116 protein-coding genes, 7 tRNA genes and 2 rRNA genes (1 of these 125 running past the window's edge) are annotated in these 115,343 nt (G+C 35.4%); 86 read left to right on the plus strand and 39 right to left on the minus strand.

All coding sequences use genetic code 11. From position 1 onward, the window contains the following. The 12 genes from VG895_00635 to VG895_00690 form a co-directional block, all read left to right on the plus strand. Nucleotides 1–1,893, plus strand: a 23S ribosomal RNA gene (locus VG895_00635); the annotation flags it as partial. Nucleotides 1,894–1,938: 45 nt separating this feature from the next. Next, nucleotides 1,939–2,055: ribosomal RNA gene (rrf, locus tag VG895_00640) — 5S ribosomal RNA — on the plus strand. Nucleotides 2,056–2,111: 56 nt separating this feature from the next. After that, complete coding sequence (locus tag VG895_00645) at nucleotides 2,112–2,660, plus strand: hypothetical protein (GenBank protein ID HWA51549.1); 549 nt, start codon at nucleotides 2,112–2,114, stop codon at nucleotides 2,658–2,660. Nucleotides 2,661–2,724: 64 nt separating this feature from the next. Continuing rightward, a complete protein-coding gene (locus VG895_00650) occupies nucleotides 2,725–3,786 on the plus strand; it encodes a S1 RNA-binding domain-containing protein (protein ID HWA51550.1) in 1,062 nt (353 codons plus the stop codon). A gap of 6 nt (nucleotides 3,787–3,792) precedes the next feature. Beyond that, entirely contained in the window at nucleotides 3,793–4,365 is a 573-nt protein-coding gene (locus tag VG895_00655) for a hypothetical protein (protein ID HWA51551.1), read from the plus strand. 57 nt (nucleotides 4,366–4,422) lie between these two features. Next, on the plus strand, nucleotides 4,423–5,718 hold the full coding sequence (gene radA, locus VG895_00660; GenBank protein HWA51552.1) for a DNA repair protein RadA: 1,296 nt from the start codon (nucleotides 4,423–4,425) through the stop codon (nucleotides 5,716–5,718). A 400-nt stretch (nucleotides 5,719–6,118) separates the two neighbouring features. Then, entirely contained in the window at nucleotides 6,119–7,666 is a 1,548-nt protein-coding gene (locus tag VG895_00665; protein ID HWA51553.1) for a hypothetical protein, read from the plus strand. Nucleotides 7,667–7,671: 5 nt separating this feature from the next. After that, nucleotides 7,672–9,195, plus strand: a complete 1,524-nt coding sequence (locus VG895_00670) for a PKD domain-containing protein (protein ID HWA51554.1) — start codon at nucleotides 7,672–7,674, stop codon at nucleotides 9,193–9,195. Between the two features lie 41 nt (nucleotides 9,196–9,236). Continuing rightward, nucleotides 9,237–9,950 (plus strand): sortase, encoded by a 714-nt coding sequence (locus VG895_00675; GenBank protein HWA51555.1) that lies wholly within the window; start codon nucleotides 9,237–9,239, stop codon nucleotides 9,948–9,950. 55 nt (nucleotides 9,951–10,005) lie between these two features. Continuing rightward, nucleotides 10,006–11,196, plus strand: a complete 1,191-nt coding sequence (gene rho, locus VG895_00680; GenBank protein HWA51556.1) for a transcription termination factor Rho — start codon at nucleotides 10,006–10,008, stop codon at nucleotides 11,194–11,196. A gap of 17 nt (nucleotides 11,197–11,213) precedes the next feature. Next, nucleotides 11,214–12,293 carry a M23 family metallopeptidase gene (locus VG895_00685; protein ID HWA51557.1) on the plus strand — a complete coding sequence of 360 codons (1,080 nt, stop codon included), beginning with the start codon at nucleotides 11,214–11,216 and terminating at the stop codon, nucleotides 12,291–12,293. Between the two features lie 31 nt (nucleotides 12,294–12,324). Then, nucleotides 12,325–12,395: transfer RNA gene (locus tag VG895_00690), tRNA-Ala, on the plus strand. Nucleotides 12,396–12,419: 24 nt separating this feature from the next. Here the strand turns inward: VG895_00690 and VG895_00695 are convergent. From VG895_00695 to VG895_00710, 4 genes are read right to left on the minus strand one after another with little or no spacing between them, the layout of a single operon-like run. Then, a complete protein-coding gene (locus tag VG895_00695; GenBank protein ID HWA51558.1) occupies nucleotides 12,420–14,465 on the minus strand; it encodes a hypothetical protein in 2,046 nt (681 codons plus the stop codon). Nucleotides 14,466–14,507: 42 nt separating this feature from the next. Further along, a complete protein-coding gene (locus VG895_00700; protein HWA51559.1) occupies nucleotides 14,508–20,981 on the minus strand; it encodes a DUF2341 domain-containing protein in 6,474 nt (2,157 codons plus the stop codon). Between the two features lie 25 nt (nucleotides 20,982–21,006). Further along, a complete protein-coding gene (locus tag VG895_00705; GenBank protein ID HWA51560.1) occupies nucleotides 21,007–28,755 on the minus strand; it encodes a DUF2341 domain-containing protein in 7,749 nt (2,582 codons plus the stop codon). Continuing rightward, nucleotides 28,755–34,925 (minus strand): MerR family DNA-binding transcriptional regulator, encoded by a 6,171-nt coding sequence (locus VG895_00710; GenBank protein HWA51561.1) that lies wholly within the window; start codon nucleotides 34,923–34,925, stop codon nucleotides 28,755–28,757. Before VG895_00710 ends, VG895_00705 begins: the two co-directional genes overlap by 1 nt. Before the next feature lie 163 nt (nucleotides 34,926–35,088). Here VG895_00710 and VG895_00715 point away from each other — a divergent pair, with 163 nt between their 5' ends. The 14 genes from VG895_00715 to VG895_00780 all read left to right on the plus strand — a co-directional run bounded on the left by VG895_00715 (nucleotide 35,089) and on the right by VG895_00780 (nucleotide 50,296). Further along, a complete protein-coding gene (locus VG895_00715) occupies nucleotides 35,089–35,859 on the plus strand; it encodes a hypothetical protein (GenBank protein ID HWA51562.1) in 771 nt (256 codons plus the stop codon). 3 nt (nucleotides 35,860–35,862) lie between these two features. Then, nucleotides 35,863–37,560 (plus strand): 2,3-bisphosphoglycerate-independent phosphoglycerate mutase, encoded by a 1,698-nt coding sequence (locus VG895_00720; GenBank protein ID HWA51563.1) that lies wholly within the window; start codon nucleotides 35,863–35,865, stop codon nucleotides 37,558–37,560. Between the two features lie 37 nt (nucleotides 37,561–37,597). Next, nucleotides 37,598–38,086 (plus strand): hypothetical protein, encoded by a 489-nt coding sequence (locus VG895_00725; GenBank protein HWA51564.1) that lies wholly within the window; start codon nucleotides 37,598–37,600, stop codon nucleotides 38,084–38,086. Next, nucleotides 38,061–38,510, plus strand: a complete 450-nt coding sequence (locus tag VG895_00730; protein HWA51565.1) for a F0F1 ATP synthase subunit delta — start codon at nucleotides 38,061–38,063, stop codon at nucleotides 38,508–38,510. Before VG895_00725 ends, VG895_00730 begins: the two co-directional genes overlap by 26 nt. Before the next feature lies 1 nt (nucleotide 38,511). Continuing rightward, nucleotides 38,512–39,957, plus strand: coding sequence for a F0F1 ATP synthase subunit alpha (locus VG895_00735; protein ID HWA51566.1), 1,446 nt, complete (start codon nucleotides 38,512–38,514; stop codon nucleotides 39,955–39,957). Next, nucleotides 39,935–40,810, plus strand: coding sequence for a F0F1 ATP synthase subunit gamma (locus VG895_00740; protein HWA51567.1), 876 nt, complete (start codon nucleotides 39,935–39,937; stop codon nucleotides 40,808–40,810). Before VG895_00735 ends, VG895_00740 begins: the two co-directional genes overlap by 23 nt. Further along, nucleotides 40,811–42,193 carry a F0F1 ATP synthase subunit beta gene (gene atpD, locus VG895_00745; protein ID HWA51568.1) on the plus strand — a complete coding sequence of 461 codons (1,383 nt, stop codon included), beginning with the start codon at nucleotides 40,811–40,813 and terminating at the stop codon, nucleotides 42,191–42,193. It begins immediately after the preceding gene. Next, the gene (locus tag VG895_00750) at nucleotides 42,193–42,435 is read left to right on the plus strand and encodes a hypothetical protein (protein HWA51569.1); all 243 of its coding nucleotides are present in this window, start codon (nucleotides 42,193–42,195) and stop codon (nucleotides 42,433–42,435) included. The genes atpD and VG895_00750 overlap by 1 nt, the downstream gene beginning before the upstream one ends. A 327-nt stretch (nucleotides 42,436–42,762) precedes the next feature. Beyond that, nucleotides 42,763–45,336, plus strand: a complete 2,574-nt coding sequence (locus tag VG895_00755) for a class I tRNA ligase family protein (protein HWA51570.1) — start codon at nucleotides 42,763–42,765, stop codon at nucleotides 45,334–45,336. Between the two features lie 97 nt (nucleotides 45,337–45,433). Continuing rightward, nucleotides 45,434–45,925: a ComEA family DNA-binding protein gene (locus tag VG895_00760; protein ID HWA51571.1), complete on the plus strand. Its 492-nt coding sequence runs from the start codon at nucleotides 45,434–45,436 to the stop codon at nucleotides 45,923–45,925. Between the two features lie 7 nt (nucleotides 45,926–45,932). Continuing rightward, complete coding sequence (locus tag VG895_00765; GenBank protein HWA51572.1) at nucleotides 45,933–46,790, plus strand: ComEC/Rec2 family competence protein; 858 nt, start codon at nucleotides 45,933–45,935, stop codon at nucleotides 46,788–46,790. 18 nt (nucleotides 46,791–46,808) lie between these two features. Further along, complete coding sequence (gene argS, locus VG895_00770) at nucleotides 46,809–48,512, plus strand: arginine--tRNA ligase (protein HWA51573.1); 1,704 nt, start codon at nucleotides 46,809–46,811, stop codon at nucleotides 48,510–48,512. Between the two features lie 3 nt (nucleotides 48,513–48,515). Beyond that, complete coding sequence (locus tag VG895_00775; protein ID HWA51574.1) at nucleotides 48,516–49,790, plus strand: pitrilysin family protein; 1,275 nt, start codon at nucleotides 48,516–48,518, stop codon at nucleotides 49,788–49,790. Then, a complete protein-coding gene (locus tag VG895_00780) occupies nucleotides 49,787–50,296 on the plus strand; it encodes a nucleoside-diphosphate kinase (GenBank protein HWA51575.1) in 510 nt (169 codons plus the stop codon). The genes VG895_00775 and VG895_00780 overlap by 4 nt, the downstream gene beginning before the upstream one ends. Before the next feature lie 12 nt (nucleotides 50,297–50,308). Here the strand turns inward: VG895_00780 and VG895_00785 are convergent. Together VG895_00785 and VG895_00790 are read right to left on the minus strand one after the other, a co-directional pair. Beyond that, nucleotides 50,309–50,380: transfer RNA gene (locus tag VG895_00785), tRNA-Pro, on the minus strand. Beyond that, nucleotides 50,381–50,773, minus strand: coding sequence for a group I intron-associated PD-(D/E)XK endonuclease (locus VG895_00790; protein HWA51576.1), 393 nt, complete (start codon nucleotides 50,771–50,773; stop codon nucleotides 50,381–50,383). Nucleotides 50,774–50,962: 189 nt separating this feature from the next. On the opposite strand from VG895_00790, the gene rsmI reads away from it, so the two are divergent. Continuing rightward, nucleotides 50,963–51,643, plus strand: coding sequence for a 16S rRNA (cytidine(1402)-2'-O)-methyltransferase (gene rsmI, locus VG895_00795; GenBank protein HWA51577.1), 681 nt, complete (start codon nucleotides 50,963–50,965; stop codon nucleotides 51,641–51,643). Between the two features lie 106 nt (nucleotides 51,644–51,749). Here the strand turns inward: rsmI and VG895_00800 are convergent, their stop codons facing one another. The 3 genes from VG895_00800 to VG895_00810 all read right to left on the minus strand — a co-directional run bounded on the left by VG895_00800 (nucleotide 51,750) and on the right by VG895_00810 (nucleotide 54,093). Continuing rightward, entirely contained in the window at nucleotides 51,750–52,853 is a 1,104-nt protein-coding gene (locus VG895_00800) for a tRNA guanosine(34) transglycosylase Tgt (protein ID HWA51578.1), read from the minus strand. A 5-nt stretch (nucleotides 52,854–52,858) separates the two neighbouring features. Then, a tRNA-Arg gene (locus VG895_00805) sits at nucleotides 52,859–52,930 on the minus strand. Nucleotides 52,931–52,950: 20 nt separating this feature from the next. Further along, a complete protein-coding gene (locus VG895_00810) occupies nucleotides 52,951–54,093 on the minus strand; it encodes a PEGA domain-containing protein (protein HWA51579.1) in 1,143 nt (380 codons plus the stop codon). 22 nt (nucleotides 54,094–54,115) lie between these two features. Between VG895_00810 and VG895_00815 the strand changes: the two genes are divergently transcribed. Together VG895_00815 and VG895_00820 are read left to right on the plus strand one after the other, a co-directional pair. After that, on the plus strand, nucleotides 54,116–55,126 hold the full coding sequence (locus VG895_00815) for a rod shape-determining protein (GenBank protein HWA51580.1): 1,011 nt from the start codon (nucleotides 54,116–54,118) through the stop codon (nucleotides 55,124–55,126). 98 nt (nucleotides 55,127–55,224) lie between these two features. After that, a complete protein-coding gene (locus tag VG895_00820; protein HWA51581.1) occupies nucleotides 55,225–55,965 on the plus strand; it encodes a WecB/TagA/CpsF family glycosyltransferase in 741 nt (246 codons plus the stop codon). Here VG895_00820 and VG895_00825 read toward each other — a convergent pair. Further along, nucleotides 55,916–56,536: an HAD-IA family hydrolase gene (locus VG895_00825; GenBank protein ID HWA51582.1), complete on the minus strand. Its 621-nt coding sequence runs from the start codon at nucleotides 56,534–56,536 to the stop codon at nucleotides 55,916–55,918. The genes VG895_00820 and VG895_00825 overlap by 50 nt on opposite strands. A 2-nt stretch (nucleotides 56,537–56,538) precedes the next feature. Continuing rightward, on the minus strand, nucleotides 56,539–56,979 hold the full coding sequence (locus tag VG895_00830; protein HWA51583.1) for an NUDIX hydrolase: 441 nt from the start codon (nucleotides 56,977–56,979) through the stop codon (nucleotides 56,539–56,541). A gap of 42 nt (nucleotides 56,980–57,021) precedes the next feature. Here VG895_00830 and uppS point away from each other — a divergent pair, with 42 nt between their 5' ends. After that, nucleotides 57,022–58,260 carry a polyprenyl diphosphate synthase gene (gene uppS, locus VG895_00835; GenBank protein HWA51584.1) on the plus strand — a complete coding sequence of 413 codons (1,239 nt, stop codon included), beginning with the start codon at nucleotides 57,022–57,024 and terminating at the stop codon, nucleotides 58,258–58,260. A gap of 4 nt (nucleotides 58,261–58,264) precedes the next feature. Here the strand turns inward: uppS and VG895_00840 are convergent, their stop codons facing one another. Further along, a complete protein-coding gene (locus VG895_00840) occupies nucleotides 58,265–59,101 on the minus strand; it encodes an HTH domain-containing protein (protein HWA51585.1) in 837 nt (278 codons plus the stop codon). Nucleotides 59,102–59,378: 277 nt separating this feature from the next. Then, nucleotides 59,379–60,053, minus strand: a complete 675-nt coding sequence (locus VG895_00845) for a VTT domain-containing protein (GenBank protein HWA51586.1) — start codon at nucleotides 60,051–60,053, stop codon at nucleotides 59,379–59,381. 101 nt (nucleotides 60,054–60,154) lie between these two features. On the opposite strand from VG895_00845, the gene VG895_00850 reads away from it, so the two are divergent. The 7 genes from VG895_00850 to VG895_00880 are packed head-to-tail and all read left to right on the plus strand — an operon-like array spanning nucleotide 60,155 to nucleotide 66,020. Further along, nucleotides 60,155–60,370, plus strand: a complete 216-nt coding sequence (locus VG895_00850; protein ID HWA51587.1) for a helix-turn-helix domain-containing protein — start codon at nucleotides 60,155–60,157, stop codon at nucleotides 60,368–60,370. 12 nt (nucleotides 60,371–60,382) lie between these two features. Next, nucleotides 60,383–61,192 (plus strand): 7TM domain-containing protein, encoded by an 810-nt coding sequence (locus VG895_00855; GenBank protein ID HWA51588.1) that lies wholly within the window; start codon nucleotides 60,383–60,385, stop codon nucleotides 61,190–61,192. Next, complete coding sequence (locus VG895_00860) at nucleotides 61,192–62,484, plus strand: sugar-transfer associated ATP-grasp domain-containing protein (GenBank protein HWA51589.1); 1,293 nt, start codon at nucleotides 61,192–61,194, stop codon at nucleotides 62,482–62,484. Before VG895_00855 ends, VG895_00860 begins: the two co-directional genes overlap by 1 nt. Then, nucleotides 62,481–63,350 (plus strand): RimK family alpha-L-glutamate ligase, encoded by an 870-nt coding sequence (locus tag VG895_00865; GenBank protein ID HWA51590.1) that lies wholly within the window; start codon nucleotides 62,481–62,483, stop codon nucleotides 63,348–63,350. Before VG895_00860 ends, VG895_00865 begins: the two co-directional genes overlap by 4 nt. 3 nt (nucleotides 63,351–63,353) lie before the next feature. Continuing rightward, nucleotides 63,354–64,232 carry an ATP-grasp domain-containing protein gene (locus tag VG895_00870; protein ID HWA51591.1) on the plus strand — a complete coding sequence of 293 codons (879 nt, stop codon included), beginning with the start codon at nucleotides 63,354–63,356 and terminating at the stop codon, nucleotides 64,230–64,232. Beyond that, a complete protein-coding gene (locus VG895_00875; protein ID HWA51592.1) occupies nucleotides 64,229–65,116 on the plus strand; it encodes a hypothetical protein in 888 nt (295 codons plus the stop codon). Before VG895_00870 ends, VG895_00875 begins: the two co-directional genes overlap by 4 nt. Before the next feature lie 4 nt (nucleotides 65,117–65,120). After that, nucleotides 65,121–66,020, plus strand: a complete 900-nt coding sequence (locus tag VG895_00880) for a type 1 glutamine amidotransferase (GenBank protein HWA51593.1) — start codon at nucleotides 65,121–65,123, stop codon at nucleotides 66,018–66,020. A 75-nt stretch (nucleotides 66,021–66,095) separates the two neighbouring features. Here the strand turns inward: VG895_00880 and rplL are convergent, their stop codons facing one another. The 5 genes from rplL to rplK form a co-directional block, all read right to left on the minus strand. After that, nucleotides 66,096–66,485 carry a 50S ribosomal protein L7/L12 gene (gene rplL, locus VG895_00885; protein ID HWA51594.1) on the minus strand — a complete coding sequence of 130 codons (390 nt, stop codon included), beginning with the start codon at nucleotides 66,483–66,485 and terminating at the stop codon, nucleotides 66,096–66,098. Between the two features lie 5 nt (nucleotides 66,486–66,490). Then, nucleotides 66,491–67,006 carry a 50S ribosomal protein L10 gene (gene rplJ, locus VG895_00890; GenBank protein ID HWA51595.1) on the minus strand — a complete coding sequence of 172 codons (516 nt, stop codon included), beginning with the start codon at nucleotides 67,004–67,006 and terminating at the stop codon, nucleotides 66,491–66,493. Between the two features lie 72 nt (nucleotides 67,007–67,078). Next, on the minus strand, nucleotides 67,079–67,951 hold the full coding sequence (locus VG895_00895) for a hypothetical protein (GenBank protein HWA51596.1): 873 nt from the start codon (nucleotides 67,949–67,951) through the stop codon (nucleotides 67,079–67,081). A gap of 1 nt (nucleotide 67,952) precedes the next feature. Next, the gene (locus tag VG895_00900; protein ID HWA51597.1) at nucleotides 67,953–68,642 is read right to left on the minus strand and encodes a hypothetical protein; all 690 of its coding nucleotides are present in this window, start codon (nucleotides 68,640–68,642) and stop codon (nucleotides 67,953–67,955) included. A 26-nt stretch (nucleotides 68,643–68,668) separates the two neighbouring features. After that, nucleotides 68,669–69,097, minus strand: a complete 429-nt coding sequence (gene rplK, locus VG895_00905; GenBank protein ID HWA51598.1) for a 50S ribosomal protein L11 — start codon at nucleotides 69,095–69,097, stop codon at nucleotides 68,669–68,671. Between the two features lie 77 nt (nucleotides 69,098–69,174). On the opposite strand from rplK, the gene VG895_00910 reads away from it, so the two are divergent. Next, nucleotides 69,175–69,438 carry a hypothetical protein gene (locus VG895_00910; protein ID HWA51599.1) on the plus strand — a complete coding sequence of 88 codons (264 nt, stop codon included), beginning with the start codon at nucleotides 69,175–69,177 and terminating at the stop codon, nucleotides 69,436–69,438. 54 nt (nucleotides 69,439–69,492) lie between these two features. Beyond that, the gene (locus tag VG895_00915) at nucleotides 69,493–70,068 is read left to right on the plus strand and encodes a hypothetical protein (GenBank protein ID HWA51600.1); all 576 of its coding nucleotides are present in this window, start codon (nucleotides 69,493–69,495) and stop codon (nucleotides 70,066–70,068) included. A gap of 10 nt (nucleotides 70,069–70,078) precedes the next feature. On the opposite strand, the gene nusG is transcribed toward VG895_00915, so the two are convergent. Next, nucleotides 70,079–70,699 (minus strand): transcription termination/antitermination protein NusG, encoded by a 621-nt coding sequence (nusG, locus tag VG895_00920; protein HWA51601.1) that lies wholly within the window; start codon nucleotides 70,697–70,699, stop codon nucleotides 70,079–70,081. A gap of 41 nt (nucleotides 70,700–70,740) precedes the next feature. Continuing rightward, nucleotides 70,741–70,926: a preprotein translocase subunit SecE gene (gene secE / locus VG895_00925; GenBank protein HWA51602.1), complete on the minus strand. Its 186-nt coding sequence runs from the start codon at nucleotides 70,924–70,926 to the stop codon at nucleotides 70,741–70,743. Nucleotides 70,927–70,961: 35 nt separating this feature from the next. Here secE and VG895_00930 point away from each other — a divergent pair, with 35 nt between their 5' ends. The 3 genes from VG895_00930 to VG895_00940 are packed head-to-tail and all read left to right on the plus strand — an operon-like array spanning nucleotide 70,962 to nucleotide 72,558. Then, nucleotides 70,962–71,579: a ribonuclease HII gene (locus tag VG895_00930; GenBank protein ID HWA51603.1), complete on the plus strand. Its 618-nt coding sequence runs from the start codon at nucleotides 70,962–70,964 to the stop codon at nucleotides 71,577–71,579. Between the two features lie 8 nt (nucleotides 71,580–71,587). Next, entirely contained in the window at nucleotides 71,588–72,145 is a 558-nt protein-coding gene (locus VG895_00935) for a hypothetical protein (protein ID HWA51604.1), read from the plus strand. Nucleotides 72,146–72,177: 32 nt separating this feature from the next. Further along, nucleotides 72,178–72,558 (plus strand): hypothetical protein, encoded by a 381-nt coding sequence (locus tag VG895_00940; protein HWA51605.1) that lies wholly within the window; start codon nucleotides 72,178–72,180, stop codon nucleotides 72,556–72,558. On the opposite strand, the gene VG895_00945 is transcribed toward VG895_00940, so the two are convergent. The 4 genes from VG895_00945 to VG895_00960 all read right to left on the minus strand — a co-directional run bounded on the left by VG895_00945 (nucleotide 72,555) and on the right by VG895_00960 (nucleotide 75,049). Then, nucleotides 72,555–72,752, minus strand: a complete 198-nt coding sequence (locus VG895_00945) for a 30S ribosomal protein S21 (protein HWA51606.1) — start codon at nucleotides 72,750–72,752, stop codon at nucleotides 72,555–72,557. The two genes, VG895_00940 and VG895_00945, sit on opposite strands and share 4 nt — an antisense overlap. A gap of 178 nt (nucleotides 72,753–72,930) precedes the next feature. Beyond that, complete coding sequence (locus VG895_00950; protein ID HWA51607.1) at nucleotides 72,931–73,110, minus strand: DUF6496 domain-containing protein; 180 nt, start codon at nucleotides 73,108–73,110, stop codon at nucleotides 72,931–72,933. 65 nt (nucleotides 73,111–73,175) lie between these two features. After that, nucleotides 73,176–74,930 carry a fibronectin type III domain-containing protein gene (locus tag VG895_00955; GenBank protein HWA51608.1) on the minus strand — a complete coding sequence of 585 codons (1,755 nt, stop codon included), beginning with the start codon at nucleotides 74,928–74,930 and terminating at the stop codon, nucleotides 73,176–73,178. A gap of 48 nt (nucleotides 74,931–74,978) precedes the next feature. Next, nucleotides 74,979–75,049, minus strand: a tRNA-Trp gene (locus VG895_00960). Between the two features lie 58 nt (nucleotides 75,050–75,107). Here VG895_00960 and VG895_00965 point away from each other — a divergent pair. Then, complete coding sequence (locus VG895_00965) at nucleotides 75,108–75,446, plus strand: hypothetical protein (GenBank protein HWA51609.1); 339 nt, start codon at nucleotides 75,108–75,110, stop codon at nucleotides 75,444–75,446. Between the two features lie 2 nt (nucleotides 75,447–75,448). Here the strand turns inward: VG895_00965 and VG895_00970 are convergent, their stop codons facing one another. The 4 genes from VG895_00970 to rpmG are packed head-to-tail and all read right to left on the minus strand — an operon-like array spanning nucleotide 75,449 to nucleotide 77,870. Then, nucleotides 75,449–75,874: a hypothetical protein gene (locus VG895_00970; GenBank protein HWA51610.1), complete on the minus strand. Its 426-nt coding sequence runs from the start codon at nucleotides 75,872–75,874 to the stop codon at nucleotides 75,449–75,451. Nucleotides 75,875–75,894: 20 nt separating this feature from the next. Next, entirely contained in the window at nucleotides 75,895–76,374 is a 480-nt protein-coding gene (locus VG895_00975; protein HWA51611.1) for a hypothetical protein, read from the minus strand. Between the two features lie 7 nt (nucleotides 76,375–76,381). After that, nucleotides 76,382–77,674 (minus strand): hypothetical protein, encoded by a 1,293-nt coding sequence (locus tag VG895_00980; GenBank protein HWA51612.1) that lies wholly within the window; start codon nucleotides 77,672–77,674, stop codon nucleotides 76,382–76,384. A gap of 4 nt (nucleotides 77,675–77,678) precedes the next feature. After that, nucleotides 77,679–77,870 (minus strand): 50S ribosomal protein L33, encoded by a 192-nt coding sequence (gene rpmG, locus VG895_00985; protein HWA51613.1) that lies wholly within the window; start codon nucleotides 77,868–77,870, stop codon nucleotides 77,679–77,681. A 54-nt stretch (nucleotides 77,871–77,924) separates the two neighbouring features. Between rpmG and VG895_00990 the strand changes: the two genes are divergently transcribed. Next, nucleotides 77,925–78,755: a hypothetical protein gene (locus tag VG895_00990; protein ID HWA51614.1), complete on the plus strand. Its 831-nt coding sequence runs from the start codon at nucleotides 77,925–77,927 to the stop codon at nucleotides 78,753–78,755. On the opposite strand, the gene VG895_00995 is transcribed toward VG895_00990, so the two are convergent. After that, nucleotides 78,756–78,827: transfer RNA gene (locus VG895_00995), tRNA-Thr, on the minus strand. Nucleotides 78,828–78,909: 82 nt separating this feature from the next. Here VG895_00995 and VG895_01000 point away from each other — a divergent pair. From VG895_01000 to VG895_01020, 5 genes are all read left to right on the plus strand, one after another. Beyond that, nucleotides 78,910–79,992 (plus strand): dockerin type I domain-containing protein, encoded by a 1,083-nt coding sequence (locus tag VG895_01000; GenBank protein ID HWA51615.1) that lies wholly within the window; start codon nucleotides 78,910–78,912, stop codon nucleotides 79,990–79,992. Beyond that, the gene (locus tag VG895_01005; protein HWA51616.1) at nucleotides 79,992–80,546 is read left to right on the plus strand and encodes a hypothetical protein; all 555 of its coding nucleotides are present in this window, start codon (nucleotides 79,992–79,994) and stop codon (nucleotides 80,544–80,546) included. Before VG895_01000 ends, VG895_01005 begins: the two co-directional genes overlap by 1 nt. After that, a complete protein-coding gene (locus tag VG895_01010) occupies nucleotides 80,547–81,419 on the plus strand; it encodes a hypothetical protein (GenBank protein HWA51617.1) in 873 nt (290 codons plus the stop codon). It begins immediately after the preceding gene. A 29-nt stretch (nucleotides 81,420–81,448) separates the two neighbouring features. Next, nucleotides 81,449–81,520, plus strand: a tRNA-Thr gene (locus VG895_01015). Between the two features lie 6 nt (nucleotides 81,521–81,526). After that, nucleotides 81,527–81,611, plus strand: a tRNA-Tyr gene (locus VG895_01020). Between the two features lie 68 nt (nucleotides 81,612–81,679). Here the strand turns inward: VG895_01020 and VG895_01025 are convergent. Both VG895_01025 and VG895_01030 read right to left on the minus strand, forming a co-directional pair. Next, nucleotides 81,680–81,880 carry a hypothetical protein gene (locus VG895_01025; protein HWA51618.1) on the minus strand — a complete coding sequence of 67 codons (201 nt, stop codon included), beginning with the start codon at nucleotides 81,878–81,880 and terminating at the stop codon, nucleotides 81,680–81,682. A 243-nt stretch (nucleotides 81,881–82,123) separates the two neighbouring features. Next, a complete protein-coding gene (locus tag VG895_01030; GenBank protein HWA51619.1) occupies nucleotides 82,124–82,765 on the minus strand; it encodes a site-2 protease family protein in 642 nt (213 codons plus the stop codon). A 35-nt stretch (nucleotides 82,766–82,800) separates the two neighbouring features. Between VG895_01030 and VG895_01035 the strand changes: the two genes are divergently transcribed. Continuing rightward, on the plus strand, nucleotides 82,801–83,055 hold the full coding sequence (locus tag VG895_01035) for a L28 family ribosomal protein (protein ID HWA51620.1): 255 nt from the start codon (nucleotides 82,801–82,803) through the stop codon (nucleotides 83,053–83,055). A gap of 47 nt (nucleotides 83,056–83,102) precedes the next feature. After that, nucleotides 83,103–83,438 carry a hypothetical protein gene (locus VG895_01040; protein ID HWA51621.1) on the plus strand — a complete coding sequence of 112 codons (336 nt, stop codon included), beginning with the start codon at nucleotides 83,103–83,105 and terminating at the stop codon, nucleotides 83,436–83,438. Here VG895_01040 and fmt read toward each other — a convergent pair. The 3 genes from fmt to VG895_01055 are packed head-to-tail and all read right to left on the minus strand — an operon-like array spanning nucleotide 83,404 to nucleotide 86,694. Beyond that, nucleotides 83,404–84,270, minus strand: a complete 867-nt coding sequence (gene fmt, locus VG895_01045; GenBank protein ID HWA51622.1) for a methionyl-tRNA formyltransferase — start codon at nucleotides 84,268–84,270, stop codon at nucleotides 83,404–83,406. The genes VG895_01040 and fmt overlap by 35 nt on opposite strands. After that, on the minus strand, nucleotides 84,246–84,788 hold the full coding sequence (def, locus tag VG895_01050) for a peptide deformylase (GenBank protein ID HWA51623.1): 543 nt from the start codon (nucleotides 84,786–84,788) through the stop codon (nucleotides 84,246–84,248). Before def ends, fmt begins: the two co-directional genes overlap by 25 nt. Nucleotides 84,789–84,807: 19 nt before the next feature. Then, nucleotides 84,808–86,694, minus strand: a complete 1,887-nt coding sequence (locus VG895_01055; GenBank protein ID HWA51624.1) for an O-antigen ligase family protein — start codon at nucleotides 86,692–86,694, stop codon at nucleotides 84,808–84,810. 72 nt (nucleotides 86,695–86,766) lie between these two features. Between VG895_01055 and VG895_01060 the strand changes: the two genes are divergently transcribed. Further along, nucleotides 86,767–87,810, plus strand: coding sequence for a rod shape-determining protein (locus tag VG895_01060; GenBank protein ID HWA51625.1), 1,044 nt, complete (start codon nucleotides 86,767–86,769; stop codon nucleotides 87,808–87,810). Nucleotides 87,811–87,814: 4 nt separating this feature from the next. On the opposite strand, the gene VG895_01065 is transcribed toward VG895_01060, so the two are convergent. Beyond that, nucleotides 87,815–88,039, minus strand: a complete 225-nt coding sequence (locus tag VG895_01065; protein ID HWA51626.1) for a hypothetical protein — start codon at nucleotides 88,037–88,039, stop codon at nucleotides 87,815–87,817. Nucleotides 88,040–88,166: 127 nt separating this feature from the next. Between VG895_01065 and VG895_01070 the strand changes: the two genes are divergently transcribed. Genes VG895_01070 through topA form a run of 6 tightly spaced genes read left to right on the plus strand, consistent with a single transcriptional unit; the run spans nucleotide 88,167 to nucleotide 94,198 of the window. After that, nucleotides 88,167–88,658, plus strand: a complete 492-nt coding sequence (locus VG895_01070; protein HWA51627.1) for a hypothetical protein — start codon at nucleotides 88,167–88,169, stop codon at nucleotides 88,656–88,658. A gap of 38 nt (nucleotides 88,659–88,696) precedes the next feature. Further along, nucleotides 88,697–90,388, plus strand: a complete 1,692-nt coding sequence (locus tag VG895_01075; GenBank protein ID HWA51628.1) for a penicillin-binding transpeptidase domain-containing protein — start codon at nucleotides 88,697–88,699, stop codon at nucleotides 90,386–90,388. A gap of 11 nt (nucleotides 90,389–90,399) precedes the next feature. Then, on the plus strand, nucleotides 90,400–90,771 hold the full coding sequence (locus VG895_01080; GenBank protein HWA51629.1) for a hypothetical protein: 372 nt from the start codon (nucleotides 90,400–90,402) through the stop codon (nucleotides 90,769–90,771). Further along, entirely contained in the window at nucleotides 90,761–91,351 is a 591-nt protein-coding gene (locus tag VG895_01085) for a DNA-processing protein DprA (protein HWA51630.1), read from the plus strand. Before VG895_01080 ends, VG895_01085 begins: the two co-directional genes overlap by 11 nt. Then, nucleotides 91,338–92,183 carry a hypothetical protein gene (locus VG895_01090; protein ID HWA51631.1) on the plus strand — a complete coding sequence of 282 codons (846 nt, stop codon included), beginning with the start codon at nucleotides 91,338–91,340 and terminating at the stop codon, nucleotides 92,181–92,183. The genes VG895_01085 and VG895_01090 overlap by 14 nt, the downstream gene beginning before the upstream one ends. Before the next feature lie 59 nt (nucleotides 92,184–92,242). Beyond that, nucleotides 92,243–94,198 (plus strand): type I DNA topoisomerase, encoded by a 1,956-nt coding sequence (gene topA / locus VG895_01095; GenBank protein HWA51632.1) that lies wholly within the window; start codon nucleotides 92,243–92,245, stop codon nucleotides 94,196–94,198. On the opposite strand, the gene VG895_01100 is transcribed toward topA, so the two are convergent. Next, nucleotides 94,195–94,809 (minus strand): hypothetical protein, encoded by a 615-nt coding sequence (locus tag VG895_01100; GenBank protein HWA51633.1) that lies wholly within the window; start codon nucleotides 94,807–94,809, stop codon nucleotides 94,195–94,197. The two genes, topA and VG895_01100, sit on opposite strands and share 4 nt — an antisense overlap. 58 nt (nucleotides 94,810–94,867) lie before the next feature. Here VG895_01100 and VG895_01105 point away from each other — a divergent pair, with 58 nt between their 5' ends. Genes VG895_01105 through glyA form a run of 6 tightly spaced genes read left to right on the plus strand, consistent with a single transcriptional unit; the run spans nucleotide 94,868 to nucleotide 99,972 of the window. Further along, nucleotides 94,868–95,197 (plus strand): nucleoside triphosphate pyrophosphohydrolase family protein, encoded by a 330-nt coding sequence (locus VG895_01105; GenBank protein ID HWA51634.1) that lies wholly within the window; start codon nucleotides 94,868–94,870, stop codon nucleotides 95,195–95,197. Then, entirely contained in the window at nucleotides 95,194–95,769 is a 576-nt protein-coding gene (dcd, locus tag VG895_01110) for a dCTP deaminase (protein ID HWA51635.1), read from the plus strand. Before VG895_01105 ends, dcd begins: the two co-directional genes overlap by 4 nt. Then, nucleotides 95,766–97,403, plus strand: a complete 1,638-nt coding sequence (locus tag VG895_01115) for an FAD-dependent thymidylate synthase (GenBank protein HWA51636.1) — start codon at nucleotides 95,766–95,768, stop codon at nucleotides 97,401–97,403. Before dcd ends, VG895_01115 begins: the two co-directional genes overlap by 4 nt. Nucleotides 97,404–97,411: 8 nt before the next feature. Further along, nucleotides 97,412–97,975, plus strand: coding sequence for a hypothetical protein (locus VG895_01120; protein ID HWA51637.1), 564 nt, complete (start codon nucleotides 97,412–97,414; stop codon nucleotides 97,973–97,975). Nucleotides 97,976–98,009: 34 nt separating this feature from the next. Beyond that, nucleotides 98,010–98,618 (plus strand): thymidine kinase, encoded by a 609-nt coding sequence (locus VG895_01125; GenBank protein ID HWA51638.1) that lies wholly within the window; start codon nucleotides 98,010–98,012, stop codon nucleotides 98,616–98,618. Between the two features lie 4 nt (nucleotides 98,619–98,622). After that, nucleotides 98,623–99,972, plus strand: a complete 1,350-nt coding sequence (gene glyA / locus VG895_01130; protein HWA51639.1) for a serine hydroxymethyltransferase — start codon at nucleotides 98,623–98,625, stop codon at nucleotides 99,970–99,972. On the opposite strand, the gene VG895_01135 is transcribed toward glyA, so the two are convergent. After that, nucleotides 99,932–100,828 (minus strand): UTP--glucose-1-phosphate uridylyltransferase, encoded by an 897-nt coding sequence (locus tag VG895_01135; protein ID HWA51640.1) that lies wholly within the window; start codon nucleotides 100,826–100,828, stop codon nucleotides 99,932–99,934. The genes glyA and VG895_01135 overlap by 41 nt on opposite strands. Before the next feature lie 31 nt (nucleotides 100,829–100,859). Between VG895_01135 and VG895_01140 the strand changes: the two genes are divergently transcribed. From VG895_01140 to VG895_01185, 10 genes are all read left to right on the plus strand, one after another. Beyond that, nucleotides 100,860–101,648, plus strand: coding sequence for a bifunctional 5,10-methylenetetrahydrofolate dehydrogenase/5,10-methenyltetrahydrofolate cyclohydrolase (locus VG895_01140; GenBank protein HWA51641.1), 789 nt, complete (start codon nucleotides 100,860–100,862; stop codon nucleotides 101,646–101,648). Between the two features lie 4 nt (nucleotides 101,649–101,652). Next, nucleotides 101,653–101,934 (plus strand): hypothetical protein, encoded by a 282-nt coding sequence (locus VG895_01145; GenBank protein ID HWA51642.1) that lies wholly within the window; start codon nucleotides 101,653–101,655, stop codon nucleotides 101,932–101,934. 21 nt (nucleotides 101,935–101,955) lie between these two features. Beyond that, a complete protein-coding gene (locus tag VG895_01150; protein ID HWA51643.1) occupies nucleotides 101,956–102,210 on the plus strand; it encodes a hypothetical protein in 255 nt (84 codons plus the stop codon). Between the two features lie 7 nt (nucleotides 102,211–102,217). Then, on the plus strand, nucleotides 102,218–102,487 hold the full coding sequence (locus tag VG895_01155) for a hypothetical protein (protein ID HWA51644.1): 270 nt from the start codon (nucleotides 102,218–102,220) through the stop codon (nucleotides 102,485–102,487). Nucleotides 102,488–102,658: 171 nt separating this feature from the next. Further along, a complete protein-coding gene (rpsB, locus tag VG895_01160; protein HWA51645.1) occupies nucleotides 102,659–103,387 on the plus strand; it encodes a 30S ribosomal protein S2 in 729 nt (242 codons plus the stop codon). 1 nt (nucleotide 103,388) lies between these two features. Then, complete coding sequence (gene tsf / locus VG895_01165; protein ID HWA51646.1) at nucleotides 103,389–103,847, plus strand: translation elongation factor Ts; 459 nt, start codon at nucleotides 103,389–103,391, stop codon at nucleotides 103,845–103,847. Nucleotides 103,848–103,858: 11 nt separating this feature from the next. Then, nucleotides 103,859–104,413 (plus strand): ribosome recycling factor, encoded by a 555-nt coding sequence (gene frr, locus VG895_01170; GenBank protein ID HWA51647.1) that lies wholly within the window; start codon nucleotides 103,859–103,861, stop codon nucleotides 104,411–104,413. Between the two features lie 23 nt (nucleotides 104,414–104,436). Continuing rightward, the gene (locus tag VG895_01175) at nucleotides 104,437–105,453 is read left to right on the plus strand and encodes a hypothetical protein (protein HWA51648.1); all 1,017 of its coding nucleotides are present in this window, start codon (nucleotides 104,437–104,439) and stop codon (nucleotides 105,451–105,453) included. A gap of 28 nt (nucleotides 105,454–105,481) precedes the next feature. After that, complete coding sequence (locus VG895_01180) at nucleotides 105,482–106,606, plus strand: M50 family metallopeptidase (protein HWA51649.1); 1,125 nt, start codon at nucleotides 105,482–105,484, stop codon at nucleotides 106,604–106,606. A gap of 19 nt (nucleotides 106,607–106,625) precedes the next feature. Beyond that, nucleotides 106,626–107,855: an aminoacyl--tRNA ligase-related protein gene (locus tag VG895_01185; GenBank protein ID HWA51650.1), complete on the plus strand. Its 1,230-nt coding sequence runs from the start codon at nucleotides 106,626–106,628 to the stop codon at nucleotides 107,853–107,855. Here the strand turns inward: VG895_01185 and VG895_01190 are convergent. Next, nucleotides 107,847–108,563 carry a hypothetical protein gene (locus tag VG895_01190; GenBank protein ID HWA51651.1) on the minus strand — a complete coding sequence of 239 codons (717 nt, stop codon included), beginning with the start codon at nucleotides 108,561–108,563 and terminating at the stop codon, nucleotides 107,847–107,849. The genes VG895_01185 and VG895_01190 overlap by 9 nt on opposite strands. Nucleotides 108,564–108,626: 63 nt before the next feature. On the opposite strand from VG895_01190, the gene VG895_01195 reads away from it, so the two are divergent. Genes VG895_01195 through VG895_01230 form a run of 8 tightly spaced genes read left to right on the plus strand, consistent with a single transcriptional unit; the run spans nucleotide 108,627 to nucleotide 112,347 of the window. After that, nucleotides 108,627–108,977: an HIT domain-containing protein gene (locus VG895_01195; GenBank protein HWA51652.1), complete on the plus strand. Its 351-nt coding sequence runs from the start codon at nucleotides 108,627–108,629 to the stop codon at nucleotides 108,975–108,977. 2 nt (nucleotides 108,978–108,979) lie between these two features. Beyond that, nucleotides 108,980–109,195: a hypothetical protein gene (locus VG895_01200; protein HWA51653.1), complete on the plus strand. Its 216-nt coding sequence runs from the start codon at nucleotides 108,980–108,982 to the stop codon at nucleotides 109,193–109,195. Further along, nucleotides 109,192–109,632, plus strand: coding sequence for a GatB/YqeY domain-containing protein (locus VG895_01205; GenBank protein ID HWA51654.1), 441 nt, complete (start codon nucleotides 109,192–109,194; stop codon nucleotides 109,630–109,632). Before VG895_01200 ends, VG895_01205 begins: the two co-directional genes overlap by 4 nt. Further along, nucleotides 109,633–110,016 carry an rRNA maturation RNase YbeY gene (gene ybeY / locus VG895_01210; GenBank protein ID HWA51655.1) on the plus strand — a complete coding sequence of 128 codons (384 nt, stop codon included), beginning with the start codon at nucleotides 109,633–109,635 and terminating at the stop codon, nucleotides 110,014–110,016. Beyond that, a complete protein-coding gene (locus VG895_01215) occupies nucleotides 110,016–110,354 on the plus strand; it encodes a hypothetical protein (protein ID HWA51656.1) in 339 nt (112 codons plus the stop codon). Before ybeY ends, VG895_01215 begins: the two co-directional genes overlap by 1 nt. A 52-nt stretch (nucleotides 110,355–110,406) precedes the next feature. Continuing rightward, nucleotides 110,407–111,912 carry a DNA polymerase III subunit gamma/tau gene (gene dnaX / locus VG895_01220; GenBank protein ID HWA51657.1) on the plus strand — a complete coding sequence of 502 codons (1,506 nt, stop codon included), beginning with the start codon at nucleotides 110,407–110,409 and terminating at the stop codon, nucleotides 111,910–111,912. An 11-nt stretch (nucleotides 111,913–111,923) separates the two neighbouring features. Further along, on the plus strand, nucleotides 111,924–112,055 hold the full coding sequence (locus VG895_01225) for a hypothetical protein (protein ID HWA51658.1): 132 nt from the start codon (nucleotides 111,924–111,926) through the stop codon (nucleotides 112,053–112,055). A gap of 7 nt (nucleotides 112,056–112,062) precedes the next feature. Then, the gene (locus tag VG895_01230; GenBank protein HWA51659.1) at nucleotides 112,063–112,347 is read left to right on the plus strand and encodes a YbaB/EbfC family nucleoid-associated protein; all 285 of its coding nucleotides are present in this window, start codon (nucleotides 112,063–112,065) and stop codon (nucleotides 112,345–112,347) included. Here the strand turns inward: VG895_01230 and VG895_01235 are convergent. Next, complete coding sequence (locus VG895_01235) at nucleotides 112,344–113,324, minus strand: hypothetical protein (GenBank protein ID HWA51660.1); 981 nt, start codon at nucleotides 113,322–113,324, stop codon at nucleotides 112,344–112,346. The genes VG895_01230 and VG895_01235 overlap by 4 nt on opposite strands. Before the next feature lie 61 nt (nucleotides 113,325–113,385). Here VG895_01235 and recR point away from each other — a divergent pair, with 61 nt between their 5' ends. The 4 genes in view from recR to VG895_01255 are tightly spaced (at most 42 nt apart) and all read left to right on the plus strand, a layout consistent with a single transcriptional unit that may run on beyond the window. Continuing rightward, complete coding sequence (gene recR, locus VG895_01240; GenBank protein ID HWA51661.1) at nucleotides 113,386–114,000, plus strand: recombination mediator RecR; 615 nt, start codon at nucleotides 113,386–113,388, stop codon at nucleotides 113,998–114,000. Next, complete coding sequence (locus VG895_01245) at nucleotides 113,997–114,629, plus strand: MFS transporter (GenBank protein HWA51662.1); 633 nt, start codon at nucleotides 113,997–113,999, stop codon at nucleotides 114,627–114,629. Before recR ends, VG895_01245 begins: the two co-directional genes overlap by 4 nt. Beyond that, a complete protein-coding gene (locus tag VG895_01250; GenBank protein HWA51663.1) occupies nucleotides 114,604–115,101 on the plus strand; it encodes a hypothetical protein in 498 nt (165 codons plus the stop codon). Before VG895_01245 ends, VG895_01250 begins: the two co-directional genes overlap by 26 nt. Before the next feature lie 42 nt (nucleotides 115,102–115,143). Further along, a protein-coding gene (locus VG895_01255) for a hypothetical protein (protein HWA51664.1) crosses the window boundary here: on the plus strand, nucleotides 115,144–115,343 show its 5' portion. It continues 13 nt past the right edge of the window; only the first 200 of its 213 coding nucleotides appear in the window; the start codon lies at nucleotides 115,144–115,146; the stop codon falls past the right edge of the window.

Here is a 115,343-nt window from a genome sequence, read left to right on the forward strand (position 1 = left end):
CTAAAGGGAAAGATCCCAGATTTTCGTCTAAGGCCTCTAAATTTATCCTAAGTTTCAAAGGTAGTGTTATTCCATAGACAGCCAGGAGGTTGGCTTAGAAGCAGCCATCCTTTAAAGATAGCGTAACAGCTCACTGGTCAATGGAATGGCGCGCCCAAAATTTATCGAGGATTAAGGATAATGCCGAAGACAATGATTTTTTAAGTAATTTATTACTTGAGGAGTGGTAGGGGAGCGTTCTAATTGCGGTGAAGCCGAATTGTAAAGTTTGGTGGAGTGATTAGAAGTGAGTATGCCGGTATGAGTAGCGCACAAGGGAAGTCAAAATCTTCCCCGCCGAATACCCAAGGTTTCCGAAGCTACGTTCGTCGTCTTCGGGTTAATCGATACCTAAGGTGAGGCCTCTTGGCGTAGCCGATGGATGACTGGTTAAAATTCCAGTATTTGATTAAAAGCGTTATTAACTAGGGACTGACAGGGTGAATAAGCTATAGCTCCTTATTGAATTGGAGCACAAAAACGTCGATAGTGATGACAGGAAAATCCGTCATTGTGTTTAATTGATGTGGTGTAGAGTTAGTCGAAAGGCTGACAATTTTAGCTAATAGCCTACAAGAAAAGGTTCGTAGTGAGTTTTTAATCAAGTCGTACCGTAAACCGACACAGGTGGGTTAGTCGAGAAGACTAAGGCGATCGAGAGAAAGAAGTTTAAGGAACTCGGCAAAAAAACTACCCGTAACTTCGGGAGATGGGTTTCCTCAATTTATTGGGGAGGCACCTAAAGTTTGCTAGTCGACTGTTTATCAAAAACACAGGTCCCTGCAAAAGCGAAAGCTTAAGTATAGGGGCTGACGCTTGCCCAGTGCCGGTAAGTTAAGAGGATTGGTGCTTGTAAGCAATTACATGTTGCCATGAATTCAAGCTCCGGTAAACGGCAGCAGTAACTATAACTGTTCTACGGTAGCGAAGTTCCTTGTCGGGTAAGTTCCGACCTGCACGAAAAGCGTAACGAGCTAGCAACTGTCTTAAACTTCTACTCGGCGAAATTGCGATGGCTGTGAAGACGCGGCCTAATTGTATCAGGACAAAAAGACCCCGTGGAGCTTTACTGTAGCTTGTCATTGTTCTCTTATTTTTTAATTGTCTAGTATAGGTGGGAGAGAAATCGTCAGTGTAATACCACTCGTTGAAGAATTTGAGGCTCATTCATCGGCTCTGGAAACGAGCTGGAAGAAAGTGATAGGTGGGCAGTTTTACTGGGGCGGTACCCTGCAAAAGAATAACGCAGGGGCACAAAGGTTGGCTTAGTGCGGATGGAAATCGCACGGAATGTGTAAAGGCATAAGCCAGCTTGATTGCATGACGGACACGTCTAGCAAGTACGAAAGTATGTCTTAGTGATCCTCTGTCTCTTCATGGGAAGGGCAGAGCTTAACGGATAAAAGCTACCCCGGGGATAACAGAGTAGTCGCGCCTGAGCGTCCACAGCGACGGCGCGGGTCGCTACCTCGATGTCGGCTCAACGCATCCTGGAGGTGTAGAAGCTTCCAAGGGTTGGTCTGTTCGCCCATTAAAGCGTTACGTGAGCTGGGTTCAGAACGTCGTAAGACAGTTCGGACTCTATCCGATACAATCGTTAAAGTTTTGAGGAGATCTGACCTTAGTACGAGAGGACCAGGTTGGGAGAACCTCTGGTGTGCCGGTTGTTTTATCAAAAGCAGCGCCGGGTAGCTATGTTCTATGAGGATAACCGCTGAAAGCATCTAAGCGGGAAGCCAACTCCAAGATAAGAACTTTTGGATCCCGGGCAGACTACCCGGTTAATCGGCTTGAAGTGGAAGGATAGTAATGTCTTAAGCTTACAAGTGCGAATAGATCCGTATAATTTGCGAACCTTTCTCTTTAGATTTTAATGTGCAAGTAAAATTGCACATTTGGCCTGGTGATTAAAGCGCCGTGGAACTACCTTTTTCCATTCCGAACAAAGAAGTAAAACGCGGCAGCGGGGACGATAGCTACGGAGCAATCTGTCGTGAAAATACCTCATTGCCAGGCCATTTTTTTATTTAGTTTATTGACTTCAATATAAATTATTGTTATTTTAACTCCACATGTTACTTCAAGAAACTAAAAACCAATCAGAAAATTTATTTCAGGGTAAAGTTATTTATTATTCAGGAAGTATTAGAGGGCATGATGCCGATAAAGAGCTTGCATATAGAATAGTAGCCTTTATGCAAGAAAACGGTGCTAATGTTTTGGATCCTCATGTAACGGCAAGAAATGCAGAAGAAAGATCAAGATTGTTTTATGAAACTTCTGGAATTAATATCGCAGCAATTAAAAGTAGAACTAAAAGAGCAATGGTTGCAAGGAAACAAGATTTAGAGTGGGTAGATAAAGCCTCACACTTAGTTGCATTAGTTACAGATCCAAGTTTAGGTGTCGGCATTGAAATTGAACACACAATTACTAAGCCACGTCTGGGGTTAAATAAAACTCCGATGCTGTTTTTAGTAAGTGAAGAAATTTACAAACAAGATAAATTTAGCAATATGATATTAGGTATCAATCCAAGAGAAGCCGATTATGCTGTTGGAGTCTATAAAACTGAAGAAGATATTCAATGGATGATTACCGAATTCCTAACTTCTCACTAAGATTGTTTTAAGTTCAAATTTGGTATATAATTCCCATACACAACTAGAAAGGTGGAAATAATGAATGGCAGAAATGACAATGGCCGAGCTTTTAAAAAAGCACGGAAGTAAAGTAAAAGGCTTCACAAAGTCTCAAAAAATTGAAGTTACTGTAAAAGAAATCAGCAAAAAATTTGCAACATTTGATGTTGGCGGTAAGGGAGAAGGAATTCTAAAAGATCTTTACTTTGCCGAAGCCAGAGACTATATTAAAACCTTAAAACCAGGCGATAAAGTAAGCGCTGTTGTTATGGAGCCTGAAAATAAAGAAGGGAATGTTGTTTTATCACTTCGTCACGCTGCAAACGATTCTCTTTGGGAAAAGCTTGAAGAGCTTAAGAAAAAAGGTGAAGCTGTTACTGTAAATATCAAAAGTTCAAATCAGTCTGGAATTTCTGTAGAATACGAAAATATTTTCGGATTTATCCCAACTTCTCAAATTGGAAAAGAAACATTAAAGAAAATTGATAAATTAGGAAATGCTCTCAAGGTAAAAATCATCGAAATTGATCGTGATCGTAAAAAAGCAGTTTTCTCAGAAAAAGAAGTTTCAGAAGAAAAAGAAATCAAAGCCCAAAAAGATTTGATGAAGAAAATAAAAGCAGATGAAGTTTATGATGGAGTTGTTACAACAGTCACAAATTTTGGAGTTTTTGTTGAAATCAAAGTTGAAAAAGCAAAAATTGAAGGATTGGTCCACACTTCAGAAATTTCTTGGGAAAAAGGAGATAAGCCTGCTGATTTATTTAAAATAGGAGACAAAGTCAAAGTAAAAGTATTATCGGTTACTGAAGATAAATTAGCTTTATCAATCAAACAAGCCCAAGAAGATCCATGGGAAAAGGTTGCCAAAAATTATAAAGTCGACGACAAAATAAAAGGAAAAGTTGTCAGAAATTCTGATTTTGGAACATTTGTTCAAATCGAGCCAGGAATTGAAGGATTAATTCATATTACAAAAATTCCACCAGCAACAAAAATGGAAATTGGCACTGATGTTAATTGTTATATTGAAGAAATCGACGAAAAGAATAAAAAAATTGCTCTTGGTTTAATTCTCTCCGCCAAACCTCTTAATTACAAGTAAACTTCTATGTTGGTTGAAAACGAAAGTTATCAAGAAGCATTGTCTAGTCTTTCAGATAAGATTGACAATCAGGCCATTGCGAGATTAAACAAGTACGGAGAAACATTAAATTACCCCTCCGAATATATAGCAAGAGGTCTCGACTCTATCGTATTTAGAGAAGGAAAATATGCGATTAAACTTTATTGTCGACCTGCTTTAAAAATACCCATAGAAAAACAAGGAGATCATTTAACAGATTATATGGATATTACCAATCAGCTGGTTTCAATAACTGAAAATGAGGGTACGGTACTATCTTTGCCATATGAAAAATTCAATATACGTGTAAATCCAATTTTATCAATAGACTATAACGAACATTTTCAATGTTTTGTAGGAATATCTCCTTTTATTCCTGGCGCAAGTTCTCCTACAAGAACAGAGTCAAAAATAAATGAAATAGCATCATTGTGGATGAAAGAACTTTCCGTCACGGGTATCAGTATATTGTTAATAAACACAAAATATGTAAGTCCAACAAAAATTGTCATAACAGATCTTTGTACACATATAAAAAATTTAGCTCATACAAAATAAATTTCGTATTATCTTTGGTGTATAATGAATTCATCACGAAAGTGACAAGCTTTGCTTATGCCTAAATCTCATTCTCTTTTTGTTTGTCAGCAATGTGGATATGAATCAGCCAAATGGCTTGGAAAATGCCCAAATTGCTCTTCTTGGAATTCTTTTGTAGAAACTGTAGAAAAAACTTCCATTAAATCAAGTCATGCATCAAGTAATGCAAAACCTGTTAATTTAAGTGAGTATTCAACAAAGGATATTGCCCGTGTTTCAACCAAAATCTCCGAGCTTGATCGTGCTCTTGGCGGCGGAATTGTGATTGGGCAGGTAATTTTACTTGCTGGAGTTCCGGGAATTGGTAAATCAACTTTGCTTCTCCAATTGGCAAATAATTTGCAAAATGTTTTATATGTTTCGGGCGAAGAATCCGTTAATCAGATAGCTCTTCGCGCTAAAAGATTAAAAATTAATAACAATAATTTACAAATCTTAGAAACCACAAATATAGATGATGTAATAGATTCAGGAAACTCTCTAAAAGATTTAGATTTAATAATAGTAGATAGTATTCAAACAATGGCTACAAGCGATTTGTCTGGAATGGCAGGCTCTGTTGGCCAGGTCAGAGAATGCGCTTTTCGCTTAGTTAGGCTTGCTAAATCAAATAATATTCCAATTTTTATTGTAGGTCATGTCACAAAGCAGGGTTCGGTAGCTGGTCCTCAAGTTTTAGCTCATATTGTTGATACAGTTTTGTGGTTTGAGGGAGATAAAAGTCTAACTTTAAGGCTTATTCGTGCAACCAAAAATCGTTTTGGTCCGGCTGATGAAGTTGGTGTTTTTGAAATGAAAGAAAGTGGTTTGATTTCTTTAGACAATCCCGAAAAATTATTTTTATCTGATGAAAATTTAAAAGCTCCAGGGATTGTTACAAGCGCGATTATTCAAGGCAGTCGCCCAATTCTAGTGGAAATAGAAAGTTTGGTGACTCCAAGCAAATTACCTTTCCCAAAAAGAATTGCAAGCGGAGTAGACGCTAAGCGTTTTGAAATTCTTCTGGCAGTTTTAATTAAAAATTTAAATATTCCTTTATATGAATACGATTGTTTTGTAAATGTCGGTGGAGGAATTTCTGCTAAGACTCCGTCAATTGACTTGGCAATTTGTCTATCGATTATTAGTTCTTTTTATAACAAACAAATTCCCAAAAATATTTTAGCAGTTGGAGAAGTTGGACTCCTGGGAGATATTAGAAAAGTTTTAGGGGAAGAAAAAATTAATAAACTTTCAAAAAGTTTAGGCTTTAAAGAAACACCGAAAGTACGGACTATTAAAGAACTTATTAAGACTATAGGAATGAAGTAAAAAAATTATGGGATTTGACAAAAATAATCAGGAATGCTATTTTATGGATGCAATAAAAAAAGAGCATTCCTACCGTTGGATTTATCAAACTCGTATTTTACTAAAAGTCAGATTACTCCACGAATAGAAATGCCCTTTTAAAATGATTCACTTCGCCAAAAACATATAATTGGATTTGGTTTAAAAATAAAGTAAATCATATCAAGATATTTATTTTTTGGGTCAGTTGTCAAGTAGTATTTATTTTCACAAATAAATTTTTGCTTAATGGGATAGGTAAGGGGCGGGTGGCACGTAGGGCAGGCTTGCTACCCGCGCCTTACAAATCTCATTATTAAGCGGCTCCTATAGTTGACAATCTATTTGATACCCCATATAATTGCGGCATAATTAAAAATTAATGAAATTAGATAGAAAAGAAGTATTTAAAAGAACTATCATCCCGGCCTTGTTAATTGCTGGAGCAGCTGCTTGCACAAAAGAAGGCGATCAAAATATAAACATCACACCTTCTTTAACACCAACCAACACTTTAGAAACAACCAATCAAGGTTATTCAGAATTGGCAACAGCAATGTCAATTATATCTACCCAAAATTCAGAATTAAATGCACAAGGAACCGAAATCGGTATTATAAATCACAATAGTTCAGTAACAGGAGGGGTCGAATCATCTAATCCTTCAAATCAAGAATCAAAACCGGGAATTGTTGTTATTAATCCAACAGCAACACCAGAACCAACTATGACATCAACTTCTATTGAAACAGCTTCAGATACAGAAAATCCAACAACCAACCCACAACAAGTTTACTCTGGAGAATTTGTCTATAATAATTTTGATAAAGTTTATGGCCAAACTGATCCTTTGATGGATGCAGTTGTAGGCGAACTTAATATGGAATACACAAACTTCCAGGCAATGACCGATGATCAGAAAAAAGACGCTTTAAGAACAAATTCAACTTTTAGTTCATTGGTAAATAAATTTGCTAAAGGTACTTCAAATGATCCAATAACAGAACCAGGCCTTGGTCAGACAGAAGATGATTTTAAGGCATATAAACCTGTAAGCGAAATAATATCTCAAAAAGACACTCTTCAAGTTGGAAGTATTTTTCATCTAAATACCAATGGACTTATGACAGGTGGAGTCTGGGCTGATGCAAATGATAGAGATGCAGCCGCAGCAATAATTGCAACAGGATTAGCTGCAACCTACGGAAATATAAATCCTGCAGAAACAATTACTGAAGCTTGGTCAAATCCAAAAGATGTTGCAGTAATAAGAAGTTTTGAAACTCAAATCTTTAATCAAATTCAAAATCAAGAATATACAACATCCATCTCAGAACAAAAAAGAAGAAAAGATAATGATAAAAATGATCAAAGCGTCCAATTACCATCAGTCTTAAGAGAATCGGACGATTGGGAAAGCTGCGATGTTTATAGACCGACTGCAAATACAAGAGTCGATCAATTACAGTCTTTAAGACCTGTTGAACATATAAACCAAGATATGACCACCGCAAAAGTAGAAAATTTTGGAGTAGCAAATAGTGCAAACGAAAAAGATTTAATTGTCGGAGTTGTTGAACAATCGACAAAGATTTGGGATGCAGATGCATTTACTTTTAGATCCTACAACAACAACGTCGATGGAGAAATACAAAGTACAGTCGGAGAAGAAATGGAGCCATGTGGACAATCAGCTCCAGTTGAAAAGCCAACAACACAACCAACTCAAAACCATCCAGAAACTCCAATTCCAGGAAACACTCCTGAACATCAACCAACACCAACACAGCAGATAAATACACCAAAACCACCAACCCCAACTCAAGTATGGCCAACACCAATGCCAACAAATGCAGATTTATTTACACAAGTTCCATCACCTGTAGCAACAACAGATAAAGATACAATTCCGCCAACTAGCGTACAATAACCTATATGAAATTAATCAATTTTAAAAATAAAAATTTACTTTCAGTAATTTTAGCTATATTTACAGTTATCACTTTGAGTCTTGTAGTTTTTATTTCTAAAGCATCTGCAAATGTTACTTTTGAAACAGGAGATATCTTTAGAGGAAAAGACATTACAGCTGGCCAAACTGATTATTCAGATCCAGTTAACGCAGCTAACGGTCAAACAGTTCGTGCCAATCTTACTGTTTGGAATCAGGGAACAGATCCTGCAACCAACACACGTGTAAATTTTGATTTCAGCAATCCAGAAAAGTTAGCAGCAACAATAGCTGCAGATGGCGGAGCTACGATGTCAGATAACATAACAGTTACTCCTTCAGGAAGTAATGTTAGTTTGATATCAGGAACTGCACAAAAATTCGGACCAGGATGTTCTTCAGGTTGTGCAATTTCTGATTCAGAAATTGCAAATGGCATAAATTTAGGTACAGTACAACCAGGAAGCACAAATAGTTACCAGATAGTATTTAATTTATCAGTAACAGGTAACCCTAAAACAACCAATGCTTTTTTCAGAACTGGAAATATTGTTGATGGAGGAGACAGAACAACAAGACTTGTCGATTGGGAAGATCCAATTCAAGCAAACCCTGGAGATACAATCGAATTTCGTATTCAAGTTATAAACGATGGAACAAGTGCTGTAACAAATACAACAGTAAAAGGAGATCTTCCTACAAACTCGGGTTTAAATCTAAACATAACAGGTTCTGCTTCAGGAGATTCAGTCCAAACGGTTTCAGACATAGCAACAGTTCACGTTTCAGGAACTCAAGTTGAAAGCATCACTTACCTTCCAGGACATGCTCGTATGTTTGGTCCAGGTTGTGATACTACAAATGGTTGTCCTCTTTCAGATAGCATAGTCACAAGCGGTATTAATATTGGAACTGTTAATCCAGGTGTAACCAATAGTTATCAAGTTGCATTTAAGGCAGTTTTGTCAAACTATAATGTTCCAACTCCAACCCCAACTGTAACTCCAACCCCAACACCTACAGCTACGCCAACTCCAACTCCTACAGTGACCCCAACCCCTACACCAACCAATTCACCAAGCCCAACAAGCTCTTGTTCAACTCTTAGCGCAACGACAACTAGCGGAACAGCAGCCTTAACAATCACATTCACGGGTAGTGGATCAGATTCAAACGGAAGTATTCAACAATATCAATTTAATTTTGGTGACAATTCAAATGGACAAAACCAAATTGTAACAAGCTCAAGTAATCAACAAAGCCACACTTATTACAATTCAGGAACATATAATGCAAACTTAATAGTTGAAGACTCAAGAGGAAATTGGGTCGGAGGCGGAAGCTGCCAATTAAATATTAATGTAAGCAGTAAGCCTACAGTTTTAGGAGCAACCGCTCCGCCGAGTTTACCAAACACAGGTTCAAATGATACATTCTATTTGGCAATAGCCGCGTTTCCAACTCTTCTTGGTGGATTCTACTTATACAGAAAGTTTAGATTAATCTGACATTCTAATGTCATCTTGAGCGTTAGTCGAAAGATAATTATATGTACCCGTCTGGAATTATTTATCATATTTATAATTCAGAAAAGTCAGGTCCTCACGGATCTGCAAATTTACATGCAAGTCGCGCTACCAAAATTGCTTACACTTTTGCTCGAGGTTTTGGAGCAGGATTAATTGGTTTTATAATTATTGCTGCTATTTTTACCTTTGGCCCATTAGTCAAAAACGAATTAGGTTACGACTTATCAATTCATCCTTCTCAAGTTGATTTAATAAATGCCCAAAATACAAGCGCAATTCAACAGGAGGCCCAAAACTTTGGAGTAAGTTCTTATTTTTCAATCGTTATTCCAAAAATTAATGCTCATGCAAATATTATTGCAAATGTCGATGCAGGGAATCAAAAAGAATACGACGAAGCTTTACAGGAAGGTGTTGCTCAGGCAAAAGGAACCTATTTTCCGGGCCAGGGAAAAACAATTTTTCTTTTTGCCCATTCAACCAATTCTCCTTTAAACGTAGCAAAATACAATGCAGTTTTTTATTTGCTTGATAAAATGCAGACAGGCGATCAAATAATTGTTTACTTTGCAGACCAAAGATATGTTTATAAAGTAAGTGAAACCAAAATCATTGGGCCAAATGACACTTCTTATTTAAGTTACAATGACGGCAGTGAAACTTTGATATTACAAACTTGTTATCCGCCAGGAACATCATGGAATAGGCTCTTAGTACTTGCAAAGCCAGTTTAATTTGATAAAATATATTTATCTTACGATTTGCCCTCCTAAATGTTAATTGAATAATATGCCAGATACAGATACACCTATAGATAAACTTGTTGTAGATGATCGCGTCATTCCAGACTCCGATCTTCCAACAGAAAAAGTTTCAGGAATCCTTGATATTGCAAATGAAGGATCTGGATTATTACGTCCAAAAATTGCTCCTTCAAACAATGATATTTATATTTCCTCATCTCAAATAAGAAGATTTAATCTCCGAAATGGAGACTTGATAGAAGGACTTGCAAGACGTCCAAAAGAAAATGAAAGATACTGGGGATTATTAAAAGTTGACGCAGTCAATGGTGAGCCCGTCGAATCCATTAAAAATAGGCCTGAGTTTGAAGAATTAACAGCTATATATCCAGAAAAGCAAATTGAATTAGCAACAGACCAGGAAACTTTAACAACAAGATTGGTTGATTTGGTTGCTCCAATTGGCTTTGGGCAAAGAAGCTTAATAGTTTCTCCTCCAAAAGCAGGCAAAACCTGGTTACTAAAAGATATTATTGCAGGCATTGCCAAAAATTATCCAAAAGTCCATTTAATGGCAGTTTTAATTGGTGAGCGTCCAGAAGAAGTTACAGATATTACTCGCCAAATGGCTGACGTTACCAAAGGCAAAGGAGAAGTAGTAGGAAGCAATTTTGACGATCCAGCAAGAAACCAAACAAGAATTGCAGAGCTTGCATTAGACCGTGCAAAAAGATTAGTTGAAACAGGCGTTGATGTAGTAATAGTTCTTGATTCAATCACAAGACTTGCAAGAGCTTACAATTTGGCATTGCCAAGTTCAGGAGGAACATTGTCTGGAGGTTTTAATCCTCAAGCTATTTTCCCGGCTAAAAAGTTTTTTGGAGCAGCAAGAAAACTTGAAAAAGGCGGATCTCTCACAATCATTGGTACTTGTTTAATTGAAACTGGAAGTCGTATGGACGATCTTATTTATGAAGAGTTTAAAGGTACTGGAAATATGGAATTACATTTAGTAAGAAAACTTGCAGAAAAAAGAATTTTTCCAGCAATTGACATAACAACTTCAGGAACAAGGCAGGAAGAATTGTTGTATGGTAAAGAAAATCTTACCAAAGTCCACACTTTAAGAAGAATGCTTGATATGATTCCAGAAGACGAAAGAACAGAAACTATTTTAGAAAAAGTAAGCAAAGCAAAAACAAACCAGGACTTCTTAGATAGCCTTCAGACTGCGTGATATAATTAGCTTTCAATATGCAAGAGTTTGCAAAAGAATTTCGTATATTTCTTATAGAGCTTTTCAAATTTACCAAATCCAAATCAATTTCTGTTTATCTTTCAGCACAAAAAACAGAAGATAAGTTTGTCGGTAAACTTTATAGGCAAAGAGGTAAAAATTCCAAAAGATTAATTCATATTGGGATGACAATTCTTGCAGTTCTTGGTATTTTAATAGGCCCATACGTCGCTAAAGAGTTTCCAGGCCGATCAGTTAATCCCTGGAGCATTACAAACCCTCCTGAAGTTTTATCAGCTTCAACAGATACAAGCGTCACATCAACTAATATATCCTCAGCTCGCGAAGGTATAATTAGCTATACAGTTCAAGACGGTGACACGATAAGTTCTATTGCAGATAAATTTGGCATCTCAGGTAACACAATCATTTGGCAAAATAAATTAACTTCAGCAGATGATATTAAAATAGGTGACACATTACAAATTCTTCCAGTTACAGGTATTGCCCATACTGTTGTAAAAGGTGATACTGTTCAATCTATTGCAAAAAAATATGGACTTCCTTCAGCTGAAGCTATTGTAGAATTTCCCTTTAATACTTTTGCAGATGATGAAACCTTTTCATTAGCTATTGGTCAAATTGTTTACGTTCCAAATGGAGCAATGCCTTCATCTTCTGGAAGTGTTGTTGCAGTTCCAGTTCAGGTCACACCAAATGCTGGTACTGTTGTTGCCTCAGGGCAATTTGTCTGGCCGACTCAAGGAGTAATTACGCAAGGATTTTACTGGTATCATCCCGGAGTTGATATCGCCAATCCCGCCGAGCCAAATATCCTTGCTGCAGATAGTGGCACAATTATTCGCGAAGGCTGGGATAATACAGGTTATGGAAATATGATTATGATTGATCATGGTAATGGTTATCAGACTTTATATGCTCATATGAGTGCTTTCTATGTAACTTTAGGTCAAACAGTCCACCGTGGTGACGTTATCGGAAGAATGGGAAGTACAGGCAATTCCACGGGTCCTCATTTACATTTCGAAGTTCATCAGGCAGGAGTTCATTTGAATCCTCTTAATTTCCTTCAGTAAATATATTATTGATATAATACGAATGTTTATTGGGCCTGTAGTTAAACGGCAGAACACTGCATTCGCATTGCAGAAATAGCGGTTCAATTCCGCTCAGGTCCACTTTATCAAAGTGACAAGCTTTGCTTACGGAAGGGGAGTTGGTGAAGCTTCAGTTTGTCCGCCTTCATTTGTTGCTACAGGTGTTGCTGTCGCGCTTGGTATCTTTGGTGCAGCTGGAGGCGATGCTTCTTCAGGAAGAGTGATTTGTGGGTTAATTGCCGGTGTTTCTTTTTGTGGAGTTGTTAACGATGAATTACCATTATTTGTTGTTGCAGTCGTTTTTTGTTTATTTTGATAATCAGTCAAAGTCTCTTGTGCTGTTTTGTAATCATTTGAATTTTTTGGAACAAGGAGAATCACTTGATTCATAGCAGCAACAGCATTTGTAAAATCGCTTTTAGCAGCATAACCGCTCGCTAAATTGTAATATGCATTAGCAAGATCTGGTTTTGCGTAAACTGCAAATTGAAAAGAACCAATTGCGCTGTCATATTGGCCCAAGCTATAGTAAAGTCCTCCAAGAGCAATTCTTAAGTTTGGATCAATCGGGTCAAGAGTAATCGCCTGTGAATAAGATTGTAATGCAAATTGGTCAGCTTGTTGTGCATAAGGAATAATAAGTTGATAAATGTTTGCAAGTATTTGCCAGTTTTGTGATCTTGTGCTGTTTAATGTAACCGTATTTTGTCCTTCGCGAATTGCCTGCTGAATGAGTTGTAAAATTGTATTTTGTTGATCCTGTGTAAGGCTTTTTGGGTCGGCAACACTTGTTGCAATACTTCTTGCGATTGCCAAATTTACCTGCGCATATGAAGCATGATATCTGTCAACCATCGGATTTAAATTAATTGCACTTTGTAAATCTGTATAAGTTGTTTTTCCGTCATTTGCAGAAAGTGCATCATTTGCATTTTTAAATATAGCTTCAGCTTGAATTACTGGTTTTGCTTTTATTCCAAAATAAAAAACACATGCAATAATTGCAAGGCTTGCCAAAACTCTTCCTGTTGCCGAAGTACTTCCCTCAAAGAAACCTACTTCTTGTACTTTCGCTTGAGAAATTAAAGAAAAGAAAACAAAAATTAAAAATAACGAAACAGGAGTTGTTGGAAAAATAAAAAATATAATAAGCAGTCCAAGAAGTGTACCTGTTGAAACCATGTCAACTACAACGCTCCTGCTTTCTTTATAAATTGTTAAATTGCGATTTATTTGTTTAATTAGATAAAAAATTAACAAAAAGACAGCAAACATTCCCAAAAGTCCGGTTTCAGTAAGAACTGTCAAATAAAAATCTCTTGCTGTAGAAAACCTTAATTGCCAAAGGTCTGTCGCGTTGTATGTAACCGGTCTAAACCTGTTAAAAGCAGTAATATAATTTCCAGGCCCAATTCCCAAAACTGGATTTTCTCCAATTGTTCCAACAGCAGTTGCCCAGCTTGTTGCAAATGAAGGCAGTGTTGGTGCAATCTTTTTATCTGATGAAACAAGTGTAAATAAAGAAATTCCTGCGGCAACTAATACAAAAACAAGCCCGAATGCAAAGACTGTCTTTTTGGTAAGAATATTTTCTTTTACTACATAGTTAATTGCAAAAGGAACTACAGAAAGAAGTAATATTGCTCCTGTTAGATAATCTCCTGCAGGATTAAACGAAGCAAGTTTCATAAAGGAAGGCAAATTTGAAATCTTATCAAAAACTCCCAAAAAGCTTGCAAAAATAAGAATTGCAAAACATGTCACGCTTGCAAAAAGAGTTAGTTTGATTTTATTTTTGTCCGCAATTGTATTAAGAAGAAAATAAAATATGGCAAAGCCGATAACTATACTTGCATTCCCTGGCAAAAAAAACGCTTCCATTTTATTTGGCGTAACAAGAATTGCCGAAATAAGATAGGAAAATGCGATTAAAAATATTGGTAAATCAAACTTTCCAATTCCAATTTTAAATTTTCCTGTGAGGTAAATCTGAATCGCAACCACAATTAAAGAAAGACAAATTAACGTTCCCAAAACAATTAATTTTGGAATTGTAAATGAATCAATAAAGGTCCCTGCAAAAGTAAAAGGAAACAAAAATACAATTCCTAAAATCAAATATTCACGAATATTTTCTAACTGCCTTTGCATGTATGTTTATTATTCCTTTCTTAGGAAGCTATGTCAACCCAATTACGGATTTCCAGAAGTCGGTCCAAACCGCAAAGCCGCTCCTTGATTGTAAACTTCTTGCACCTGCGAACTCGAAAGGGCATAATTATAAACTTTTACCTCATCAATTTGCCCTGGGAAGTAATTAATTAACCCTGACGTTCTGCCTTGGGCGCCAATAGTGATTCTGTTCGTGGTAGCCGTCCCGGCCGAGCCTGAAGTGGTATTAATTAATTTGCCATCAAAATAAACATACAAGGTGTTGCCATTTCGTTCACCAATCAAATTATGCCAATTTCCATCATTTGCACCCAAATTTCGTCCGCCGGTAAAATCATCTGTGTTCCCTGAATCATCTCGTTTATATGTCCCAACCCCCCCAATAGTGTTGCGATTAACCATAATCAGTACTGCGGGCGTATTAGTTGAGGAATTGGTTTCAGAGTAAAGCACCAAATCATTGGTAGTAGAAGTGGTCCTAAACCAGGCTGAGATAGAATATGAACTTAAAGCTCCCAATAAGACACCACTGGAAGGAGAAGCTTTATCAGCATAGTCGTCATTTCCGTCAAAGTTAAGCGATGAATTAAATTTCCCCGTTGCGCCATTTCCCCAGGCAGTCCCAGAAGTGTTGCATGTCCCAATAGCAGTCTGGGTCCCACTGCCACCAACACTAAGCGTTAGGGCATTTCCGTTTCCGCTTGAATCATTTAGTGTTGTTCCCTGGCATTCGTCCATTTTCCACCAGCCAACTGGTGCCCCCCGGTTATAGTCATATGCAATCTGAGCTTGAGTTCTAGCATAGTTATATACCTTGACTTCATCAATTACCCCCTTGAAAATTTCTAGCGAACTTATTGTGGATCGCGCCCCAATAACAGTGTCGCCAGTTGTTCCCTTATTAAAAGCAACGGCATTACTCGCACTTAAAGTTCCATTGATATAGATCTTTAAACCGGCTGAATCTCCAACAAAAGTTACATAAGTCCAAGTATTTAAAGGAATAGTAGCAGTTGTTGATACATTATTAGTTGGTCCTCGGTCCAAAAAGGTGAGTGTTAAGTCATTATTTACTCGCACTCTAAAACCGCTATTGTCATTATTTGAAAGAATGTTTCCGTAATCTGACCAGCTGCTGGAAGGATCAATCCAGGCAGAAATCGTTACAGTGCTGGGGCCCAAAGAAGATCCGCTTCCTACATCAATATAATCATTGCTCCCATCAAACTTAACTGCTTTGCCTATCTTGCCGACAGTCCAAGTTGGACCGTTAGTCAAAGTCCCGTTATTCGCGTTTCCGCTTGCGTCGTGAGCAGTGGTACCGGTGCCTTCTTCAAAATTCCAGTATCCAACAGGAGGGTTCCCAGCGCCGCCCATAAGAAGAGACGCTTCGTTTGCAGCGGTTGTTCCGTTATTTACAACCGAACTGGCGTTCATGTCAGCCTGAACTTGCTGCTGGGTAAGAGCAGTATTATAGACTTTGACTTCGTCAATAAGTCCGTCAAAATTATCGCTGCTGTTATCAGCAAAAGCTCCAAGAACAACTTTAGATCCAGTAGATGTATCTCTGCTGCCCGACGTGGTATTAGAAGAACCAATTTTGTTGCCATCTACATATAAAGTAAGCGTAGTAGTAGAAGCAGAAAAAGTACAGGTTATGTGATGAAATACCCCGTCATTAAGAGTTCTGGTCCCAGTAAACGATAAATAGGTAGATCCAGAACCATTCTGAAAAAGCTGACATTTGGGAAGTCCTGCAGCTAAATACATTGCATATTGCCAGTGGCTGTTAAATCCTTTTGAAATGATACCGTTAAAACTTTTATTATCGGTTGTTTTAAACCAGGCAGAGGTTGAGAAGTCACTTGCGCTGGTTCCCAGAGTATCACTATTATCGGTAATATTAACCAAATCATTACTGCCGTCAAACGCCAGACAGCCATTAATCTTACAATTTCCGGACTGAGGCGTTTGCCAACCCGAGGTACTAGTAGCCGGCGAGGCCATATTCGTAAGTGTTCCGTTTAAAGCTGAGCCACCCAAACCTGAGTTATTGGCGGTGGTTCCATAGCCTTCGTTAAATTTCCAGTAACCAACCGGCTGAGGTAGAACGGTACTTTGAGAAATAGGACCTGCGCTTTGACCTCCACTCATATCATCCAAAATTTGAGTTTGATTTCTGGCGTAGTTATAGACTTTGATGTCATCCAGCTTCCCCGGCCAGAATTCTATATAAGTCCCTCCGGAATTCTTTTTTGAACCAGCAGTTAATTCTATCGATCCGGCAGCGCCGGTAGTTAGACTGGCATCAGTGGTGGTGGCTTCCAGATTCCCATTCACATACATTTTTAGACTGGTGGTTGAGGGATCGAAAACCCCCTCGACGTAATACCAAGTGTTGGCACTCGGTGTGGTCGTCGACTCTACAAAAAATTGTCCAGTGGAAGCGTCGCCGCCATCGGTATCAAAAAAGAAACCGAATTTGTTATCTGAATTAAGTTGCAAAATATAGTGTTGATCGCCTCCCACTTTCCATCTCCCAGCAATAGTGTGGTAGGCACTATCAACTACACTGGGATTCACCCAAGCGCCAACAGTCACGCCACTGGTCATTTCCACACTGGGGCTCGCGGGTCCGACAATGTATTGGCTACTGCCATTAAAATTTAACGCTTTACCAACTTTACCAGTGGTCCACGTTGGAGAACCAGTCAAAGTGCCGGTATTGGAGTTACCGGACACGTCAAAAGCGGTACTACCGGTGCCCTCATCAAGTTTCCAATACGCAACAGGCCCAGGAGCATAGCTGTAAAGTTGAGAAATTTCTGTGGGCGACAAAGCACGGTTATAAAGGCGGACATCATTAATCATCCCAGACCAAGGGAAAGTACCAGAAGTGTTTACGGAGCCTATGACTGCACCAACTGATGTCAAATTTCCAGTCCACGTCCCCAATCCTGTTTGAGTAGAACCGTACTGACTACCATTAAAGTAGATTTTGACTTGATCACTTGTTTTGTCCCATGTTATTACAACCTGGAACCAATTAGTTGTAGAGGTAGAAATATTAACAGATTTTGTGGTTCCATTCGCAACATACTTAGCAGTTAGAGTATTAGATCCACTTTTTTCAATGCCGACTGCATTTGAACCATTTGTCTGCATGATAGCAACATAGCGTTCAGCAGCTTCAGACCATGTACCAGTAAACTTCGCCCAAGCAACTAAAGTTCCTTGATCATTGTTAAAGATTGAATTCAAACTCCCTGAATAAATATTCACATTATCATTTGTGCCATCAAAAGAATATGCATTGGTGAGGTGGCCATTTGCAGCTGCCCCCACAGTCACACCATTGGTGTTGAGACCAGAAAGGGGGGAAATTTCCTGAACTGTAATATCATCAAATTCTGCATAATTTCCAGTTGTTCCTCCAGTAGCCGTTAAATACATACTTGCACCGGTAGAATTAATAAATGTTGTATCAATCTGCTGCCATGATGTGGAAGTTGTACCAGTAAATCTTGCAGTAGCTGTTCCATCTAATACTCTTGGTATTGCAGTACCATCTCCTTTTGCCCAGCCGGTTAAGTGGTATGTTTTTCCTGCGACCAACACAAGTTCAATAGCTTCAGGACTAGAAGATCCGCTATTTGCAACTTTCAAAGCATTCGTTCCTCCGTGAGGTGCAGAAGAATCCTTGGACAGTGTAGCTGCGTTTCCAACTGTCCAGTAACTCGTTCCACTCTGTTCCATATCTCCATCAAGAGTTGAAAGAATAGAGTCAGATCTTACTCCTGTATCAAGAGAAACAGTCACGTCATCAAATTCAACATAAGGTGTACCTGAGGACGCTTGATTAATTAATTGTATGAAATTACCCGTGGCTACAAAAACAGCATCAAACGGCTGCCAAGTTGTTGACGCAGTCCCAACAACAATATTGCTACCGCTTTGAGCAATTTGAGGTGTAGCTGTCCCATCGCTTCTCATATACCCATAGATTCTGTAGACCTGCCCTGTTGTAAGTATTGTTTGAGAGGCATAAGCAAGGTTAGTTGTGCTTCTTGCAACTCTTAACAATTGACTTCCGCTGTGAGGATTTGTTGTTTGTTTGCTTAATGTGGCAGCATTGTTTGCAGTCCACGCCCCCGTGCCACTTGCTTCCATATTTCCATCAGTCAGGAGTTGGGTAGGGGTGGCAGTAGAGGCAGGAATGTTAATCTCTTGAACTGAAACATTATCAATGTCGCCAACAAATCCTGATGTCCAAACATTTATCCCTAGATAAGGATTAGTTGGAGCAATTAAAGTATCAGTATATGTACCATTACCTGAATGAGGAGAGCTGGCGGCGCCTGAACCAACTTGTGAGTTGATAGATCCTGTGCCTCCATAATTTGAAATTGTATAAGTAATCTTATATGCTTTACCAGCTACCAAACTTGGAACTTCATACATAGGTGAGGCAGCACTTCCTGTACCATCTTGATGCGCAACTCCATTTGCAATAGTCCAGCCTGTGCCTAGTAACCAATTAGAAGTACTATCAAATCCTCCATTTAGAACGATATTTCTTCCTGTACCAGCTCCTGGCGTCACCGCTCTGGCATAACTTTGGGTGCTGGTGGTGTCATCCAGCGGCCAAGAAGCAACTAAACTGTTCAAAGGAACAGTTGGATTTAGCTTAATCGCCGAAGCCCCCAGATTATATCCAGATTGCACTTGAGCTGCAGTTCGCACATAATTATAAAATTGCACTTCGTCTACATACCCGCCTGCAAAAGTGACTCCATCAGTTCCCAGCGTAAAACTGGAAGTTGAATTAAAACTGGTGCCAGTGGTAATCGTGACATAGTTCCATTGTCCTAAAGTCAGAGTTGGAGTGGTAGTAACCGTGCCGTTAATATAGTAAGTCGGTGAACTAAAACCAGTGGCGCTGATTACTCCAGACTCATTAGTGGAAACCTTATGTGTCCCGCCATCTAGATTAAGAATCCCTTGTTTGCCGATATTACTTGGCCTGATCCAAAAAGAGATAGATTTGATTCCGGTAGCGACTTTACTACCCGTCACAATTGAGCTTTGGCCATCAAAGAATAAACAAGTGTTACTAACACACTGATCTGAAGTTTGCCAGGATGGGGGAGTTGTCCCGCCAAGTGTCCCGTTATTTGCATTTGCTGTTGAATCGTTTGCTGTCGTTCCCATATTTTCATCAAACTTATAAGTTAGAATTGCTCCAGGAGTGACTTCTTCTGAGGCAAACGAAGTAGTCGGAGTTGTAACCGGCACAGTTGAACTGGCAATGGCGCACGCTAAGCCCCCGCAGCTTGTATTTGTATAATCAGCCGATATTTGAGCTGCGCTTCTTGCTGTATTATAAAGTTTAACATCATCAATTTTTCCGTTAAATCCTCGTGTGGTTTGTAAAGACCAGCCTCCAATATTAAGCGCAGCTCCATTGCTTGAAGAAATTGTTGCGTTTGTTCCAGTACAGGTTGCACCTCCCTGAATTGCCCCATTTATATAAACAGTTCTTGTTGTTCCGCTTTTTGTAATCACAAGATGTTGCCATGTACTCGCACTTAAGCTAAAAGTGTTAGTGGTATAACAATTATTAGTTGCTCCATTTTTCCATCCAGCGACATAAGTTAAATTACTTCCAGTGGCCTCAATACCAAATCCGTTATTCGTAGATTCTTTACGAAGAATGTCGTTATTTGCATTCTGGCTAGAGCTTGCAGGATTAATCCACATCTCAATTGTAAAATCGCCAGTAATATTTATAAAATTATTATCAGGAATAAGAGCATATTGCTCATTTGTTGTGCCGCTTGTTGCAAAGCTTGCGGCATTACCATATTCTCCAGTGGTTGTAGAAGGTATTGAGCATCCTGTTCCTGTACAGAGCCCACCGCCGTTTCCTCCCGTAACACTGGAATCTTTTACCTCTCCAGCAGTTCCGTTCCAGCTGGATTCGTTCATAGTCCAATAGCCCATCAAATGAACAACATTATCAAAAAAAGTCGAACTTGATCCCGCAGTTGCTGTCGGATTTCCATAATACATATAAAGCGAATAAGTAGTGGTATTTTTAGGAACAAGATCAACCATCACCCAAACTTTTGTGGTAGAAGTATTGCACCCTGAATCAATATAATAATGTAAAGAATCGCCATGTATGTTTGTAAACCGTAAATCTTGACACGAACTTTGCAATTTGCCGGCAGAAACTAGGCTTGATGTGTTAATTGTCATCAAAGTTTCAAGATTCTTTACATCGCTTGAATTTGAAGAAACAGTTATATCAACTCTTTGTCTGTAAGCCCAGTTGTTATCAAACCAGGCACCTTTTACCAGGCCTCCCGCCCAAAGTTTAATCCCCACCAAAAGTAAAATAGTGACAAGTAAAATCGTCCCAAAAAAAAGTTTAGGTCTTTGTCTGTAATATTTTGAAAATTTGAGTCGTAAAATTTTCAGCCCTTTTTTCATTTATTAAATATATTCATTCTATCTCTTATGGAGTACCTGTGCTAGGTCCGTAAAAAGTGCTAAATCCGTCATTATAAAGTTTTTGCACCTGTGTAAGTGATAGGGCATAGTTATAAATTCTGACATCATCAATTTGGCCACTAAAAAGTTGGCTAGCAGTTCCACTATCACGGGCTCCAAGGAATAGTTTATTAATAGCAGTATAACCAGAAAAAGTAACACTAGCAGTACTTCCGTTATTTGTTGCATTTAATGTTGCAAGTTGTCCATTAATATAAATCAAAATTCCTCCAATACCATTGATTGTAGAATTGGCAACAATTGTTACATGTGTCCAGTTTCCTTGTCCACTTGCAAAAATAGCATTATTTGTCTTTGCATCAGCAGTAGTAGCTCCCCCCGGTTGAAACTGAAATTCAATTGTTCCATCACCGTTTAAGAACGATTTGACAATACATGGGTTTCCTCCACAACTTACACTTTCAGCATTCCCAAACATGCTTTGAATGCCTGCAGGATGTCCATTACTTGGCTTCATCCAGAAGGAAATACTGTAACTGTTTTGGAAAATTGAACTAAAGGTAGAATTAGTGTTGACATAATCGTCAGTTCCATCAAAATTAAGGGAAGAATCAAACTTTCCGACGACACCGTTTCCCCAGGCAGTTCCGCTTGTGTTGCAGGTTCCTGCAGAAGTTTGAGTTCCGCTTCCTCCAATTGTTATTGTTCCTGTGTTTCTGTTCCCGGATGAATCATTAGCTGTAGTTCCCTGGCATTCATCAAATTTCCACCATCCAACTGGCGCCCCACGGTTATAATCATATGCAATTTGAGCTTGAGTTCGGGCGTAATTGTAGATTTTGACGTCGTCAATTTGACCTGTGAAATAACCATCCGAAGCTTGCGTCCAAGCTGTTAACCTATAACTTCCAATACGCCACCAGCCTGAAAAACTTGATTCACCTGTGTCATTTGTGGTTCCTTGCGATACTCCGTCAATATAAAGAGCTATTGCCTTAGTAGAGCTCGTATAAGTTCCAACTGCAAAATGCCACTTGCCATCATTAAGAGTTGAGAGTGAATTTACTGTATAAATATTTGATCCACCGTCTGCAATTCCAAAATAAATTTTTCCGTCAGCACCCATGTATAAATCTCTCGAATGACTATTGTCTGTCCCTGTTTGAGTTCCACCAAGTGAAATTATATCGTGTCCAGAAGCAGTTCCTGTTTTAAACCAAGCCTCACTTGTAAAATTTGGCATAGTAGTGGTACTTGTAGAAGTGTTAGTGCTTACATAATTATCGCTTCCATTAAAATTTCCTCCTTTACCATATTTGCCTGTTGCCCACTGATTTCCTAGTGTTCCTTGCCAAGTGCCTGTGTTAGAATTTCCGCTGGAATCATTGACGGTGGATCCAGTTCCTTCATCAAAATTCCAGTAAGCAACTGGTGGGTTTCCAGCAGTATCTGTTAATTGATTTGCTTCAGGCGCGCTTCTTGTTCCAAAGTCTTCAGCTTGTCCGCCGTTTTGATCTAATAATATTTGCGATTGTGATAGGGCAGTATTATAAATTTTAAGATCATCATAATATGCAAGAAGTGCAGTTGGCGTTGAATCATCTCCCTGCCCAAGTTTCAAATTGCTTGTAGTTCCTGAAACTAAAGAAGAGGGAATAGTGCCGGTTACAGTACAGGTAATAGGATTTCCGTTTTTATATACAGTAATAGTAGGTCCAGTGCCATCATAAACAATTGCTAAATGCTGCCAAGTTCCAGTAGTTAGTCCAAGTCCAGTTGTTTTGCAGAAATTACTTGTATCAGAAGCACTTGATGAAACAAATACTCTTATTTCACTATTAGTAGAGGGATCTGTCTCGATTGCGAAAACTCGCTGCGAACTAGTGTTCGCTTTTGAAAGTATCATCTTAGAAGTACCCAAAACCTGCGGATTTACCCAAAAGTCAGTTGAAAAACCAGTTAGAGAATCAATATAACTAACATCTCCAAAAGAAACATTATTAGTACTTGCAGATATATTTACACAATTATTAGCTTTGCAATTATTATTAAGCAACCATGTTGCGCTATTTAATGTTCCAGTTTCCGTTGAGTTAACTCCAGAGTTGTTTGCTGTTGTTCCATAACCTTCATTAAATTTCCAATAGTCCAAAGGTTTGGGCAAACTATTTCCTTGCGCAGACAAATTGTTTGCGTTTTGTCCGCCATTCATATCATCTAAAATTTGTTGAGGAGTTCTTGCATAATTATAAATTTTCACATCATCAATAACTGCTGGCAAATATCCAGAACTGGTAAAACGGCTACCTATTAAGAGATTTCCTGTATTTGTTCCTCCATAGGCTGTAGAATTGCTTCCAATCAATACCCCATTTAAATAAACTTTTAGGCCAGAAGAATCACCAACCATTTCTATATGATTCCAAACTCCAGTAGTTAAGGTCGTGGATGGATTAACCTGATTGGTAGCTCCACGATCATCAAAAGCAACTGTTTTTCCCGCCGTGATTTGCATTCTGTAACCACTATTATCTCCTCTGTTTATTACATCACCATTTGAAGCAAAACCCGACGGTAATTTTACCCAAGCTGCCATAGTAATTGCAGTGGGACCCAAAGTATTTGAACTTGAGACAGAAACATAATTATCAGTCCCATTAAAGTTTCCTCCTTTTCCATATTTTCCACTAGCCCATTGACTCCCTAAAGTTCCATTCCATGTTCCAGTATTCCCATTTCCTGATGAATCATTGACATTTGTTCCAGTGCCTTCATCCATCTTCCAGTAAGCAACAGGCCCTGGAGCATAGTTATAAAGCTGTGAAATTTCAGCAGGGGATAAAGCGCGGTTATAAAGACGGACGTCGTTGATGAGGCCAGACCATGGATTGGAACCTGAAGTCGTGTCGGCTCCAATAGTGACTCTGCTAGAAGTAAGGTTTCCTGCCCATGTACCCAAATTTGTCATCGTCGCCCCTTGTTGGGTGCCGTTAAGGTAACCTTTTGCTTGATCGGTTGACTTACTCCAGGTAATAGCAATTTGAAACCAACCACTTGGGTCAGAACCGTTAGAGACATAAGAAGCTGTACCACCAGCATAATATTGCATAATAAGCGTGTTATTTGCATTTGATTTTGCCAATGAAATGAGATTGCTGCCGTCAACTGACAAACTAACAATTCTCCTAACTGAGCCATCTGTCCAAACTCCACTTCCATTCACTTTAGCCCACGCAATAAGTGTGCCCTCACTTGAATTAAAGGCGCTATTCAAACTTCCTGAATAAATATTTACAAAATCATTTGTCCCATCAAAACTATATGCATTAGTTAAATGTCCGTTTGCAGCAGCTCCTACAGTTACTCCGTTTGTATTTATTCCAGAAAGAGGTGAAATTTCAGTTAATGTAAGATCGTCAAATTCCACAAATTTACCACTGCTAGAAGTAGCAGCGACAAGACTGATTAAATTAGAAGTTGCAATCCAACTTACATCAAAAAATTGCCACGAAGTCGAAGCTGTTCCAGTCCAAATTGCACCTGAAGCAACAACGACTGATGGGCCAACTGTACCATCGCCTTTTGCCCAGCCAGTCAACCTGTAGGTTTTGCCAGTTAAAAGTGGCGTTTGCCTCGCAGCAGGATTTCCTGTGCCAGTACATAAGATTTCTAAAGCTTGAGTTCCACCATGAGAAGCAGATGAATCTTTTGAAAGCGTAGCAGCGTTTGCAGCTGTCCAGTAGCTCGTTCCACTTTGTTCCATATCTCCATCAAGAGTAGACAAAATAGAATCAGATCTTATTCCAGTATCAAGTGAAACTGTCACATCATCAAACTCAACATAGCCACTTGTGGTCTGATTTTGGAGAGCCAATAAGGATCCACTACTAGCTACTAACACAACATCAAAAGGTTGCCAGGTTGTTGAATTTGTTCCAGAGCCCCAATATGTTACAGAGTTTCCTGCAATTTTGGGAATAGCGGTTCCATCACTTCTTGCATAACCATAAATACGATAGACATTTCCTACCGTAAGAATATTCTGACCCGCATACCCTTGAAGCGAGCCATTTGAAGCTACTCTTAATACTAGAGCACCACTATGAGGGTTGTTTGTTTGTTTTGATAAAGTTGCTGAAAAACCTGCTGTCCATGCAGCAGTTCCAGAAGTTTCCATATTTCCATCAGTAAGTAGTTGAGCTGGTGTTGTTGCAGAAGAAGGAATATTAACTTCCTGAACTGTAATATCATCAAAATCGGCATATCCAGCAGAGCTAGTGTTGACACGAAAACGTAAACCTGTGGTAGTGGCAACATAAGTAATATCAAAAGATTCCCAGGAACCTCCAGTAGTTGAAACAGCTAAAGGAGTGGAGTTGTCATAGACTCCAGAAGTATGAGAACCGTCTGATTTAAACCATCCGCGAACTCGATATGATCTGCCAATTACTATTGGATTGCTAACTAACTGTGCCAAAGGATTAGATCCTGACACCCAAGTAATTCTCAAATCTCTAGATCCAGCATGAGGATTAGTTGTATCTTTGGTAAAAGCTGCTCCAGAACCTGCATTTGTCCACGCACTTGTATCTGAGGCTTCCATGTCTCCGTCAACAGCTATATTACGTCCAGTACTTTGTCCTGCATTGCTTACACTTGCATAACTTTGTGTAGAAGTTGTATCTTGTAGCCCCCAGTTTGCAATTAATCCGTTTGGTCCGTATTGTCTTGCAGCTCCAATCAAATTTCCGACAGAATTGTAATTCGCAAGTGCCTGTGCAGCACTTCTTGCATAATTATAAAATTTTATTTCATCCAAATATCCTTGTGTAAAAGTGCTCCCGTCAGTCCCGACTGTAAAAGAGCTTGAAGTAGAGAAAGGTGTTGCTGTTGTAATTTCCACATACTGCCATTGATTTAAGGATAAAACAGGATTTGTTGTTGCAATACCATTTACATAATATGTTGGAGAAGACCAGCCTGTAGCAGTTACAATTCCAGACGAACTCAAAGATATTTTGTGAGTTCCGCCGTCTAAGTTCATAATCCCGCGGCTTGTTATATCAGTTGGATAAATCCAGAAAGCTACAGTTTGCAAATTATTAGCTGCCTTTGTTCCAGTTATTTTTGAGCTCTGTCCGTCAAAAAGCAAACATTTACCAATTACACAATTATTTTCAGTTTGCCAGGATGGTGGAGTAGTGCCAGCTAAAGTTCCGTTATTTGCATTTGTGCTTGCATCGTTTGCAGTTGTTCCATTTCCTTCGTCCAAATGCCAGTTTAATATTGAAGCTTGCCCAACTTCTTCTGTTGCAGCCGCTCCAACTGTAATGTTTGTATTGTACTCTCGCACCAATTCGTGTCCTGTATCGTTTGCAGTTGTGTAGTTTTGTGTGTCATAAGATGCGTTGTATTGTGCGGCAATCTGGGCCGGTGTTAATGCGTAATTATAAATTCGTACATCATTAATGAGCCCGCTCCATGGAAAACCGGGTGTTGTACTTGCATCTCCAATAACTGAGTTAACGCTTTGAAAATTTCCGCTCCATGTACCAACTCCTGTCAAAGTCGATCCTGATTGCGTGCCGTTTAAATAAAGTTTAACCTGGTCACTGCTCTTAGACCAGCTTAGTGTAACCATAAACCATCCGCTTGTTGAAGTAGTTGTATTAGCAGTTAAATTTGACCCTCCAGCAACATAAGAAGCCGTAAGTGTATTAGATGACGCGCTTTTGGAAATAGTTAAATTATTATTTCCATCCACACGGCCAATTCTCACAATCACTCTCTGAGTTCCATCTGTCCACACTCCAGCTCCACTTACTTTTGCCCATGCCACAATTGTTCCTTCAGAAGGATTAAAGACAGAATTTAAGCTTCCTGAATAAATATTCACATTATCATTTGTGCCATCAAAAGAATATGCATTAGTGAGATGGCCGTTTGCACTAGCTCCAAGAGTTACTCCGTTTGTAGGGATTCCAACTAGAGGATCGACTTCGTTAATGATAATATCATCAAATTCAACATAATCGCCGTTAGGAGCAGTATTTTGAGGCCTTAAAATTGGAGATCCGTATGGAGAAGCAGCTACATATACATACGTTGCATCAAATGATTGCCAAGAACTTGAATTTGTTCCGGTCCACAAAGCAGCTCCGTTTGGTAAAAGAATTTGAGGAACAGCAGTTCCATCTCCTCTTGCGTACCCAGTAATTCGATAAGTTTTTCCTGCAACGCTAGATAGGTAAGTCTGGTATACATTCTGGCTTGAGGCGCCAGAGCTGACTATCTTTAAAGATTGAGTTCCGCCATGTGGACTGCTGGCATCTTTCGAGATCGTAGCGCCATTTAATGTGCTCCAGTAAGAAGTCCCAGACTGTTCCATATCTCCATCAAGTGTAGATAAAATAGAATCACTTCTTATGCCTGTATCAAGGGAAACTGTTACGTCGTCAAATTCTACATATTGGCCATTTATACTGCTTGATTGAAGCAGATAAAAAGTACTATTACCCGTAGAAGTTAAACCTACAAAGTCAAACGGTTGCCAGGTTGCCGATGTTGTTCCAGTCCACATAAGATTACTTCCCAAATAAACTTTAGGTGCAATATTCCCATCACTTCTTGCATATCCATAAACCCTGTAAACAGTATTGTTAGAAAGAATATTCTGAGAAGCATTAGGATTTGTACCACCGGTTGCAGTGATTCTTAAAATTTGTGTTCCTCCATGGGAAGTCCCTGTTTGTTTCGAAAGTGTTGCGCTTCCGCCTGCTGTCCACGCCCCCGTCCCACTTGCTTCCATATTTCCATCAGTAAGTAATTGTGTTGGTGTTGCAGTAGAAGAGGGAATGTTTACTTCAGTAACTGAAACGTTATCAATATTTAGGGTTGTTCCATTCACTGGAATTTGGAATCCCACATATAAAGCTCCGGCTGCAATAATATTTTCAGTGTATGTTCCATTTGCTGAGCGCATCGTTCCAAAGCCACCATTTCCTGCGAGAACCCTGACACTTCCTGAGGTATAACCAGAAATGGTATAAGTGATTTGATAACTTCTTCCAGCTACCAAAGGAACATTTTGATAAGTAAGGTCAGTAGTTTGTGCGTTTGTAGCCACTCCCATCCCACCAGAAATAGTCCAACCTGTCCCATTAAAGTTCCAACTTGAGCTGCTATCAAAAGTTCCGTTTAAAACTAAATTTCTTCCTGTACTAGTCGCACCATTCACTGCTCTCGCATAACTTTGGGTAGTGGTTGTATCATCCAAAGGCCAACCCGCAACAGCTTGATTCATATCTGTAATAAAAACTTGGTTAGTTGTATACCCTGCAGGGCTTGCAGATGGATTTCCATAATATAAATAAACATCAGCTCCTGTTGTTGGAATCGAATCAACATTTATCCAGATTAAAGTTGAAGCTGTATTGCATGTAGTTGGCTCTATCCAAAAAGGAAGTTGTTTTCCAGTTGCATTTGTAATTCGCAAATCGTTACAAGTCGAAAGCATTTTCCCTGCACTTATTAATGTTGAAGTGTCTAATGTTATTTGCGTCTGAAAATTTGTTTGTGTTGCACCGGAGGTATTGGAAATAGGGAAGCGTTGTCGAAAAGCCCACTTGGTATCAAACCATGCTCCTTGTACTGGTTTACCCGCCCAAAGTTTTATTCCAACTAAAGATATAACTACTATAAATAGTATAAGTCCGTAAAATAATTTTGGTTTTCTTTTGAAAAGTTTTTTCATTATTGTTTGTCAACAATCCACCAATTGAAATTAATATTATTGATGTCTGCTGTCGGAATCGAAACTGTAAAACTTGTTCCTTGAACCTTTGTTGTTACCGCTAAAACCTTGCTTGTTGCTGTGCTTGCGGTTACAAAGATTAAAGAGCTGTTGTTAACAGCATTAGTATTAATAATAACATTTGTTGCTCCAGCTGTAATTGTGCCTGTTCCAGCCGATGTTCCAGCAACATTATATTTATTAGCAGTAACAGATTGGAACTTTGCATTTCCGTTTGTATCAAAAGTTATCAGTCCGTTCATAAATTCAACATTTCCCAAAGCTAAGTCTTGAATTTTCAAAACGCCTATTGCATTTATTGATTGATTAGTATCATCAAATGTCAATCCGCCAACATTAAGCTTGCCGTTTACAACTGTATCTCCCAAAGTCGTATCTCCAAGTACATTCAATTTTGCAGTATCAAGCTCGTGTAAGTTTGCAATAATTCCGCTATCGCTTGCTGTAAAGCTATCTTGAAGCATTAATGCAATGTTGTTTAGTTGTGCGCTTCCTGTTGCAGCGATTGCATCAGCGTTAGGATCGTACCAGGTATTATTTACAAAAACCAATACTGTATCTTTGCCGCTTGAAGAGCTCCAGTTTTCAAGTGCCATACCAATAACTCTTCCGGCTTGTGTAGCTTTAGTTGCGCGTCCAGGTTGATCGCTAGTTGTAAGATAATCTCCTGGAGCAATCTCAGGAGAATCTGTTGCAATTTTTACGGGAACACGTCCATTAAGAGCAACTGGCTTTGGATTATTTGAAGGATCAACTATATTGTATCCGGTTGATGTAAAGTCATTATAGTTATTCGATACTATTCCGATCACATTTCCTTGATAAGCTAAACTAGACTTTGTTAAAACTGAAGTTTGCTGTGTTTGTCCGGTAATTATTCCTCCTTGACCGTCGCTTACTTTAGTTGTTACGGTTTGGCTGCTTGGAGCAACGATATCGCCATAATCAACGCTTCCGTCTGTTGGATAAAACTCAGCATAATCTGCAGCTGGAGTTCCAGAACAATCTGTTATTTCATCAAATCCTGCTCCGTTTGTAGTATGACAAAGTGCTGCAGTTCCTGTACTTCTTAGAGTTGTAAATGTGTTTCCAGCAGAATTTATCTTAAATCTTGTTGTTCCTGAATTGCTTGCTGTTAAAATATCTTGGCTTTCTGTTTGATTAAGAAGTACAAGAGATTGGCCGATTGTCGACAATTCATTGGTATTATCAACTGTTAAAAGTGAAGTAGGAGATACTGAAGGGCCAATTCCAACAAGTCCGTTTCCACCCGTACTTGTTCCACTATTTAATAATATATTTCCAAGATTATATGTAGTTAAAGTCAAATTAGAAGAATTAAATATTTCGCCAGCTGCAATAGTAAGCGGAGCAGAAGATTTTATGTTGCTTGAAACTGGATTCGTAAATGAAAAGTCATATGCATCAACAATATCTCCAGGAGCATTAAATGAAACTGGTAAATTATTTGAAATTTGAGTTTGGCTTACTCCAAATATAGTTGAACCATTATTTTGTACATCAAGAATATTACCTAAAATTCCATTAGAACCAACATTAAGTTTTAATAAATCTCCAGTTGCAGTAGTAGAAGATCCTGGGTTCCAATAAATGCTTGCCAAATTACCTGAAGTGAAAGCAGTGGAGGTAGATGTGATATTTAGCAGATTGCCTGTTGTTATGCTAGACGAATTAAGATAAAGTCCATCGCCAGTTGTCAAAGAGTTTGCATTGAATGCAAATGCTCCAGAGGTTGTCGTGCCAGTTACAACACTTGATGCAAATGTTTGAGCTCCTGTACCGCTTGTGAAATTCAGTGCTGTCGCGCCTGTTGAATTACCGATGTTTACTGTTTTTGCAGAAGCTCCTGTTCCAAGATTAAGTGTCTGTGTCCCGGAAGTTGCAATTCCTGATAAAATATTTACTGTTGAATTTGCCCCTGCTGCTCCAGCAGCGATATTAATCGTTTGCGCTCCTGTGTTAGCTCCATTTCCAATACCAATTGTATTGCCTCCGGTTCCACTTCCAAAGTTTATTGCAGTGTAGGCACTATTTCCATTGCCGATATTAAGTGCAGTTGTAGCATTTCCCCCAAAATTAATAGTTGTTGGGGTTGAATTCAGTAGGTTAAACGAGCTTGAACTACTTGTGAAATTTGATCCGTTAACCGCCAGATCTGACGCGCTAGTTATAGTTCCTGACCCAGTTGTAGAAATATTTCCAGAAGTTGTCACAGCATCACCGCTTGTAGTAGGTGAGAGTGTAGTTCCTGTTCTAGTCCAATATCCAAGAGCTCCAGAGCTTGGGGCTGATGTTGTTAAATTCTTGCTTCCATCAGTATATACAGCTGAGTTTGCTGTAAGTCCTGTGACATTTATTCCTGCTATCGTTTCATTTCCTGCTGCTGTTACCACCCAATTTGTTCCATTTATATAGTTAGTTAAATTGCTTCCAAAATTAATACCATTAAATGTGTTATTACTTGCCGCAGCTGCAACACTTAAATTTACTAGATTGTTAGTGTTTGTTCCAGAAGTTGCAGTTCCTGTTGCAGTTATATTTTCTCCGCTTACTGTTATGCTTCCGCTTGATGCAGCATTTGTAAATGCCAGTGCCTGAAGATTTGCGCTTGTTGTATTAAGTGCTGTATTCGTGTAACTATAGCTGTTGCCGCTGGTATTTACCGCAGTTCCCGTTATATTTCCTTGATATCCAAGTGTCCATCTTGTTGTCCCTGAATTGCTGGCGGTCATAATATCTTGATTTTCAGTCTGATTAAATAAAGCTAATGATTGTCCTATGTTTGATAATTCATTTGCATTGTTTACTGTAAGTAAGGAAGTGGGGGTAACTGACGGCCCAATTCCAACTTTCCCGTTTCCTGTCGAGCTTGTACCTGTATTTAGTAAAATATTTCCGGCATTATATGTTGTCAAAGTCAGATCTGATGAATTAAATGTTTCGCCAGCAGCAATATTAAGATTAGAACTGGACTTGATATTACTTGCAACCGGATTTGTAAAATTAACATCGTATGCAAATCCAACATCTCCAGCTGCAGTGAACTGTGTTGGAAGAGCAGCTATTATTTGAGTTTGGCTCACTCCAAATATAGTTGAACCATTATTTTGTACATCAAGAATATTACCTAAAATTCCATTAGAACCAACATTAAGTTTTAATAAATCTCCAGTTGCAGTTGTTGAAGCACTTGGTGACCAGCTGAGGTTTGCAATTGCTCCAGATGTAAAAGCCGTTGAAGTAGAAGAAAGTGATAATAAATTACCGCTTGTTATTGAGCTGCTTGATATGTCAACAGCGTTTCCACTTGTTAATGAGTTTGCTTGCAAATTAAATCCAGCGTTCACTCCAGTTCCGTTTGTTGTATTAGGAGCTAGATTGAATGTATCTGTTGCTGTTGCAGGTGATAAAACACCCCCTGATGTCCTACTCCAAAAACCCGAGCTTCCAGTCCCTCCAGAGCCTCCAACCCAGCTTGGGATTCCAGCTGAAACTGTTAATGTTTGTCCTGACGATCCAATCCCTAGTCTACTTAAGGTTCCACCGGAATTTCTGTAATAAATATCTCCAGTTGCATCAGATCCCAGATTTAAAGCCACAGTTCCGCTTCCGTTGCCGATCGTTGTATTTCCGCTTCCTGTTGTATTAATATTTGTTGCCCCAATTAAATTTGTAGTTGAGCTCAGGTTTCCTACGTTTACTGTTGTGGCGTTTGTTGTTCCGACGCCAAGAGTTCCGGAAGTTAATGTATCATATCTTGTTGAAGGAGAAACTAAAATGTTTCCAGAATTATCAAGAGTAAATTTAGTGCTTGATGTTGTTCCAGCATCAATTAAGTCACCGCTATTTTCAGCAATAGTAACTCCAGCTGTTGTTGAATTTGTTCCGATTCCGAGCTGTGTGGTTGCCGTATTCCAGAAAAAACTATTATTCCCTGTAATGCTACTTGCCCCGTTATAATATGCAATTTGTCCGCTTGCACCGCTTCCAGAAATACCGCCTGTTCCAGTAGTACATGTTACTAAATTGTTTGATCCATCTAAACACAAAGCACTTCCAGTGCCAAGTGATAAATTAGTAAGACTAATGTTGCCTGCAAGTGTAGTGGTGTCTTTTGCGCTTGCAATATTAATTGCATCAGCGGTTGTATCATTTGTTCCTATATTAATAATATTGCCAGCATTTCCTGTTCCAATGTTTATGGTTTTTGCGTTATTTCCCGTCCCAAGATTGAGAGCGTTTGCTGTTCCTGAATCAATTGTTCCAGCTCCTGCAAATGTTAAGGCAGTAGATGAAACGTTGATTGTATCTAAGCTTGGAACTCCTGTTATATTTCCTGAAGTATCAAGGTTAAAAGCGTTAGAAGATAAAGCAAGCGTTCCACTTGTATTACCAACAGTAGTATTTGCAACTCCTGTACTATTTATATTTGTTGTCCCAGTTAAAGTTAGTCCACCTGTGCCTTGAAGAAGTCCGCTTTGGGCATTTACTCCAACTGCAACCAAAGAAGAATTAAGGGTCTCTGCTCCAGCGGCAGTGACAATGAAATTTGTACTATTTATATAGTTTGATAAACCTGAACCAAAATTTATTCCATTAAAAGTATTACTTCCAGCAGTTATTGCTGAAAGATTAATAAGGTTATTCGTATTAGTTCCGCTCGCTGGAATAGACCCGGTTGCAGATACGTTTATACCGTTTGTAATGATTCCAGCTCCGGTATTTGAATTTGATAAAGCAAAGTTGGCAAGAATACCGTTGTTGGCTGAAATTGGGTTTTGTATATCAAGCTGGTAGCTTGGTGTTGTTGTTCCTGCTCCAATTTGTCCGGTAGTTGCTATTGTGTCTCCTTCAGTAGCTGGTGTTAATATTGTTCCAGTTCTTGTCCAAAAACCGATTGTTCCACTGCCACTTCCGCTAACCCAACTGAGATTTCCCGAACCGTCATTAGTTAACGTAGATCCGCCTGCTCCTTGAGTTGTAGGAAATGAATAAGTCACTCCATTAACTTTAGTAATATTGCCAAATGTTGCGTTTCCTGCCGCTGAGAGGTCTGATGCAAGTGTCGTCACTCCAGAAACATTTAAAGCTCCAGACAATACGCTTGCTCCCGAAATTGCTAAATCTCCGCTTCCTGTAATCTTACCACCGACATTAAGAGCACCAGAAAGAGCGGTGGCACCTTTAACATTTAAATCATTATTAATAGTAGTAGTACCGGTTGTTGCTGAAATACTTGTTGTAGTTGAGGTAAGTCCGATATTAAGAGATGTTACGTTTTTTGGTAATAAATTAAATGTTGCACTTGATGAAGTCAAATCGCCTGATATATCAACATTTTTTGCAAAAGTTGCATTGTCTGATGCTTCCAGCGTTCCAGTTGAAACATCGGTTGATGTTAAACCCTTTACAAAATCCGCAACTTGTTTAAAAGAAGACTCAATGTTTACATTAAAAACCGGGACATTAGCTTTTGTCTCTGCTGCCAAAACTTGGACATTTTGTCCAAATTTTGAGGCCACATCTTTATTATCCGCAAAATTATTATTCCTGGAGCTTAAAAAACTTTTAACAGCACCAGGCATACCTGGAAAGTAATTTACCGCAATATTATCCGCATTAGCTTTGAATAAGTTCGTTGCGGAGATTACTGCGGGAGAAATTTTAAATACTCCTGCAATCAAAATAAAACCAAAAAAAGAAAAACCAACTATTTTTAGAATATTTTTTTGCTGAGGTGCAAGCGTTGGGGCATTATATATATCTATTGGAGTAGGTAATGCTTCAGTGATGATATTAGGGTTTATTTTAAGAGGTTCTACTATATTATCTATCTTAATTATTTTCGGGGTATCACTAACAGTTTGATTAACAACAATTTTCTTTATATATTCTTTTCTTGGCGTCTTAAAACCATTTATCTTTAACTCTGTAAGTTTTGAAATTTCATATCTTCTGTGGCCGCCATTAGTTCTTACTGCAATAAGTTTTCCAGCAACTTCCCATCTTCTTAAGGTTTTAGTAGATACTCCAAGTTTTATTGCAGCTTCATTAATGGAGATATATTTATTTCGGGGCAGTTTACTCATAGTATTTAAATATTTTTATATTAGCTTCAAAAATTTAGACATTGTCCAAGATTTTGTATATACATTAAGACATTTATTAAAGTAGCTTGTCAATAAGCAACTTATTTTTTTCGATAGGGTATTGACCAGTGTTTTGGTAATAAGTAGTATTACTTAATACGCCATGCCCAAAAAAATTTTATTAGTAATATTTATATTAGGAATTTTAAGTACAAATAATGTTTTTGCTCAGACACAATCTTTTACAGATGTGGGTTCTTCAATTTCTGTTAGTGGTAATAATATCCAAGACGGAGACATAATTTGTTCGGGATCATCAGGCTATATTCTCTGTCAAAATGAATACGACTCTTCTATGTATGGGGTTGTAGACTCCAATCCTTCAGCAGATGTACAAATAGTAGACTTAACTAATTCTCAAACAGTAGTTTCAAGAGGTGAAGTTCCTCTTCGAGTTTCTTCTATAAATGGAGAAATTAAAAAGGGAGATTTCTTAACAAGCTCTAAAATTCCGGGAGTGGCAGAGTTATCAATTAATCCTGGTTTTGTGATTGGAACAGCTCTTCAGGATTACAATTCTACTGACAAAAATGCGATTGGAACCATTCAAGCAAGTTTAAATATCCATCCGCGAACAGATTTAAATTTAAATGCAAGAACAAATTTAGTTTCTCTTTTACAAAACGGCCTTGCAGGTTTGGGTATAAGTCCTATTTCTGCCCTTCGTTACATTCTCGCCTCAATTCTTGTTATTTCATCATTTGTCATAGGATTTGTCTACTTTGGCCGTATTGCAAAAACGGGAGTTGAAGCAATCGGAAGAAATCCTTTGGCAGGAATCCGTATTCAGGCAAGCGTTATTATAAACGTCGCAGTCATGATTGCGATTGTTCTTGTAGGCCTAGTTGCAGCTTATCTAGTTTTAATTATTTAATAAATGTTTTTTAGTCTTTTTTCAAAACCAAAAGTAAAAGTAAATGCCGGAAAAACAAATCCGGTTGTTCTAGTCATACTTGACGGATGGGGAATAGCTCCGGCATCAGATGGAAATGCAATTACTCTTGCAAATCCAGATAACTATAACAATCTACTTGCAAACTACCCGCATTCAGAACTTTTAGCATCAGGAGAATCTGTTGGTTTACCGGCAAATGAAGTGGGAAATACTGAAGTAGGTCATTTAAATATCGGAGCTGGGCGTGTAATCTTACAAGATCTTCCAAAAATAAATAAAGCAATTCAGGATGGTTCTTTTTTTGAGAACAGAGCTTTTTATCATGCCGGATTCCACGCACAAAAAAATAATTCCAAAATTCATATCATGGGGCTTGTAAGTACAGGAAAAGTTCATTCATCTATAGATCATTTATATGCACTACTAGAATTTTTCCAAAAAACAAATAACACAAGACCTATTTATATTCACTTATTCACAGATGGTCGTGATGCACCTCCACAGGAGGGAATTAATGTCGTTACAAAACTCGAAGATTATCTTAATAAGACAAAATCTGCCCAAATCGCAACAATATCTGGAAGATATTATGCAATGGACCGCGATAAAAGGTGGGATCGTACTAAAAAAACTTATGAGGCAATGGTAAAAGCAATCGGTCCAACAGCAACTTCAGCAAGCGAAGCCTTAAAGGCTAGCTACGCTGCAGGTATTACTGATGAATTTATCGTACCAACAATTATTAACAAAAACGGTTTGGTTGAAAATAACGACGCTGCGGTCTTCTTTAATTTTAGAATTGATAGACCAAGACAGCTTACGATGTCTTTTGTTATAAAAGATTTTACAAAATCAAATTTAACATGGGAATTTGACCCTTACGCTGTTGATTACGAACATAAACACGAAGGAGATAAAGAAGTTGTTTTAGATAAAGAGCCATTTGCAAGAGGAGGGGTATTATCAAACCTTTATTTTGTAACAATGACACAATATCAAAAAAATATCCCAGTAAATGACATCGGCTTTCCGCCTGAAATAGTTTCTGATTGTTTGTCTGTTATTCTTTCAAAAAATAATATTGAACAAATGCATATGGCAGAAAGCGAAAAAGAGCGTTTTGTAACTTATTACTTTGACGGCCTTCGGGAAGAGAAGCAGGAAGGAGAAGACGTCGCAATTGTTCCTTCTCCCCATGTACCAACATATGACAAAAAGCCGGAAATGTCAGTTTATTCTTTAACCGAAGAATTTAAAAAAGTTTTAAACAAAGACATGTATAAATTTATTGTTATGAACATAGCAAATGCTGATATGGTTGGGCATACTGGAAATATACAAGCAACTATTAAAGCCATTAAAGCAGTCGATGCATGCCTTAAAGAAATCGCCGAAAGTGTTATGGTTTGTAATGGTACGTTATTGATTACAGCAGATCATGGAAATGCTGAACAAAAACTTAGATATGACTCAAGCAGTTTCTTTTTTACGTCAGACAAAGGGAAAATGAGCACAGATCACACCACAAATCCAGTGCCTTTCATCGCTGTAAGTAAAAATTTATTTAGATCTAATAAACAAATTCCAAAAGGAATCCTTGCTGATATATCTCCAACAATTTTAAAATTATTAGGTTTAGAAATTCCACCTGTCATGACAGGCAAAAATCTATTAAGCTGAAAATATGAGTATTTTGTCAATTATATTTATAGTTTTTATGTTAATAACTGCAGTCCTTTTAGGTTGTGTTTTGTATCTAGTTTTCCTATATAAAAAAACGCTTGATAAGTACACAAATCTTAAATTAAATATTGAAAAAAATGAAATAAAACGAAAAATAAACCTTGATACAAGCCGTATTACAAGTGAGAAATTAGACGATGCAATTCAAAAAGCAAGTTTAGAAGCAGTAGAACTTATAGAAAAGAATGCTAAAAATATTGCAAACTCAATAAAAAGGAAAACCGTCGAAGATCTAATAGAAGAAAAAAGGGGAGAAGATAAAGCTGTTTCTGCAGAATACGATATCGCAAAAGACGAAATTGAAAAATATAAAGCAAGTGAATTTCAAAGAATTAGAAAAACTGCAAACGATCTCTTAAAAAGCAAATTTACAGATATAGTTTCAAGCTCTATTGATGACAATAAACAAGACGAACTTATTTTAAAGGCTTTAGAAAATGCAAAACGATCAAATTTATTCTGAAATTATTAATTTTGTATCAACTCGTGATGACGTTTTAAATATTGAAAACGATTTAGATCTTCTCGAGAAGTCGATTTATGAAGAAAAAGAAAATTTTGATTTTGTTCTTAAAAATAAAATCAAAAAAACATTTGCAGATACAATTTCAAAATTAACAGAAGGTCAAAACAAAGAAGAAGTGATAAAAAAAATAAAAGAATTTCTTGAAAAAATTGAATTTTTAGAAATAACAATTCCAAAAGAACCGTCAGAAATTTTAATTGAAAAAATAACTAATTGGCTACAAAAAAATACAGATCATAAGATTGCTTTAGATATAAAAGTGGATCCCAAAATTATCGCTGGAGCAACCTTTTCCTATAAAGGAAAATTTTTTGATGGCTCCATAAATAAATTAATAAACGAAACTTTAAACTCTTTCTAATATGCCAAAATACCAAGATTATCTAAATGAAACAGGTGAAATCGGAGAAGTAAAAGAAGTGTTGCATTCAATAGTCTACGTAAGCGGCCTTCCTTCTTTAAAGCCAAACGAAGTTGTTGTTTTTGATAATGGAGAGACAGGCCAGACAATTTCTATCTCAAATGAACATTCGGAAGTTCTTGTTTTGTCCCATGTTCCAATTAAAGTTGGGCAAAAAGTTGCTCGCACAAATAAATCTTTATCAATTGATATTTCAAATGCAATTTTAGGAAAAACAGTGGATCCTCTCGGGCATTGTTTAGATAATCAAAACTGCCCTGCAGGAACAATAAGAGAAATCGATACAACACCTCCAAATTTACTTTCAAGAACTCCAATAAAAGAATCTCTTGAAACTGGAGTCTCGCTTGTTGATCTTGTTATCCCAATCGGTAAAGGCCAAAGAGAGTTAGTGATCGGAGATCGCAAAACTGGAAAAACTCAATTTTTTATTAAGACAATTGTCAATCAAACTCAGAAAGAAAATATTTGTATTTACGCTTCGGTCGGAAAAAGAATTGTTGAAATAAAAGAAATTTTAAACACGCTTAAGAAAAAAGGGGTGCTACAAAATACAATCATTGTTGCCTCAGCTTCTTCAGATGCTCCAGGGTTAATTTATTTGACTCCTTATACAGCTATGACCATTGCAGAACATTTCCGAGATCAGGGCAAAGATGTAGTCGTTATTCTTGATGATCTCACAACTCACGCAAAATATTATCGTCAGATCTCGCTTCTTGCAGGCCGTTTTCCAGGCCGCAATTCTTATCCAGGAGACATTTTTTATCTTCATTCAAAGTTATTAGAACGTGCTGGAAATTTTAAAACAGGTTCAATTACATGTTTTCCTGTAGCAGAATCAATCCTGGGAGATTTATCTGGATATATTCAAACTAATCTTATGTCTATCACAGACGGTCATATTTTCTTTGACTCAGAGTTGGCAAACTTAGGACGCCGCCCGCCAATTAATCCGTTTTTATCAGTTACCCGTGTAGGAGGACAGGCCCAAACTCCATTACTTCGCGATATTACCCGTGATTTAAGTTCATTTCTTGTTAGTCTTGAAAAATTAAGAGACTTCGTACATTTTGGAGCAGAATTATCAGAAGACGTTTTGCAAAAGCTTAAGTTGGGGGATAGGATTCTTGAATTTTTTAATCAGCCAGTTGATGTGATGCCTATAAATATAAGTATTTTATGTATTGCAATGCTTTGGACAGGTTCTTGGAGAAACCAGGCTCCTCTCCAAATGAAAGAAAAAATCAAAACTATGGTAAGCGATTATGAAAAAGACGCAAATTTCAAAAATAAGATCGATTCTTTAATCAAATCAACATCCGCTTATTCAGACTTCCTGAACAAGCTTAGAGAAGGAAATTATGGACAAGAAAAATACTACTAAACAAGTTACTGATCTTGAAATATTAGGTGTATTAGCAGATGCTTATGCACAAATCTCCTCAAGCCGCATGAAAGCTACAAGAGGTTCAGTTCTTTCTTCTAGAGAATTCTTGGAAGATATGCAGCAAATATTTAAAGAATTACAAGCATCATACACTGATGAATTTCAAAAATTATTAAAGAAAAAAGGTATCAAAAACGGTCAAAAACTAAAGTTAATAAGTCATAACGGTAAAACTGTAGCAGTATTTATTTCTGCAAATACAGGCTTTTATGGCGATTTAACTCGAAAAGTTTTTAATAAATTTATTCAGGAAGTTAGAGAAAGAGATTACGAAGCTACAATTGTGGGTACTCTTGGTTTAGAAATGTTTCGTCAATCTTTCCCGGATAAATCTTATTCATATTTTGATCTTCCTGATTTCGGATTTGATAGAGAAAAGATGGGAGATCTTGTTCGTCACTTGGTCGAATACGAAGAGATCCATATTTTTTATGGAAAGTTTAAAAGCATAATCAATCAAGATCCAGAAGAAGTAGTTATATCTGCAGAAACTCCAGTAAATAAAGACGAGAAGGGAAGGAAAATAAAATATTTATTCGAACCAAGTCTGGAAGAAATTTTAATGTTTTTCGAAAAAGAAATGTTCTCTTCAATTTTTGAACAGACAATTACAGAATCTCAGCTGGCCAAATTTGCCTCACGTATGCTTGCTATGGATCAGGCAGGAGAAAAGGTTAGAAAAAATCTTGAGATAGCAAAAACACAAAATTTGAAACTTGCTCATGCAAGAACAAATAAAAAACAATTAGAATATTTATCGACAGTGGTTTCTCAAAGGAGATTTATTTAAATGAAAAATTCTGGCAAAGTTGTAAGCATTAAAGGTCAAATAGTTGAGGTTCATTTTCAGGATGAACAGCCTCGTATTTATGACATCTTGGTATTTGAAGACAAAGATAAAAAAGTTTTATCCAAGATGGAAGTTTCTTCTTCAAGTGTTGATAGTACTTATTATTGTTTAGCTCTTGGTAAAACTACAGATCTCTACAGAGGAGCAATTGTACGTAACACTAATGAAGGAGTTGTGTTTCCTGTTAGTCAAAATATCTTGGGAAGAGTGGTCAACTTATTTGGAGAGCCTCTTGATGCATTAGGTGACGTTAAAAGTGATAAATTTATGCCAATCCATAAAGAAACTTCTTTGGATGTTAGTCAGTTAAAGTCTACCGAACTTTTAGAAACTGGAATAAAAATTATTGATTTATTTACACCATTAACTAAAGGAGGCAAGATGGGTTTGTTTGGAGGAGCTGGAGTTGGTAAAACAGTTTTGCTATCAGAAATATTACACAATGTTGTTCAACTTAAAGAAAAAGAATCAGCATCTGTATTTGCTGGAGTTGGGGAAAGATCGCGTGAGGCAATAGAATTACAAGAAGTCTTAACAAAAACTGGTGCAATTAAAGACTCAACTTTGATATTTGGGACAATGGGAGAAGATCCTGCAACAAGATTCTTATCAGCTTATTCTGCTGTAACTCTTGCCGAATACTATCGCGATTTCCTAAAGCGAAACGTCTTGTTTTTTATTGATAATGTTTTTCGTCTGGCCCAAGCTGGTAACGAACTTTCAGTTTTAACAAATACCATCCCTTCTGAAGATGGTTATCAATCAACCCTTGAATCAGAAATGGCCAACTTCCATGAAAGACTAATATCAAACGATAAAGGGACAATAACTTCAATTGAAGCTATTTATGTACCCGCAGACGATCTTCTTGATCATGGTGTCCAATCAATTTTTCCATATCTTGATTCAGACGTTGTTTTATCTAGAAATCTTTACAAGCAAGGCTTCCTTCCGGCGGTAGACATTGTCAGTTCTAATTCATCAGCGTTAAACCCTGAAATTGTAGGTGAAGAAGCTTACAATACCGCAATTGAAGCAAAATCTTTATTAAAAAGAGCAGAAAATCTAGAAAGAATCGTTTCATTGGTTGGAGAAGGTGAATTGTCAGAAGAAGATCAAACTATATTCAAAAGAGCTCATAAGATACGTAATTTCATGACCCAAAGCTTCTTTGCAACAGAAAGTCAGAAAAATCAGCCTGGTAAATTTGTAACGAGAGAAGCCTGTGTCAACGATGTACGCTCAATTTTATCTGGAAAATTTGATAATGTTCCTGAGGAGAAATTTCTTTATCTTGGTACCTTATCAGAAATTAAGCTCTAATGCTAAGTTTATTAGTTAAAAACAGAGATAAAATAGTCTTTCAGGGAGAAGTTGACAATATAACTTCCTACAATAAAAGTGGTATTTTTGATATCTTAGACGATCATTCTAATTTTATATCTATTATTGAAAAACAAATTATTTTTAGGCAAAGAGGTTATGAACAGCAGATAGTTGTTGACACAAATGCTCTTATTAAGGTCAGAGAGAATAGAGTTTGGATTTATTTAGGTATTAAATAAATTTCACAAAACCTGTAGTTTAATAAACGCAGTTAAAATCAAATCTAATTACAATATAAAACATAAAAATTAAATACTTTTAGTTTTATAGATAAAGAACAATATTCGTATTTTATTTGATATATATTTAATAATAATACGGAAAATAGCGGAGAATATATAATTAACGCTTGCAACAAGTAAATATTATAGGAAATATACAGTTTAGCTACAAAAGTTGGACATTTAATTAATTAGCAAACTAAATACAAGGCTGCTACTATATATACTGTAATAATTTATCTCAACAAATTGACACTTAAAGCTAATTCAAATACAATAAATCAAATGACAAGTAAGATTAAATACGATCATAAAAATATCGAAGCAAAATGGCAAAATAGATGGGAAGAAAGTAAAATTTATTCTCCGGACATTCAAAAAGCGCAAAATCCTTTTTACAATTTGTTTATGTTTCCTTACCCTTCAGCAGAAGGGCTTCACGCAGGTCATGCAATGAGCTCAACTGGAAGCGACATTTATGGAAGATTCCAAAGAATGAATGGAAAAAATGTATTGCAGCCAATGGGTTACGATTCATTTGGAATTCATTCAGAAAATTATGCGCTTAAAATAGGTGAGTCTCCGCAAGTAATGCTAAATAGATCAATTAAGCACTTTGAGGAACAATTTAAAAGTTTTGGCCATGGTTATGATTGGACGCATACTGTAACAACCTCAGATGTTAATTATTATCACTGGACCGAGTGGGTTTTTAAAGAATTATTTAAAGCAGGTTTGGCGTATAGAAAAAAAGCATTAGTAAATTTTTGTCCAAAAGATAAAACAGTTTTATCCGACGAGCAGGTTATGACGCCAAAGCAAGCAGGTAAAGATCCAATTGATGCAAAAGGTAATCCAGTTGCAAACACAGAGGGATTAATGGTTTGCGAACGCTGCGGCACAGTTGTTGAGAAAAAAGAATTAGAAGTTTGGTTTTTTAGGATTACCGATTATGCAGAAAGATTATTAGAAAACCTACCTAAAATAAACTGGTCAGAACGTGTTATCGTAGCTCAACGGGAATGGATCGGGAAAAAAGAAGGTATTGAAATAGATTTCAAAATAATAAATCATAATGAAAAAATAACAGTTTTTACAACAACTCCTATTAATTTTGGAGCTACATTCTTAGTCGTAGCCCCGGAATATGCACGGGATAATTTATTAGAGATTATTCCCGAAAGCAACAAAGAAGATGTAAAAAAGTATATCAAAAGATCTCTAAGTAAAACAAAACAACAAAGAGAAGCTGAAGGCAAGGATAAAACTGGCGTTTTTACTGGTTTGTATGTTGAAAATCATTTAACTAAAAAACAAATTCCTGTTTGGGTAACAGATTTTGTTCTGATGGACTTCGGGACTGGAGCTGTTCAAGGCTGTCCAGGTCACGATAAAAGAGATTTTGAGTTCGCCAAAAAATTTGGACTACCAATCACTCGGGTAGTTGAAGGTAAAAATGGAGAAGCAGGGGAAATTAAAGAAGTAGAACAACTTCATGCAGGAGAAGAAGCAGGAAAAATGATCAATTCAGACTTTTTAAACGGTATTGAATTTACCAAAGCAATGGAAAAAACTAAAAATTATTTTGAAGAAAAAGGTTGGGGTAAAAGAGTTTTTACTTATCATCTTCGTGATTGGGGAATTGGCCGACAGCGATATTGGGGATGCCCGTTACCAATGATTTTCTGTGAAGAATGTGCCAAAAAAGGCGATGGTTATTTAAAAACAAACAATAATCTTTTACATCAAAATCAATCAGATTGGGACTGGCAAGGGTGGTGGCCTGAAGAAAACTTACCAGTTAAACTTCCAGTAATAGAAGATTACAAACCTGAAGGAAACGGCCGTGGACCTTTGGCAAACCATCCAGAGTTTTATGAAGTAAAATGCCCGCATTGTGGAAGCAATGCTAAAAGAGAAACAGACGTAGCTGATACATTTTTAGATAGTTCATGGTATTTTTTACGATATCCTTCAACAAACTTTGATAAAGTTCCTTTTGATAAGGAAATTACTAAGAAATGGCTTCCTGTTAACCAATACTTTGGCGGAGCGGAGCATGCAGTGCTACATCTTATGTATGCAAGATTTGTGACAATGGTTCTTCATGATCTTGATTATTTAAATTTTGAAGAACCTTTTCCAAACTTCTTTGCGCACGGGTTGATGATTAAAGATGGTGCAAAGATGAGTAAATCTCGAGGGAACGTTGTCAATCCTGATGAATACATCAAAAAATTTGGTGCAGACACATTAAGAATGTATGTGGTATTTATTGGTCCAATGGACGGCTCACCAGACTTTAGAGATACAGGCATAGAGGGAATGCAAAAGTTTATTAGAAGAGTTTGGAATTTATATTTCGAAAACAAAAAACCAAAAGATGAAAAGAAATTACAGTCAAAATTACACCAAACCATTCAAAAGGTTACAAAAGATATAGAAATATTTCATTACAATACAGCGATTGCAACAATCATGGAATTTGTTAACTATTTATATGACAACGGAACTAGCAAAGAATCGTTAATTGCCTTATGTCAGCTTCTTGCTCCTTTTGCACCGCACGTTACAGAAGAATTATGGAATGAAGTATTGCAAGAAAAATATTCGGTTCATAATTCAAATTGGCCTAAATATAATTCAAAATATATTAAAGTAGATCAGTTAACAATAATTGTTCAAGTAAATGGTAAATTCAGATCCCAGGTTCAAGTTGAAACAAGCGAAGGAAAAGATAAGAAAAAAATAACAGCTCTTGCATTAAAAGACGAAAAAGTTGAAAAATGGATCAGTGGAAAAGACTACAAAGTCATTTTTGTCGCAGGCAAAATTATTAATTTTGTCGTCTCCATATAAACTTCAGATCATTTTCTTAAGCTTAGGCATAATCCTTGTTATTCTAGGTTTAATATTGAGAGGCAATAATCATTCTACAAGCAATCAGAGTCAAGAAGTGCTAGGAAATTCTACAGTTGAAAATAGTCCAGAAAGTAGCGCTTCATTAAAAATAGAAATTGATGTCTCAGGTGAGGTTGTAAACCCTGGAGTTTATGAGTTGGATTTTGGCAGTAGAGTAGAAGATGCATTACAAAAAGCCGGAGGAATTACTGACAATGCTGATAAAAACTGGGTTGATAAAAATATTAATAAGGCGGCAAAATTAACAGACGGCCAAAAGATCTATATACCTTCTCTTCAGCAATCAAACAATGACATTGCTAGCTCAAATGAACAAAATTCAAGTGTCGCACAATCAGAAAGTGGGCAAATAAATATTAACACTGCAAGTCTTGGAGAACTGGAAAGTTTAGAAGGAATAGGCCAAGTATACGGTCAAAAAATAATTGATAACAGACCGTACTCGGCTGTTGAAGAGTTGCTTTCCAAAAGTGTTTTAAAACAAAGCGAATATAACAAAATAAAAGACCGACTGATTGTTTATTAATTTTAAAATGAAATATTCCTTGTGGTTTTTGTTGATCTGTCTTCTTCTTTTTCGTCTCCTGACAACTAATTTGCAAAAGCCTGTTCAAGACATTAACGAAAATTTTATTAGTAAATCTTTAGAAAATTTTTTTGATACATCAATACCAGGGGATAAAGGAGAAATTTTGTCAAGTATTGTTTTGGGTACAAAAAATAATTTAACTTATTTTTTGGGAAACAAAATTAAAAATTTAGGAATAACTTTCTTAACAGAAACATCTGGAATAAAAATAACAATTCTTGCAGGATTCTTAATGACTATTTTTATAAATAAAATTAAAAGGCAAAAATCTGCAATATTAATAATTCTTATTATATGGATTTATATATTTATTACTGGCTCTCAGACATCATCGATTAAATCAGGTTTAATTACTACAATTGCATTCATCGGTTTAATTTTTGGGCGTGTGACAAATACTCTTAAAATTAGTTTAATTGTGTTTCTGTTAATGCTAATTATTTGGCCCTTTTTAATACTAGACTTGGGCTTCATTTTATCTTTTACAGCCACATTCTCAATCGTTTTGTTCAACTCAAAAATAAAAAATTCATTAAAATTTATTCCAGAAATCTTAAAGGAGGATCTATCAATAGCCCTTAGTACAAATCTGGGAATTTTTCCAATAATCTTTTTTCTTTTTGGCAATTTTAATTTCTTGGGAGCAATTCTATCTCTACTCCTGGTTTGGACAATTTCTCCAATTTTAATTTTAGGCCTGGCTGGAGGGTTAATAAGCTTCATTTCGCCTGTTTTAGGGAAATTAATTTTATTACCTGTGATACCTCTTTTAAGTTACTTTATTTCAATATTAGGCTTATAGTCATGATATAATTTATTAATGAACATTAAACAAGAAATCCAAAAATCACTAGAAAAAGCTTCTGGGATCAAGAACCCTCATGTAGAATTTTCATCAAAAACTGAATTTGGAGATTACACAACTAATATCGCTATTCAAAATAAATTAAACGCAAAAGAATTGATTTCTAAATTAAACGACGATAACGATTTAAAAAAAATTGTCTCAAAAATAGAAATTGCAGGCCCAGGATTTATAAATTTTCACTTGAACACTAAAGTACTTACTAACAATTTATCTCAAATTATTGAGCAAAAAGGTAAGTATGGAAATAGTGAAAAAAACAAAGGTAAAACTTGGCTTATTGAGCATACATCTCCAAATCCGAACAAAGCTATGCATTTAGGACATCTTAGAAACAATATTCTCGGTATGGCTATCGCTAATATTTGGCAGACAACTGGAGTAAGAGTAATTAGAGACGATATTGATAATAATAGAGGAATTGCAATTGCTAAGCTTATGTGGGGTTATCTTAAATTTGCAAATAAAAATAAAAAAGAAATTACTGATATAAACTATTGGTACGAGCATCAAGACGAATGGAGTGAGCCAAGTGATTCAAATATTCGCCCCGACAGGTTTGTTGATGAACTATACGCAAGAGCTTCAATTGATTTTGAGAATGAAGAAAATGAAAAGAAAATAAGACAAATCGTTATTAATTGGGAGAAAGACGACAAAATCACATGGGAACTTTGGAAAAAAGTTTTGGAATATTCATATCGAGGTCAACAATTAACTCTCAAAAGATTAGGAAATATTCATGACAAGGTTTGGCACGAGCATGAACATTATAAAAAAGGTAAAGAAATAGTCGAAGATGGTTTAAAAAAGGGAATTTTCAAAAATGGAAAAGGTGGAGCAATAGTTACAGACCTTAAAAAATATAACTTACCAGACACAGTCGTAATTAAATCAGATGGAACTGCTTTGTATATTACTCAAGATCTTGCCCTAACCAAACTTAAAATAGAAACCTTTCATCCAAATCATTTATTTTGGGTAATTGGTCCTGAGCAATCTCTTGCCTTAAAACAATTATTTGCAGTTTGTGAACAATTGGGAATTGGTAAACTTGATATGTTTACACATATTGCGTTTGGATTCATGAGTATTAAAGGCCAAGGAAAAATGAGCTCGAGAAAAGGAAATGTTGTTTATATTGACGATCTTATTGATGAAGCTAAAGAAAAAATAATAAAAATGCATTCTATAAATAATAATTTAGCAGAAGAAATTGCTCTCGGTGCAATAAAATACAGTATTTTAAAAGTTGGCAGAATGCAAGATATTGCATTCGATTTTAACGAATCTCTCAGCTTTGAAGGCAACTCTGGCCCATATATTCAATACACATATGCAAGAGCTCAAAGTATTTTAAATAAATCAAACAAGAAACCTAAACTTAGTGATGTAATTATGAATGAAGAAGAAAACCTAATTGAAAGATTATTATCAAGATTCCCAGAAATAATTGAATTAGCAGCCACTTCTTATTCCCCAAATATTTTATGTGAGTATTTATATAATGTTGCATCTTTATTTAATACATATTATAACAAAGTACAAATAATTGGATCAGAAAACGAAGAATTTAAGCTTGCATTAACTTTCTCAGTGGGACAAATTTTAAAAAATGGATTAAATTTGCTTGGAATTGAAGCACCAGGTAAAATGTAAATCATGAATTTTAATAAAACAACTTTACCATCAGGCCTTCGTGTTCTAACTATTCCTATGTCTGGAGCAGAATCAGTTACTGTTACTGTCTGGGCAAATGTCGGTAGCAGGTATGAAGAAGAGCAAGTTGCAGGAATTTCTCATTTTACAGAACACATTGTATTTAAAGGTAGCAAAAAGTATCCGACTACAAAAGATTTATCTTCGTTTGTAGATTCTTTTGGCGGGGAATTTAACGCAGGAACTACAAAAGAATGGACTAATTTCTACATTAAATCTTCTAAAAATCATCTGGAAAAAGCATTTGACGTTTTATCTGATATGATTTTAAATCCTTTGATAGACAAAGATGAACTTGAAAAAGAAAAAGGAGTAATTTTAGAAGAGAAAGCAATGTACGAAGACACTCCCACTTCAGATATTGGTGATGTATTTGAAGAACTTATTTTTCAAGGAAACCCTCTTGGGAGAAACATAGTAGGTACTGAAAAAGCGATTAAAAATATTACAAGAAATGATTTTATTGAGTTTAGAAAGAAATATTACTTTCCTGAAAACCTACTTATTACAGTTGCAGGCGGAGTAACAGAAAAAGAAGCGATAGATTTAGTAAATAAATATTTTATTAATCTTCCAGAAAACGAACCAAAAGAAAATTTTCCAAAATTTGTTGCGAAACAAAATGAGCCCTGGGTTAAATTAAAATATAAAAAAATCGAGCAGGCTCATTTAATTTTGGGCTTCCGAGGTTTCAAATTAGGAGATCAAACCCGTTTTGCTGAAAATATTTTGGCAACTATTTTAGGTAAAGGAATGTCTTCCAGATTATTTATTGAAGTAAGAGAAAAAAGAGGACTAGCTTATTCTGTTCATACAAGCGCAGATCATTTAATTGATACTGGTTATTTCTCAACTTATGTCGGTGTGGATCCAAAAAATGCAGAGGAAGCCATTAAAATCATTTTAGAAGAGCACTATGCAATAAAAGATAAAGTTAAGTTAATTGAAGTTTCAGAGTTTCAAAAAGCGAAAGAATACCTCAAAGGCCATATTGCTTTAAGTCTTGAAGATACAAGTGCAGTTAATCAATTCTTTGGCGAAAAAGAATTATTAATCGAATCTCCTCAGACTCCAGAAGAAATCTTTGAAAGTCTAGATAAAGTAACCATAGATCAGGTTTATGATGTTGCAAAGCAAATTTTCTTAAAACAGAACTTGAATTTAAGCATAATTGGGCCATATAATGGTCAAGATAAGTTCAAAAAAATACTTGTATGATAGAGCAAACGTTAATTATTTTTAAGCCTCATGCAGTTCAACGTGGAGTTGTTGGAGAAATTTTAAGTAGATTCGAAAAAGTAGGACTGAAAATTGTAGCAGCTAAAATGGTTTTCCCTTCAGAAGAACATTATCATACTCATTATGAAGAAATAGGAAAAATGATCACAAGGCGTGGCGAACAAACTTTTAAAGTTGCTTTGGAAATGATGCAACAAGGTCCAGTGATTGCCATGGTACTTGAAGGAGTAGAAGCAGTTTCACAAGTTCGTAAAATGGTAGGAGCAACAGAACCAAAGTCGGCAAACCCAGGAACTATAAGAGGCGATTATGCTCATATGAGTTTCGCTTATGCAGATAAAAAGAATTCTGACGTATACAATTTAATTCATGCCTCGGGCGATCCAGAAGAAGCTAAAAAAGAAATTGCTCATTGGTTTTCAAAGTCAGAAATTTTTGATTATCCAACAGTCCACGAAGTCTTCACTCAAGCAAAGAAGAAATAATTTCATCATCAGTCGGGGTGCCCAGATTTGAACTGGGAACCTCTCGCACCCGAAGCGAGCGCTCTACCATTGAGCCACACCCCGTTAAATTTCAAACTCCTCTGCAAAATGCATAGATTTAGTTTTTTTACCTTTCGGCTTATCAACTCTAATCCAAAACTCTCTTGTTGTCTTAATTATATGTAATGGTATCAAATAAAACTTATTAGATAATGGATTATACAAACCCATGGCATCAACTTCACGATTGAAATATTGAAAATTAGGCTTTTTAGGTCTATATAACTCTACTCTCAAGACTCCCTTTACTGGAACTCTGTATTTTACTTGTATTCTGATAAACTTTCCATTTTTTTCAATTACTAAATCGTAACTTGAATTATGGTTAATAGGATTAAGAACAGTAAAACCCTTTTCAATTAGGTGATAAGTAAAAGCTAATTCACCAAGAATACCTTTATAATGTGTTGAGTACATATCTCTACGTTTATTACCGGGCAATCAATTATATTAATATAATTTAAGCTAAATCAAGATACTAAATCTGCTTTAAAACAAAAAACTTTCCATATTAAGACTCATAGTATTAGTTGCACACATAATTATCCACAAAATCTGTGTACACAAATCCACATCTCATAGTAATATATATAGTATAATATTCTCATGTTAGGAAATTTGTATCTGGTTGCAACGCCAATAGGAAATCTTGAAGACATTACTTTCCGTGCAATTAAAACGCTCAAAGAAGTTGACTTAATTCTTTGTGAAGATACCCGTGTTACTCAAAAGCTTTTAGATCATTTTGATATACAAAATAATACTTTGAGTTATCACCAGCAAAGTAATCCTGCAAAAATGCATGAAATTTTTAAACTTCTTCAGGAAGGTAAAAATTTAGCTCTTGTTACAGATGCAGGTACGCCGGGTATTTCAGATCCTGGAAATGAACTAATTAATTTTCTAAATCAATTCAATATTAAGACTATATCTATTCCAGGAGCTTCAAGTTTAACCTCAGCTTTATCAATTTCAGGTTTTAATATAAGCACTTTTATGTTTATTGGCTTCTGGCCCAAGAAAAAAGCTCATAAAACTATAGAAAAAATAAAATCGCTAGATTGCCCGGTTGTTTTCTTTGAATCTCCATTTCGCATTTCAAAAACATTAAATTTACTTATAACTGAATTTGGAGAAGACAAAAGAATATTTATAGGTCAGGAATTAACTAAAATGCACGAGAGGACTTTAAGAACAAGTTTACTAAACGCCAAGCTTGAGCTCGAAAAAGAACAAAAAGAATTGGGTAGGGTGAAAGGTGAATTGGTTTGCATTCTTGAAGGCTAATATGCGATTTATCGAAGAATTATTTTCAAAATTTGATAAGCTTGTTGAAGAGTCTGATCAATTGTAAAATTCTATCGTGATTTAGAAATTCCAGGGAATATTTATATTAAAAACTGGGATCACTATCTTCTCTTAAATCAACCAATTTTTCCATCAAAATAGAATAAAACCTCAAATTATGAATTGTCGCTAGTCTCCCTGCAGTCATTTCGTTATTTCGAAATAAATGAGCAAGGTAAGCTCGAGAGTAATTAGTACATAGCAAACAATCGCAGGCAGTGCTAACGGCTCTTGTGTCATGATAATATTTCTCTTTATCAGGCACAAAATATGAATAAAAGTCTGGCAGAATCACATCGATATTGCTAAGCTTTTCACTGTTATAAACATAAAGTCTTTTATGTCTGGCATCTCGAGTAGGGAGTACACAGTCAAAAATATTAAATCCCATTTTATATAAATTAACTATTTCGTGTGGTTTGCCAACTCCAAGTCCATACAAAAAATAATTGTCAGGTGCATTTTCTGCAATAGTTTTTGGAGTTTCATAATCAAATTCTCCAGTCTCTGTAATCGGCCAGCCTCCATATCCAAGCCCATCAAATCCAATTTTTACAAGTTCTTGGGTGCAATATTTACGAAGATCTTGGTAAAATCCACCCTGAACAACTCCAAGCAAATATGGCTTCTGTTTCATGTTTTTTGTTAACTTATCAAAATGAGCTCTACATCTTTTTGCCCAGTATAAAGTTCTTTCAACAGTCTCTTCTGCTTCTTTGTGCGTTGCAGTAGGTAGCGTGAAGTCATCCAGGACCACGACCATATCTGTTTTTAAAGCTAATTGAAATTCAATTGAATCCTCAGGGGTAAGTGTTACTTTAGGTTCTCCTGCAGGCTTAAAAGTCACGCCACTGTCTGTAATTTTCCCTCCCAGTGTTTTTGCAAGGCTCATCACTTGAAATCCTCCTGAGTCAGAAATCACTGCGCCGTGGAAATTCATAAAGCCTCTTATTCCTTTGTGTTCTTTAATTACCGATTTTCCAAGATCTTTATACAAATGATATGTATTCACTAATATACCTTTTGTTTTAGTTTGTTCGATATCAACGCTGTCTAAAGTTTTAAGAACTGCGCGCGTTGCATCAGGAAAAAATACAGGTAGGGGAATCCTTTCCCCAGTTAAAGTTTTAAAATATTTTGGTTTAGACATATGAGTGTCCTCGCCGAGAATCGAACTTGGATCAAAGGTTTAGGAAACCTCTATTCTATCCATTGAACTACGAGGACTTGGAAGTATTATACAATTTTCACCTCAAGTTAAGCGAATAAAGATTAGGAGTTCCGTTTGTTGCTCCCAAATTAGTTAATATAAAAACTCTGTTAGTGTTTGGAGTCGGGAATGCATTTGGATACACATAACTTCCTCCATAAACGGTTTGTTTATTTGTATTGTCATAATCTTCAATCACGAGTTTATCTTTCTCTGGGATTATTAAATTGCGGCTGGACGCAAACCAATATATAGGCCCTGTCACATCAGTTATTTCAAAATTACGATCTTCTTTCAAATCATAGACATAAATATGATTTTTAACTAAACTTCTGGTTTGTTTTTGGGTTGAGCTTCCTGGAAGCGGAGGAACTAATCCGTCAGGAATTATTGCGCTACTTGTTGCCGTATATAAAACTTTTGTCTGGTCGGGCGAGAATAAAACATTACTTGTATCATTTGTAAAAATTCCTTGAAGTCCATCTGGAAGTTTTGAAATTAAAGATTGCAATTGTTTATCCTGTGTTGTCTGCCATTCAGCTTTTGTCTTCGCTAGTGTGGCAGTTAGATCAACTAATTGGCTAACAGTAGTTGTACTTGATATGTTTAGTAAGTAATTTGATGTCTTTGTCTTCACTAAGATCTGTCTTGAATCAGGAGACCAGGACCATGTTGTATTTGCATCAGGTACTAAATCTGTGATTTCTGTTGGTGCACTATTAAATCCAAGCGGCAAATTAATTGTTTCTACAACCCAAATTCCAGTTGCGTCTCCATAAACAATCTTCGAATAGTCAGGAGAAATTACAGGATTAATTGCTCCTGCAAACGTAATTGGATTAAGAGAAACCGCCTGAGGGAATAAAGAAGCATCAACTTCAGTCACAATTCCGTTTTGGATCTGAATTTGTTTATTCCAGTCAAGATAACCTTCCTTTTTAATATCGACGCTATAACTTCCAGGAGAAAGTGTAATCGTGGCATTGGTTGCAGAATTTAGTTTTCCGTCAATTAAAATCTGAGCTCCGTTTGGATCAGAATTAGCAACCAATAAACCGTTTGCAACTAATTTATTATCTTTATTTAATCTATAACCGTTTGCGTAAAGAATAAGTGCATATCCGGCAAATCCAACAACAAAAATCGTCAAAAGAAGTATGAGTATACGAATCTTAGTCATAAGAGTATTATATAATGTTTCAATGGCTTTACGAAAGAGAATAGCAATCGATTTAGGAACTGCAAATACTTTAGTTTGGACTCCTGAAGCGGGAATAATCACAAACGAACCAACGGTTGTTGCAGTAACTACTGATTCTAATAAAGTTGTTGCAGTTGGTATTGAAGCAAAAAAAATGCTCGGTCGCACTCCTGAAAACTTAACCGCAGTCCGCCCTATGGCAGCAGGTGTTATTGCAGATTATAGTTTAACCAAATCAATGCTGGAATTTTTTATAAATAAAACTGCTGGTCGTGTTTTACTTTTTAAGCCGGATGTTATGCTTTGCGTTCCAGCAGGCTGTACCCAAGTCGAGCGCCGCGCGGCGCTTGATGCTGCAATGGGCGCAGGAGCAGGGCATGCATATTTAATTGATGAACCGTTAGCTGCAGCTATCGGTGCAGGCATTCCCGTTTCAGCTCCGTCAGGCCACATGATACTTGATATGGGAGGAGGAGCTGCAGAGGCTGCTGTTATTGCATTAGGTGGAACTGTGATTCACAAATCAGTCCGAGTTGCTGGAAATAAAATTGATGAAGCAATTCAATCTTTTCTCAAGAAAAAATATAATTTAATTGTTGGAGACCAAACAGCAGAAGATATAAAAATTAAAATAGGTTCTGCAACTCCTCTTGTGAAAGAAGAACGAATGGAAATCTCCGGCCGAGATTTAGTTTTTGGTCTTCCTCGAAGTGTTGTAGTGACTTCAGTAGATATCACAGAAGCAATTCAGCCTGCACTAAACCAAATCATTGGAGCTGTAAAAGGAGTATTGGAAGACACTCCTCCTGAGCTTGCAGCTGATATTATTGATAAAGGTATTGTTATGAGCGGGGGAACTGCGCTTCTTCGCAACTTCGATAAGCTCCTTACCCAGGAAACTGGGGTTCCAGCGCATGTTGCAGAAGATGCATTATTCTGTGTTGTTAAGGGAACTGGGATTGTTTTGGAGAATATAGAGCTTTGGAGAAGGAATATAGTAACTAAAAGATAATATCAAGATTTTGTTTATAGTTTGTGCATAAATAGTAAAAAGCGAACGTAAATTACGAGCAATATTTATACACAAAATGTTATAATTACAACATCACTATGAAAAACACTAAAACTTATAGTAAATTTACCAAAATATTAGGAATAAAGGTGAATAGCAATCAAAAAAACGAATTGCTGGAAGAAATATCATTAAAATTAAAATCTAAATCCAAATTCACCATTTTTACTCCTAACCCGGAAATAATCTTGGAAGCTTGCAACGATTTAAAGCTCAAAGAAATTTTGAACAAGTCTGATTTCAATCTTCCTGATGGAAATGGTTTAAAAATTGCAGACCCAAAGCTGGAGATTATAAAAGGTAGAGAATTTATGCTTGATCTTTTCAAATTAGGAAATGATAAAAAACTAAAAATTTACTTGTTGGGATCAACAAAAGATGTGAATACTAAAAGTTTAAATAAAATTAAAAAAGAATTTCCAAACATAAAAGCAAAAGGGGAAAGTAATATTTCTGTTACAAAAGGTAATATTAATTTACCTTTTGATATATTAAAAAACATAAATTTATTTAAACCAGATATATTGTTTGTTGCCTTAGGTGCTCCAAAACAAGAGTACTTGATCAATAAATATAGAAATGAAATTAATGCAAAATGTTTTATGGCAATAGGCGGAAGTCTCGATTATTTTAGCGGACAAGTCAGGCAAGTGCCAGATTTTTTTACTAAATTTAGCCTCGAATGGTTATGGAGATTGATCCAGGAGCCGAAGCGCGCAGGAAGAATTTTTAATGCAGTAATTGTTTTTCCGTTGAAAGTAATTCTTTCGGATAGCTAATCAAGAAGTTTGGAGCGTATTCGCGAAGCAATTTCTTACTCTCAAAACCCCAGGAAACTGAAATACAATTTAAATTTATATCATGCGCAGCTTTAATATCTCGAATTTCATCTCCTATATAAACAGTTTCACTAGCCTTTAAATCATATTTTTGCATTGCAGATTTAATTTTTTTGGATTTATCAAACAGGGAAGTGGAAGAGTAAATAAATTTAAAATATGAGGCCAAATTATTATTTTTTAAGAATCTTTCAATGTTTTTTGATGAATTTGAACTAACTATTCCAAGATTATTTTTTTCAGACAGCTTCTTCAAAACCTCAGGCAAGCCTTCATAACTTTTCATTTCATTTATGTGTTTTGATAATTCCTGTCTACCTTTTAAAACATAAAGTAATACCTGCAACTTATTAAAATGGTATTCATTAATTAATGCTTCGATACCTTTTGTTCTAAAATTTTCTTTAGTTATTTGTGGCCTATTTAACTTTTTTGCGTATGCGTTTAATATGCCAATTGTAATATCTAGCGAATCACAAATTGTCCCATCAAAATCAAAAATGAAGTTCATAACTATTTTACAGTATATATTTTAAATAAATTGTTTTTCGAAGGTTTTTGTTCGAATGAAAGTAAAATTGGTTCTTTTAAAAACTCTTTTCTAAACTCATATTTATTTTTCAATAAATCTTGTTTACTTGCCCAAATGTATTCAGATACCTCTTCTTTCTGTAGATTTATTTTGGATAAATCTTTGGCTTTAGCTAAATAAAAAACATATAAATAATCTTTTGCATGATAGTTAAAATATCCAACTTGTATAATTCCTAAAAGTTCCACATCTAGATTTGTTTCTTCTTTAGCTTCACGAATAGCTGTTTCTTCTGTTGTTTCGTTTGCTTCACCGTGTCCAGCTGGTGGACCCCATTTATCATTTTGATCGCCGCCGCCTACGTTTTTTAAGAGTAAAACCTTATTATTTTTAAATATGGCAACACCAGCTAAAAGTTGCATTTTAAAATTATAACATGGACATGCTGTGATATAATTATTTCCATGCCCAAGAAGATGGCTGATTCAAGAATCAATCTCCCAAAAGGAACTTTAGTTCCAAACCACATTGCCATTGTTCCAGACGGCAATCGTCGCTGGGCTCGCGCTCGGGGATTGTACACTCTTGAAGGTCATAAAAAAGGTTTTGATACTGTTTTAAAGCTTGCTCGAGCTTCGCGCCAGCTGGGAGTTCACACTTTTACTATTTGGGGTTTTTCAACAGAAAATTGGGATCGCACTCCAAAAGAAATTGCTTATTTAATGAAGCTTTATGAAAGATTGATAGACCAATATTTAAAAGAAGCAATGGAGGAAGACGTTAGAATAATTCATTTAGGAAGAAAAGACCGTTTACCAAAGCCTTTAGTTAAAAAAATAGTGCAGGCGGAAGAAATAACCAAAGATAACAAAACTTTTATTGGCAATATAGCTCTTGATCATGGAGGATATGATGACATTATTCGTGCAACCCAAAATATGATTAAAGATAATCTCAAACCTGAAGATATATCTAAAGAAACATTTGAAAAATACTTAGATACAAAAGGACAGCCCTATCCTTACGTTGATCTATTAATTAGAACTTCAGGAGAACAAAGAACAAGCGGTTTGCTTTTGTGGCAATCCGCATATGCAGAAACTTATTGGGAAGCAGATCATTTGCCAGACTTTACTCCAGAAAAACTTCGCGATGCAATTTTAGATTATTCAAGGCGTCGAAGAAGGTTTGGGGGGAACGATAAAGAAGATCATTTAAGATTTCGTCCTGAAGTTGCAGCCAAATTCGAAATCAATTGGTGGAGATTAAAAAATATTCCAGAAGGAAAAAAGTTTAGTGAATATGCTTATGAACATATTAAAGAACAATTTGGATTATCAACTAAGCTTGCAAAAGAAGCAGCAATTTACATGATCGGAGCAGTTGCAGAAGGAGATCAAAAAGATTGGAAAAAGGCAGGAATTAAATTAGCAAAATTCTATAAACTCATAAAAGATGAAGTCAAATTAGCTTTTGAGCCAACAATTGTTGCATCTCTTGAAATAAAATCCTGGCAGAATAAAGCAGATGAAGAAGCACAAACTGATTTATTGGCAGAAACATATCGCATTTCGGAATTTCAGGCCAAAAAAGCTGCACATCTGCGTGTATTAGCTGAAAACCAAAGACAAGTCGGCAACTGGGATCTTGCCCAAGAATATTTAGTTAAATATTATAAGGCACTCAAAGACCGCGTTGCATAAACTGCTAAGCTTTCGTATAAAAAACACCTCTTCCTTTTCCATGAGCCAAAAGAAGTCCCAATTTATATAATCTTGCCATATCGCGCGAAGCCGTAACTTGTGAGATTTTGAAGATTTTTTGTATCTCTTTATTCCTCAATCTTTTATTTGGCTCTTCGAAAAGTTCCAGTATTTTCTGCTGTCTTACACTTAGCCTCCAAAAGTCATGAAAACTATTAATGTTATCGGTCATCTTTTTAGTTTCGTCATATTTTTTCTCTAAAGATTTCATTAAAGCATATGCAAAATATTCCAAAAATGCAGTCCTGTTGTTTTGTGACATTCTCAGAAATTTTCTGTATGTGACTAGATCTGCATTGTAAAAATCCTCTATATTAACTAAACCGCGTATGTCATAACCGTATTTATAAAGCATGAAATAAGACATCATTCTTGCCACTTTCTCGCTGACATCCCCAAAAGGGTTAAGATTAATAATTTCAGCTTGTATGAGTGCTGCCTGAATAACCGGATGATCGTTTGAACTTTCAAAATACTTTAAAAATTCATTTAGCTTCTTTTCTGTGAATTCTATCATGCCCGATGTTGGACCGAATCTTTTTTCGGAAACAAGTTCGTATACTTTTTTAACGGTGACAATATCAATATTTTTTGCAGTTACATACCAATTTTGTTTTATATAATCAAATATCTCTTTGTCGCCTCGAGCTTCTGCGGTTTTCCATCTAAGAATTATTTCATCGTTTACTGGCAGGGGATAAATAAGTATTTTAACGCGCAAATCATGAATTGTTTTTAAATAACCTTTTAAATTGTCAGTTATTGCATAAGACAATATCATTAATTAATTATTATCTTTACTTTTTTCTCTGTCAAATACAAAAAAGTCATTTTTGATAAGATTAAGATAAGATTATTTATACCCTTGACAAACAAAATTAAATATAATCATACTGTTATATGAGGGGAAAAAGAAAGGCTGCTCTACCGGTATAAAGACATAACGCGAAAAAGTTCCTGTATCTGGAAAACTTGATACAAGAGGCAAATTTATCTTTGCTTAAAGAAAAATATAATATACGTCAGATGTATTTAGTTTATTCCAGATATAAGGAAAATTATTTTTTACGTCTTAACACCCAGAGAGTTGTAAGCATTCCAACTCCTCCTAGTAGTATTACAAACAAAAATACGTAAGAGATTCTAAATCTAGATGTTTGTAACGCATTTCCTATAAAAGTAAAAAGTATTACTTCTGGGATGCAACCGAGTAGAGTAGCAATTAGAAAACTCTTGAAGTTCATTTCAGTGAGCCCAGCTAAAAAACTCACCATATTAAATGGTGCACCAATTGTTGCCCGCAATGTCAGAACTGCCACGGAGCCGTTTTTGTTAATATATTTTTTATAAGACGTGAAAATCTTGTTATCCAAAATTTTTCTAAAAAACTTTCTTCCTAAAATTCTCGCTAAATAAAAGGCAATTGAAGAAGAAATAATTTGTGCCAAATAATTAATAATCATTCCGGGAATAAAACCAAAAATCAGTCCGCAAACAATTTCCACAAGCGGTACTGGTATGGGAAGGGGAGGAACAAGTGTACTAATTAGAACTAAAACAATAATTGCCACTGCAGAAAAGCTTCCATAAGATTTGATATTATTTTGCAACTCTCGCAATTCTCTTCGATTAAACACATGATGCCTGTTCAAATACCAAATAGAAATAGTTGTGAATATTAAAATAGCCACAATAATAATTGCTTTCTTGTGTTTTTGTAAAAATTGCAACATAAATTGATTGTAACAATTAAATTTGCCCATTGACAGTCCTTGCACTCCTTAGTTATAGTCTGATTAACTAAGATAATACTTAGGCAGGGAATACTATAAAAATGGATCAAACTACAAAGAAGAAAATCAAGTTAGAAGACCTTCCAGATCTTTTAACAGTAAGAGAAGTTGCAGATCTACTAAGAGTTTCAGTTTTAACCATCAAAAGATGGGGAAAACGCGGCAAATTAACACCAATCCGAATAAATTCTCGCGGTGATCGTCGCTATAAAAAAGAAGCAGTCCTCTGGATGCTAGGAATGACAAATAAAGAATAGTATAATATATGCATGAAGAATTTCCTGCTAATTCTTGTTGCAGCAACTTTTCTTGGTTTCCTTTTGGGCCTTTTTGTTTTTGATTTTCCTGCAATTCAATCCTTTCAATCGCAAAATGTTAATCTTGATTCCGTTCTAAAAAGTCAGCAGCTTGGTAATGTTTGGCTTAATCCAATTAAATATGTAATTCACGGCGCTGTTGTAAGCGGAGTTTCGGCAAAAACAGTTTCTCTTCTTCTATTATTAACTGTTGTCACCGCTTTTATTGCTGGTGTTAGACATCTTCTTGGAGTTCGTTCCTTTGGAATTTTCTTACCAGCAGCTTTATCGGTTGTGTTCGTAACTATTGGCCCTCTTTTTGGAATTGGTTTATTTTTATTAATAATTGGTATCGCAAGTATTGTTCGTTTTGCTCTTCGCAAATTAAAAATTCATCTTCAGTATCTTCCTCGTATGTCTTTTATTCTATGGGGAGTTGTTGTTTGTGTGCTTCTTGTTTTATTTTTAGCTCCAGTTTTTGGAGGCATTGATTTTGAGAATATCTCCGTTTTGCCTCTTTTTATTTTGATTTTGCTTGCAGAAGATTTTATAAGAGTTCAGCTTGGAAAGTCAGTCAAAACAGCTATCAATTTAACTACAGAAACTTTGATTTTGGCTTTTGTAAGTTTTTTAATTTTATCTTTTGCCCCTTTTGAAAGATTTGCAATTCTAAATCCGGAAATTCTTCTTGTAGGTGTTGCAATTTTTGATTTTATTTTAGGAAAATATGTCGGTCTTCGTTTTATAGAATTCTGGAGATTTAGAAAATTAATCAGAAGCTAATGAAAGTCTCATCAATTTTAGGGCTAAATGCCCGTTCTCAATTATATTTAACTCCGCTTAATTCACCAAAAGCGAGAAGAATTGCTGACTCAAAACTGCAAATGGCAAAGACTCTTAAAAAAGCAGATATTCCGACCCCGGATGTTTACAAAAAATTTCGTGATGCAAAGGAAGTTTTTGATTTCGATTGGAAAACTCTTCCAGATAGTTTTGCATTAAAGCCCAGCCGCGGCTTTGGAGGTGAGGGAATTATTGTTGTTAAAAAAAGAATAAAGCCAGACGTTTGGCTTACAACTCAGCGTGAAGAAATTACAGATGCGGATTTAAAACTTCATACGCTTGATATTTTAGAGGGCGCATATAGTTTAAAAAACGAGCCTGATGTTGCTTTTGTTCAGGAATATGTCGGAAGAAATAAAAGTTTCAGAAGATTTTCATATCGCGGAACTCCTGATATTCGCGTAATTGTCTTTAATAAAATTCCTGTAATGGCAATGCTCCGTCTTCCCACAAAAGAGTCTGGGGGTCATGCAAATCTTCACCAAGGAGCAATTGGAGTAGGAGTTGATATAGCAACAGGAATTACTACAAAAGCAATTTGGCATGGAGAATTAATAAAATTTAAACCGGAAACAAATCACAAGCTTCACGGAATAAAAATTCCCGACTGGACAAAAGTTTTGGAAATAGCTGTAAAAACTGCAATTGTTTCAGGATTAGGCTTTGCAGGAGTTGATATGGTTATTGATCCTGAAAAAGGCCCAATGGTTTTGGAATTAAACGCCCGGCCTGGTCTTCAAATTCAGTTAGCCAATATGGCAGGCCTCAAAAAAAGATTAGATAGAGTAGAAGATTTGGATGTTCGCGACGAAAAGCATGGTGTAAATATAGCCAAAGCTCTTTTTGCTGAAAGGTTTGCAGATCGCGTTGCCGCAAAAGATGGTATTTTAACGATTGGGGCGTCTGAGGAAATTAAAGTAAGAGATGCAAATGGCCACTGGATTAAAGTTTTAGCGAAAGTAGATACTGGAGCATGGAGTAGTTCAATTGACAGAGAATTTGCCAAAAAATTAGGACTTTTAGAGAAAGAAAAAATCTTATTTTATCGAAGAAAATTAAGTGCTTTAGGAGAAAACAATTGGCCTGTTATTAATGTATCATTAAGATTGGCAGGAAAAAGAATAAAAACAACAATGGGGGTTTCCGATCGCAGCAAATTGACTTTTAAAGTTTTAATTGGTAGAACAGATCTGCAGGGCTTTTTAGTAAAACCATGGATTGAAAAAAGATGAAAATAACTTTAATTACATCAGCGGCAAGTTTGGATGAAGTAAGAAGGATCAAAGAAGAATCGCTTGCTCTTGGTCACGAATTTAAATTAATCGATTTTAGTTCTTTCAAATTTTTTAAAAAAGGTCACGAATTTTCCTTTAGTCCGGAAATTCCGGATTCAGATCTTGTAATTATTCGCGGGCTATTCTCTACAATGAAATCTCTTGAATCTTTAAAAGACTATCTTGGCTATAGAAGAGCAAAAATATTTGACAATAATCTTTTTGCTCAAAAATACTCAATGAATAAGTCATATGATATTTTGAAATTAATACTTCATAAAATTCCTGTCCCAGACACATTCAGTACTCGCGAATACAAAGATTTATATAGATTGGGTGATAAATTGGGTTTTCCGCTTGTTATGAAATCCTCAAGAGCTGGCAAAGGTGGAAAGGTGTGGCTTGTAAAAGACAATAGCGAATTTGTAAATTTTATAAATAAATTTGACCGCGAAAATTATCCTGCAAAAAATATTCTTGTTCAAGGTTTTATTGACTATAAATACGATTTAAGAATTTTAGTAATTGGAGAAAAAATGTATTGTATGAGAAGAATTCCAAGAGCAGGGGATTTTAGAGCAAACTTTTCCTTGGGCGGCTCTGTTGAGCTGTTCCCTCTAACTCCTGAATTAAAGAAACTAGCAAAAGATGCAATGGATGCAATTGGCCTTGAAGTAGCGGGAGTTGATGTATTAATAGATAAAGACAATAAAAACTATATTTTGGAGGTCAATCACACTCCTGGGATGGTTGGAATGGAAAAGGCAACTGGAGAAAATATAACCAAAATATATTTAAATTATGCAATTAAAAACGCCCGCTAACTTATGAAAATTCTAATTGTAGGTTTAATTAAAGGAAGTCAAATAACTAGATTTCAGGAAGAAGCACAAAAATTAGGCCATCAAGTAACAGGATGTCATTCAAAAGATTTAATTATAGAAACTAACGGTGAAGTTTTTAATCCTACAATAAACGGCAAATCTCTTTCTGATTTTGATTTGATTTATCTTTGTGCCGGAGTCGAGTCGAAAATGCGCCTCGAGTGGTTCGTTGCATGCCAGTTTTTATTAAAAAACACCAAAACAAAAATTGTAAACAGTGTTGTTGCAAATCCAAATTTTAATTATTATCCGATCCAGAGTTGGTTTTACTTAAAACAGTTTGAAAATAAAATTCGCTCTCCAAAAACATATTCAATTTATTCGGAAGAAAATCTTGAATTAATGTTAAAAAACTTTAAATTACCTGCAATCATGAAAATTTCTGAGATGCATCAAGGAAAAGGTGTGTTTTTAATAAATAATTTTCAGGAAGGAAAAGATATTATGATCAAAAATCCAATGAAGACATATCTACTTCGTGAATTTATTCCAAATGACGGTGATGTGAGAATTTTTACAGTTGGTTTTAAAGCTGTTGCTGCAATGAAAAGAAAGTCTGCGGAAGGCGATTTCAGAAATAATATTTCCCAAGGGGCAACTGGAGAAATATTTGATTTAGAAAAAAATAAAGAAATCAAAGAAATTGCCCAAAAAGCTGCAAAAATAACAGGAATTGAAATTGCAGGAGTTGATATTATGATAGGCATTGACGGTAAGCCTTATTTATTAGAAGTAAATGTAGGCCCGCAATTTAAAGGATTGGAAAAATATACAAATAAAAATATCGCTTCAGAAATTATTAAATATTTTGTCAGTTTATGAAAAAAATATTGATTTTGGTTAATAAAATAACTTCAAGACATAATCAAATTACCGATTACTTAAATAAAAATTCAAATAACAAATTTATTTTAAAAAAATTATCAGAAATATCAATATCGATAATAGATTCAAAAATCGAATGTTTTGTTGGAGATTTAAACTTGTTGGAATTTGATCTTGTCTATTTTCGTCAAACCCGAAATTATATTCCACTGGCAGGATCAATTGCCACTTTTTGTTTAAAAAATAATATTCCTTTTATCGATAAAACATTTGAAAAAGTAGGCGCCTCCAAAGATAAACTAAACAATCTTCTTCTAATTGCATATGGGAATATTCCAGTTCCTAATACTTTTTATTTTTCCAGAGAAGAAATAATTAATTCAAAAGATGAAATTATGAAATCTTTTGCTTTTCCAATTTATGCTAAAAATTTATGGAGCCAAAAAAGAAATGGACTTTTTATAATTAACGAAATTGCAGACTTCGAAAAACTTCTTAAAAAAGATGAAAGTAACGGATTTTTATTCCAGGAAAAAGTTGAAATAGATAAGGAATATCGAATTGTTGTAATGGGAAATGAAGTTGTTGGAATTCATGAAGAATCTACTAGAAAAATTATTGAAAACAAAATTTCAGTAAACGATGAAGAATCTTCTGCTGGTTGGATAGATAAAAATAATATTTCTAAAGAATTAATAAATTATTCTATACAAGGAACAAAATCTGTCGATTTAAACATTTCTGGAGTCGATATTTGTATTGATAAAAAAGGAAAAGTTTATGTTTTTGAAATAAATAGAGGACCAGGATTAACTCTTGACCCCAGTATCTCTCCTGAATTACCAGAATTAGAAAAATATCTCAATTCTTTGATAAAATAGGAGTATGCCAGAGAAACTAGAAGATAAAGAAATTGTAAGGCCAGCAAATGTACTTATTGTCAATTTTAATGTTGATCAAACTCCGTATGTGAGCATTGCGGGAGGATTATTTGATACTCCTAGACAAAATGGTGAAACCTACACGGAATATAAAAAACGAATACTCGAAAATGCTTCTCTAAAAGTTATTGATTTAATAAAACACCCTGATGATAAAGATAAATCAGTTACCAAAGCCAATTTATTACTTCCTTTCGAAAGATTGAATAATTATCAGGCAGTTATTATTACAGGAAGTCAGTTAATCGCTCGCCCAAGCGTCATCGATCACGAAAATCCCCAAACAAGAGAGATTAAGAAAGGAGTTCTTATAAAAGACTGGAGAAAGGAATTTTATCAATTTGTATATGCTATCCGCGATGCTCGTATTCCATTGCTTGGAATTTGCTTCGGTGCAGAAGGAATTGTCGAAGCTTTAGGTGGTCAACTTAAAGATTTAAAAACACAAAAGGGTAGTAATTTCTGGGAAATAGGTTGGAGTTATGTAAAACGCTATACAGGAAGCAGAGAAGATCCTGTCTTAAGAGGCTTGCCTGAAGAGTTTCTTGTGCCTCAAGATCACGAAATGACTATCACTAAATTACCTGAAGGCGGTGAAGTTCTGCTTGAAAACGAAAGAGGAGTTCAAGGATTTAAACTTGGAAAAATCTATGGATTCCAATTTCATCCAGAAAAAAGCAGGGAACAAATGATGAATTATTTAGACAAAGACGATGTTAGACAAAGATTGGAAAAGAAAAATAAAAAAATAGATGATATTAAAGCTTTAGGGGAAACATACAACGATGAAGCAAAAATAATTCTATCAAACTTTCTTCGTTTTGCATGGCAAAATGCTCAATAACCATTAAAAATCCCTCAATTTCTTGAGGGATTTTCTAAGTTCTACCGCAGTCTTCTGCGCGCAGAATTAAAATTCTTATTTTAATTCTACAGTTGCTCCAGCTGCTTTTAATTTATCAGCTGCGCCTTTAGCATCTTCTGCTTTAGCGTCTTTAAGTACTTCTGCTGGAACTGTGTCAGTCATTGCTTTTGCTTCTTGTAATCCAAGGTTTGGATTAATTTCTCGAAGTGCTTTGATGACAGCTATTTTATTTGCTCCTGCATTTGTCATAACAACTGTTTGGCTTGCTCCTGCTGCGCTTGTCTCTGCATCTGCTGATGCGGCTCCTGCTGCTGGGGCTGCCATTGCCATAGGAGTAACTCCAAGTTTCTCCTGCAATGCTTTGTTTAGTTCTGAAAGTTCCAAAACTGTAAGTTCTGCAATTTCATCAACTATTTTTGTTACTTTGTTTTTTTCTTCTGCCATTTAAATCACCCCACCTTCGCTGTTAGTGTTCCGATTAATTCCTGAACACTCGCTTGCAAATTAGAAATAAGCATATACATTGGGCTTGCGATATTGCCAACAACTTGTCCTTTAAGAGCTTCTTTGCCTGGAAGTTTGGAAATTGCTTCCATTCCAGCTTTGTCCTGAAAAGCTCCATCTAAAATTCCAGCCTTAAATTTAAGAGCTTCATTATCTTTTGCAAAGTTTCCAATTGCTTGAATAGGGGAAACTGCATCTTCTTTTCCAAAAACTACTGCAGTTTGTCCGCTTAAAATTTCATCAGTTATTATATCTTCTGGAAGTTTTGCATCCTTTGCTGCAAGTTTAATTAAAGTATTTTTAGCAACAATCATGCGTGCTTTTGCCTCTTTAAGTTTTTTCTTGAGATCCTGCTGGGCAACAATATTCATGCCAGTGAAATCAACTAATGAAATAGAAGAAGCATCCTTGAAGTCTTTGGATAGCTCGTTTATTAATGTTGATTTATCTTGTTTTAACATATACCTCGACACGACTTAAATTGAACCATTCAACTGCGTGTTGTCTTTGGTAATTGATAGTATATCAGATTTTTAAAAAAGAACAAATCTCTTTTTCTTTTTAGGTTTATCTGTTTCAACTTCAGATATTCTTGGCTCTAGTTCTTCTTTTCTACCCAATATTTCAAGAGAGTCATTGGCTAAATTAAGTCTATTTGTAGCTTCATCCACAGATATATTAGCTTCATTTATTTGTGCTTGTTTTACTTTGGTCAATTTATCTAAGACAGTTTGTAAATCAATTGCCACATCAAACTTTTGAGCAAGACTAAAATTTATAGGCAATCTACTATTTCTTAATTCCCAACTATTTTTAAAAACCAGCCCCATCTCATCTTCGGTCAATTGATCAAGAGTTCCAGGTTTTCCTTCGCCTAAATTGCCATTTATTTTGTCAAAATAATCGTTAAGTATTCTAAGATTATCTATGTCAAGAGATTTATTATTCTCGCTAGGTGTTGGAGCCAAAGCATAAATTTTATCTATGTCAGAATAAGCAGAATTTAAAGGAATTTCTATGGAAAATATTGTATCTTGAGCACTTTTAATTACTTTATCAAAGCTGAAAGATAAATATCCAAAGCCCTGAGTTGTTGCGGCTAAATATCTAATATTTATATTTCCGTTTTCAACATTTATAAATGGAAAATTAATAACTATTGCTGCGGCTGAGAGAGAATCATTGAATAAATACATTATTTTTTCATCTAAACCTCTATCTATTTCTTGAAATCCATAAATAATATGCCACATTTTTTGTCGCAGTAAATCTTTTTTTACTTCACTTTCATGTTGTAAACTAAGTCGATTTTGTTCTGCAGAAGTATTTTGCGCTAGAAAATTATTTATTTTTAATAATTCGCCTTCATCATTAACCAATCTTCGTGAGTTTGGTTCTGGAGTCATCTTAAATCTGTACTTTCAAGCTTGGGCTCATTGTAGATTTCATGAATACACGGACAATTTGTTTGCGGTTTACCGCATCAAGTATCACATCAGCATTTTCTACTAATTCTTTTTCATTTTGTGATACTTTTCCAAAGCTTGTATGAATTAAAGGTGCTTCTTTTTCAGTCTTTATAGTTTTTGAATTTCCTGAGAAATTCTTTGCATCAGCTGTACTTTTTATTAAAGTTCCGTTTTTAGGATTTGGCATCATTCCTTTTGGCCCTAAAATTCTTGCATATTTAACAAGTTTTGGCATCATGTCAGCTGTTGCAAGAAGCACATCAAAATCGACTTTTCCTGCATCAAGTTTTTTAAGAGTTGCATCATCTGCAACTTCAACCTTTTTCTCTTTTCCAGAAGAATGGGGGAGATTTGCATTCACATTAAGGCCAATTTTTTTGACAATCATATGTAATTCAAGAGTTTGGTCAAATTTAGCTCCATCTTTGTTTTCCTTAAAGAATTTTATAGCTTCAGCTAGAGTGTAATTTTTATTGTGGTCAATTTTAGCTTTAGTTTCTTGATAATTTTTTCCGCGAACCTTTGCAACAATTTCGCGCTTTGTCTTTTTAGCTTCTGGAGCAGCTTGAGCTGCTTCCATTTCTTTTGCTTTTTCAGCTTTGCTTTTCATTATTTGTTTGTTTGCCATAAATTCTTATTTAGTTATTTTTTGTTTTAAAGTTCAGTTTTAATTCCCATGCTTCTTGCAGTGCCTGCAACAATTTTTGTTGCTGCTGCAAGATCATCAGTATTTAAGTCTACTAGTTTGTCTTTTGCAATTTCTTCAGCCTGTTGTTTGGTGAGTGTTGCAACAATTTCTTTTCCTGGGTTATGTGATGCTTTTTCAATTCCAAGTTTTTTACGAATCATATCGCTTACTGGTGCCATTTTGATAATAAAATCAAAAGTGCGGTCTTCATAAATTGTAATAACTGCAGGAACTGTATTTCCTTTCATTGAAGCAGTTTTATCGTTGTATTGCTTCACAAAGTCCATAATAGAGACTCCGTGTTGTCCAAGCGCTGTTCCAACTGGTGGTGCAGGTGTTGCTGCTCCAGCTTGAAGATTAATTTTAACTACTGTCTTTATTTTCTTTCCTGCCATTTTGATTAGACCTTTCGTCTCCCACTTTTTTAAGGTGGTAAGCAATTATATTAGAAAAAGACTATAATATCAACCATATGAATGAAAACAGTGAAGTTTGTACCAATCCTGATCTTCCAGACATTATTTTATGCCCATTTGATATGACTGGTGAATGTATAATGGCAAAATATATTGAAAATCAATGCATAAACGGATCAGCTGACGGAGAATGGACAAAAGCTGCTTGGGACAGACTTCAAACAGATCTTAATTTAAGAAATGCAGGAGTCTGTTTAGACTATGTATCTTATTTGAAAGCACTTAAGAAAAGTGTTCCAAAATTTAAACAAACAGAATAATTTTATAAAAAATCTCAGCTTGCAAATAAAATAGTTTGAATATAGTATTAGTTCATGGCTGACCAGAAAGATCTAGATATTAATCTAGAAATGGGACCAGGAGTCACACCGTTACTTGGAACATTGCGACAGGACCTGCGAGGTAAAGGCCCCGGAGTATTAGTAGATAGAAGCCGCGAAGCATTGGAAAATATTAACCCGGAAGATTTCGAAATAATGAGGTTAAATGAATATTCTGGAATCCTTAGAGTTCAAGGTAATGCGAGAAACATACCTACTCCGGACAATTCATGCTCAAGTATTTTAGCAGTAAACGTCATGGGACATATTAAAAAAAGGTTCGCTGGCGCTTCGGACCATCCTCAGATAGACGAAATAGGCAAAAGTTTTTATGAGAAAGCAAAATCAGGAGGAAATGTAATAATCGTAGAAACTTATACACCAGACGTATCACCAAAAATAAAAGTTATAGATGAATTCAAAAAATTAGGATTTGAATTAAGTGAAGAATACGAAAACGGAGAAATAAAACATATTTTTAAAGAAGAATCTCAAAAACATCCTTTTGTTAAGGCTACTCTGGCTGGAACAACAACAGGAAAATACGCACTGGTTTTTAAAAAGCCTTAGCTTTAATATTTTATACTTTCACAACCTGAAGAAAATCTAGTTCAACTGGAGTTTCTCTTCCAAAAATAGAAACCAAAACTTTGACGCGTCCTTTATCCTCATCAACTTCATTAACTGTTCCCAAAAATCCTGTAAAAGGTCCATCTGTAATTTTTACAGCATCGCTAATTGCAAGTTTTGTTTTAAATCTTGGAGCTGGACTACTGACGAATTTTTGAATGTTTGCAACTTCTGTAGCTGAAATTGGTGTTGGTTTATTATCCACTCCAACGAATCCTGTAATTCCAGGAGTTGTACGAATAGCAAGCCATACTTCATCATCTAAAATCATTTTTACAAGAAGATATCCAGGAAAAATTTTTTCTTTGACAGTTGCCTTTTTTCCGCCTCGTACAACAACTTTGTCTTGAGTTGGGACAAGAAGTTCAAAAACTTTTCCGTTTAATCCCAAAGTTGTAACTCTTTGTCTCAAAGTCTCAGAGACTCGTGCTTCATGTCCTGATTGTGTGTGAACCACATACCATTTGGCATTTTCGTTATCTGTTTGTTCAATAACAATATGTCCAGGAATTTTCTTTGCACCAACGCCGCGTTCATCAACGCCTGCATTTGTATTTTGTGTATTATCCATAAAATTTATTTGTTTATAATGTAATCATCACAAGCAAATTCTTATTTGCTTAATATTAATCCAATTAATTTTGTAAATCCTGCATCAAGTCCGCTTAAGTATAATCCCACAATAATTGATATTAAGACAACAAGTAAAGTTAATCTAACAACATCACTTATTTTGGGCCAGGTAACTAAACCTAATTCGCTTTTTACTTCAAGCAAGTACTTAATTGGGTTAATCACAAGCAATTATATCAAATGTGCTAATATTTTTCAAAATGCCAGATTTCTCATACGAAAATAAGCTTTGGAAAAAGGGAATTAATGTTATTGCAGGCCTTGATGAAGTTGGTCGCGGTAGTCTAGCTGGTCCGGTTGTAACTGCTTTTGTAAGTTTCAATAAAAATACAAAAATGAATATTTTAATTAATGATAGTAAAAAAATGTCTGCAAAAAATAGAGAATTAGCCAATAATTGGATAAAACGAAATGCCATAAATTATGGTATAGGAAAGGCAAGTGTTGCTGAAATTAATAGACACGGTATTGTAAAAGCAACTAACATGGCTTTTCGCCGTGCTTTAAAAAATTCTCATACAAAAGTTGACTACCTATTAATAGATGCATTTTATATCCCAAACATTCGTGGATTAAGGCGCACTAAACAACTTCCGATAATAAAAGGCGATAGTAAATCGTATTCAATTGCCGCAGCTTCAATTATTGCCAAAGTTTATCGTGATGAACTGATGACAAAACTATCTCAAAATAAAAAATATAGTAGTTATTGTTGGCATAAAAATAAAGGCTACGGAACTAAAGAACATAGAGATGCGATTGCAAAATATGGCTTAACTAATTATCATCGCAAACTATTTACTAGAAAAATAGTATAATCTCTAAAATGCCTTTTAAAGAAGCCGGGGTACTTCGTCATACTTACAGATCTGATTTGGGCTTTGATGACCTGTCAGGAATAGTCATGGATTTGCTTGACGATCCGCTAAATAAAAAAATAGCAGCAAATTTTCTTTTTGAACCTTCTCTATCTGCCTTACGAGAATGTTTCGTAAAAGAACTCTCTGTCTCATTACAACAATATGCAATTGAAGAAATGTTGGGAATAGATCCCTTTATGACAACTAGAAGTTATGCAAAATGTATGGCTCTCCAATATCTTGGAATCGAATCTGGATTATTCAGTACCCAAGATATTGATAATTGGATGAAAACAGGTGAACCATTAGAAACTCATCCTGAAACAAAATATGCAACCTGGGAAGAAATTCTCACTTTAACCAATAGTTGGCATGCCAAAGGGGAAGTAATTGGTTTAGTCCATGGCGCCATAGATCCTCCTCATGCTGGCCACCTAAGCGCTTGCGCAAGACTTTATCCCGAAACCCATAAAATCATTTTTGGTTTTGATCCCAATACAATTGTAAAAAAAGAAAAGGGTTAGATAGACCAAGAATACCAGGATTAGCTGGAAGAATGTGGGAAATAGCTTCTTCGCCAATAGTGGATAAAGTTTTTGTACTACCAATTCACGACAATTTAAACACTGACTTCTTTAGAAGTTTATATAAAGAATTGTGTATTTCTGTCCTAGGAACAGATGCTTCCAATCCGTTACTGCAAGAATATGTACGGGAGATGGCGAGCATTGGCGGCAAAGTAATTTCTGAAATAAGATGGCAGTATGGATCTAATAAAGAATGGTCATCCACACAGATGTATGATCTCCAGAATGATCCGCGTTTTCGCTTAATTCACCCCAATGGCTGGCAAGATATACTTGATAAAGCAGCAGAAATAAACCAACATGCCTTACAAACTGGTTATCTTCGAGATTATCCTGATGGAACTAATTAGGCAGCGTTTCTCTTCTTTTCGAGCTCTTTCATGTAGTTAACACGATATTTTTGCTCTTTACGTCTTTGAGATTTTTTCTTATAACGCTCACGCTCTCGGTAATCAATAAGAATTCCCGAGTCAATAATTTTTTTACGAAAACGGGCAATAAGCCTGTCGTCGCTTTCACCTTTTTGTTTTTTAACAACAACCATTCAAAAAACACCTCCTTATCTTTGCCAATTTCTAACTTGGACAAAATCATAAAATATTATAGCAGAATGCTACAAGCTTTGCTTATAACATTCCTTTTAGTTCGGATAAAATTCGTAAACAAATTAACCAAAAATTTTATTGTTAATAAACGAATAATTATTGTTCAAAAAATAATCTTTATTTCTTTTTCTTGGGAACTTTTGCACCTTCTTTACGGGCTTCTGAAAGACCAATTGCAATAGCCTGCTTTCTGTTTTTTACGGTTTTTCTGCCTTGGCCAGATTTTAACTTTCCCGCCTTCATTTGATCTATTGCCAGTTTCACTTTTTGTTCTGCCTCTTTAGAATACTTTGGCATATTAATATTTTTTTATAAATAAAATACAAATAAATTTAATAACTAAGTTATAAATCAGTAAGAAACTAATCTCCAGGGACAACTAGCGCCGTATAATTGCTTAAAGCCATTGCAATATCTACGATGTTTATATTTCCGTCGCCGTTTATGTCATAAATTTGATTATTGCTATTAACAGGAACTGTTAATGCTGTATATACGGACAAAACTTTTGCAATATCAGCAATTGTTATTTGATTGTCGCTATTGAAATCTCCTGCAAGAAGAGGATTTGATGTCAAATCAATATTGTTACTTCCAGAGGCAATAACTTCTGACGCAAACTTTTTTTGCAAATGTACTGGCTCTTTTATATAAATATCATAAGTCCCGTTTGAAGTTGCACCTAAATCAATACTTCCGGAATAAATTCCGTTTGCATCGCTTGTTACATTTATTCCGTTTGCTGAGAATACAGTTGTTCCGCCATTCTTAAGCATCAAAGAAACTGTTGTATTTCCACCAGTCTTGTTAAGTCCTTGTAGTTTAAATTTAAATCCTAAAATTGTGTCATTAACAGTATAAGTTGCAGTTGCAGTACCAACTTGCACAGCGGTTCTATTTACAGCAGCTGTTATATTGTAATTTCCGTTTGTTACATTTCCGTTTGGAATAGCAGTTATATTTACAGATGTATTAGCCCCAGTTGCGATAGTTGCGCTGTTTGTCGCTGCCTGTACTGTCCAGTTTGAGCTTGGCGCATTCGCTGCAATTGTATAAGTGTCATCTGCACAAGTTCCAGTATTTTTATTTGTAATATTAAGCTGGTAAGTAAGCATTTGATTATCGCGGCCAGTTTGGGTTGATGGAGTCATCGTTAAAGTCGGATTATTTAAAGTACAAGGATTAGTAGTCGAACTTGTTACGATATTTGAAAGATTTGAAATATTTCCAACCGCATCTGTAGATTTAATGCCAAAAAAATAATTTGCATTACTATTTAACCCGGAAACTGTAAAAGTTTGATTTGTGCCGGGAGATGCAGGTATTGGAAGCCCCGTAACTGCAGTTGCGCTTGCCCAGTTAAGGGCGGTAATGGTGCTTGTTGAATATCTTAAATCATAACTTGCAACTGTTGTTGTCGGCCCAACGTCCGTTGGTGCTGTCCAAGATAAAGATATAGAATTATTTGTGCTTCCAGTAGAGCTGAGATTGTTCACAGCATTTGGTGCTGTCGTATCAGCAATAATTGTAAAACTTCCGTTTGTCGGCACTTTCAAGATATCTGTTGTATTGCTTTTTGTTTGCATAAAAGATTGTGTTGCATCAAAACTTAAAACTATTGGGTTGGTTGCCGCAGCCGCACTCACTTTAAAATAAATTGTTGCAAGGTTTGTGTCAGTATTATTGCTGTAGCCTGCAATATTTGTATCAAGGGCTGAAAAATCAATTGTCACAGTGTTACTTGCCCGAGTCACTGTTTTTACAGCAAATGCCCAGTCTCCAGTTGAGACCAGAGTTGAATCAGGAAATATCTGATTACTTTGATTACCGTTTGAATCAACCACATCAAGCTGAGGAGTGGTTCCTGAATACGGATAAGTAATTCTAAATGAAATTCCTGCAATAGAGGATCCGCCAGTATTAAATTTTACATTCACTGGAAACGTTTCGCCAACATAATGTGTTACTGTTGCAGGAGACAAAGAAATGGTTCCTGTTCCGCTTGCAGTTTCTGCATGATTATTTAAAAAGGTTTGTTTTTGCGAGAGTAAAAATGCCCCAAGAAGTCCAAAAATTAAAAATACAATTATTAAAACAGGAAGCAAATACTTCTTCATCTACTATTCAAGATAACGTTTAAGGAGTGATATTACAAGAAGACCTTGCAGGGGCGGAGAGAATCGAACTCCCGTTAGCGGTTTTGGAGACCGCTGTCCTGCCTCTGAACGACGCCCCTGTCTTTTTATTATAACTTATTTTCATAAAATTGTTACCTTTTGATATAATTGTGCCAAATGACAGAATCAGAAAGAGAATTTATAACATTTGAGTCACAAGCTCGTGTAAAATTTGATATGGAAGTTATTTTATTTCCATTATTAAATTCTGAAAACCGTTTTCTTGATTTAGAACAGGCATTTTTATTACTTCAAGAAAATAAAATTTACATATCTTCAGATAGCATTAAAATAATTAGAGCAGACATCCATCCTGTTGGAGAAATAGCTTCAAAATGGATTATCGACCCATCAAGACAACCATTTAAAAGAGTGTATAAAAGCAGAAAAGATTATGAAGAAAAATCAGGAGTTGTATTTCAAAGATGGAACGAATTAATAAACTACTTTAATTAGGCTTAAATTCCAATTCTTTTCAAATTTTCATCATAAGTTTTTTGATCAATTTCCCCAACAGCCATACTTGCAATATTACACATACCTATTCTTTGCTTAGCATGAACATTTTTTGTATCTGCAAATTTTTGAAGCTGTTTTGAACAATGAAAACCACTACAAACAGGTTCAAATCTCTTCTCTAATGTCCCATTCTTAATATGTGCACATCCTGCCTTAGGAATTTGTGCATCACACATTTCACCGGCTTCTTTTAAAATCTTTCCATCTTCTTTTCCGTTTGAGGTAATATGCAAAGCATAGCAACAGCCAGTACACCTTATTTCAGGATTTCGTGTTAAACATGTCGCATCTCCGTCTTCTGTAATCATTCCATGAATGTTTGCATTCGGATGATCTGGCATGAACACAACTTTCTCCTTATTCATATCCTATATTATAGCAAATATTACAAATTATTACCTTTTATTTCGTTTATATAATTTTGAAGCCAAACTTTTGAGAAATAAAGAATTGGTATTTGGAAAGTAGCATATTCTGGATCTAAATGGTTACTAGACATATCTGTTACAAATCCATTTTCCACAATTAAGTTACCATTAATTATTGAATCTTCAAAATCAACAACACTTCCATGTCTCACTTCATCACCATGTCTATCAAACATTGGGAAAAAAACAACTTCCCATTTCTCTATACTTTCATCGGGGTCAATATCTGATTCTTCGTCGATTTGTACACAAAATTTTACTTGCACATATGAGTTTCTTTCTAGTTGTCTTATTAAAGTTTTATCGTATCCGTTTTCATCTGATAACATGCAGCGATCTATTTTTAGTGTAGTACCGTCTCTGTCTGTTTTCTGAAAACTAATTCTTTTATGGCCATCACTGTCTTCTTTTATAATTACTTCATTTTCTATTGCCATATATAAATTATACTATTTTCCCAATCTCTTCCCAAATAGTTCTCACTCCATAATCTTTTAATTCTGGTTTATTTGGAATTATTGCAAAGAGCATTGCATAAAATATCCCTGATTGTTTTAAGCGTCGTACAAAATCTGCCGCTTTTATTGGATCTTTTGGCAGTTTTATGGCTCTCCAGGCTTTTGCTTTTTCAATCCACTTTTTCAAATCTTCTTCGACAAATAATTGTTTATTTTCAATTTCAGTCGGCATTAGTCCGTTTCTTGTTAAAAAATTAATATTGTCATATTCCTGTCTCCCAATTGGTGCGGTCAGTAGCAAAATCACTCCGCCTCGCTGCCTTGGATTTAACAATGCTTTAAAAGCTTGCTCGCTAGGTTTTGTTATTTCAATTGATGGGCGATTTGGCTGATAAAAAAGCGATTCATAAAAGTTCACAGCCTCCCAAGGGTTTCGCCCAATGCTTACCTGCACTCTTGGAAGTTTGCGAATATCTTCAAAAAATTTCTGCGAAAGCATTGATTCCTGTCCAATCACAGTAAACACATAATCAAGTCTGCAAAGTTTTTCAATAAATTTTTCAAAATAATTTAATTGCACAGCTGCTCCGCTAATTGGAATTTCAATTTGTGTCACGCCGCTAGACGATGAACTCATTCCAGTTTTAGTATCAAGCTGATTAATAATAAATTGAAAATCAGCTGTTGATATGCTCTGTGTTAGTCTTGGAGCAATTGGATATGAAATTACTTTTATGCTGTCTGCCCGCTCTTTATTAAAAAACTTTTGCAAATTTATTTTTGTTTCGGCGCTTGGGACAAAAGTTAAATCGCTTCCGTGAACTGCCCATATTTTTTGTGGGCTGTCATCAGTCACAACAACACATAAATAAATTTTTATATTTAATTTCTTCTCCAGATAATTTTTTGCTGAAGAAATTGAATGGGCAAGTGCAAAATGAGTTGAAATAATGACCCATTTTTTATATGCCGGGTTGGCGTTCGCTATTTTTGTAAACTCATCAATAATGTCTTTTGTGTGCCTGTGAAGATAAATTCTGTACCAGAAAGTCATAAAACTTTCTGCAATATGATTTGTTTGATAAAACTCAGTGAATTTTACAAAAAATTTAACACGGCTGCCTAAATCGTGAATTCTATTTGCCTTAATATTTGTAATTCCGACATCGGTCGCTTTGATGCCGCTTGGCTTTCCGTCTTTTATCGCATCCATGACGCGAATATGGCCGAGTCCTGCTGGAGAGGTTGTAAAAATAAATAAAGTATCAGTAGTGTTCACTACCTCACTTTAAATGAGTGGATTCTTTATGTAAAGTAACTTTCTTGCAGTGTTTGCAATATTTATTTAAAGAAAGCTTAGTAACTCCCTTTTTGGAGTTTTGCATATTTACTTTATTGCGCTCTGTAACATAATTTTGAGATTTACAAACATCGCAAACAAGTAAAACTATTTCTCGTGCACCCTTTTTTGCCATAAACAAATTATAACACAAATTGATTCTAAATTCACTCATCCATATAATACAAAAATGCAAGAAAGAAAAAGAATTGTGAAATTTGCCGGAGGATGTTTCTTGGCAACATTATCCGTATTTAGCTATTATTCAGATGCTCATACGGGATCTTTTTGGGATATCTCAGCAAAAATGGATGTGAAAGCGACAGCAATAGCTCAAGAAAACCCGCAAACTCTGAACAATGAATTGATTGGTTTGCCTGAAGATGTGATTGAAAATTCGACACAAATATCACTTTATTACCTGGATGAGGAAAACAATTCGGTGGTACATCCTCAGCAGGGATCTGGGATGCTGGTAGAAGAAATTCCCGGGTATAAGGTGTTTTTAACTGCACGACACGTTATTGTATCTCAAGAACTAAATAGTGCATCTATCTCAGGAATTATAACTAATCGTCCTCATTTTGATTCTGGTGAAATAATTTATGCTGCAAATAACATTTGGGCTTTCATAGATAAATCAAAAGACATGGGAATAATAATTATTAATGATTCAAATTATCAAAATAAAATAAAAATCCCAGTATCGAACGAAACAAATAAAAAACTTTTTGGTATAACATATCCCGACACAGGTGTTGAATATCCTGGATTTATAGTATATAAACCAACAGTAGTTGCATATTTCTCCGATGCAGAAGTAGATCAGCTCCTCCCTTCAACATTTAATGGCGCAAGCGGGTCAGTTCTTTGTAACTCAAATGGAGAAATTGACTCAGTTGTTACAACTGTAGGTGCAACTAGTAGTCAAGATAATCCTGTGGCATATTCTGTAAAAGTAGGAGATACTCTTCAAAATTTGTTAAATCAAGCATCCCAAGAGCTTGGAGTAAACTTTTAGAGCCTGAGAGTAGAATTGAACTACCGACCCCTTTCTTACCAAGAAAGTGCTCTACCACTGAGCTACCCAGGCGCGTAATCGCGATGGTGCAAGAAAATTCATATTTTCTTACCCAGGCATTGTATAGAATTATAGCAGATGTTATTCTAAATAAATGAAGTTTTCATTGGAAACACGGAAAGTAATTTCAATAGCAGTTATTTTTTTCGCAATTCCTCTGACTGTTTATTTTGTTGCAATCGGAATTAAAACCCGCTCTCAAGCATCTGCAAACTCAGTTTCTCTCTCTTTTTCTCAAGATCCAGTCATTCTGAACCCGTCAACTCCGGCGCAGGTAAATTTAGTTTTAAATGCAGGGACAAGCCCAATCGGTTTTGCAAATATTGAATTTACGTTTGATAATACCAAGGTAAATCTTGCAAGCGAAATTACAACGACACCAACTCTTGAATCTCCCAAATTTTTAAATCAGGGAAATACTGCAATTTTAAAAACAACTATGCAAGAGGCAAATCAAACAGGAAAAGTTGATATTGTTTTGGGTCTTGATCCTTCAGATGCTGCAAATCCTCCAACTGGAGTTATCAATCTAGCAAATTTTTCATTTATTTCAGTTGGAAGTGGTACCTCAACTTTAAGTTTTAATAATGCGAGCATTCAAGTTGTAGATACTTCCTCAAATGCCTTAACTGTTAATTCAACAAATAGTAATGTCAACACTGGAACTCCTGTTTCAAGCCCAACAACATCGCCAACAAGTACACCAACTCCAACCACTGCTATTAAGTTTAAATTGCAGGGAGTAAATCAAACAGGTCGCCAAGAAACGCCAACTATAACTTTTATGCAAGGAAGTACCGTTATCTATACAACAAATGTCACAAATTTTGATTCCAATTCGTCAGGGATTTATTCAGGAACTGTAATTTTTACAACTCCTGGAACATACGATATTTATGTTAAGGTTCCAGGTTATCTTCAAAAGAAATTTGCCGGAATTACACTTGCACCGTCTATCGATTTGACAGGCGCTTCTCTTCTTGCTGGAGATTTTAATGGTGATAATAAAATCACAATTGCAGATTTAGCTCAAATGCTTAGTCAATATACTGCTTTAACAGTTCCTGCCTCAGGCAATAATGCAATTTATGATATAAATAATGATGGCAACATAACCATAGTCGATGTTGCCACAGCATTAAGTAATTACACTCAGCTTGTTGTTCAAGGAGATTAATGAACAATTTTAATTTCAAAAAAATAAACCCTAAATTAATTTATGCGGCTTTTGGCGGTCTTCTAATTGCATTAATTGCAATTGTTTTATTAAATAGTCATTTTAGTAAAACTGCAAAAACCGGAACAGATCTAACTGCAATAAATCAAGTTTCTTCGACAAGCCCTGACGTCACAATTTCAGCATCAAATTCCGGATCGCTTGTCGACTTAAATATAAGCCCTGAAAAGCCGGAAAAAATTTCTGCATTAAGTATCAGGCTTACTGTTCCAAATCAAAGTAAAACAAAGATTGCCTTTACACAAAGCCAGTCTTTAGTTCAAAATGGTTGGATCTTTCCCATTAATCAGGTTTCGCAAAGTTCTGATGGAACAGTTACAAATATAGATATATCAGCAATTTATACAACGCCAGGAGGTTTTGATTTTGATCAGGGTTTTAATTTAGGAAGCATCGTAGGAATTTCAGGCTTGACAGTAAGCTTCGACAAGGTGGAAACTAAAGTACTGGACGAAAGTGCCAAAGAATTAAATTTAAATTTCACAACTAATTAAATGAAAAAATACCTGCTCGCCATAATCATAATTATTATTTTATCTGCAGGCGTTGTTGTTGGATTAATTCTTCTTAAAAGTAATAAACAATTTAATCAAAAAGCATTTAATCAAAATGGAACTGCAACAGTAACCATAAGCCCTGCAACTGCAAGTATTGATTTAAATACACCTCAAACCGTTAGCGTTAATTTTAATACAGGTGGAGTTCTTGTAAATGGCATATCGATGCAAATAGATTATTCTAATATTGGGATTAAAGCTTCAGATATTATAATCAATTCAGATTTATTACAACAAGGCTGGACATGCCCTGTAAAATCTGTTTCTTCCGATGGGTCAACTGACAATATTAAAATCGGTTGTGCATTTACTACAGCTGGAACTGGTTACTCTAATAATTCAGATACAACCATTGCAACGTTTACCATTACACCATCACAAGTTCCTCCAGTTAATCCCGTAATATTTTCATTCGATTCTGATCCAAATCTAACAGTTATAACTTTAGCTTCTGATGCAAGTGATATTGCATTAACTCCTTCAAGTACTGGATCATTTACAATTAACGGTGCAATTTCTCAAAGCCCGACTCCAACGCCAACAGTTATTGTTTCAACACCAACTCCAACGCCGTCATTAATTGCAGCAGCAACAGACACACCAGTTCCAACTTCAACAGCAACAACTGCACCAACGTCTACTGCGACAGCAGCCCCAACTGCAACTGCTACGAGTTCATCAAGTACAGCTTTACCAACAGCAAGTCCAAACACAAATCTTCCTGTAACAGGGTTTGATACCCCAACGATAGTTGGTGGGGGAATTGGAGTAACTCTTCTAATGTTTGCTGCAGCAGCACTAATCCTCTAATTTTGATATAATTTCATTGTTCGATTAAAGCCGAAGTAACTCAGTGGTAGAGTAGCTGTTTTGTAAACAGCAAGTCGTGGGTTCGAGCCCCACCTTCGGCTCCGTAAGCTGAGGTGGCGGAGTGGTCAATCGCACCAGACTGTAAATCTGGCGGCCGGAAGGCCTACGTAGGTTCGATCCCTACCCTCAGCACAAAATTTTTTCTATCTCTAATTTCAAAATATTAACAAGTTCGGGGTCCATGTATTTGTATCCACTTTTTATATTAAGAATTTTAATTGTAGGTAATTTGGTTTTATTAAATTTTTTTCTATCCATTCTCTGTGTTTGTTTTCCATAACTAAAATTATATTTGCCCATAAAATATCTTTACTTGAAATAGTATGTCTTGCATTTTTACTTATCCCTGCAGACCGAATATTAAATCTTGAATCATTTTTGTAGATATTCTCGGCCGTCAAACTTCGCCATTGATTATAAGTACACACTACAAGAATTTGTGGTTTATTAGAATACATCAATAAAATGACCCCGCACGAAGGGTTCGTCGGTTGAAGTTTCCCTTAATTGCTCAAGGTGGGTAAGCTCAGTTAAAAAATTTCTTAGATAACGATTCGCTTGTCCCTAAAAACTTCTGCTAAGGAAAAATATCCGACTTAATTCCTTGTATGCAGGGTCAATTAATATTAGCATGCTTTTGCAAGCTAAACCATCATACTTCCAGGAATGAATATGTTAAGAAGAAAATTAATTATTGGAGAAATAACAATTGTCACCAAAGATTGACCATTAAAAATCGGCAAAATAATTAAAAAAAGCAAAATAATTCCATATCGATTTAAAAATAAATCATATTGCCTTGCATCGCGTTCTGGTAAAATCGCAGTTAATATTTTTCCTCCATCAAGAGGGTGGATTGGAATTAAATTAAACACAGCAAGCGCAACATTTAAAGCAATCATGCTTGGGATTAATTGTCCAAAAAATAATGAATTGCCAACAAAAGGTACAAATCTAAGAATTAAGGATAAAAGAGAAGCAAAAATAATATTAGAAACAGGCCCAGCAAGAGAAATAAGTGCTCCGTCTTTTCTAGGATTTTGTAAATTATAAGGATCAAATGGTACTGGTTTTCCCCAGCCAAAAGGAAATCCAACCAAAGCTGTGACTATAAAAACCAGGCTTCCAACAGGATCAAGATGGGCAATAGGATTAAGAGTCAAGCGTCCGGACAATCTTGCAGTAGGATCTCCCAAATAATTTGCCATCCAGGCATGCGCAAATTCATGTACATCAATAACTATCAAAAGGGAAATAAGGGTAATGGCAATAAAAGCTAAATCCATTGAATTAAATTCAGTATAGATATATAATACACCATATGGCATACGTTTGTGAGAATTGTGGAAAAGGTATAACAGCCGGTCGCACCCAAAGACATCATCGAGGGGTCGCTGGTCGTCGTTGGAATAAAAGAGCTCCTTTGACAGTTAGAACTTTTGCTCCAAATTTGCAAAAAGCTACTGTTATGGTTCATGGAGTTGCTCAAAAAATGAGACTTTGTACTTCTTGTATCAAAAGATTCAAAAAAGAAGGCAAAATCAAAACTTATTCTTCAAGAGTAGCTACTATTTAATTCAAGTGACATCAGAAAGAAGAGGAAAATTTGCCGGCCTCCAGTTAATGGAAAATTTAGAAAATGCACCAACCAATAAAGAAGTGCAACTAATCCTTGACCAACTTCATCGCGAATTTTGTTTTAGACAATCACACAAAAGACAACCTAAAATTATTACTTTTAAAACAATGTTAGGTTTTTCATTCAATTCGAAGAGAATAGAGGAATTTGTTGGAGTTTTAATTGAAAAAGAAATACCTTATCTAATTTTGGAGCAAGAATTAAAATCTGGACCAAACAAGGGGAAGATTAAACAATATCATTTTGTTGCCTCAAGAAATGTAAACGAAGCTTTAGCTGCTTTTACTAAGGCAGGTTTGCTTCAGGATAAGCCTGAATAAATTGTTTATAGAGAACTGCTTTTTTCCCTTCAAGTTGCACTTTATCTAAAACTAATTTTCCTTCATCCAAATGCATTTTTAAAATTTTTAATCTCAAATTTCTATCATCAATTTTTACAGATGTAAAAATTCCAGGCCAAGGGGAGAGTGCTCTAAATTTTCTGTCAATTAAATTGGTATCATCTTTTTGCAAATCCACATATCCTTCTTCTCGCGAAATCATTTTTGTAAAAGTTGCATCATCATGATTTTGTTCTTTAGGATTAATTTTTCCTGCCAAATAATTTGGCAATAATTCCATTAAAATTTCAACAGATTTTTCAAATAATCTTTTTCGAAGTGTTTCATTTGTGTCATTATCTTTAATTTCATCTGTAATTTGAGAAATAATTGGCCCATGGTCCATCTTTGCATCCATTTTAATTATTGTGACTCCAGTTTCTTTTATTCCATCAATAATTTGATATTGAATAGGGGAAGCACCGCGATATTTTGGAAGTAGCGATGGATGAATATTTAAAATTCCGTTTGGAAAATGTTTAATTATTTTTTCTGGAATTATTTTTCCAAAACTTGCTACAACTGCAAAGCTTGCTTCAGGCAATTGATCTTCAAAGGAAGTAAATACAGGGATTTTTCTTTTATGCGCCCAATTATCGACAGGGCTAAAAGTTCTAATTTGCTTTCGCCCAACAAGTTTTGCTGCTTGTGTCACAACGGCAACTAATTTGTAATTTTTATATAATGCATCCATTACTGGGACAGAATAATCTGGTGTCCCAAAAAAAATTACTTTTGTATCGCTTGTCATAAAATTTCCACTTCCTCCCATTCATCGCCATCAAATTTATAAAGCGGAGATTTTTGTTCTAAAATTCTGTCCACAAATAAAACACCATTCAAGTGGTCAATTTCATGAAGCATTATTTGTGCAGCAAATCCTTCAAATTCTTCCTCAATAACTTTTCCAGTTTCATCCATATATTTTAATTTAACACGATCAGCGCGTTTTATTGGGCCGTAATAATGGGGAAGTGACAAACAGCCTTCAAGTATTTCATTTTTTTTCACTTTCTTTTTTGGCTTTTTCTCTTCAACCTCTTTTGTAAAAGTTTCAAGTATTTCAGGATTTATAATTGTTCTTTTTAAATTCTTGTAATCAACAACAAAAAGTTGGAAAGATTTATTTACTTGAGGAGCTGCAAGCCCAACTCCTTCAGGATCTTTTTGAGCCTTCAAAGTATCTTGCATATCAGCAATCAAAGCCAAAATTTTTTTATCTATTTTGGAAACATTTTTAGCTTTTGCTCGTAAAATAGGATTTTTAACGTCCACTACTTTTAAAATCATGCCTAATTATATCAAAAATCTACTTTTTCTTCTGATTTTGTAGTTTCTCCACAGCTTCCAAGGCATTTTTTGCATCAGCGTAATCAGGTTTTAATTTTAAAGATTTATTAATTTCTTGAATTGCCAAATCTAATTTTCCTTCATTTGCATAAGTTTTTCCAAGAAGAAGTGGCAATTTTGGATCAGTTGGCGAAAGGGGAATTGTATCGTTTATTAAATTAATGGCCTGTTGTGTATAGCTTGCATCAAAGGGCGAAAGTTCAAGAAATACGCTCATTCTAGTTTCTCTTATGTTCATATTTCTTGGTGACTCACTAAATGCAATATCACTTTCGTTTAATGCATAAGGCGCAATTTGTGCAGCATCTGTTGCTTGTTTGTTATCTAAAAATCCAACAGTGACTGCTGTAAAAATTCTTGCAGCTTCGTTGTGATAAATAGCTTCATCGGGTTGATAATTTATTGCCGTTTGAATATCTTTTACGCTGTCGCTATATTGCCCGGCATTAAGTTCATTTTGTGCATAGTTGTAATGATAATCAGCGAGCCAGTACTTGGCAATTGTAAAAATTAAAAATCCTCCAACCATAAATATTCCAGCAATAAATAATTTTTGGTTATCACGAAGTGAGAAGCTTTGCTTATTTTCTATATTCTTTTTATTTAAAGTTATTGCAAGCGCGGGCATTATAAAAGTAAATACTGAAATAATTACAACTGAAAATCCAAAAAAATTTGTAATCAAAATGGAAATGAAACCAGCAAGAAGGGCAATATTTTTTCGCAAAGTATAAATACAAACCCCAATAAAAATTAAATAAGTAATAAGTCCAACTGCTCCAGTATTAGCGAGAAAATTAAGATATTCATTATGTGCTTTGTTATATAAATAATCCCATTCGCTTGTTGTGTTGTGTTCAATTGGTCGGTATTGCCAGTAAGAATATCCAAAAGTTTCAACTCCTGTTCCAAAGATAGGGTAATGCTCTGCAATTTGCAAAGCTCCTTTCCAAACTATTTCGCGGATCGCTCCAGATTCTGTTCCTCCTTCTGATGTGTCAGTAGTCTGCACAACTTGTTTGTGTTGTGCTAATTGAAAAATACTTGGTGTTATATCAGTTCCAAAAATTAAAATTGCAGATAAAAATAAAACTCCAATAATAATCAATTGTTTCCAATATTTTTTGAAATAATAAATTCCAAAAATAAAACTTGCTGCTGCAAGTCCAAGAAGTCCGCTTCTGGATTTTGTAAATAAAATACATGCAAAAAATATTACTGAAAGTGTTATATAAATTATCTTGTTTCTTTGTTGTTTTGTTTGAAACGCGCCGTACCACGCCAGTGGTACAAGCGAAGTAAGCATTGCTGCAAGCCAATTTGGCTGCCCTAAAGTTGCAAAAACGCGTGTTCTCACATCCTGCACCCAGCAATTATCATCAAATTTGCCGCTAACAAAAATACAACTTATGCTTCCTCCAAAATGTTCCATGATTCCATAAATGGCAACGACAGTTGCAGAAATTAAAGTTATCAAAATTATTTTTTTAGATTTCTCTTTATCAAAATTATTTACAAATGCGAAGTAGAGAAGTGCATAACAAATTGTAGAAAGTAATCCGCCATTAAATCTTGAATAATATCCAAAGATAGAAGTTCGCTGATCTATTGAAAGAATTGTCGAAATAATTTGTGAGCCAATAAAAATTAATAAGGGAATATCAAGAATTGTTCTTTTGAAAATAAATTTTTTGTTTTGAATGCTTTTAATTATCCAGGCCCCAGTAATCAAAACTGTAAAAATATAAACAACAACAATTTTGTTAAATTCAAAAACTTCAGAAGTTTTAGGGTAAAAAATCAAGGGCGAAATAAAGAACAAAATATAAAAAAGCCATTCAATCATTTATAGTCTAAATGTTATCACAACTTGTTGTGACAAGACGGGTTAATACCCGTGTTATACTAGCTTCACATCATGATCAATCGCATTCTTGGTCTTCTTAGTTTTGATATCGGCATAGATTTAGGAACAGCAAACACTTTAGTTTTTGTAAAAACCAAGGGCATTGTTATTCGCGAGCCTTCGGTTGTAGCAAGGCAAAAAAAAACTAAAGAAATATTATCAATCGGTTTATCTGCCAAAAAAATGCTTGGCCGCGCCCCAACTCTTATTGAAGTTGTTCGCCCCTTAAAAGATGGAGTTATTGCAGATTTTGACGCAACAGAAAGCATGCTCAAGTTTTATATCAGAAAAGTTCACGAATCAGGAAATATCATTCCCAAAATCCCAAGGCCCAAAGTTATTATTGGAATCCCGTCTGGTGTTACAGAAGTTGAGCGGCGCGCTGTAGCCGATGCTGCAATTCAGGCAGGTGCCAGAAAAGTTTATTTAGTTGAAGAGCCAATGGCCGCAGCAATTGGCGTCGGTCTTCCAATAGAAGATCCGGGAGGAAGTTTTATTGTCGATATCGGCGGCGGAACAACTGATATTGCGCTAATTTCTTTGGGCGGTGTTGTAGTTGGTAAGTCAATTCGCATTGCAGGTGATGAAATGGACGAAGCAATAATAAATTATGCGCGTCTAAAATATTCATTACTTTTAGGTCAGCCGACAGCTGAAAGCATTAAAATTTCTGTTGGATCAGTAGGGCAGACAAAAGAAAAATTCACAGTTGTAAGAGGCAGAGATTTGGAAACTGGTTTACCTAAATCTATCAAATTAAATAGTGAAGAAATCGGCGAAGCTCTTGCCCCAACAATAAATGAAATAGTTGGAGAAATTCGAGACATTTTAGAAGAAGCTCCTCCAGAATTGGTAGCTGACGTTATGCAAAAAGGAATTTACCTGACGGGCGGCGGCTCGCAAATTGCAGGTTTTGATAAAGCAATAGGCGAAGTTACCAAAATGCCAGTGATTGTATCTGACGATCCATTAAGCAGTGTTGTCAAAGGTGCAGGAAAACTTTTAGAAAATGAAAAGTTACTAACCCAGATTAAAGTTACTAGTGGAATAAAGTAGTCTATTAAGATTTTCCTGATAATTTAGTGTAATAAAGATAATGTGCTGACAATTCGCTACATGTTTCAGAGCTAATTGTTCTTAACCCTTTTTGAATTTCAAGACTTTCTACTATTTTTTCAGAAGATTCTACACCTTCTTTAATTGCTCTCCGAATGTCAGAAACTTTATCTGACTGCAACAAAAGAACGTTTTTCATATTCCGATGTGTTATTGATTCAACTGCCATAATTAATAAATCTTTATACTACAAACTTTATTATTTGCAAATGTGTAAAATCTTCACATATTTTGCCCGTTGCATATTGATAAGTTAGAAAATAAAATATAATTCTTCTTAGGAAGGAATCCAGTTTATGTCAGCAGAATTAATTAATGTTCGTCAAAATTTTCAATATGCCCAAGTTGGTGCTTTGAAACTTAGCGACAAAGAAAAAGTCGATGAATTATTGCTTGTCAAAAAAGAAACAAGAAAAAGACTAACCCGATTAGTAAATGGAATGAGAAAGCTCGTCTCGCTTGATGAAATAAAATCAGAAATGCTTGAAAAATACACACATGCAAGGGAAGTAGAAGCATCTGTTGTGTTTTTAATTACAGAAGAAAATGGCAATGAATATGAAGATAGTAGTGATTTCCACTTAGACCATGATTTTTATTTAGTCACAGACGACACAAATAATATTTTTGGCACAGCCAATAGATATGCAATTTCCACACCCAGAGGAAGATTAATAGTTGATGTTCATTCTCCAAAATCTGCAAAAGAGCAAGAGTGGGCAACGGAAAAATTAAATGTTTTAGCAACGGGAAGATATCCTGAAGGGATAATAAAAGAAATTCTCTAACAATCTATTGCTTTCTTCTTGTAGAATTATAGATACCAATGAATACTCTTGATGATTCTCCAAATCCTGGTTGGCTTTCCTGGTTTTTAAAAGGTTTACTTGTTTTAGTTGCAGTGATTTTATTTGCTCGCTTAGGCGAACTTCAAATTATAAAAGGTGATTATTATAGAACATTATCTGATGACAATCGTATTCGCCGTATTCCAATTCTCGCTCCTCGTGGGCAAATACTCGGAAGCGATGGTACTCCAATTGTTGGTAACACTCCCATCCAGGAAAAAATTATATTTACGACAAATGGTTTTGAAAAAAGTTTGGACACAACTGATACAAGTGCAATTAATAGTATTACAGAAAGTAAACGGGATTATTATTTAGGCCCTGACGCTGCGCATTTAACTGGTTATTTAAGCGAAGTTGACGCTGATGAAGTTAATAAAGTCGATCCAAATTGCCCTGATAAAGGCCCAAGAATTACAAATAGTTATGTTGGCGTAAGCGGACTTGAACAGGAATATGATTGTACTCTTCGCGGAATTGATGGCGAAGAGTTAATTGAAGTTGATGCGGCTGGAAATCCTGTTCGAGTTTTAGGAATTAAAAATCCAGTTCCGGGAAGTGATATTAAAACTACAATTAATGTCGGGTTACAGCAAAAAGTTGCTGATACCGTAAATAATTTAAAAATAAACACCTCAGAAGGAGAAAATCTTCCTGTAGGCCGCAAAGGTTCTATTGTTATTACTAATGGCCAGGGCGCGGTTCTTGCAATGTATTCTTTCCCCAGTTTTGATCCAAATGATTTCATAAACAGTAATTCAAAAAAACTAAGTAGTTATTTTACTGATCCAAATCTTCCACTTTTCAATAGAAGCCTTGATGGTCTTTATCATCCAGGTTCCACATTTAAAATTGTTACTTCAACTGCAGCTCTTGAAGAAAATAAAATTGACACGAATTTTACATATGATGATGTTGGATATGTTGAATTAAATGGCTATAAATACGACAACTGGTATTGGGATGAATATGGAAAAACAGAAGGTCCAATAAATATTGTTCGTGCAATAGCAAGGTCTACAGATACTTTCTTTTATAAAGTCGGGGAAATGGTTGGTATTGACGATTTGTCTTCATGGGCCAAAAAATTCGGGCTTGATAAACCTTCAGGAATTGATTTGCCAAATGAAGCGACAGGAATCATCCCGTCTCCTGCGTGGAAACGGCAATTCAACGGCGAAAAATGGTTTTTGGGAGATACCTATAACGTTTCAATTGGCCAGGGAGATGTAAATCTTACTCCAGTTGCATCAAATATTTTGGCATCAGTCGTTGCAAACGACGGGCAGATTTGTAAGCCTTATGTAAACGCCTCAGTTGGAAAAAGTTGTTACAGTCTAAATTTAAATCCAAATACTTTATCAACAATTAAAGAAGGAATGATTGATGCCTGCTCAACAGGCGGAACAGGTTTTCCATTTTTCCCTTGGAATAGTCCAGATGTCACAGGTTCTGCACAAGTTTCTGGCCCTCAAGTGACTGTTGCCTGTAAAACAGGAACTGCAGAAACAGGAGATCAAAATCTTACCCATGCCTGGTTTGCCGCTTTTGCTCCAGCAGATAATCCAAAAATTGTTATTGATGTAATAGTAGAAAAAGCAGGCCAGGGTTCAGAAGTAGCCGCTCCAATAGCAAAGGAGATTCTTGGATATTATTTTGGCAAAAAGTAATATAATGAATTATGTCAGATAAAGGTATAGACACTGAAACGACACTTACCCCGGAAGAAAAAACCTCACAACTCAATAGTATCTTTAAAAGAGTTCTTCGAAATAACGATCTTGCTGAGCAGGCAAAGCTCACCAAGAGAAATATTGAAATTACTCCAAGTTTGTTTCTAACTCCAAATCATGAATTACAAATGGTCCAAGAAAACAAAATTGATCTATATAAATTGGATCAAGAAACAGGAAAAATTACAAACAATAACGGACAAGAGTTTTCTGGTAAATATGAATCTCTTTTTCCTGGAACAAATTTAAAAACAATCGAAGAAACAATGAAAAAGGTTGACAATTTAACATACCCAACACAAAAACTTGATGCAGCTTAAAATCCAGGATGAACTTCTTAATGTTTTCATAAAAGGAACTTATTTACCAAAAGACAAAAACGCAGTTGCAGTTGTCGGCTCCCGTAAAATTAGCACTCGCGGACAAAAACTAGCATATGATTTTGCATTTTATCTAGCCAAAAATAAATTTACAATTGTCTCTGGTCTTGCCTTAGGGGTTGATACCTTGGCGCACTCTGCAGCTCTTGACGCAGATGGGAGAACAATCGCAGTTTTAGCTCATGGTTTAGACAGAGTTTACCCTCAAGAAAACAAAAAACTGGCAGAAAAAATAATTAAGCATGGATGTTTATTAACAAAATTTAAAGAGTGTACAACCCCTGTTGGCAAAAACTTTTTAGCTCGTAATCAAATCATTGCAGGTCTTTCTAGAGCCGTAGTTGTAATTGAAGGAGAAAAAAGATCAGGAAGTATTAGCACAGCAAATCACGCAGCAAATTTAGGAGTTGAAGTTTTTGCAATACCTGGAAGCCCTGCAACAGATTGGCTCATCGAAAACGGTGCAAATATTGCAAATAAACCTGAAGATGTATTAGATTATCTTAATGGCAGATATTAAACCAGACAACCCACCCGCAACTGGAAAAGTCAGCAGAAGAACATTTTTGAGACTATTTGGGCTTGGAATTATAAGTTCTACCTTAGTCACTACCGGAGCTGCCGCACTTTTGTCGAGAAAAGATAGTCTAGCTGATACTTCAAATGTTTTTGCAGAATTTACTGCCTTACAAAAAGAAGAAGGAAACATGCAAGCCTTTCAAATGCTGGCTAATGTAATTGTCAACAAAATCCACTTAAATCCTAGTCCTGATATTTCTGAAGTTGTTTATATCTCTTTAGAAAATGGCACATATAGAAATAACCAAAACTGTAGTTTTTATTACACAAAGTATCTAAATATCGAAAATAACATTTTTGAAGACTGTTATTGTACAAATTCAAATGGTGTAAATACGAATATTCCTGTTGGTGATTTTCCTAAATTTATAACCACAGAAGATACGACTATACGAGTAATTATTAGTAAAAACGAACAAAAAACAGGAAAACTGGTGCTTAGCGAAGATTTAGAAGTCGCCATATATACAAACAAGCAATCAGTAGCACGAACAAACACCACACATTTAAGTATAAATGCTACGGATTCGTCTGGCACAAACATACATCTAGATCTTGAAGAAAATATAATAGAACAGCAAATAAATGGAAGATTTAAACAACAAATAATAGAATATACTTTTGATAACAATGTAGATGTTTCAAAAGATGGATATATTAAATATGACTCAAAAGGAAATGTAATTTCTTCGTCAAATAACGGAAATGAGCACTTATATAAAGATGATTTTTTTATGCTTCAATCAGCTTACGAAGGAACTTCTCTCTCTTGACACCTCTGATAACATAATCTCTATGATGTAATCATCACAAGCTTAGCTTATACTTATATATGGATCTAATTATTGTTGAGTCGCCAACTAAGGCAAAAACTTTAAACCGATTTCTTGGAAAAGATTACCAGGTAGAAGCAACCATGGGCCATATTAAGGATTTGCCCAAATCAAAATTAGGAATTGATGTCGAGCATAATTTTAAGCCTGACTATCAAGAAATGGAAAAAAAGCTTGATGTTATAAAATCTCTTCAAAAAGATTCTAAAAAAGCCAAAATGGTTTATATCGCGACAGATCCTGACCGCGAAGGGGAAGCTATTGCAGCGCACGTTAGCGAAGTTGTTGAAAATAAAAATAAAAAAAGAATTACATTTCATGAAATTACAAAAGAGGCTGTCGAAGAAGCTATTGCCCATCCGCGTGCTATTGATAAACATTTAGTTGATGCACAAATTGGCCGCCGGGTTTTAGATCGTTTGGTTGGTTATGAATTATCGCCGCTTTTATGGAAAAAAGTTCGCCGCGGTTTATCAGCTGGCCGTGTACAGTCAGTCGCAGTCCGTTTAATAGTTGATAAAGAAAAAGAAATTGAAAAATTTAAGCCTGAAGAATTCTGGCAGATTTTTGCAGACGTTAAAGGTAAAGCAAACAAAAAGTTTACTGTTGAACTTGTAAAAGTAAAAGATAAAAAATTTGAGTCACATGACAAAAAGACTTCTGATGAAATAGTCAAAGACTTAAACAAAGCAAATTATGTTGTAAGCGATATTAAAAAACGCGAAATGCATAAACTTCCTTACGCGCCTTTTACTACAAGCACAATGACTCAGTCTGCCGCAATTTCATTCGGATGGAGTGCAAAGCGCACAATGCGCGCCGCTCAAAACCTTTATGAAGAAGGTTTAATTACTTATCACAGAACTGACTCTGTAAATCTTAATACTACAGCTGTAGCTAAAGTTAGAGATTATATTAAGAAAGAATTTGGTGACAAATACGTTCCCGCAGCTCCCCGATTGTACAAAGTACAATCGAAAAACGCACAGGAGGCACATGAAGCAATTCGCCCGACTAACCCAACAATTAAATCAAAAGAAGATTTGGCAGGAGATTTTAAAAAACTGTATGAATTAATTTGGAAAAGGTTCACTGCATGCCAAATGGCAGAATCAGTTTTTGATTCAACTACTATTGATGTTAAAGCATCTGACTATTTATTGAGAGCTTCTGGCCAAATTATGAAATTTGATGGATGGAGAAAAGTCATGCCAAAAGCAGTTTCAGCTGACGAAGTTGAGTTGCCAAGCGTAGAAAAAGAAGAAAAATTAGATTTAATAAAAGTTAATCCAATTCAAAAATTCACAGAGCCTCCAGCAAGATATAATGAAGCCTCTTTAATTAAAACTCTTGAAAAATTAGGAATTGGCCGTCCTTCAACTTACGCTCCAATTATTTCAACAATTCAGGTAAGGCAATATGTGGAGAAAAAAGAACGCAAGTTTTTTGCAACTCCAGTTGGGATTGCAGTTACAGATTTTCTTTCACAAAACTTTCCAGAGGTACTAGATTATAAATTTACCGCAGACATGGAGGACGATCTGGATCAGGTCGCCGCAGGCGATAAAAGTTGGGAAAAAGAGATTAAAGTATTTTATGGGCCTTTCCATAAAAAATTGGAAGACGTTACCAAAAATGCAAAACGAATTGCAATTCCAGTTGAAAAAACAGGGCGCAAATGTCCTTTGTGCAAAGAAGGGGATGAAGTAATAAGAATTGGAAGATTTGGAAAATTTTTGAGTTGTTCTCGTTTTCCTGACTGCAAATATACAGGAAAATATATGGAAAAAATCGGCATGACTTGTCCAAAATGTAAAAAAGGTGACGTGATAGTTAAAAAGACTTCAAAAGGCAGACCGTTTTTTGGCTGCAGCAGATATCCAGAATGTGATTTTGCAAGCTGGCAAAATCCAAAATTAGAGAAAAAGAAAAAAGAAGAAAAGAAAGACAATTAATCTTTGCTTTGTAATCCTTTGAGGAAATTTATTAACGATCTTTTTGTATTTTCAGAATTCTCAAATTGCGCTCTTTGACTTTGAATCACTCTTTCTTTTGCTTGTCTCAAAGATTCCTCCAACAATTTATCTATTTCTGCTGTGTGTGTGGGGTTAGTAGGAACTAATCTCTTTAAAACATCTTCCCAATACATATTTAAACCATCTGTGTGTATATGATCAACCTCAGTAGGATTAAACAAATTAACCTTTTTACCAGGTTCCCAATGATCAGCATCTATTTCCTTAAACCAATCTCTGTCTTCCTTCTTGGCAAAATGAATTGATGTTGAAAAATCAGAAGCCTTAATTACAGCAAAGGCATGATGATCATTTGCCTCAAATGGAATTACCCAACCAATCAAATCTTCAAATCTTTCCGGTTCCTGTATATTTTGTTCGTACACATCACTATCTGATGCAATATCTCGAACGTGGCCTATGGTTGCCCTTCTGTTTCCATGATGTGTTATATGTAAAATCGGCAAAAGTGCATTAGCATCGGTTAAAGCATCCATTACTTCACGTAATTGTTTTGCCTCCTCGGGATTATAACCAGGTATTTCTGCCATAATTTATTTTATACTATTGACATAATAAATAAAAACAATTAAAAAATACTTTAGTTAAATGAACTTCGACGATTACCAAAAATTTACTAAGAAAACTGCAATCTATCCCAAAATTGGTAAAAACTTCGTTTATCCTGCACTTGGTTTAGCTGGAGAAACAGGTGAAGTGCTAGAAAAAATTAAAAAATTATTTAGAGATAACAATGGAAAACTGACGAAAGAAAACAATGAGGAACTTAAAAAAGAACTTGGAGATATTTTATGGTATGTCTCGCAACTTTCATTAGAACTTGGAATTAAACTTAACGATGTTGCGGTAGCAAACGTCGAAAAATTAACTTCGAGGCAAAAAAGAAATAAGCTTCACGGAAATGGAGATAATAGATGATTTTATCTGACGTTGATATTCAAAAAGAAATAAAGTCGAAAAGACTTAAAATTTCCCCTTTTGACTCAAAAGCAATTCAGCCAGCGAGTTTAGATGTCAAAATGGATAATGAATTTCGTATTTTTAAAAATTCCCGTAAACCTTTTCTTGATGTCAAAGAGCCAGCCGACGATTTCATGGAATTGATTAAAGTAAAAAACGGTGACCCAATTATTATTCATCCCCGTGAATTTCTTTTAGGCACAACAATTGAAAAAGTTACCATCCCGGATGATTTGGTTGCCCAATTAAACGGAAGAAGTTCTTTAGGAAGATTGGGGATTATAGTTCATGCAACGGCCGGTTTTATCGACCCTGGTTTTAGCGGATTTATAACTCTTGAGATTACAAATGTTGCCACTCTTCCCATTGCTCTTTACCCCGGAATGAGAATTGGCCAATTGTCTTTCACAAGATTAAGCACGCCCGCCAAAAATCCATACGGTCCAAAAAAAGGAAGTAAATATAGCGGCCAAGTTGGCCCGACAACAAGTAAAATCTGGAAAGACTTTACAAAGGACAAGAAAAAATGAGTGCAGAATTTCCAGGAGCAAATCAGGAAAAAATAAAACCGGATGTTGTAAACACTTTATTGGAATATAAAAAGCTTGGTGAAAAATTTGAGAATCCACCTCAAATAATATTAGTTATTTGCCCTCTTGTGGTTGGAGATGAAGAAGGGAAAGTTGGTGTTCGCGATATCTCCATTAGCGCAGCCATGCAATGCTATGCGGCTGGAGTTTCAACTCTAAAACCTCGCCTTGAAGATCGCCAGCAAGCAATTGCTGATCGTACAGCCGAAGCTGGTCATCACACGACTCGCATGCATGCTAATTTTACTTTTCATATAAATGTAACCCGGGATTTGGCAGAAAGGGTGCTACATGCAAATCCTTTTTATAACTCAGAACAACAAAGCCAAAGATATGTCGAAGCAAAAGATGGTAACTATGAAGTTGCAGCGGGGTTAACTCCAGAACAAAGAGATTTATACATCACCTCGGCCGAGTATATGAACAAAGCTTATTTTAATTTACTTACATCTTTACACGAAAGTGTCGAGCAAAGGGTACAAAACATGTATCCGGGAGCAGGGTGGAATTATGAGAAAACTGCCAAAAGATTAAATTCCAAGGTCGACAAAATTTGCCAGGAAGTTGCCAGATATGTTTTGCCAATCGCTCAAAAGACGACAATGTACCATACGCTAAGTGAATTGCAGATTATGAGACTTTTTAGAGCAAGTCAATTTGAGAATTTTAGCGACGAAGCAAAATATACAATTGCAACCATGGTCGAAGAAATTGCCGAAGTTGACCCTTCAATTTTGCTTGAATTAGATAAACCGTTGCCGCCTTATGAGCATCCTCATTTTTCTGAAACACGAACAGAACAGAAACAAGAGTTTGATGAACAACTGAATAATAAAAACTCTATTATTTTAGGCACGACAGGAAATCTAAGAAATGTTTTGGCTTTTGCAGTAAGAAATATTACTGGCGCTACAGAAAAAGATTTACCAGATGACGAAGCAATTAAATTATTAATTTCTCCAGTAAACAATGTTTTGCTCGCTGATGTTTATGAAACTGGAATGCTAGATCCCTTTACTGAGTGTCTCCGACAAGTTTCTATTACCGCCGCAACTAAATTGTCTCATACAGCAGAATCGCAAAGACAAAGGCAAAGAAGAACGCCTGGAGCTGTGCCAACCGTGGACGATATTTACGATGGTACCGCCGATTATATGACGCCATTAGTTATAAGAGAAAATATAGAATTAAGAGCTAAGTACGACGAAATTATGACCAATATCTATGCAAATGTGGAAAAGTGTCTTCAAGCAGGAGTTCCCAGAGAAGTCGCATTGAAATTGTTACCAAATGCCCAAACTATAAGAATTGTTGAAACAGGCGACATGTTTGATTGGCTTCATAGATTTAAACAAAGATTATGTTTTCTTGCCCAGGAAGAGTTTTGCTTTATTTCTATCGAACAAGTCGAAATGTTAACTGAAGAATTTCCCGAATTTGCGGAATTATTCCTGGCTCCTTGCGCTGTTGCGGAAGCGGCGGGAACAGGGCGATGTCCTGAAGGCACAGGCTGGTGTGGTAAACCAGTTTGGAAATGGAAAATTGATAAATATAAAAAAGAAAGATTAATATAAACATAAATATGTCTGGAAAATTCACAGTCGTATATGGAGCACCAAATACAGGCAAAAGCACAGCCTTGAAGCGTTTTGCTGATGAACACAAAGGTTTTGTATACATCAAGTATCCTCTTTACGAATTAGAACCAAATGGTCCTGTAATTGATGCTGTTATTCACAAGCGAAAAGAAATGACAGCAGAATGTTTACAGCTTCTTTGCGCCGAAAATAGACGCGATTTCGAGCAAGCTTTAGAAGAACTTTTAGAAGCAGGAATTAATGTAATTGCTGAAGACTATACTTTGACTGGAATTGTTAGCGGCTTAGTCGAAGGTGTGCCTTTAAATACACTTAAGCATTTTAATAAAGATTTAAGGATACCCGATAAAGCATTTCTTCTGGTAGGTGAAAGATTTACAAGCGGAAGAGAATTGGAACATAGATTTGAAGAAGGAGATGAAAAATGGGCAAAAACAAGAGAGTTACTTTTATCTTTTAAAGATGAATATCATTTAGAAATTATTAATGTAACACCCGATATAGAAAAAACTTATAAAGCTGTCGAGTCAGCAATTCTTTCCTCTTGAAATCTCATCTGTAAAGGTCAATAATCTTTTTGCCATGACCGAAAGAATACGGGGAATCTCTGGCAATATGTTCGCCGGGAAAACTGATGAATTGTTGCGACGAGTTACTAGAGCTGAAATTGCTGGCAAAGATGTCCTTGTCTTTAAGCCAGCCATTGATGACAGATGGGGTAGAAAGGACAAAATCCGTTCTCATGCAGGTGCCGAACACGCAGCCATACCTGTTGCTACTTCAGAAGAAATATTAAACTATTTAACTAAAAATACAGAAATAGTAGCCATTGATGAAATTCAATTTATGGATGAAAATATAGTTCCGGTTGTTGACGAAATTGTTGAAAGAGATATAGAAGTAAATTTTGATGGCCTACCTTTAGATTTTAGAGGCGAACCTTTTGGGCAAATGCCAGTACTTCTTGCAAAATCAGACGATATCGAAAGATTAACAGCCATTTGTACATACCATTGTGAAGAAGATGGAAAAATATGTGGCAAAGAAGCAACTCGAACACAACGGTTTGTAAACGGAATGCCGGCAAATTATAACGATGAAATTATTTTAATTGGAGCTCAAGAATCATACGCCCCACGCTGTCCTACGCACCACAAAGTACCAGGCAAGCCAAGAAAGATGTTAAAATAACCCCATGGACACAATTCAATCTCTTATAAAAAAAGAAGAAATTCGCCAAAGGGAAACTCTTTCCATGATTCCTTCCGAAAATATAACTTATCCAGAGGTTTTAAAAGCAGTTGGCTCTGTTTTAATGCAAAAGTATTCTGAGGGTCAGCCCGGAAAAAGATATTATCAGGGAAATGAATTTATTGATGAAATAGAATTATTAACAAAAATAAATGCACTAGAGCTTTTTCATTTAACTCCTGACAAGTGGGCAGTTAATGTTCAAGCTTTATCAGGAGCTCCAGCAAATTTAGCAATCTACAATGCGCTTCTTAACCCCGGCGATAAAATTTTGTCTTTGTATCTTCCAGACGGCGGCCATTTATCTCACGGCTGGCATATTGGTGACCGCAAAGTTACTTTAATTTCCAAAATTTATGATGTGGACTTTTACCATGTAACCATGGCAAGCTCTGCTTATAATGATCAACAAATAAATGGTCTTATTGATTATGATGCCCTAGAAAAAAAAACCTTAGAATTCAAACCAAAAATTATTGTAAGCGGGGGGACTGCATATCCAAGAGAAATTGATCATAAAAGAATTGGGGAGATTACCAAAAAAGCTGGATCTTATTATTTAGCAGACGTATCTCACGAAGCAGGTTTAATTGCAGCTGGAGTTAATGCAGATCCGTTTCCTTATGCCGATGTTGTCATGATGACAACTCACAAAACTTTAAGAGGTCCTCGTGGCGCTTTAATTTTTTCCCGGATCGATTTGGCAAATGCAATTGACTCATCAGTTTTTCCAGGCCTTCAAGGAGGTCCTCATAATGAAATAATTGCAGGAATTGGCATTGCTCTTCAAAAAGATAATTCAGAAGAATTTAAAAAATATGCAAGACAAGTTGTAGATAATGCAAAAGAGCTTGCACAGAAATTAATGGATTTAGGATTAACTTTAATCACAAACGGCACAGATAAACATTTAATTTTAATTGATCTTCGTCCTTTAGAAATTAATTCCTGGTTTGTTGCATATGCTTTAGAAAAAGCCGGAATAATTGTTAATAGAAACGCCATTTCACCAGACGGAATTTCTCCTCGCGCAATTTTTTATCCATCAGGAATAAGGATTGGTACTCCTGCAATTACAGCAAGAGGAATGGGCAAATATGAAATAGACCAAATTGCAGACTGGATAATGGATGTTATAAATCATTTGGAAAAAATAGAACTTCCAGAAGATGTCGCTCAAAGAAAAGTTGTATTAAAAGAATTTCAGGAAAAAATAGACAAAGATCAATTCATAAAAAATATAAATAAAGAAGTTAAAAACCTTTGTGAGAAATTTCCTCTAAATATTTCTTAAAACTTTCCCCAGTTTCAGGATGTTTTAATCCAAAGTCTACAATTGCTTTTACATATTCCAGTTTATTTCCCATATCATAATATTTAGCATTTTTAATTTCTGTAGAATAAACTTTTATGCGATCTGCAAGCATTAGTTTTACAGGATCATTCCAATAAAGTTCTTTACCTTCTTCCAAGTTTTCCATCGCTTTGTCCATATATTTAAAAATTTCAGGTGTAAAAAGAAAACTTAAATTCGTATTATCGCTTGGCGCTTTTTCTTTTCCTGGTTTCTCAATTAAAGTGTCAACATCAATTACGCCGTCATCTAATACTTTTCCTGCCGAAAATCCGTAACGATCGTAATCTTCATCTTTTGTAGCTTTTATTCCAGCAAGAACAGAGCTGCCGTATTTTTCATAAACACTTATCATTTGTTTAACGCTGCTTGGAGACGAAACAATAAAATCATCGCTCCATGTATAAATAAAAGGCTCATCGCCAATCAAGTGACGGACATTAAGAAGGGGAGTTCCATTTCCATAAGGCCCTTTTTGTCTTACATAAATAAAATTTGCCATTTCAGAAATTCGCTGCACTTCTTCCATTAGATGTTTCTTTTTCTCGCCTCCCATGCGAAGATTTTCAATCAAGTCAGTATTTGGCAAATCAAAATGATCTTCAATTGCTCTCTTGTGATATCCAGTAACAATGATAATATCTTTGATTCCGGCATCCACTAATTCTTCAACAACTATTTGAATAACAGGTTTATCGACGATCGGAAGCATTTCTTTTGGCATTGCCTTTGTTTGTGGCAAAAATCTTGTTCCAAATCCGGCTGCAGGGATAACGGCTTTTGTAACTCGCTTCATTAATACCTAAAAATAGAGTATAATTGAGTACATGTCAATTGTTTTTGACGGAAAAAAGTTCGCCGCAGACAAAGAAAAGGTTTTAAAAAAAGAAATTGCCTCACTTAAAAACAAACCTAAATTAGTATCTATACTTGTCGGAAATGATAAAGCAAGTCTTCTTTATACTAAATTAAAACAAAAAGCTGCAATTCGCGTTGGCGCAAAATTTATTATTAAAAAATTCCCAGACAAAGTAACGCATACAGAAATAATCAAAGAAATAGGCAAATTAAATAAAGACAAAAAAATTAATGGAATTATGGTCCAATTGCCGCTTCCTGGAAAATTAAAAGTCAAAACAAGAACTATTGTAAATAGTATTGATAAAAATAAAGATGTTGATGGACTAAGAAATAAATCTCAGTATAAACAAGCAACTGTGAAAGGAATTGAATCAATTTTAGATTTTGCAACTAAAGATTTAGCTTATTTTGGAAAGCGGGCAACGGTTGTTGGCGCAAAAGGAATAGTCGGAAAAGGAGTTGTTACTATGCTTGAAGAAAGAAATTACAAAGTATGCATTTGTGACAAAGACACCAGAGATTTATATGCCAAATTAACAAATGCAGATTTAGTCGTTTCAGCTACCGGTGTTCCGGAATTAATAAAAGGTGAAATGATAAAAGAGGGAAGTATTGCAATTGATGTTGGCAGCCCAAAAGGAGATTTTGATGGAAAAGTAACCGAAAGAGCAAGTTTTGTGACTCCAGTCCCAGGCGGCGTTGGCCCTGTGACAATAGTAAGTCTTCTGGAAAACTTGGTAGAAGCAGTAAAATAAATTCATGTCTGCAGATAATCTTGAAGCAATTGGTCGTCTTAATTCCGAAATAAAAAAACATAAAATTCAAAGCAGACTTTTCAAAATACCTGCAGCTTCAATAGCGGGATTTGAAATTTTAAATATATTTTATGAAATAACTACAAAAAACTATGTTGATACGGCAGAAGTACCAGCATATTTATTATTCAGTGGTTTTGCAATTTTATGCGTATTTACGAGCAGAAAATTAGATCAAACCATTTTAAATTTAAAAGAAAAAAAGTGTAATCTTGAAAACCTATAGTGTTTTTGGTATAATACTTCTATGGGAAAAAGCAGAGAAACACAACCGCTTAGTATCCAAGAACAATTATTAGTAGAATATTTAGTTCCAGCTAGGTTTGATGCACAAATTAACGATCCTGAAGAAACTTTAGAAAAAATAAATACGTTTGAAGCTCTAGTTAGAGCAAATGCGATTCTTATAGATAGTGACGAACCAAAATTACTTAGGGCAAGAGCATTAAAGAAAGCAGACGATGCTCAACGTGGAATGGAAGATACCGATAACTGGTTATAAAAATAATATGTCATTAGAAAATCAAATACAGGTTCTTAGACAAAATGTACAAGGAGAAGATAAAATCTTTCTTATTGACTCTGGCAAAGCGGAAGTCTTTTCGAGTATTGAATATAGTATAAGTGAAAAAACTTACGAAAGAAATATTGCAGCTATTATGTGTGTGTTTCAATTTGGCCTTGGAATTGCAGTAGACGTGCGTGCACTAAATTATATTCCGGCAGATGGAGTCGCAAATTTAGTTAGATTTTTGACAGCAATCGGTGGACGGATTTAATCTTTTCAGGTGGATATCTATTTAATAAAATTAATTTAAAAGAAAAACAAATATCAGCCTTAAATGAATTTGCTTCTCACAACCAAATCTAATATAATACCAGTTACACACATCTATCAGGTTTTCCCTGATCACTTCTGGTAGATGGCGGACTAAGGGAAACAAAATAAAATGGCAGAAAAGAAAACAACCAAAAAAGTAGCAGTTAAAGAAACAAAACCAAAAACTGTTAAAAGCGAAGTTTCATTAGAAAAACTTCTTGAAGTTGGTGCTCATTATGGCCATCAAGCAAAAAGATGGAATCCAAAAATGAGAGATTTTATTTATGGCACAGAAGATGGAGTCAGTGTTTTTGATCTCCCAAAAACAAAGGCAAAATTGGACGAAGCTCTTGCAGTATTAAAAGAAGCTAAGAAAAATGGCAAAGTAGTTTTATTTGTTGGAACCAAAAAACAAGCTCAGGAAAAAACAAAAGAAGTAGCAGTTGCTACAAATTCTCCATATATTATTCAAAGATTTTTAGGCGGAACTTTTACAAATTTTGATCAAATCAAAAAATCAATTAAAAAGCTTGATCAAATGAAGACCGATATGAAAAATGGAGCTTACGCAACATATACCAAAAAAGAAAAATTATTATTAGCTCGAGAAATTGAAGATCTTGAAAAAAACTTCTCAGGAATTGCAAATTTAAATAAACTTCCAGATTTAGTTTTTATTATTGATACTCACAAAGAAAACGGAGCAGTTCTTGAAAGCAAAAAAGTCAAAATCCCAGTTATTGGATTAGTTGACAGTAATGCAAACCCAGATTTAATTGATTATCCAATCCCAATGAATGACGATGCTGCAGGAGCAGTTGAATATGTTCTTGATTTGGTTAAGAATGCATTAAGTTAATATGGCAATTTCAGTTGATTTAATTAAAAAACTTCGTGAAGAAACAGGCGCTGGAGTTATGCGTGTTAAAGCAGTTTTGGAAATTGTTGCAGGTGACGAAAAAAAAGCCTTGGAAATTCTCAAAAAAGAAGGTTTTGAAAAAGTTGCCAAAAGAGCTGACCGCGAAACTGGTCAGGGAATTGTTGCAAGCTATATTCATCACAATGGAAAAGTTGGAGTTTTAGTTTCAATTCTTTGTGAAACAGATTTCGTTGCCAAAAATGAATTAACAGTTGAACTAGGAAAAAATATTGCACTTCAAATTTCAGCAATGGATCCAAAAGATGTCAAAGAATTAGAATCACAAGAATTTATTAAGGATACTTCAAAAACAATCAGCGATTTGGTAAAAGAAGTAATTGCAAAAACCGGAGAAAATATAAGAATTGGAAAATTTGCTAGAATAGAAGTGGGAAAATAAACTCCAAATAAATGGATGAAAATTTAGTTCGCCAAAAAATGCAAGGGATAATTGCATCCTTGCAAACTACAATCGGCACAATCCGTTCAGGCCGCGCAACTCCTGCAATGGTTCAAAATCTGGAAATTATGGTTTATGGAGGAACCCAAAGATTAAGGATTTTAGAAGTTGCATCAGTGAGCTCTCCAGATCCACAAAGCTTGGTTATTGATCCTTGGGATAAATCAATTATTGGTGAAATTAAAAAGGGAATTGAAGCAGCAAACGTTGGTATGAATCCAAATATCGATGGAGAAATAATTAGAATTATGGTTCCGCCATTAACAACAGAAGATCGCGAAAAGTTTGTACGCTTATTAAACGCAAAGCTTGAAGAAAGTAGAGTTGCAATAAGACAAATAAGAGCTGATGTAATGCATAGCATAAAGGGAGAATTTGATGAGAAAAAAATTACAGAAGATGAAAAATTTGCTTTCGAAAAAAATCTTCAGAATGCAACCGATGAATTTGTAGGAAAAATTGAAGAAATGGGCGAGCGCAAGAAGTCAGAACTGTTGCAACTTTAGTCTTATAGTATTATAATTTCTCCATGTCTTCAGAAAACAGACTGTCAAGAATAATATTTGCTACAGCTACCTTAGCTGGGGTTTGGACAGGTATAAATGCATACAATAGTGATGTAACAAAAAGTGACTTACAGCAGGCATTAAATATTAAAACTACAACAATCACACAACCAGTCAAACCTGAAATAGTAATATCAGAACCTGATAATGTTACTTTGGTTACAAAAACACTGGATAGCTTAAGAAATGAGTTTGGAAGTCATCCTATTTTCAAATTCATTGACGAGAATCCTTATTTAATTAACGAACTTATCTCTAAAGATAGTGTTGATCAAGACCGATTTGACGGACTGAATTATCCGTATACACATCAGTCAACAATAACCGATCCGCTGCTTACTGATTATCTTAGTTTCTCTCAAACATTGGTGGGTCCTCGGGGACATTTCTCTGAGTTATATCAGTATTTAAACGGAGATACGTGGATGCGAAATTTCGCTAGCATGAATGGAGAAGGGATGAATGTTTTTGTTAATAAAGAATTGGACGATATTTATCAATCAATTCAGGAGTACCAAGTAGCCAAAAAAAACGTTGATAGCGATTTGGCATTCCAAGATACTCTTCAAGAGTCAACTAACAACTCTGATTACGAAACTCTTAAAAAGAATATTCTCAAAGCTGAAGCAGATATGAATTCTAGTATAATAAATACTAATAGTAAAACTATAAATATAACTACAAATACCCAAGCCCCCGTCTTAGTTGCAGATAATGATATATTAAAACAACAAGTTGATAACGAAACGAATAAAGAAAATCTTTTAATCTCGGCAACATTTCTTCTTGCATTAACCGCCGGAATTTCTTCCGTAAAAATTTTATTTAGTAGAGAAATTCAAAAGAGAAAAAATAGTGAAAAGAGGAAAAATGCTGAAAAATCAAAAAACAACAATGAATATGCAAATAATCTTGCTACAGACGAAGAAATAACTACTTTAGCGCAACTACTGAGTAAACAAAAGAATACTAAAGAATAGTCAGTATCCATCTGTTACAATATAATTCATGCTTGCTATTTTAATTCTTACAATAAAAGTTATTGTTGCCTTCTCGCTTCTTATTATGTTCCATGAACTTGGGCATTTTTTGGTCGCAAAACGAAGCGGAGTCTGGGTTGAAGAATTTGGATTAGGCTTACCTCCTCGGATTTTTGGTAAAAAAATAGGCGATACAATTTATTCAATTAACTGGCTTCCAATTGGCGGATTTGTCCGTCTTCACGGAGAAACCGCAAGCGATCAAGTGGTTTATCCTGCAAAAGCTTTTACAAATAAAAGCAAATTGACTCGAATTTTAATTACTGTTGCAGGAATTGTTATGAATTTCATTCTGGCAATTATTTGTTTTACAGTAATCTTTTTTGTAAATGGAGTCCCCAGTAATTCGACAAAATTAGATTTTATTATTTTGGATGTTGCATCAAATTCTCCAGCTTCGATCTCTGGAATTAAATCGGGAGATTTAGTTGAAAAAATTAATAATGTAAATATTAATTCAACAGATGATCTCAAAAATGAAATTAATAACAATAAGGGAAAAGAAATTGATATTGAAGTGAATCGAAATAATAAATTAATTGATATCAAAGCAACTCCAAGAATAAATTATCCAGCAGACGAAGGTTCACTTGGAATTTCATTTGATGATTTCCACGAAAATTATTTTGCACCAGTTTGGCAAAGGCCCTTTGTAAGTTTTTGGGAGGCAATTAAAGAAACGGCAACTGTTACAAAAGCTGTTGTCTTTGGTTTGGGAAGTGCGGCAAAAAGCGTCAGTCAGGGCCAAGCTCCAAAAGATGTTACCGGTCCGGTTGGAATTATTGCAGTTGCAAAGCGCCTTGCAGAAGAAGATATTTGGACATTGATTAGCTTTGTAGCAGTTGTTTCAATCAATTTAGGAATTGTAAATCTTATTCCTTTTCCGCCTCTTGATGGAAGCCGTGTCGCTCTTGTTATCGCAGAGGCAATTACTAAAAAGAAATTAACTGCAAAAATGGAAGAGAGAGTTTATACTTTTGGTTTTATTGTTTTAATTGCACTTTCAATTTTGATTACAACGCACGAATTACCATCTGTTTTTAAAGCCGGTTCTCTTGATAATTACGCCAACCAAGTTCTGAACCAAAAGTAATTGTGTGTTAAAATAGCTCATGCAACAAAGCAAGCTTTTTACAAAAACCAGTAAAAATTTCCCAAGCGATGAAACTTCAATTAACGCTCAGCTTTTAATTAAGGCAGGATTCATCCACAAAGAAATGGCAGGCGCTTATGCTTATTTACCTCTTGGCCTGAAAGTCATTGAGAAAATAAAACAAATAGTTAGAGAGGAAATGGCGGCAATAGGAGGGGTTGAAATTATTATGACCACTCTTCAACGAAAAGAATTATGGGAAAAAACAGACAGATGGGATGATGAAAAAGTTGACGTTTGGTTTAAATCAAAATTAAAAAATGATGTTGAAGTTGGTTTTGGTTGGTCTCACGAAGAGCCAATTTCAGACATGATGAGAAATTTCATAAATAGTTACAGAGATTTGCCGGTTTATGTTCATCAGTTTCAAACCAAATTAAGAAACGAACTTCGAGCAAAGTCCGGAATTATGCGCGGCCGTGAATTTATAATGGATGATATGTATTCTTATTCAAGTAGTAATGAAGAACATCAAAAATTTTATGATGCAGCAACAGCCGCATATCACAAAGTTTTTGAAAGACTGGGAATTGGCGAAGATACTTTTTTCACCTTTGCCTCAGGAGGTGCATTTACGCAGTTTAGCCACGAATTTCAAACAATTTGCGACGCAGGAGAGGATATTGTCTATCTTGATCGCAAAAAGAAGTTGGCAATAAATAAGGAAGTTTATAACGATGAAGTATTAAAACAATTAGAAGTCAAAAAAGAAGATTTAAAAGAAGTAAAAACTGCAGAAGTTGGAAATATCTTTAGTTTTGGAGGAGCAAAATCAGAAAGCTTGGATTTATATTTCACGGACGCATTAGGAAATAAAAAACCGGTAATTTTGGGATCATACGGGATTGGAATAACTCGAGTTATGGGAGTTATTGTTGAAAAATTCCATGACGATAAAGGAATAATCTGGCCAGCTAGTGTCGCGCCGTTTCATGTGCATTTAATCGAGCTTCCAGGAGCAAAAAATATTAAAAAAATTTATGACGAGTTGCAGGAAAATAATATTGAAGTTTTATGGGACGATAGGGAAACGGGAGCTGGAGCAAAATTTGCAGACAGCGATTTAATTGGAATTCCAGTGAGACTTGTTGTTTCAGAAAAAACTGGTGAAAAAATAGAATATAAAGAAAGAAGTTCTGACAAAACCGAACTCTTATCTTTACAAGAAGTAATTAAAAGACTAATTTAAACTTTCCAATAATTTGTCGTAATCTTGTCTACTTACCTTATCAAAACCACTGGTCTTGCCAGCTATTTCTCTGGAGAAATACTGATATAAATAATTACGCTGGATTGGTTGAGGAGCATACGGACTCGAATTAAGATTTTGCTTCCAACCACTCCTTTTAATAATATCTTCATACGAATAAAGCTTGTTAATGTTTTCGAATGGAGTTATTACAAACCTATCAGGCTTTACTTTCATTTGAAATTGTCTATAAGTTGAATCAATAAGATACCAATCATTTTCCTTTTGAGTTTTAAACACTAAAACAGTATGAGCATGCGGTTCAAAACCTTCTTCAATGCTTTTCCCGGTATCGATATCCAAATCATCTGTTCTTACTAAAAAGGGAATGACATCAATATTCTGTCCATATTTGTCAATTAAAGCTCTTTCTAAAACACCACTCGCAATACCACAAAGTCCAGATCCTGTAAATTCTCCTTGATTAGGTTTAGTTGGCCTTTTAAAAAAATCTGGAACTCTTGTTCTTCCTTGAAAAATACGCGGATAATTCGATGCCGCTTCAACTTTTTGGAATCCAAAATATTCACTTTTTCTTGCAAATTCTTGTAAAGCTTGAGAAAACTTCGATTGTCTGGGTTTTAACCATTCAACAATATCCTTGTTTGTTAAGTTACTATTTTCTTGTTCAACAACAGCATCAGACATATGTATATATTATCTCATTAAAAATTAATTTATATATGCAAGATGTAATGTTATAATATCTTCATGTCTGATTGTATTTTTTGTAAAATTGCAAATCATGAAGCAAAGTCTAATATTAAATTTGAAAACGATTCTGTAGCCGTTTTTGCTAGCATCGAGCCAGCTACAAGTACTCATCTCTTAATTATTCCCAAAATTCATATTACAAGTTTTATGGATCTTGAAGAAAAACATAAAGATGTTTTTATGCAAATGTGTAAAGCTGCACAAAAAATGATAACTGATAAAAATTTATCAGGAGGTTATAAATTAATTTTTAATGGAGGAAAATACCAATCAGTTCCTCATATTCATTGGCATTTGCTTGCAGGTCGTGAATTAGATCATAATAATAAAGCGGAAAGCAAAATATAAATATGGAAATTAGAAGAAACATTTCTAGAAGAGATTTTTTATTTATTATTGGTGGCTCTTTAGTAGCAGCTGGCGCTGGCGCTGTAATTTCACAATTACCAATCAATTTTGGTTCGCCGCAAGATACAGAAGCCCAAATTATATCTGAAAATATTAAAGATGAGCAAAGATTAGAAGATTTACAAAGAGAATATCAAAAAAGAAGCGAACTAAAATGATTATAGATAATTTAAATAATCAAATAGTTGAGGCAATGAAAGCGCACGATGAAGTGCGTGTTTCAACCTTAAAACTTTTGTCTGCAGAAATTCACAATTTCCAAATTGACCATCCAAATATGACGAACGAAGAAGAACTTGATGTTGTTAAAAAAGAAGCTAAGAAAAGAAGAGATGCAATAGAAAGCTATCTAAAGGCAGGATTACAAGACAAAGCTGACACTGAAGTAAATGAATTAAAAATCTTAAAAGAATTTTTGCCAGCAGAATTAACAGATCAGGAATTGCAACAATTTGTCGATGAAGCAATTGCAGAGTCCGGTGCAAAAGATATTAAAGATATGGGAAAAGTTATGAGTTTGGTTCGCGAAAAATCAAAAGGAAATGCAGACGGCGCCCGCGTCTCAATTATAGTCAAGCAAAAACTCTCAATATAAATGATTGAAATCACTGTAACAAAAGGCAATTATCCTGTTTCGACCAAAAAAATCAAAGAAATTGCCACTAAAACTTTGGAAGCAAATGGAATCATATCTGATTCAGAACTTGAAATTTCAATTGTTGGCAAAGAAAAAATGGACGAATTAAACGAAAAATATTACAAAGACGAAGTTTACGAGCATCCAATTTTTACTTTTCCGGAAAGTTTGCAGGATGGTAATTTTGAATTTCCTCCAGATGGAAAAATTCATTTAGGGCAAATAGTAATAAGTTACCCGTTTGTTTTAGAAGAAGCAAACGAAAAAAATAAATTGATAGATGATTTAGTTGGGGAATTAGTTGAACACGGATGCCTGCACTTAGTAGGAATCCATCATTGATGACCGAAAATATTCGTGCTGCATTGATGAAATTGGATGACCATCCAACCAAATACCTTCTTGATATAAAGGCAGCTGAATATTTGCAGCAGAACACTCCTTGCGCAGTCTTGCTGGACCTTGGCGAAGGAGAATACGAGTGGTTTGCCCCAAAAGAAATTCTAGAAGAACTTCAAGAAATGGGAATGATTTATCTGAATTTACCTATATATGGCCCAAATAAAAGATCAATATTTATAGTCGCAAGGCATTTTTCTAGCGCGTCATTTAAACTGGAAGGAGAAGACTTGGATGTGTTTCGCGATTTTCTGGATACAATTTTTGAAAAAGTAAATTGACGTCTTTAGATCTCTTTACCAAAAAACTTTTAAGTGTTAACTTGAATCTCAAATGACTTTATATCTTAAATATCGTCCTCAAACTCTTGATGAACTTGATTTAGAATCAGTCCGGACTAATTTAAAAAATATTTTATCTTCAGGAAACATTCCTCATGCATTTTTATTTTCAGGCCCAAAAGGAACTGGAAAAACTTCAGCCGCTCGCATTTTAGCAAAAATAATAAATTGCACTAATCTCACTAAAGACGGCGAGCCGTGTAACTCTTGTACTTCTTGTTTATCAATTACAAATGGAAATAGTATGGATATTATTGAATTAGATGCTGCAAGCAATCGCGGAATTGACGACATCCGCGCCCTAAAAGAAGGAGTTTATCTTGCTCCAGTTTCTTCAAAGAAAAAAATTTATATTATTGATGAAGCTCACATGCTTACTTTAGAAGCAGCAAATGCATTTTTAAAAACATTAGAAGAACCTCCTGCCCATGTTATTTTTATTTTAGCAACAACAAATCCTGAAAAACTTCCTCAAACCGTTATCTCAAGATTGACTCAAATTAATTTTACAAAAGCTTCAGTAAAAGATATCTCTCGCCAATTAAATCGTGTAGCAAAAGGAGAAAATATAAAAATTGAAGATAAAGCAATTGAAAAAATAAGTAAGTTTGCAGACGGAAGTTTCAGAGACGCTGTAAAAATTTTAGAAACCTTAAGTTTTAAAACTAAAGATATTAAAGAAGCTGATGTCGATAATTTATTTCAAACTTCAGCAAATAGCTCTTTAGAATTTTTCCAAATATTAGAAACAAGAAATACCAAAAATATTTTAGAGTTTATAGAAAATTTTATTAAAAACGGCGGACAAATTAAAAATTTAACAACAGAAATTTTAGAAAATATTCATCAAAGTATTTTAGGAAAAAATAATTTAGGAGAAGATAATCTTGCCAATTTTTCTCTTGAAGAATTAATTAATTTAAATAATTTAATTTCAGAAAGTTTAATCCAGAATTCTCCAATAAATCATCTTCCCTTTGAAATCGCAATTATAAAATTTTGTGGTGAACAAAAATCAGAACCTGCTGAAGAAAAAAAAATTAAAAAACCATTAATTGAAATAAAAACTGAACCAAAAATTGAAAATCCTGAGCGAACCCTGAGCGAAGTCGAACGGGGAGTCGAAGGAAAAAAAGTTGCCTTAAAGTCTTTGGATGAAACAACCTGGGCAAAGTTAATCGAAAACTCTCGCAATAAAAATTTTGGTATTGAAGCTCTTCTTCGCGCTGCAAAGCCTCTTGGATATGACGGAAATGTTTTGAATCTTGGAGTTTATTATCAGTTTCATAAGGATAAACTTGAAGAAAATAAAAACAAAATAGTTCTTGAAAAAGTTTGTGTTGAGACTTTTGGTATAGATTCCATAAAAATAAATTTAGAGTTACTTGAAAAACCAAAAATAGCAAGAAAAATTGAAGAAACAAATCTATCAAAACCGGATTTGACGCCAAAAGTAGACAAAGATATAATTGATGCAGCCAAAGAGATCTTTGGATAAAGAAATTTTAGATGAATAAAAAACTGCTCTATATTATTATCTTATTCTGTTTAATTATTTCTCTGGTACTGGTGATTTTTGCAGTTAAAAATCAAACATATATTGCAAATCACGCAGCAAGCAGATTGTTTGATACACAATAAATAAAATATGGGACCGTTTGATCAAATAGGACAATTAAATGAATTAAGAAAAATGCGATCTCAAGCTCTTGAGATGCAAAAAAAACTTAAAGCGATTAGTCATACCTTAAAAAAAGGCAAATGGACTATTAAAGTAACAGGAGATCAAAAAGTTGAATATATTGAAATGGATGGCGAAGCACAACCTGAATTAGTCAAGGCAATTAATGAAGCTCTTGATAACGTTCAAAAAGACAGTGCAAAAAAAATGATGGAAGAAGGCGGGCTCTCAAATCTTCTCAAGGGATTTTAATTGCTACTATAAATAATATTGGAAATTTGTCTGCATTCACTTGCTGAAGCGCTATCAGAAGATATTTTTCCACAACTTCGTAAATAAGCGTTTCTGCCAATTTCTTCTTCGTTGTTTGCAATCGGTCCATCATTAACTGTAGGAATGGTATTTGCAAATTCTCTCTCTAATAATTCAAAATATATGGCCGAAAGATTGCCTGAATTGGAATTTGGTGAATAAGGGATTTTTATCATAACAAAATTTACACCTTTATTAGTTATTTCATCAAAACTGCATTTTTTATCAGACCACGAATAAACAACAGTTCTAAAAGAATGAATGTAATCCCAAGATTTCCCAATATTAAAACCTGCAGCTTTTGTCAGGTCATCAAGATTTGTATAAAAACCCAAAACTGTCTCATCATAATGGGATTTTCCTAAATTAGCACGAGATTCGGCAATCACATTTAACACTTCTTCAAGCTTACTATTTGTTATGTGTGGAATAACTGGTTCGTTTTCTGTCATTACAAACAAATTTCCGTCTCTTTCTGCAGGACAATCAATCCCTTCAGGTTGTTGATCTTGAATATTATTTGCAATAGCTGTCGGAATTTCTGATTGAGGGTTTGCATCTTGTAAAAAATAATGAGAATTATCAGCATCAGGAACATACTGTCCGTAATTTGTTTCATAAAAATTCAAAGAACCTTCATCTTTTGTTGTCATGCAAATAGGGCCGTAAATTATGTTTATTTTATCTCCTTCTTGTAACTGGCCAACAATGTTCAAATTGCCATCTCGTACATCTAACGAAGGAATAACAACTTCAGCTTCTCCTTTTTGAGGAAGGTTTGGAGAAAGAAGAGAACTACAATTTTCTGGCGAAAGATCAGCATGAGTTTCGTTAATAAATCCAAAAGTTAAAGTCGAAACAAGAAGGGCAATTGAGGCATGTTTTAAAAATTCTTGTGAGAGAATCTCTTTTGACACAATGTAATGCAAATATATAACTTATTTTTACATTGTCAACAACATTCTGTTAAAATAATTTGTGCCCAAAATCGCAAAACCACTATCAGATCTAATTGAGTCTTTTGAAAAGCTGCCAGGAGTTGGCCCGAAAACTGCCGAGCGATTAACTTTTTATATGCTTCGTGTTCCTCAAAGCGAAATACAATTCTTTGCAGATTCTCTAACTAATTTAAAAAAATTAACAAAAGTTTGTGATATTTGCAAAAATGTTTCAGAAACAAATCCTTGCCCAATTTGTGCTGATGATAAGCGTGACCAATCAAAAATTTTAGTCGTTGAAGAGCCTTTTGATATTTTAGTTTTTGAGCGTGGCGGAAAATACGACGGCCTTTATCATGTATTACACGGCGCCATTAATCCCCTGGAAAATATTGGCCCCGACGAATTATATATTGATGCATTACTTAAACGCACCAAAGCGACCAATGGTCATACCGTCAAAGAAGTTATTATCGCGACTAATCCAACAATGGAAGGTGATGCAACAGCAATGTATATTGGTGGTAAGTTGAAAGATATAAATGATAAAATTTTAGTGACGCGACTAGGTATGGGAATTCCTACAGGAGCAGATTTGGGTTTTGCGGATGATTTGACCTTAACTCAAGCACTTGCCGGCCGTCGAGAATTATGAAGGCAGTAAAATTATTTTTGCCCAAACTTCCAGATTTCAAAGATCTTTTATCGTTAAATAAAATAATTTATATTTTGGTTTTCTCAGACTTTATTTTAATTTCTTCATATGGCTTAATTGCGCCTTTCTTTGCAATTTTTCTAACCAAAAATATTATCGGGGGAACTCTTGTCGTTGTTGGTTTGTCTGATTCAATTTATTTAGCAACAAAATCTTTAATCCAAATTCCGCTTGGAATTTTAATTGATAAAACTAAGGGCGAGAAAATAGATTTTTGGTTTTTATTTTTTGGCAGTTTATTAATGAGTTTAAGTTTATTTTTATATGTAATTGCCAAAACTCCGCTTCATATTTATATAATTTCGCTTCTTTATGGAATTGGAAGCGGTGCAGCATATCCTGCATGGACGGGAATTTTTACCAGAAACATGGTGGGCGACAAAGAATCGTTTGCCTGGAGCTTGTCAGCGACTCTTTGGCAATTGGGAAGTGCGGCCGCTGCGTTAATTGGTGGAGTTCTGGCAGAGAGCCTTGGTTTTGCCAATTTATTTATTGTGGTCGGCGCTTTATCCTTAATAGGAACTTTTATTTTATTTTTTATTTATGACAAGCTTGCCACAAAGCAGTAAACAAATCGCAATTAATGCAGCGAAACTTGTTGCCCGCGAATCAAACGAAGTCTTAAAAACAGCAGGGGAGCAAATTATGCCAAGCCCTCAGGATGAAAAGAAACCCGGAGATCCTGAGCGACCAAAAGAAGTCGAAGGACAAAGACCAAAAAACTTAAGTTTTCTTAATGAATACAAACAAGAATTAAATGAAATCAAAAGAGAAAATTTATTTAAAGAACTGCAGAGAAAGATTGCAGGTGGAGAAACTGTTTATCTGGAAAATTATATTAATGAATTAGGCCATGAACAGCGTGAAGTTTTAAAAGCACAAATAGAAGTGATGGAAAACAGAAAATTACAGGAAGAAAGTTCTAAAAAAGAATCTGGAATTCCTCAAATAATAAGCAAAAAGGCAAGAGGAATGATTACCGGAATGGTAAAAAAGCGAAATCAGCAGAATGTAGAAACCCGCATGCCCCCCTCAAGCTAAAAACTTTATTGTTGAGCCAATTTGCAGTAAAATTGCATAAAGATGTCTTCGGTAGAGATGGAGTTTAACGACATCCCGCCCAAGGCAACTGAACTTATTCAATTAATCGGTTCAGTTGCTATTGATGGTGATTATGTGTTTTCCGAAGAAAAAATAGATGAAATTATAACCGAAATGAAATTAATCGAATTTAAAAAACAAATTTTCGAAAAGTTAATTTTTTTGAAAGTTATTAAAGGAGG

It is taken from the genome of Patescibacteria group bacterium (genome assembly GCA_035549555.1).
GTDB lineage: Bacteria > Patescibacteriota > Microgenomatia > UBA8517 > UBA8517 > Co84-156.

Bases quoted from the DNA above. Each gene is read 5' to 3' on its own strand.
- topA (HWA51632.1), top strand. From the start codon at position 92,243: ATGGATCTAATTATTGTTGAGTCGCCAACTAAGGCAAAAACTTTAAAC.
- VG895_00725 (HWA51564.1), top strand. From the start codon at position 37,598: ATGTTAATAACTGCAGTCCTTTTAGGTTGTGTTTTGTATCTAGTTTTC.
- VG895_01125 (HWA51638.1), top strand. From the start codon at position 98,010: ATGACCGAAAGAATACGGGGAATCTCTGGCAATATGTTCGCCGGGAAA.
- def (HWA51623.1), bottom strand. From the start codon at position 84,788: ATGATTTTAAAAGTAGTGGACGTTAAAAATCCTATTTTACGAGCAAAA.
- VG895_01230 (HWA51659.1), top strand. From the start codon at position 112,063: ATGGGACCGTTTGATCAAATAGGACAATTAAATGAATTAAGAAAAATG.
- VG895_00880 (HWA51593.1), top strand. From the start codon at position 65,121: ATGCCAGAGAAACTAGAAGATAAAGAAATTGTAAGGCCAGCAAATGTA.
- tsf (HWA51646.1), top strand. From the start codon at position 103,389: ATGGCAATTTCAGTTGATTTAATTAAAAAACTTCGTGAAGAAACAGGC.
- VG895_00800 (HWA51578.1), bottom strand. From the start codon at position 52,853: ATGTCTAAACCAAAATATTTTAAAACTTTAACTGGGGAAAGGATTCCC.
- VG895_00830 (HWA51583.1), bottom strand. From the start codon at position 56,979: ATGCAACTTTTAGCTGGTGTTGCCATATTTAAAAATAATAAGGTTTTA.
- frr (HWA51647.1), top strand. From the start codon at position 103,859: ATGGATGAAAATTTAGTTCGCCAAAAAATGCAAGGGATAATTGCATCC.
- VG895_00945 (HWA51606.1), bottom strand. From the start codon at position 72,752: ATGGTTGTTGTTAAAAAACAAAAAGGTGAAAGCGACGACAGGCTTATT.
- VG895_00990 (HWA51614.1), top strand. From the start codon at position 77,925: ATGCAAGAAAGAAAAAGAATTGTGAAATTTGCCGGAGGATGTTTCTTG.
- VG895_00710 (HWA51561.1), bottom strand. From the start codon at position 34,925: ATGAGTAAACTGCCCCGAAATAAATATATCTCCATTAATGAAGCTGCA.
- VG895_00810 (HWA51579.1), bottom strand. From the start codon at position 54,093: ATGACTAAGATTCGTATACTCATACTTCTTTTGACGATTTTTGTTGTT.
- VG895_01080 (HWA51629.1), top strand. From the start codon at position 90,400: ATGTCAGATAAAGGTATAGACACTGAAACGACACTTACCCCGGAAGAA.
- VG895_00910 (HWA51599.1), top strand. From the start codon at position 69,175: ATGAATGAAAACAGTGAAGTTTGTACCAATCCTGATCTTCCAGACATT.
- argS (HWA51573.1), top strand. From the start codon at position 46,809: ATGAACATTAAACAAGAAATCCAAAAATCACTAGAAAAAGCTTCTGGG.
- atpD (HWA51568.1), top strand. From the start codon at position 40,811: ATGAAAAATTCTGGCAAAGTTGTAAGCATTAAAGGTCAAATAGTTGAG.
- VG895_01205 (HWA51654.1), top strand. From the start codon at position 109,192: ATGATTATAGATAATTTAAATAATCAAATAGTTGAGGCAATGAAAGCG.
- VG895_00930 (HWA51603.1), top strand. From the start codon at position 70,962: ATGCCAGATTTCTCATACGAAAATAAGCTTTGGAAAAAGGGAATTAAT.
- rplL (HWA51594.1), bottom strand. From the start codon at position 66,485: ATGGCAGAAGAAAAAAACAAAGTAACAAAAATAGTTGATGAAATTGCA.
- VG895_01055 (HWA51624.1), bottom strand. From the start codon at position 86,694: ATGATTGAATGGCTTTTTTATATTTTGTTCTTTATTTCGCCCTTGATT.
- VG895_00915 (HWA51600.1), top strand. From the start codon at position 69,493: ATGGCTGACCAGAAAGATCTAGATATTAATCTAGAAATGGGACCAGGA.
- VG895_00965 (HWA51609.1), top strand. From the start codon at position 75,108: ATGACAGAATCAGAAAGAGAATTTATAACATTTGAGTCACAAGCTCGT.
- rsmI (HWA51577.1), top strand. From the start codon at position 50,963: ATGTTAGGAAATTTGTATCTGGTTGCAACGCCAATAGGAAATCTTGAA.
- VG895_01105 (HWA51634.1), top strand. From the start codon at position 94,868: ATGAACTTCGACGATTACCAAAAATTTACTAAGAAAACTGCAATCTAT.
- VG895_00740 (HWA51567.1), top strand. From the start codon at position 39,935: ATGGACAAGAAAAATACTACTAAACAAGTTACTGATCTTGAAATATTA.
- VG895_01005 (HWA51616.1), top strand. From the start codon at position 79,992: ATGAACAATTTTAATTTCAAAAAAATAAACCCTAAATTAATTTATGCG.
- VG895_01030 (HWA51619.1), bottom strand. From the start codon at position 82,765: ATGGATTTAGCTTTTATTGCCATTACCCTTATTTCCCTTTTGATAGTT.
- VG895_00790 (HWA51576.1), bottom strand. From the start codon at position 50,773: ATGTACTCAACACATTATAAAGGTATTCTTGGTGAATTAGCTTTTACT.
- VG895_00720 (HWA51563.1), top strand. From the start codon at position 35,863: ATGTTTTTTAGTCTTTTTTCAAAACCAAAAGTAAAAGTAAATGCCGGA.
- uppS (HWA51584.1), top strand. From the start codon at position 57,022: ATGCCCAAGAAGATGGCTGATTCAAGAATCAATCTCCCAAAAGGAACT.
- VG895_01115 (HWA51636.1), top strand. From the start codon at position 95,766: ATGAGTGCAGAATTTCCAGGAGCAAATCAGGAAAAAATAAAACCGGAT.
- VG895_00950 (HWA51607.1), bottom strand. From the start codon at position 73,110: ATGCCAAAGTATTCTAAAGAGGCAGAACAAAAAGTGAAACTGGCAATA.
- VG895_00855 (HWA51588.1), top strand. From the start codon at position 60,383: ATGAAGAATTTCCTGCTAATTCTTGTTGCAGCAACTTTTCTTGGTTTC.
- VG895_00940 (HWA51605.1), top strand. From the start codon at position 72,178: ATGTGGGAAATAGCTTCTTCGCCAATAGTGGATAAAGTTTTTGTACTA.
- VG895_00875 (HWA51592.1), top strand. From the start codon at position 64,229: ATGAAAAAAATATTGATTTTGGTTAATAAAATAACTTCAAGACATAAT.
- rplJ (HWA51595.1), bottom strand. From the start codon at position 67,006: ATGTTAAAACAAGATAAATCAACATTAATAAACGAGCTATCCAAAGAC.
- VG895_00820 (HWA51581.1), top strand. From the start codon at position 55,225: ATGAAAAACACTAAAACTTATAGTAAATTTACCAAAATATTAGGAATA.
- VG895_00815 (HWA51580.1), top strand. From the start codon at position 54,116: ATGGCTTTACGAAAGAGAATAGCAATCGATTTAGGAACTGCAAATACT.
- VG895_01150 (HWA51643.1), top strand. From the start codon at position 101,956: ATGGGAAAAAGCAGAGAAACACAACCGCTTAGTATCCAAGAACAATTA.
- VG895_01155 (HWA51644.1), top strand. From the start codon at position 102,218: ATGTCATTAGAAAATCAAATACAGGTTCTTAGACAAAATGTACAAGGA.
- rpsB (HWA51645.1), top strand. From the start codon at position 102,659: ATGGCAGAAAAGAAAACAACCAAAAAAGTAGCAGTTAAAGAAACAAAA.
- VG895_01090 (HWA51631.1), top strand. From the start codon at position 91,338: ATGGCAGATATTAAACCAGACAACCCACCCGCAACTGGAAAAGTCAGC.
- VG895_01135 (HWA51640.1), bottom strand. From the start codon at position 100,828: ATGAAGCGAGTTACAAAAGCCGTTATCCCTGCAGCCGGATTTGGAACA.
- VG895_01060 (HWA51625.1), top strand. From the start codon at position 86,767: ATGATCAATCGCATTCTTGGTCTTCTTAGTTTTGATATCGGCATAGAT.
- VG895_00685 (HWA51557.1), top strand. From the start codon at position 11,214: ATGCAAGAGTTTGCAAAAGAATTTCGTATATTTCTTATAGAGCTTTTC.
- VG895_00765 (HWA51572.1), top strand. From the start codon at position 45,933: ATGAAATATTCCTTGTGGTTTTTGTTGATCTGTCTTCTTCTTTTTCGT.
- VG895_00650 (HWA51550.1), top strand. From the start codon at position 2,725: ATGGCAGAAATGACAATGGCCGAGCTTTTAAAAAAGCACGGAAGTAAA.
- rplK (HWA51598.1), bottom strand. From the start codon at position 69,097: ATGGCAGGAAAGAAAATAAAGACAGTAGTTAAAATTAATCTTCAAGCT.
- VG895_01245 (HWA51662.1), top strand. From the start codon at position 113,997: ATGAAGGCAGTAAAATTATTTTTGCCCAAACTTCCAGATTTCAAAGAT.
- VG895_00665 (HWA51553.1), top strand. From the start codon at position 6,119: ATGAAATTAGATAGAAAAGAAGTATTTAAAAGAACTATCATCCCGGCC.
- glyA (HWA51639.1), top strand. From the start codon at position 98,623: ATGGACACAATTCAATCTCTTATAAAAAAAGAAGAAATTCGCCAAAGG.
- VG895_01145 (HWA51642.1), top strand. From the start codon at position 101,653: ATGTCTGCAGATAATCTTGAAGCAATTGGTCGTCTTAATTCCGAAATA.
- VG895_00730 (HWA51565.1), top strand. From the start codon at position 38,061: ATGCAAAACGATCAAATTTATTCTGAAATTATTAATTTTGTATCAACT.
- rho (HWA51556.1), top strand. From the start codon at position 10,006: ATGCCAGATACAGATACACCTATAGATAAACTTGTTGTAGATGATCGC.
- VG895_01010 (HWA51617.1), top strand. From the start codon at position 80,547: ATGAAAAAATACCTGCTCGCCATAATCATAATTATTATTTTATCTGCA.
- VG895_00845 (HWA51586.1), bottom strand. From the start codon at position 60,053: ATGTTGCAATTTTTACAAAAACACAAGAAAGCAATTATTATTGTGGCT.
- VG895_00675 (HWA51555.1), top strand. From the start codon at position 9,237: ATGTACCCGTCTGGAATTATTTATCATATTTATAATTCAGAAAAGTCA.
- VG895_00645 (HWA51549.1), top strand. From the start codon at position 2,112: ATGTTACTTCAAGAAACTAAAAACCAATCAGAAAATTTATTTCAGGGT.
- VG895_00870 (HWA51591.1), top strand. From the start codon at position 63,354: ATGAAAATTCTAATTGTAGGTTTAATTAAAGGAAGTCAAATAACTAGA.
- VG895_00750 (HWA51569.1), top strand. From the start codon at position 42,193: ATGCTAAGTTTATTAGTTAAAAACAGAGATAAAATAGTCTTTCAGGGA.
- VG895_01120 (HWA51637.1), top strand. From the start codon at position 97,412: ATGTCTGGAAAATTCACAGTCGTATATGGAGCACCAAATACAGGCAAA.
- VG895_00825 (HWA51582.1), bottom strand. From the start codon at position 56,536: ATGAACTTCATTTTTGATTTTGATGGGACAATTTGTGATTCGCTAGAT.
- VG895_00735 (HWA51566.1), top strand. From the start codon at position 38,512: ATGCCAAAATACCAAGATTATCTAAATGAAACAGGTGAAATCGGAGAA.
- fmt (HWA51622.1), bottom strand. From the start codon at position 84,270: ATGGGAGGAAGTGGAAATTTTATGACAAGCGATACAAAAGTAATTTTT.
- VG895_01250 (HWA51663.1), top strand. From the start codon at position 114,604: ATGACAAGCTTGCCACAAAGCAGTAAACAAATCGCAATTAATGCAGCG.
- VG895_00755 (HWA51570.1), top strand. From the start codon at position 42,763: ATGACAAGTAAGATTAAATACGATCATAAAAATATCGAAGCAAAATGG.
- VG895_00700 (HWA51559.1), bottom strand. From the start codon at position 20,981: ATGAAAAAAGGGCTGAAAATTTTACGACTCAAATTTTCAAAATATTAC.
- VG895_00705 (HWA51560.1), bottom strand. From the start codon at position 28,755: ATGAAAAAACTTTTCAAAAGAAAACCAAAATTATTTTACGGACTTATA.
- nusG (HWA51601.1), bottom strand. From the start codon at position 70,699: ATGGATAATACACAAAATACAAATGCAGGCGTTGATGAACGCGGCGTT.
- VG895_01035 (HWA51620.1), top strand. From the start codon at position 82,801: ATGGCATACGTTTGTGAGAATTGTGGAAAAGGTATAACAGCCGGTCGC.
- VG895_01140 (HWA51641.1), top strand. From the start codon at position 100,860: ATGTCAATTGTTTTTGACGGAAAAAAGTTCGCCGCAGACAAAGAAAAG.
- VG895_01085 (HWA51630.1), top strand. From the start codon at position 90,761: ATGCAGCTTAAAATCCAGGATGAACTTCTTAATGTTTTCATAAAAGGA.
- VG895_00895 (HWA51596.1), bottom strand. From the start codon at position 67,951: ATGACTCCAGAACCAAACTCACGAAGATTGGTTAATGATGAAGGCGAA.
- VG895_01190 (HWA51651.1), bottom strand. From the start codon at position 108,563: ATGTCTGATGCTGTTGTTGAACAAGAAAATAGTAACTTAACAAACAAG.
- VG895_01215 (HWA51656.1), top strand. From the start codon at position 110,016: ATGACCGAAAATATTCGTGCTGCATTGATGAAATTGGATGACCATCCA.
- VG895_00970 (HWA51610.1), bottom strand. From the start codon at position 75,874: ATGAATAAGGAGAAAGTTGTGTTCATGCCAGATCATCCGAATGCAAAC.
- VG895_00850 (HWA51587.1), top strand. From the start codon at position 60,155: ATGGATCAAACTACAAAGAAGAAAATCAAGTTAGAAGACCTTCCAGAT.
- VG895_01070 (HWA51627.1), top strand. From the start codon at position 88,167: ATGTCAGCAGAATTAATTAATGTTCGTCAAAATTTTCAATATGCCCAA.
- VG895_01065 (HWA51626.1), bottom strand. From the start codon at position 88,039: ATGGCAGTTGAATCAATAACACATCGGAATATGAAAAACGTTCTTTTG.
- VG895_00840 (HWA51585.1), bottom strand. From the start codon at position 59,101: ATGATATTGTCTTATGCAATAACTGACAATTTAAAAGGTTATTTAAAA.
- VG895_00975 (HWA51611.1), bottom strand. From the start codon at position 76,374: ATGGCAATAGAAAATGAAGTAATTATAAAAGAAGACAGTGATGGCCAT.
- VG895_00780 (HWA51575.1), top strand. From the start codon at position 49,787: ATGATAGAGCAAACGTTAATTATTTTTAAGCCTCATGCAGTTCAACGT.
- VG895_00955 (HWA51608.1), bottom strand. From the start codon at position 74,930: ATGAAGAAGTATTTGCTTCCTGTTTTAATAATTGTATTTTTAATTTTT.
- VG895_01200 (HWA51653.1), top strand. From the start codon at position 108,980: ATGGAAATTAGAAGAAACATTTCTAGAAGAGATTTTTTATTTATTATT.
- dnaX (HWA51657.1), top strand. From the start codon at position 110,407: ATGACTTTATATCTTAAATATCGTCCTCAAACTCTTGATGAACTTGAT.
- VG895_01000 (HWA51615.1), top strand. From the start codon at position 78,910: ATGAAGTTTTCATTGGAAACACGGAAAGTAATTTCAATAGCAGTTATT.
- VG895_00935 (HWA51604.1), top strand. From the start codon at position 71,588: ATGCCTTTTAAAGAAGCCGGGGTACTTCGTCATACTTACAGATCTGAT.
- VG895_01100 (HWA51633.1), bottom strand. From the start codon at position 94,809: ATGGCAGAAATACCTGGTTATAATCCCGAGGAGGCAAAACAATTACGT.
- VG895_00655 (HWA51551.1), top strand. From the start codon at position 3,793: ATGTTGGTTGAAAACGAAAGTTATCAAGAAGCATTGTCTAGTCTTTCA.
- VG895_01180 (HWA51649.1), top strand. From the start codon at position 105,482: ATGCTTGCTATTTTAATTCTTACAATAAAAGTTATTGTTGCCTTCTCG.
- VG895_01040 (HWA51621.1), top strand. From the start codon at position 83,103: ATGGAAAATTTAGAAAATGCACCAACCAATAAAGAAGTGCAACTAATC.
- VG895_01195 (HWA51652.1), top strand. From the start codon at position 108,627: ATGTCTGATTGTATTTTTTGTAAAATTGCAAATCATGAAGCAAAGTCT.
- VG895_01225 (HWA51658.1), top strand. From the start codon at position 111,924: ATGAATAAAAAACTGCTCTATATTATTATCTTATTCTGTTTAATTATT.
- VG895_01175 (HWA51648.1), top strand. From the start codon at position 104,437: ATGTCTTCAGAAAACAGACTGTCAAGAATAATATTTGCTACAGCTACC.
- ybeY (HWA51655.1), top strand. From the start codon at position 109,633: ATGATTGAAATCACTGTAACAAAAGGCAATTATCCTGTTTCGACCAAA.
- VG895_00900 (HWA51597.1), bottom strand. From the start codon at position 68,642: ATGGCAAACAAACAAATAATGAAAAGCAAAGCTGAAAAAGCAAAAGAA.
- VG895_00715 (HWA51562.1), top strand. From the start codon at position 35,089: ATGCCCAAAAAAATTTTATTAGTAATATTTATATTAGGAATTTTAAGT.
- VG895_00670 (HWA51554.1), top strand. From the start codon at position 7,672: ATGAAATTAATCAATTTTAAAAATAAAAATTTACTTTCAGTAATTTTA.
- VG895_00775 (HWA51574.1), top strand. From the start codon at position 48,516: ATGAATTTTAATAAAACAACTTTACCATCAGGCCTTCGTGTTCTAACT.
- VG895_01075 (HWA51628.1), top strand. From the start codon at position 88,697: ATGAATACTCTTGATGATTCTCCAAATCCTGGTTGGCTTTCCTGGTTT.
- VG895_00865 (HWA51590.1), top strand. From the start codon at position 62,481: ATGAAAATAACTTTAATTACATCAGCGGCAAGTTTGGATGAAGTAAGA.
- VG895_00860 (HWA51589.1), top strand. From the start codon at position 61,192: ATGAAAGTCTCATCAATTTTAGGGCTAAATGCCCGTTCTCAATTATAT.
- rpmG (HWA51613.1), bottom strand. From the start codon at position 77,870: ATGGCAAAAAAGGGTGCACGAGAAATAGTTTTACTTGTTTGCGATGTT.
- radA (HWA51552.1), top strand. From the start codon at position 4,423: ATGCCTAAATCTCATTCTCTTTTTGTTTGTCAGCAATGTGGATATGAA.
- VG895_00695 (HWA51558.1), bottom strand. From the start codon at position 14,465: ATGCAAAGGCAGTTAGAAAATATTCGTGAATATTTGATTTTAGGAATT.
- VG895_01185 (HWA51650.1), top strand. From the start codon at position 106,626: ATGCAACAAAGCAAGCTTTTTACAAAAACCAGTAAAAATTTCCCAAGC.
- dcd (HWA51635.1), top strand. From the start codon at position 95,194: ATGATTTTATCTGACGTTGATATTCAAAAAGAAATAAAGTCGAAAAGA.